General features: G+C 71.3%; 106 protein-coding genes, 3 tRNA genes and 1 other RNA gene (2 of these 110 cut by a window edge). 55 read left to right on the forward strand and 55 right to left on the reverse strand.

What is annotated here, in order from left to right:
- From JOD46_RS10695 to JOD46_RS10720, 6 genes are all read left to right on the forward strand, one after another.
- On the forward strand, positions 1–1,114 hold the 3' portion of the coding sequence (locus JOD46_RS10695; RefSeq protein WP_204394108.1) for an ABC transporter ATP-binding protein. 578 nt of this gene lie to the left of the window's left edge; 1,114 of the gene's 1,692 nt are visible here — the last part of the coding sequence; its start codon lies off the left edge, out of view; its stop codon occupies positions 1,112–1,114.
- Positions 1,111–1,977 (forward strand): ATP-binding cassette domain-containing protein, encoded by an 867-nt coding sequence (locus JOD46_RS10700; protein ID WP_204394110.1) that lies wholly within the window; start codon positions 1,111–1,113, stop codon positions 1,975–1,977. Before JOD46_RS10695 ends, JOD46_RS10700 begins: the two co-directional genes overlap by 4 nt.
- Positions 1,974–2,990, forward strand: a complete 1,017-nt coding sequence (locus tag JOD46_RS10705) for a D-isomer specific 2-hydroxyacid dehydrogenase family protein (protein WP_307835000.1) — start codon at positions 1,974–1,976, stop codon at positions 2,988–2,990. Before JOD46_RS10700 ends, JOD46_RS10705 begins: the two co-directional genes overlap by 4 nt.
- Before the next feature lie 92 nt (positions 2,991–3,082).
- A tRNA-Asn gene (locus JOD46_RS10710) sits at positions 3,083–3,155 on the forward strand.
- A gap of 134 nt (positions 3,156–3,289) precedes the next feature.
- Positions 3,290–3,967 carry an AzlC family ABC transporter permease gene (locus JOD46_RS10715; protein WP_204394112.1) on the forward strand — a complete coding sequence of 226 codons (678 nt, stop codon included), beginning with the start codon at positions 3,290–3,292 and terminating at the stop codon, positions 3,965–3,967.
- Entirely contained in the window at positions 3,964–4,269 is a 306-nt protein-coding gene (locus tag JOD46_RS10720) for an AzlD domain-containing protein (protein WP_204394114.1), read from the forward strand. Before JOD46_RS10715 ends, JOD46_RS10720 begins: the two co-directional genes overlap by 4 nt.
- Before the next feature lie 18 nt (positions 4,270–4,287).
- On the opposite strand, the gene def is transcribed toward JOD46_RS10720, so the two are convergent.
- Positions 4,288–4,854, reverse strand: coding sequence for a peptide deformylase (def, locus tag JOD46_RS10725; RefSeq protein WP_204394116.1), 567 nt, complete (start codon positions 4,852–4,854; stop codon positions 4,288–4,290).
- Between the two features lie 41 nt (positions 4,855–4,895).
- On the opposite strand from def, the gene JOD46_RS10730 reads away from it, so the two are divergent.
- The 6 genes from JOD46_RS10730 (at position 4,896) to JOD46_RS10755 (ending at position 11,911) form a co-directional block, all read left to right on the forward strand.
- On the forward strand, positions 4,896–5,813 hold the full coding sequence (locus JOD46_RS10730; RefSeq protein WP_372432447.1) for a DMT family transporter: 918 nt from the start codon (positions 4,896–4,898) through the stop codon (positions 5,811–5,813).
- A 159-nt stretch (positions 5,814–5,972) separates the two neighbouring features.
- Positions 5,973–7,214, forward strand: a complete 1,242-nt coding sequence (locus JOD46_RS10735; RefSeq protein WP_307835001.1) for a glycosyltransferase — start codon at positions 5,973–5,975, stop codon at positions 7,212–7,214.
- A 10-nt stretch (positions 7,215–7,224) separates the two neighbouring features.
- A tRNA-Ile gene (locus JOD46_RS10740) sits at positions 7,225–7,298 on the forward strand.
- A gap of 108 nt (positions 7,299–7,406) precedes the next feature.
- Positions 7,407–7,667: a hypothetical protein gene (locus JOD46_RS10745; protein ID WP_204394122.1), complete on the forward strand. Its 261-nt coding sequence runs from the start codon at positions 7,407–7,409 to the stop codon at positions 7,665–7,667.
- Between the two features lie 30 nt (positions 7,668–7,697).
- Positions 7,698–8,510, forward strand: coding sequence for a hypothetical protein (locus JOD46_RS10750; protein WP_204394124.1), 813 nt, complete (start codon positions 7,698–7,700; stop codon positions 8,508–8,510).
- A 638-nt stretch (positions 8,511–9,148) separates the two neighbouring features.
- Positions 9,149–11,911: an ATP-binding protein gene (locus tag JOD46_RS10755; protein ID WP_204394126.1), complete on the forward strand. Its 2,763-nt coding sequence runs from the start codon at positions 9,149–9,151 to the stop codon at positions 11,909–11,911.
- An 83-nt stretch (positions 11,912–11,994) separates the two neighbouring features.
- On the opposite strand, the gene JOD46_RS10760 is transcribed toward JOD46_RS10755, so the two are convergent.
- Complete coding sequence (locus JOD46_RS10760; RefSeq protein ID WP_204394127.1) at positions 11,995–12,462, reverse strand: putative antibiotic biosynthesis monooxygenase; 468 nt, start codon at positions 12,460–12,462, stop codon at positions 11,995–11,997.
- Complete coding sequence (locus tag JOD46_RS10765) at positions 12,459–12,899, reverse strand: YybH family protein (RefSeq protein WP_204394129.1); 441 nt, start codon at positions 12,897–12,899, stop codon at positions 12,459–12,461. The genes JOD46_RS10760 and JOD46_RS10765 overlap by 4 nt, the downstream gene beginning before the upstream one ends.
- Before the next feature lie 352 nt (positions 12,900–13,251).
- On the opposite strand from JOD46_RS10765, the gene JOD46_RS10770 reads away from it, so the two are divergent.
- The 5 genes from JOD46_RS10770 (at position 13,252) to JOD46_RS10790 (ending at position 18,223) form a co-directional block, all read left to right on the forward strand.
- Positions 13,252–14,076: an alpha/beta hydrolase gene (locus tag JOD46_RS10770; RefSeq protein WP_204394131.1), complete on the forward strand. Its 825-nt coding sequence runs from the start codon at positions 13,252–13,254 to the stop codon at positions 14,074–14,076.
- A gap of 87 nt (positions 14,077–14,163) precedes the next feature.
- Complete coding sequence (locus tag JOD46_RS10775) at positions 14,164–14,433, forward strand: hypothetical protein (protein ID WP_204394133.1); 270 nt, start codon at positions 14,164–14,166, stop codon at positions 14,431–14,433.
- A 51-nt stretch (positions 14,434–14,484) separates the two neighbouring features.
- Positions 14,485–14,838, forward strand: coding sequence for a hypothetical protein (locus tag JOD46_RS10780; RefSeq protein ID WP_204394135.1), 354 nt, complete (start codon positions 14,485–14,487; stop codon positions 14,836–14,838).
- A 64-nt stretch (positions 14,839–14,902) separates the two neighbouring features.
- On the forward strand, positions 14,903–15,478 hold the full coding sequence (locus tag JOD46_RS10785; protein ID WP_204394137.1) for a TetR/AcrR family transcriptional regulator: 576 nt from the start codon (positions 14,903–14,905) through the stop codon (positions 15,476–15,478).
- Positions 15,479–15,637: 159 nt separating this feature from the next.
- The gene (locus tag JOD46_RS10790; protein WP_204394139.1) at positions 15,638–18,223 is read left to right on the forward strand and encodes a cation-translocating P-type ATPase; all 2,586 of its coding nucleotides are present in this window, start codon (positions 15,638–15,640) and stop codon (positions 18,221–18,223) included.
- A 54-nt stretch (positions 18,224–18,277) separates the two neighbouring features.
- Here JOD46_RS10790 and JOD46_RS10795 read toward each other — a convergent pair whose 3' ends face one another.
- The 3 genes from JOD46_RS10795 to JOD46_RS10805 form a co-directional block, all read right to left on the reverse strand.
- Positions 18,278–19,750 carry a flotillin family protein gene (locus JOD46_RS10795; RefSeq protein WP_204394141.1) on the reverse strand — a complete coding sequence of 491 codons (1,473 nt, stop codon included), beginning with the start codon at positions 19,748–19,750 and terminating at the stop codon, positions 18,278–18,280.
- A gap of 52 nt (positions 19,751–19,802) precedes the next feature.
- On the reverse strand, positions 19,803–20,279 hold the full coding sequence (locus tag JOD46_RS10800; protein WP_307835002.1) for an NfeD family protein: 477 nt from the start codon (positions 20,277–20,279) through the stop codon (positions 19,803–19,805).
- 134 nt (positions 20,280–20,413) lie between these two features.
- The gene (locus tag JOD46_RS10805) at positions 20,414–21,178 is read right to left on the reverse strand and encodes a putative endonuclease domain-containing protein (RefSeq protein WP_204394145.1); all 765 of its coding nucleotides are present in this window, start codon (positions 21,176–21,178) and stop codon (positions 20,414–20,416) included.
- A gap of 126 nt (positions 21,179–21,304) precedes the next feature.
- Between JOD46_RS10805 and JOD46_RS10810 the strand changes: the two genes are divergently transcribed.
- On the forward strand, positions 21,305–23,056 hold the full coding sequence (locus tag JOD46_RS10810) for a bifunctional 3'-5' exonuclease/DNA polymerase (protein ID WP_204394147.1): 1,752 nt from the start codon (positions 21,305–21,307) through the stop codon (positions 23,054–23,056).
- Here JOD46_RS10810 and JOD46_RS10815 read toward each other — a convergent pair.
- Positions 23,038–23,664, reverse strand: a complete 627-nt coding sequence (locus JOD46_RS10815) for a PadR family transcriptional regulator (protein WP_204394149.1) — start codon at positions 23,662–23,664, stop codon at positions 23,038–23,040. The genes JOD46_RS10810 and JOD46_RS10815 overlap by 19 nt on opposite strands.
- A gap of 234 nt (positions 23,665–23,898) precedes the next feature.
- Here JOD46_RS10815 and JOD46_RS10820 point away from each other — a divergent pair, with 234 nt between their 5' ends.
- Positions 23,899–24,378 (forward strand): DUF3145 domain-containing protein, encoded by a 480-nt coding sequence (locus tag JOD46_RS10820; RefSeq protein ID WP_204396533.1) that lies wholly within the window; start codon positions 23,899–23,901, stop codon positions 24,376–24,378.
- 157 nt (positions 24,379–24,535) lie between these two features.
- On the opposite strand, the gene JOD46_RS10825 is transcribed toward JOD46_RS10820, so the two are convergent.
- From JOD46_RS10825 to aceE, 6 genes are all read right to left on the reverse strand, one after another.
- Positions 24,536–25,771: a beta-ketoacyl-[acyl-carrier-protein] synthase family protein gene (locus JOD46_RS10825; protein ID WP_204394151.1), complete on the reverse strand. Its 1,236-nt coding sequence runs from the start codon at positions 25,769–25,771 to the stop codon at positions 24,536–24,538.
- 66 nt (positions 25,772–25,837) lie between these two features.
- Positions 25,838–26,086, reverse strand: coding sequence for an acyl carrier protein (locus tag JOD46_RS10830; RefSeq protein WP_092670197.1), 249 nt, complete (start codon positions 26,084–26,086; stop codon positions 25,838–25,840).
- Positions 26,087–26,156: 70 nt separating this feature from the next.
- Positions 26,157–27,161, reverse strand: a complete 1,005-nt coding sequence (locus JOD46_RS10835) for a beta-ketoacyl-ACP synthase III (RefSeq protein ID WP_204394153.1) — start codon at positions 27,159–27,161, stop codon at positions 26,157–26,159.
- A 27-nt stretch (positions 27,162–27,188) separates the two neighbouring features.
- Positions 27,189–28,109 carry an ACP S-malonyltransferase gene (locus JOD46_RS10840; RefSeq protein ID WP_204394155.1) on the reverse strand — a complete coding sequence of 307 codons (921 nt, stop codon included), beginning with the start codon at positions 28,107–28,109 and terminating at the stop codon, positions 27,189–27,191.
- Between the two features lie 91 nt (positions 28,110–28,200).
- Complete coding sequence (locus tag JOD46_RS10845; RefSeq protein ID WP_204394157.1) at positions 28,201–29,415, reverse strand: PucR family transcriptional regulator; 1,215 nt, start codon at positions 29,413–29,415, stop codon at positions 28,201–28,203.
- A gap of 14 nt (positions 29,416–29,429) precedes the next feature.
- Positions 29,430–32,156, reverse strand: coding sequence for a pyruvate dehydrogenase (acetyl-transferring), homodimeric type (gene aceE / locus JOD46_RS10850; protein ID WP_204394159.1), 2,727 nt, complete (start codon positions 32,154–32,156; stop codon positions 29,430–29,432).
- A 162-nt stretch (positions 32,157–32,318) separates the two neighbouring features.
- On the opposite strand from aceE, the gene JOD46_RS10855 reads away from it, so the two are divergent.
- Positions 32,319–32,777, forward strand: a complete 459-nt coding sequence (locus JOD46_RS10855; RefSeq protein WP_204394161.1) for a peroxiredoxin — start codon at positions 32,319–32,321, stop codon at positions 32,775–32,777.
- A 7-nt stretch (positions 32,778–32,784) separates the two neighbouring features.
- Here the strand turns inward: JOD46_RS10855 and JOD46_RS10860 are convergent, their stop codons facing one another.
- Positions 32,785–33,483: a hypothetical protein gene (locus JOD46_RS10860; protein WP_204394163.1), complete on the reverse strand. Its 699-nt coding sequence runs from the start codon at positions 33,481–33,483 to the stop codon at positions 32,785–32,787.
- An 84-nt stretch (positions 33,484–33,567) separates the two neighbouring features.
- On the opposite strand from JOD46_RS10860, the gene JOD46_RS10865 reads away from it, so the two are divergent.
- The 4 genes from JOD46_RS10865 to rnpB all read left to right on the forward strand — a co-directional run bounded on the left by JOD46_RS10865 (position 33,568) and on the right by rnpB (position 35,714).
- Positions 33,568–33,640, forward strand: a tRNA-Val gene (locus tag JOD46_RS10865).
- A 55-nt stretch (positions 33,641–33,695) separates the two neighbouring features.
- The gene (locus tag JOD46_RS10870; RefSeq protein WP_204394165.1) at positions 33,696–34,517 is read left to right on the forward strand and encodes a Nif3-like dinuclear metal center hexameric protein; all 822 of its coding nucleotides are present in this window, start codon (positions 33,696–33,698) and stop codon (positions 34,515–34,517) included.
- 34 nt (positions 34,518–34,551) lie between these two features.
- Positions 34,552–35,289 carry a zinc ribbon domain-containing protein gene (locus JOD46_RS10875; protein ID WP_204394167.1) on the forward strand — a complete coding sequence of 246 codons (738 nt, stop codon included), beginning with the start codon at positions 34,552–34,554 and terminating at the stop codon, positions 35,287–35,289.
- Positions 35,290–35,338: 49 nt separating this feature from the next.
- Positions 35,339–35,714, forward strand: an RNA gene (rnpB, locus tag JOD46_RS10880) — RNase P RNA component class A.
- Between the two features lie 25 nt (positions 35,715–35,739).
- Here the strand turns inward: rnpB and ppgK are convergent.
- Positions 35,740–36,495, reverse strand: a complete 756-nt coding sequence (gene ppgK / locus JOD46_RS10885; protein WP_204394169.1) for a polyphosphate--glucose phosphotransferase — start codon at positions 36,493–36,495, stop codon at positions 35,740–35,742.
- 34 nt (positions 36,496–36,529) lie between these two features.
- Positions 36,530–37,393, reverse strand: coding sequence for a type I methionyl aminopeptidase (map, locus tag JOD46_RS10890; protein WP_204394171.1), 864 nt, complete (start codon positions 37,391–37,393; stop codon positions 36,530–36,532).
- An 11-nt stretch (positions 37,394–37,404) separates the two neighbouring features.
- Here map and JOD46_RS10895 point away from each other — a divergent pair, with 11 nt between their 5' ends.
- Positions 37,405–37,590: an SPOR domain-containing protein gene (locus JOD46_RS10895; RefSeq protein WP_204394173.1), complete on the forward strand. Its 186-nt coding sequence runs from the start codon at positions 37,405–37,407 to the stop codon at positions 37,588–37,590.
- 35 nt (positions 37,591–37,625) lie between these two features.
- On the opposite strand, the gene panB is transcribed toward JOD46_RS10895, so the two are convergent.
- A complete protein-coding gene (gene panB / locus JOD46_RS10900) occupies positions 37,626–38,513 on the reverse strand; it encodes a 3-methyl-2-oxobutanoate hydroxymethyltransferase (protein WP_204394175.1) in 888 nt (295 codons plus the stop codon).
- Between the two features lie 86 nt (positions 38,514–38,599).
- Between panB and JOD46_RS10905 the strand changes: the two genes are divergently transcribed.
- Both JOD46_RS10905 and JOD46_RS10910 read left to right on the forward strand, forming a co-directional pair.
- Positions 38,600–39,937, forward strand: coding sequence for a glutamine synthetase family protein (locus JOD46_RS10905; RefSeq protein WP_204394177.1), 1,338 nt, complete (start codon positions 38,600–38,602; stop codon positions 39,935–39,937).
- Positions 39,938–39,950: 13 nt separating this feature from the next.
- Positions 39,951–42,965, forward strand: coding sequence for a bifunctional [glutamine synthetase] adenylyltransferase/[glutamine synthetase]-adenylyl-L-tyrosine phosphorylase (locus tag JOD46_RS10910; protein ID WP_204394179.1), 3,015 nt, complete (start codon positions 39,951–39,953; stop codon positions 42,963–42,965).
- Between the two features lie 111 nt (positions 42,966–43,076).
- Here the strand turns inward: JOD46_RS10910 and glnA are convergent, their stop codons facing one another.
- Positions 43,077–44,501, reverse strand: a complete 1,425-nt coding sequence (gene glnA / locus JOD46_RS10915; RefSeq protein ID WP_204394181.1) for a type I glutamate--ammonia ligase — start codon at positions 44,499–44,501, stop codon at positions 43,077–43,079.
- Between the two features lie 139 nt (positions 44,502–44,640).
- Here glnA and JOD46_RS10920 point away from each other — a divergent pair, with 139 nt between their 5' ends.
- Positions 44,641–45,072 (forward strand): RDD family protein, encoded by a 432-nt coding sequence (locus tag JOD46_RS10920; RefSeq protein WP_204394183.1) that lies wholly within the window; start codon positions 44,641–44,643, stop codon positions 45,070–45,072.
- A 63-nt stretch (positions 45,073–45,135) separates the two neighbouring features.
- On the opposite strand, the gene JOD46_RS10925 is transcribed toward JOD46_RS10920, so the two are convergent.
- The 3 genes from JOD46_RS10925 to lipB all read right to left on the reverse strand — a co-directional run bounded on the left by JOD46_RS10925 (position 45,136) and on the right by lipB (position 47,564).
- The gene (locus JOD46_RS10925) at positions 45,136–45,858 is read right to left on the reverse strand and encodes a DUF4191 domain-containing protein (protein ID WP_204394185.1); all 723 of its coding nucleotides are present in this window, start codon (positions 45,856–45,858) and stop codon (positions 45,136–45,138) included.
- Positions 45,859–45,930: 72 nt separating this feature from the next.
- Positions 45,931–46,920 (reverse strand): lipoyl synthase, encoded by a 990-nt coding sequence (lipA, locus tag JOD46_RS10930; protein ID WP_204394186.1) that lies wholly within the window; start codon positions 46,918–46,920, stop codon positions 45,931–45,933.
- Positions 46,917–47,564, reverse strand: a complete 648-nt coding sequence (gene lipB / locus JOD46_RS10935; protein ID WP_204394188.1) for a lipoyl(octanoyl) transferase LipB — start codon at positions 47,562–47,564, stop codon at positions 46,917–46,919. Before lipB ends, lipA begins: the two co-directional genes overlap by 4 nt.
- A 112-nt stretch (positions 47,565–47,676) precedes the next feature.
- Between lipB and JOD46_RS10940 the strand changes: the two genes are divergently transcribed.
- A complete protein-coding gene (locus JOD46_RS10940) occupies positions 47,677–49,254 on the forward strand; it encodes a hypothetical protein (protein WP_204394190.1) in 1,578 nt (525 codons plus the stop codon).
- On the opposite strand, the gene sucB is transcribed toward JOD46_RS10940, so the two are convergent.
- From sucB to JOD46_RS10955, 3 genes are all read right to left on the reverse strand, one after another.
- Entirely contained in the window at positions 49,251–50,807 is a 1,557-nt protein-coding gene (sucB, locus tag JOD46_RS10945; RefSeq protein WP_204394192.1) for a 2-oxoglutarate dehydrogenase, E2 component, dihydrolipoamide succinyltransferase, read from the reverse strand. The genes JOD46_RS10940 and sucB overlap by 4 nt on opposite strands.
- A 66-nt stretch (positions 50,808–50,873) precedes the next feature.
- The gene (gene lpdA, locus JOD46_RS10950) at positions 50,874–52,247 is read right to left on the reverse strand and encodes a dihydrolipoyl dehydrogenase (protein ID WP_204394194.1); all 1,374 of its coding nucleotides are present in this window, start codon (positions 52,245–52,247) and stop codon (positions 50,874–50,876) included.
- A 93-nt stretch (positions 52,248–52,340) separates the two neighbouring features.
- Positions 52,341–53,813, reverse strand: coding sequence for a leucyl aminopeptidase (locus JOD46_RS10955; RefSeq protein ID WP_204394196.1), 1,473 nt, complete (start codon positions 53,811–53,813; stop codon positions 52,341–52,343).
- Positions 53,814–53,900: 87 nt separating this feature from the next.
- On the opposite strand from JOD46_RS10955, the gene JOD46_RS10960 reads away from it, so the two are divergent.
- The 4 genes from JOD46_RS10960 to JOD46_RS10975 all read left to right on the forward strand — a co-directional run bounded on the left by JOD46_RS10960 (position 53,901) and on the right by JOD46_RS10975 (position 58,467).
- The gene (locus tag JOD46_RS10960) at positions 53,901–54,815 is read left to right on the forward strand and encodes a proteasome assembly chaperone family protein (RefSeq protein ID WP_204394198.1); all 915 of its coding nucleotides are present in this window, start codon (positions 53,901–53,903) and stop codon (positions 54,813–54,815) included.
- 286 nt (positions 54,816–55,101) lie between these two features.
- Positions 55,102–56,463 (forward strand): RNA polymerase sigma factor, encoded by a 1,362-nt coding sequence (locus JOD46_RS10965; RefSeq protein WP_204394200.1) that lies wholly within the window; start codon positions 55,102–55,104, stop codon positions 56,461–56,463.
- Between the two features lie 7 nt (positions 56,464–56,470).
- Entirely contained in the window at positions 56,471–57,727 is a 1,257-nt protein-coding gene (locus tag JOD46_RS10970) for a Mur ligase family protein (RefSeq protein ID WP_204394202.1), read from the forward strand.
- Positions 57,724–58,467 carry a type 1 glutamine amidotransferase gene (locus JOD46_RS10975; protein ID WP_204394204.1) on the forward strand — a complete coding sequence of 248 codons (744 nt, stop codon included), beginning with the start codon at positions 57,724–57,726 and terminating at the stop codon, positions 58,465–58,467. Before JOD46_RS10970 ends, JOD46_RS10975 begins: the two co-directional genes overlap by 4 nt.
- 90 nt (positions 58,468–58,557) lie before the next feature.
- Here the strand turns inward: JOD46_RS10975 and JOD46_RS10980 are convergent, their stop codons facing one another.
- On the reverse strand, positions 58,558–58,794 hold the full coding sequence (locus tag JOD46_RS10980; protein WP_204394206.1) for a DUF7455 domain-containing protein: 237 nt from the start codon (positions 58,792–58,794) through the stop codon (positions 58,558–58,560).
- A gap of 148 nt (positions 58,795–58,942) precedes the next feature.
- On the opposite strand from JOD46_RS10980, the gene JOD46_RS10985 reads away from it, so the two are divergent.
- A complete protein-coding gene (locus JOD46_RS10985) occupies positions 58,943–61,021 on the forward strand; it encodes a DNA gyrase/topoisomerase IV subunit B (RefSeq protein ID WP_204394208.1) in 2,079 nt (692 codons plus the stop codon).
- Between the two features lie 27 nt (positions 61,022–61,048).
- Here the strand turns inward: JOD46_RS10985 and JOD46_RS10990 are convergent, their stop codons facing one another.
- Complete coding sequence (locus tag JOD46_RS10990; RefSeq protein WP_204394210.1) at positions 61,049–62,380, reverse strand: FAD-binding oxidoreductase; 1,332 nt, start codon at positions 62,378–62,380, stop codon at positions 61,049–61,051.
- 171 nt (positions 62,381–62,551) lie between these two features.
- Entirely contained in the window at positions 62,552–65,020 is a 2,469-nt protein-coding gene (locus JOD46_RS10995) for a DNA gyrase/topoisomerase IV subunit A (protein ID WP_204394211.1), read from the reverse strand.
- 78 nt (positions 65,021–65,098) lie between these two features.
- On the opposite strand from JOD46_RS10995, the gene JOD46_RS11000 reads away from it, so the two are divergent.
- Complete coding sequence (locus tag JOD46_RS11000; protein ID WP_239562727.1) at positions 65,099–66,244, forward strand: alkaline phosphatase family protein; 1,146 nt, start codon at positions 65,099–65,101, stop codon at positions 66,242–66,244.
- A gap of 46 nt (positions 66,245–66,290) precedes the next feature.
- Here JOD46_RS11000 and JOD46_RS11005 read toward each other — a convergent pair whose 3' ends face one another.
- Positions 66,291–66,875, reverse strand: a complete 585-nt coding sequence (locus tag JOD46_RS11005; protein WP_307835003.1) for a DUF3043 domain-containing protein — start codon at positions 66,873–66,875, stop codon at positions 66,291–66,293.
- A gap of 40 nt (positions 66,876–66,915) precedes the next feature.
- On the opposite strand from JOD46_RS11005, the gene JOD46_RS11010 reads away from it, so the two are divergent.
- The 5 genes from JOD46_RS11010 to JOD46_RS11030 all read left to right on the forward strand — a co-directional run bounded on the left by JOD46_RS11010 (position 66,916) and on the right by JOD46_RS11030 (position 72,120).
- Positions 66,916–68,361 (forward strand): dipeptidase, encoded by a 1,446-nt coding sequence (locus JOD46_RS11010; protein WP_204394215.1) that lies wholly within the window; start codon positions 66,916–66,918, stop codon positions 68,359–68,361.
- Between the two features lie 129 nt (positions 68,362–68,490).
- Positions 68,491–68,841, forward strand: a complete 351-nt coding sequence (gene erpA / locus JOD46_RS11015; protein WP_204394217.1) for an iron-sulfur cluster insertion protein ErpA — start codon at positions 68,491–68,493, stop codon at positions 68,839–68,841.
- Positions 68,842–69,036: 195 nt separating this feature from the next.
- The gene (gene ctaC, locus JOD46_RS11020) at positions 69,037–69,927 is read left to right on the forward strand and encodes an aa3-type cytochrome oxidase subunit II (RefSeq protein ID WP_204394219.1); all 891 of its coding nucleotides are present in this window, start codon (positions 69,037–69,039) and stop codon (positions 69,925–69,927) included.
- Between the two features lie 6 nt (positions 69,928–69,933).
- Positions 69,934–71,673, forward strand: coding sequence for an aa3-type cytochrome oxidase subunit I (ctaD, locus tag JOD46_RS11025; protein ID WP_204394221.1), 1,740 nt, complete (start codon positions 69,934–69,936; stop codon positions 71,671–71,673).
- Positions 71,674–72,120, forward strand: coding sequence for a cytochrome c oxidase subunit 4 (locus JOD46_RS11030; RefSeq protein ID WP_204394223.1), 447 nt, complete (start codon positions 71,674–71,676; stop codon positions 72,118–72,120).
- A gap of 78 nt (positions 72,121–72,198) precedes the next feature.
- Here the strand turns inward: JOD46_RS11030 and JOD46_RS11035 are convergent, their stop codons facing one another.
- The 6 genes from JOD46_RS11035 to ctaE form a co-directional block, all read right to left on the reverse strand.
- Positions 72,199–72,828 (reverse strand): methyltransferase domain-containing protein, encoded by a 630-nt coding sequence (locus JOD46_RS11035; RefSeq protein WP_204394225.1) that lies wholly within the window; start codon positions 72,826–72,828, stop codon positions 72,199–72,201.
- Between the two features lie 66 nt (positions 72,829–72,894).
- Positions 72,895–73,743, reverse strand: coding sequence for a methyltransferase domain-containing protein (locus JOD46_RS11040; protein WP_204394227.1), 849 nt, complete (start codon positions 73,741–73,743; stop codon positions 72,895–72,897).
- A gap of 29 nt (positions 73,744–73,772) precedes the next feature.
- Positions 73,773–75,377 carry a cytochrome bc1 complex cytochrome b subunit gene (gene qcrB / locus JOD46_RS11045; RefSeq protein ID WP_204394229.1) on the reverse strand — a complete coding sequence of 535 codons (1,605 nt, stop codon included), beginning with the start codon at positions 75,375–75,377 and terminating at the stop codon, positions 73,773–73,775.
- Positions 75,374–76,450, reverse strand: a complete 1,077-nt coding sequence (qcrA, locus tag JOD46_RS11050; RefSeq protein ID WP_204394231.1) for a cytochrome bc1 complex Rieske iron-sulfur subunit — start codon at positions 76,448–76,450, stop codon at positions 75,374–75,376. The genes qcrB and qcrA overlap by 4 nt, the downstream gene beginning before the upstream one ends.
- Before the next feature lie 31 nt (positions 76,451–76,481).
- Positions 76,482–77,273 carry a cytochrome bc1 complex diheme cytochrome c subunit gene (gene qcrC / locus JOD46_RS11055; RefSeq protein ID WP_204394233.1) on the reverse strand — a complete coding sequence of 264 codons (792 nt, stop codon included), beginning with the start codon at positions 77,271–77,273 and terminating at the stop codon, positions 76,482–76,484.
- A gap of 51 nt (positions 77,274–77,324) precedes the next feature.
- Positions 77,325–77,963 carry an aa3-type cytochrome oxidase subunit III gene (ctaE, locus tag JOD46_RS11060; RefSeq protein WP_204394235.1) on the reverse strand — a complete coding sequence of 213 codons (639 nt, stop codon included), beginning with the start codon at positions 77,961–77,963 and terminating at the stop codon, positions 77,325–77,327.
- A 131-nt stretch (positions 77,964–78,094) separates the two neighbouring features.
- Here ctaE and trpD point away from each other — a divergent pair, with 131 nt between their 5' ends.
- Positions 78,095–79,147: an anthranilate phosphoribosyltransferase gene (gene trpD, locus JOD46_RS11065; protein ID WP_204394236.1), complete on the forward strand. Its 1,053-nt coding sequence runs from the start codon at positions 78,095–78,097 to the stop codon at positions 79,145–79,147.
- A 92-nt stretch (positions 79,148–79,239) separates the two neighbouring features.
- On the opposite strand, the gene glpK is transcribed toward trpD, so the two are convergent.
- Both glpK and JOD46_RS11075 read right to left on the reverse strand, forming a co-directional pair.
- Positions 79,240–80,760: a glycerol kinase GlpK gene (glpK, locus tag JOD46_RS11070; protein WP_204394246.1), complete on the reverse strand. Its 1,521-nt coding sequence runs from the start codon at positions 80,758–80,760 to the stop codon at positions 79,240–79,242.
- Positions 80,761–80,873: 113 nt separating this feature from the next.
- Positions 80,874–81,599 (reverse strand): MIP/aquaporin family protein, encoded by a 726-nt coding sequence (locus JOD46_RS11075; protein WP_239563762.1) that lies wholly within the window; start codon positions 81,597–81,599, stop codon positions 80,874–80,876.
- A 265-nt stretch (positions 81,600–81,864) separates the two neighbouring features.
- Between JOD46_RS11075 and dhaK the strand changes: the two genes are divergently transcribed.
- From dhaK to JOD46_RS11100, 5 genes are all read left to right on the forward strand, one after another.
- Positions 81,865–82,866, forward strand: coding sequence for a dihydroxyacetone kinase subunit DhaK (gene dhaK, locus JOD46_RS11080; protein WP_204394250.1), 1,002 nt, complete (start codon positions 81,865–81,867; stop codon positions 82,864–82,866).
- 9 nt (positions 82,867–82,875) lie between these two features.
- Positions 82,876–83,523, forward strand: a complete 648-nt coding sequence (dhaL, locus tag JOD46_RS11085; RefSeq protein ID WP_204394252.1) for a dihydroxyacetone kinase subunit DhaL — start codon at positions 82,876–82,878, stop codon at positions 83,521–83,523.
- Positions 83,516–84,253: a dihydroxyacetone kinase phosphoryl donor subunit DhaM gene (gene dhaM / locus JOD46_RS11090; RefSeq protein WP_307835004.1), complete on the forward strand. Its 738-nt coding sequence runs from the start codon at positions 83,516–83,518 to the stop codon at positions 84,251–84,253. Before dhaL ends, dhaM begins: the two co-directional genes overlap by 8 nt.
- A 73-nt stretch (positions 84,254–84,326) precedes the next feature.
- Complete coding sequence (locus tag JOD46_RS11095; RefSeq protein ID WP_204394254.1) at positions 84,327–84,662, forward strand: hypothetical protein; 336 nt, start codon at positions 84,327–84,329, stop codon at positions 84,660–84,662.
- An 87-nt stretch (positions 84,663–84,749) separates the two neighbouring features.
- Complete coding sequence (locus JOD46_RS11100; RefSeq protein WP_204394256.1) at positions 84,750–85,331, forward strand: dihydrofolate reductase family protein; 582 nt, start codon at positions 84,750–84,752, stop codon at positions 85,329–85,331.
- A gap of 183 nt (positions 85,332–85,514) precedes the next feature.
- Here JOD46_RS11100 and JOD46_RS11105 read toward each other — a convergent pair whose 3' ends face one another.
- The 4 genes from JOD46_RS11105 to JOD46_RS11120 all read right to left on the reverse strand — a co-directional run bounded on the left by JOD46_RS11105 (position 85,515) and on the right by JOD46_RS11120 (position 88,497).
- Positions 85,515–86,357: a LysM peptidoglycan-binding domain-containing protein gene (locus tag JOD46_RS11105; RefSeq protein ID WP_204394257.1), complete on the reverse strand. Its 843-nt coding sequence runs from the start codon at positions 86,355–86,357 to the stop codon at positions 85,515–85,517.
- 109 nt (positions 86,358–86,466) lie between these two features.
- Positions 86,467–87,021, reverse strand: coding sequence for a hypothetical protein (locus JOD46_RS11110; RefSeq protein ID WP_204394259.1), 555 nt, complete (start codon positions 87,019–87,021; stop codon positions 86,467–86,469).
- 138 nt (positions 87,022–87,159) lie between these two features.
- The gene (locus JOD46_RS11115; RefSeq protein ID WP_204394261.1) at positions 87,160–88,053 is read right to left on the reverse strand and encodes a LysR family transcriptional regulator; all 894 of its coding nucleotides are present in this window, start codon (positions 88,051–88,053) and stop codon (positions 87,160–87,162) included.
- A gap of 24 nt (positions 88,054–88,077) precedes the next feature.
- Positions 88,078–88,497 (reverse strand): DUF1304 family protein, encoded by a 420-nt coding sequence (locus JOD46_RS11120; protein ID WP_204394263.1) that lies wholly within the window; start codon positions 88,495–88,497, stop codon positions 88,078–88,080.
- Between the two features lie 133 nt (positions 88,498–88,630).
- On the opposite strand from JOD46_RS11120, the gene JOD46_RS11125 reads away from it, so the two are divergent.
- Positions 88,631–89,200 carry a hypothetical protein gene (locus tag JOD46_RS11125; protein WP_204394265.1) on the forward strand — a complete coding sequence of 190 codons (570 nt, stop codon included), beginning with the start codon at positions 88,631–88,633 and terminating at the stop codon, positions 89,198–89,200.
- Between the two features lie 19 nt (positions 89,201–89,219).
- Here the strand turns inward: JOD46_RS11125 and JOD46_RS11130 are convergent, their stop codons facing one another.
- From JOD46_RS11130 to JOD46_RS11140, 3 genes are read right to left on the reverse strand one after another with little or no spacing between them, the layout of a single operon-like run.
- Positions 89,220–91,598, reverse strand: a complete 2,379-nt coding sequence (locus JOD46_RS11130) for an ATP-binding cassette domain-containing protein (RefSeq protein ID WP_204394267.1) — start codon at positions 91,596–91,598, stop codon at positions 89,220–89,222.
- Between the two features lie 5 nt (positions 91,599–91,603).
- Positions 91,604–92,014 (reverse strand): VOC family protein, encoded by a 411-nt coding sequence (locus JOD46_RS11135; RefSeq protein WP_204394269.1) that lies wholly within the window; start codon positions 92,012–92,014, stop codon positions 91,604–91,606.
- A 10-nt stretch (positions 92,015–92,024) separates the two neighbouring features.
- Complete coding sequence (locus JOD46_RS11140) at positions 92,025–92,468, reverse strand: helix-turn-helix transcriptional regulator (protein WP_307835005.1); 444 nt, start codon at positions 92,466–92,468, stop codon at positions 92,025–92,027.
- A gap of 105 nt (positions 92,469–92,573) precedes the next feature.
- On the opposite strand from JOD46_RS11140, the gene JOD46_RS11145 reads away from it, so the two are divergent.
- Together JOD46_RS11145 and JOD46_RS11150 are read left to right on the forward strand one after the other, a co-directional pair.
- Positions 92,574–93,416, forward strand: a complete 843-nt coding sequence (locus tag JOD46_RS11145) for a patatin-like phospholipase family protein (protein ID WP_204394271.1) — start codon at positions 92,574–92,576, stop codon at positions 93,414–93,416.
- Entirely contained in the window at positions 93,416–94,516 is a 1,101-nt protein-coding gene (locus JOD46_RS11150) for a 1-acyl-sn-glycerol-3-phosphate acyltransferase (RefSeq protein ID WP_204394273.1), read from the forward strand. The genes JOD46_RS11145 and JOD46_RS11150 overlap by 1 nt, the downstream gene beginning before the upstream one ends.
- On the opposite strand, the gene JOD46_RS11155 is transcribed toward JOD46_RS11150, so the two are convergent.
- Entirely contained in the window at positions 94,503–96,128 is a 1,626-nt protein-coding gene (locus tag JOD46_RS11155) for a RecQ family ATP-dependent DNA helicase (RefSeq protein ID WP_307835006.1), read from the reverse strand. The two genes, JOD46_RS11150 and JOD46_RS11155, sit on opposite strands and share 14 nt — an antisense overlap.
- A 183-nt stretch (positions 96,129–96,311) precedes the next feature.
- Here JOD46_RS11155 and JOD46_RS11160 point away from each other — a divergent pair, with 183 nt between their 5' ends.
- A complete protein-coding gene (locus JOD46_RS11160) occupies positions 96,312–96,920 on the forward strand; it encodes an HdeD family acid-resistance protein (RefSeq protein WP_204394275.1) in 609 nt (202 codons plus the stop codon).
- Between the two features lie 67 nt (positions 96,921–96,987).
- On the opposite strand, the gene JOD46_RS11165 is transcribed toward JOD46_RS11160, so the two are convergent.
- Positions 96,988–97,755: an SDR family oxidoreductase gene (locus JOD46_RS11165; protein ID WP_204394277.1), complete on the reverse strand. Its 768-nt coding sequence runs from the start codon at positions 97,753–97,755 to the stop codon at positions 96,988–96,990.
- Positions 97,756–97,878: 123 nt separating this feature from the next.
- Between JOD46_RS11165 and JOD46_RS11170 the strand changes: the two genes are divergently transcribed.
- The 4 genes from JOD46_RS11170 to JOD46_RS11185 all read left to right on the forward strand — a co-directional run bounded on the left by JOD46_RS11170 (position 97,879) and on the right by JOD46_RS11185 (position 100,505).
- Positions 97,879–98,352 carry an NfeD family protein gene (locus JOD46_RS11170; RefSeq protein ID WP_307835007.1) on the forward strand — a complete coding sequence of 158 codons (474 nt, stop codon included), beginning with the start codon at positions 97,879–97,881 and terminating at the stop codon, positions 98,350–98,352.
- Positions 98,349–99,296, forward strand: coding sequence for an SPFH domain-containing protein (locus tag JOD46_RS11175; protein ID WP_204394279.1), 948 nt, complete (start codon positions 98,349–98,351; stop codon positions 99,294–99,296). The genes JOD46_RS11170 and JOD46_RS11175 overlap by 4 nt, the downstream gene beginning before the upstream one ends.
- Positions 99,297–99,304: 8 nt before the next feature.
- Entirely contained in the window at positions 99,305–100,057 is a 753-nt protein-coding gene (locus JOD46_RS11180) for a glycerophosphodiester phosphodiesterase family protein (RefSeq protein ID WP_204394281.1), read from the forward strand.
- An 85-nt stretch (positions 100,058–100,142) separates the two neighbouring features.
- Positions 100,143–100,505 carry an RNA polymerase-binding protein RbpA gene (locus tag JOD46_RS11185; RefSeq protein WP_204394283.1) on the forward strand — a complete coding sequence of 121 codons (363 nt, stop codon included), beginning with the start codon at positions 100,143–100,145 and terminating at the stop codon, positions 100,503–100,505.
- On the opposite strand, the gene lnt is transcribed toward JOD46_RS11185, so the two are convergent.
- From lnt to JOD46_RS11230, 9 genes are all read right to left on the reverse strand, one after another.
- Positions 100,502–102,046: an apolipoprotein N-acyltransferase gene (lnt, locus tag JOD46_RS11190; protein WP_204396543.1), complete on the reverse strand. Its 1,545-nt coding sequence runs from the start codon at positions 102,044–102,046 to the stop codon at positions 100,502–100,504. The two genes, JOD46_RS11185 and lnt, sit on opposite strands and share 4 nt — an antisense overlap.
- Before the next feature lie 71 nt (positions 102,047–102,117).
- Entirely contained in the window at positions 102,118–104,550 is a 2,433-nt protein-coding gene (locus tag JOD46_RS11195) for a DEAD/DEAH box helicase (RefSeq protein ID WP_204394285.1), read from the reverse strand.
- Between the two features lie 12 nt (positions 104,551–104,562).
- Positions 104,563–105,327, reverse strand: coding sequence for a twin-arginine translocase subunit TatC (gene tatC, locus JOD46_RS11200; protein WP_204396549.1), 765 nt, complete (start codon positions 105,325–105,327; stop codon positions 104,563–104,565).
- 50 nt (positions 105,328–105,377) lie between these two features.
- Positions 105,378–105,665, reverse strand: a complete 288-nt coding sequence (gene tatA / locus JOD46_RS11205; RefSeq protein WP_204394287.1) for a twin-arginine translocase TatA/TatE family subunit — start codon at positions 105,663–105,665, stop codon at positions 105,378–105,380.
- Positions 105,666–105,728: 63 nt separating this feature from the next.
- Positions 105,729–106,748 carry a helix-turn-helix transcriptional regulator gene (locus JOD46_RS11210; protein ID WP_204394289.1) on the reverse strand — a complete coding sequence of 340 codons (1,020 nt, stop codon included), beginning with the start codon at positions 106,746–106,748 and terminating at the stop codon, positions 105,729–105,731.
- A complete protein-coding gene (locus tag JOD46_RS11215; protein WP_307835009.1) occupies positions 106,745–107,764 on the reverse strand; it encodes a helix-turn-helix transcriptional regulator in 1,020 nt (339 codons plus the stop codon). Before JOD46_RS11215 ends, JOD46_RS11210 begins: the two co-directional genes overlap by 4 nt.
- A 42-nt stretch (positions 107,765–107,806) precedes the next feature.
- Positions 107,807–108,757, reverse strand: a complete 951-nt coding sequence (locus tag JOD46_RS11220) for an FKBP-type peptidyl-prolyl cis-trans isomerase (RefSeq protein WP_204394300.1) — start codon at positions 108,755–108,757, stop codon at positions 107,807–107,809.
- 40 nt (positions 108,758–108,797) lie between these two features.
- A complete protein-coding gene (locus tag JOD46_RS11225) occupies positions 108,798–109,811 on the reverse strand; it encodes a tRNA (adenine-N1)-methyltransferase (RefSeq protein ID WP_204394302.1) in 1,014 nt (337 codons plus the stop codon).
- Entirely contained in the window at positions 109,808–110,482 is a 675-nt protein-coding gene (locus tag JOD46_RS11230) for an HAD family hydrolase (RefSeq protein ID WP_307835010.1), read from the reverse strand. The genes JOD46_RS11225 and JOD46_RS11230 overlap by 4 nt, the downstream gene beginning before the upstream one ends.
- Positions 110,483–110,559: 77 nt before the next feature.
- Here JOD46_RS11230 and JOD46_RS11235 point away from each other — a divergent pair, with 77 nt between their 5' ends.
- Positions 110,560–111,468 carry a PAC2 family protein gene (locus tag JOD46_RS11235; protein ID WP_307835011.1) on the forward strand — a complete coding sequence of 303 codons (909 nt, stop codon included), beginning with the start codon at positions 110,560–110,562 and terminating at the stop codon, positions 111,466–111,468.
- A gap of 49 nt (positions 111,469–111,517) precedes the next feature.
- Here the strand turns inward: JOD46_RS11235 and JOD46_RS11240 are convergent, their stop codons facing one another.
- Positions 111,518–111,554 carry the final stretch of an undecaprenyl-diphosphate phosphatase gene (locus tag JOD46_RS11240; protein ID WP_204394305.1) on the reverse strand. The gene runs 785 nt beyond the window's last position, so the window shows 37 of its 822 coding nt (coding positions 786–822); the start codon falls outside the window, past its right edge; the stop codon is at positions 111,518–111,520.

Below are 111,554 nucleotides of genomic sequence, written 5' to 3' on the forward strand. Positions count from 1 at the left end.
CGTGCAGGCCGAGATCCTCGACCTGCTGCGCCGCGTGCGCGACGAGTTCGGCACCGCGATCGTGCTCATCACGCACAACATGGGCGTCGTGGCCGACCTCGCCGACCGGGTCGTGGTCATGTACCAGGGCCGGGTGGTCGAGGAGGCCACCGCGCGCGAGCTCTTCGCGAACCCGCAGGACGACTACACCAAGGCGCTGCTCGCGGCCGTGCCGTACGTGGGGCACGGCACGGTGCGTGCGGCCGAGCGCGCGGCGGCGCGGCCCGCCGACTGGGCGGAGCAGGCGCCGATCGTCGAGGCCCGCGGCCTCGAGATCGTCTACCCGGGCCGGTTCGGCCGCGCGGGCTTCCGCGCGGTCGACGGCGTCGACCTCATGATCCGGCCCGGCGAGGTGCTCGGCCTGGTCGGCGAGAGCGGATCGGGCAAGACGACGATCGGCCGGGCGATCGCGGGCCTCACCAAGGTGACCGGTGGATCGCTGACGGTGCTCGGCCACGAGATGCTCGGCATCCGCGAGCGCGACTTCCGGCCGGTGCGCGACCGCCTCGGGTTCGTGTTCCAGGATCCGGCCTCGAGCTTCAACCCGCTGTTGACGATCGCCGAGGCCGTGGCCGAGCCGCTCGTGATCCACGAGCGCGCGGTCGACGCGCGCGACGCCCGCCCGCGGGTGAACGAGCTCCTCGAGGCGGTCCAGCTGCCCGCCTCCTACGGCGACCGGTACCCGCACGAGCTCTCCGGTGGCCAGCGCCAGCGCGCGAGCCTCGCGCGGGGGATCGCGCTCGAGCCCGAACTGCTCATCGCCGACGAGCCCACCTCGGCGCTCGACGTGTCGGTGCAGGCGCGCGTGCTCGACCTGTTCGCCGAGCTGCAGCGCGACTTCGGCTTCGCGTGCCTCTTCATCAGCCACGACCTCGCCGTGGTCGACCTGCTCGCCGACCGCATCGCGGTGCTCTACCACGGCCGGCTCGTCGAGGAGGGCACCGGCGCTGAGGTGCTCGGCGCGCCGAAGGACCCGTACACCCAGCGCCTGCTGGCGTCGCTGCCCGTGCCCGACCCGGTCGCCCAGGCCGAACGACGGGAGGAGCTGCGGCGCATCCGGGAGGCCACCCGATGACCCGCTCCGCGACGCACGGCTATCCGATCGTCGTGAGCGACCTCACGGTCGAGTACCCCGCCCACGGTGCGAGCGCGGCGCACGTCGCCGTGCACGGCGTGAACCTCCGGCTCGCCCCGGGGGAGGTGCTGGGACTGCTCGGGTCGGCGGGCAGCGGCACCTCGACGCTCGCCAAGGTGCTCTCCGGGGTCGCGTTCGAGTCGTCCGGACCGGGCGGCGAGGTGCGCCCGGTGATCACGGGCGGCGAGGCGCTGGTGCTGGGCACACCCCTGCGCGGCGTCAACCGGCGCCGGCTCAACGAGCTGCGGTTCCACGTCGGCTACCTGGCGCAGGATGCCGCGGCGAACCTGCCGCCCGACCGGACGATCTCCGAGATCATCGGCGAGCCGATCCTCGAACGCGACCACCGGTACAACCGGAAGGCCCTCACCACGCGCGTGGCGACGATGGTCGATGCCGTGCGGCTTCCGCTCAGCATGCTCGAGAAGTACCCGTACGAGCTGAGCGGCGGTCAGCGGCAGCGCGTGGCGCTGGCCCGGGCGCTCGTGCTCGGCCCGAAGCTGCTCATCGCCGACCAGCCCACGGCGGGCATCGACCTGACGGTGCGCGACGCGGTCGCGCAGCTCGTCAACGAGCTGCGCGACGGCCACACCTTCTCGGCGATCGTCATCACCCACGACCTGCCGGTGCTCCGCCGGGTCGCCGACCGCCTCGCGGTGCTCGATCGGGGCGAGCTCGTCGCGATCGGCACCATGGACGAGGTCTTCCACGATCCGTCGCATCCGTACGTGAAGGCGCTGGCCGGCGCGCTCGACGACGGCCACGCGGTGATCGACGAGCTGAAGCCCGAGCCGCCCGCGTGACGGCGCCCGGAGCCGGCGACGCACGGCACCGCGCGGTCGCGGGTGCGGTCGGCAGCGCGGATGCCGCGATGCTCGCGCCGCGGCCCGAACCGGGGCCGATCGCGATCGTGCCCGCCGACGAGCCTCGATTCGCCGAGGCGGTCGGCCGCGCCGGCGGGCACGTCGCACCGCTGTCGACGGCGACCCGCGGCCTGGTCTGGACCAGCGCCGAGGGCGAGGACCGGCTCGAGGAGCTGCTGGCGAGCCATCCGGCGATCTCGTGGGTGCAGCTCCCGTGGGCGGGCGTCGACGCGTTCGCCGGGCTGCTCCGGCGCCACCGCGGCGACGGCCGGGTGTGGACCAGCGCGAAGGGCGCGTACGCGCAGCCCGTCGCGGAGCACGCGCTCATGCTCGCGCTGGCCGTGCTCCGCGAGCTGCCGGCGCGCGTGCGCGCGGGGGAGTGGCGCGCCGACGAGCGCGGGCGGAGCCTCTACGGCGCCGATGTCGTGATCGTGGGCGCGGGCGGCATCGCGGTCGAGCTGCTTCGCCTGCTCGCGCCGTTCGGCGTGCGCGCGACGGTCGTCCGGCGTTCGGATGGCGCGGTGCCCGGCGCCGAGCGGACCCTGCCGGCCGTACGGCTGGCCGAGGCCCTCGCCACGGCCGAGGTGGTCTTCGTCGCCGCCGCGCTCACGGACGACACGCGCGGGCTCCTGGGTCGCGAGGAGCTCGGCGCGCTGCCCGACGGCGCGGTCCTCGTCAACGTCGCCCGCGGCGCGCTGGTCGACACCGCGGCGCTCGTGGAGGCGCTCGAGTCGGGGCGGCTCGGCGGGGCGGGCCTCGACGTCACCGACCCCGAGCCGCTGCCCGCCGGACATCCGCTCTGGCACGCGCCCAACTGCATCGTGACGCCGCACGTGGCCGACACCGAGGCGATGACCGTGCCGCTGTTCGCGCAGCGCGTCGCGGCGAACACGGCCGCACTCCTCGGCACGGGGCGCTTCGAGGGGCTCATCGACCTCGACGCGGGGTACTGACGACGTGCACCGCCGGCGCAGGCCGAGCTGAGGGCGGCTCGGATTGGGAGTCCGGGCCGCGCTTTGCTAGAGTGTCTCTGCGCGATACGCGATCCTCCATAGCTCAATTGGCAGAGCAATCGGCTGTTAACCGATAGGTTCTTGGTTCGAGTCCAAGTGGGGGAGCTTCGAACCCCGGTCCTCCATGAGGCCGGGGTTCTTCCGTTCGATCGCCGCGCACGCACGAGGAGGCCGCCCTGTCGGAGGAGGCCGCCGATCCGCCCGCCGCAGCGGACGCCGCGCTCGACGAGTGGGCCGCCGTGCGGACGGCCCGACGCGATGGCCTCGCGGTCGGCCTCGCGACCGCTGCGTACGGCATCTCGTTCGGCGCGCTGTCGGTCGCCTCGGGGCTGGATCTCTGGCAGACCGCGTTCCTCAGCCTCGTGATGTTCACCGGCGGGTCGCAGTTCGCCCTCGTGGGCGTGATCGGCGCCGGCGGGGTCGCGGCCGGCGGCTCGGCCATCGCCGCCGCGGCGCTGCTCGGCGTGCGCAACGTGGTCTACGGCATGCGGATGCGACCGGTCGTCGGCGAGCACGGCCTCGCGCATCGCATCGCCGCCGCGTGGGTGACGATCGACGAGTCCACGGCCGTGGCGCTCGCGCAGTCCACCGAGCGCGCCGCGCGCGTCGGCTTCTGGGTCACCGGCATCGCGATCTTCGTCGGCTGGAACCTCACGACGCTCGCCGGCGCGCTGATCGGCGACGCGCTCGGCGACACCCGCGCCTACGGGCTCGACGCCGCGGCCGCGGCCGCCTTCCTCGGGCTGCTCTGGCCGAGGCTGACGAAGCTGCAGGCCGGCGCGACGGCCGTCATGGCCGCGGTGGTCGCCACGATCGCGACGCCCGTGCTCGCGCCGGGGCTGCCCGTGCTCGTCGCCGCGATCGTCGCCGTGGCCGTCGGATGGTTCGACCTGTTCCGCCGGCGGGAGGGCGCATGACCGCGTGGCATGTGATCCTGCTCGCGAGCGCGGCCACGCTCGCGTTGAAGCTCGCGGGTCATCTCGTGCCTGCCGGCTTCCTCCAGCGGGAGCGCCCGGCGCGCATCGCCGACCTGCTGACCGTCGCGCTCCTGGCGGCGCTCATCGCCGTGCAGACGCTCGGTGCGGGGCAGGCGCTCGTCGTCGACGCGCGCGTGCCCGCCGTGATCGTCGCGGCCGCGCTCTACGCGGTGCGCACGCCGTTCATCGTCGTCGTGGCGGTCGCGGCGCTGGTCGCCGCCGGCATCCGATTCGTCGCCTGAGGGGCGGATGCCGCGGGCTCAGCCCTCGAGGCGCTCGACGCCCGGCGTCCAGCTCGAACCGGGCCGGCCCCACCCGCGCTTCTTCGCGATCTTCTGCACGATGCGCTGGTCGTGGTCGTCGAGGCGGTCCATGTACAGCACGCCGTCGAGGTGGTCGTACTCGTGCTGGAAGATCCGCGCGAGCCATCCGTCGGCGACGATCTCGTAGGGCTCGCCGTCGAGGTCGGTCGCGCGCAGGATCGCCCGCTCGGAGCGACGCAGCGCGAATCGCTCGCCCGGGAACGACAGGCAGCCCTCGGACTCCTCGTCCTCGTCGGGCGCGCCGGGGATCGGCGGCGAGATCCAGAGCTCGGGGTTGATCGCGACGCCGCGCCACTCGCGGTCGTCCTCGTCGGTCCATCCGTACGTGAACACGCGGAGGCCGACGCCGACCTGCGGCGCGGCGAGACCCACGCCCGGCGCGGCATCCATCGTCTCGAACAGGTCGGCCACCAACGCGCGCAGTTCGTCGTCGATGCGGTCGACCGGCGAGGCCGGCGCGTGCAGCACGGGGTCACCCGTGATTCGGATGGGGAGGACGGCCATTCGCCAAGGATATCGAGGGGCGAACGGGTATGGTCGAGGTCGTGGATCCCGACCTCAGCGAGCTGACCGAGCTGATCCCGCTCGACCCCACCCAGTTCATCGGCATCCCGCTCGCGCTCATCGGCGCCGTGTTCCTCTCGGTCGGCGCGCAGTTCCAGCACCGCGGCGTCGTCAAGGTCGAGGCGCAGACCGTCGACACGCTCGGCAAGGGCCTGAACGGCCGCCAGCTCATGCTGCTGCTCGCCCGCCCGTCGTGGGTGCTCGGCACGCTCATGCTGGGGCTCGCGATCGTCTTCCAGCTCTCGAGCCTCTACTTCGCGCCCATCATCGTCGTGCAGCCGCTCGGCGCGCTCGCGCTCGTGATCACCTCGATCCTGAACTCCCGCATTAACCACGTCGAGCTCAAGCGCAAGTCGATCATCGCGATCGTCATGTGCGTCGGCGGCGTCTTCCTCTTCGTCGGCGTCGCCGCGTTCACCGCCGTCGACCGACCGATCACCGCCGGCCAGCTCGTGACGATCCTGATCGTGCTCGCGGTCGTGCTCGCGGCCGCCGCCGTCACGTTCGCGCTGTTCCGCAACCGCATCCGCGCCCTCTACTACGTCATCATGGCCGGCGTCCTCTACGGCTTCGTCGCGACGCTCGCCAAGGTCGTGCTCGGCCGGCTGCGTCAGGGCGAGTTCGAGTGGCTCACGTTCACGTGCGTCATCGCCCTCCTCGCGGCGACGGCGCTCGGCGCGTACTTCGTGCAGAACGCCTACGCGAGCGGGCCGCCCGACCTCGTGATCGCCGGGCTCACGGTCGTCGACCCCATGGTGGCGGTGCTCATCGGCATCATCGTGCTGGGGGAGGCCTCGCAGGCTCCGTTCTGGGCGAACATCGTCTTCGCGGTCGCCGGGGCCATCGCGGTGTGGGGCGTGTTCCTGCTGGCCCGGAACCATCCGCAGACGCGGCTCTGAGCCCGGCGGCGTGCGCATCCGAGCAGCGCGCCGCGCCATCCACAGGGCCTGCGGATCGGGCTCTCGTAGACTATGTTCGGAGAATCCCGCCCAGCAGCCCCGCGCACTCCCGTGCGGAGGCAGGCTCCCCGTTCCACGAACAGCGAGGTACAGCACGACGTGTCCGACTCATCGCGCGGAACCGCCGACCACGATGCTGAGCGTCCGCTCCGCATCCTGATCGGCGCCGACACCTTCGCGCCCGACGTCAACGGCGCCGCCCGCTTCGCCGAGCGCCTCGCCGCGGGCCTCGTCGAACGAGGGCACGAGGTGCACGTCATGGCACCGGCCGCGAGCCGGAAGCACGGCACGTGGAAGGAGGTGCACGAGGGTCAGGAGATCACCGCGCACCGACTCTACAGTTGGCGCTGGTACCCGCATGACTGGCTGCGCTTCGCGCTGCCGTGGCGCATCAAGCAGAACTCGGCGCGCGTGCTCGACCAGGTGAAGCCCGACGTCGTGCACTTCCAGTCGCACATCGTCGTGGGCCGCGGGCTCTCGATCGAGGCCGAGAAGCGCGGCATCCGCATCATCGGCACCAACCACTTCATGCCCGAGAACATGCTCGAGTTCACGCTGATCCCCAAGGCGTGGCAGGACTGGGCCGTCGGGCTCGCGTGGAAGGCCGCACGACGCACGTTCGGGCGCGCCGAGTCGGTCACCACGCCCACGCGCCGCGCCGCCGACTTCCTCGAGCGCTACACCGGACTGCGCGGCGTGCACGCGATCTCGTGCGGCATCGACGCGCACAAGTACTTCCCGAACTGGCAGCCCCGCACCGAGAACCGCATCATCTTCGTCGGCCGGGTCACCGGTGAGAAGCACATCGACGTGCTGCTGCGCGCGGTCACCCTGCTTCCGCCCGAGCTCGACGTGAAGGTCGAGATCGTCGGCGGCGGCGACCAGAAGCGCAACCTCGAGCACATGGCCGTCGACCTCGGCATCGCCGACCGGGTCACCTTCACCGGCTACGTCACCGACGAGGAGCTGCGCGAGGCGTACCACCGGGCCTCGGTGCTCGCGATGCCCTCGATCGCCGAGCTCCAGAGCATCGTGACCATGGAGGCGATGGCCTCGGCGCTGCCCGTTGTCGCCGCCAACGCGATGGCCCTGCCGCACCTCGTGCACGACGGCGAGAACGGCTACCTCTTCGAACCCGGCAGCGCCGAAGACCTGGCGGCGAAGCTCCGCCTCGTGCTCGAAGCCCCGGCCGACGAGTACAACGCGATGAAGTCGCGGTCGCTCAAGCGCATCAAGGCCCACGACATCACCCGCACGCTCGACACCTTCGAGAGTCTGTATCGTGGTGAGCGCGTGACCGATCCGGTCACCGAGTCGATCCCGGTCATCGTTCCCGACTGAGATCGCTCCAGGGGCGGTAGCTCAGCCGGTCAGAGCAGTGGACTCATAATCCATCGGTCACGGGTTCAAGTCCCGTCCGCCCTACCGTAATTCAACTTGATCAGGGTTTCTTGCCTCTAAGTGGAGGGCAGGGACTTGATGTCGTCAACGTTGATCCAACGTCCATTCGTTCGCGCGCCGAAATGGGCGTGCATGGTCAGGGTCGTCGACCGTACTCGACCGAGTTGGGTTCGCCTCGAACACCTTGGTGATACGAACAGCGAACGCCACTTCCGGCTCAGCCTCGAGCCCACGTCGACCACGAGCGAGCTCGCCGACTACCTCGGCGTGCATGTGCAGGCCACCTGCGACATGCGTACCGACGGACGGGGCCGCCCGAAGTTCATCCACCTCGCCGACGTGTGGCTCGACGACCCCGACAGATCCCTCGTGCATGCCGGCTGGCGGGCATAGTCTGGTCGAGTTCCGACGAGGGGGTCTCGAATGCTCAACGGCGAAGAACTCTGGCTCTCATACGATTCCGCGTCCGGCGCGTCGACCACGGGCCGCTTGGCCCCCGACGGCACCGTGTCCAAACTCAGGGACTTTCCACTCGACCCGTCGTGGAACCTCATCCTTCCCGCCGACGACGGGATGACGCTGTTCTATCGGGGATCCGATGACCACGTGAGCACCGGCCGATTCGGGCCGGACGGCAGTTTCACCGACCTCGTCACGAGCTCGCTGGGGATCCCTTTCCATCGGGTGACCGTGTTGTCGAACGGATTCGTGATGTGGAACACGACGGTCTCGGAGCACGGCGAGTACCGCAGCGCGAGTGCCATCGGTCGCGTGTTCGACGACGGCCGGCACGAGTTCATCAGCGAGCGCTTCCCGCTCGACTTCTGGACGCACATCGTTCACGTCGGCGAGAACCGGATCCTCTTCTACAATGCTCAAGCGGGGCTGGCAGCAACCGGAGTGGTCACCGGCGACGGCGGCTATCACGACTTCGGCAACAGCTTCCACTTCGATCCTTGGACGCAGATCGAGTCGGTCGGCGACGGCAAGGTGCTGTTCTACAACTACGAGACCGGCCTGTTCGCGTCCGGTGCGGTAAGTGCCGACGGAGGATTCGTCGATCTCTTCTCGGAGCAGGTCGGGAGCGTGAGCTTCCTACCGACGTCGCGAGGACGGTATGTCCTCTTCCGGTCCGCGGACACCTTGGCGACGCGGCTGGATGACGGCGGCGTCTTTACCGACACCGTCGTCGTCCGCGGGCTGCCCGAGGGGCGCCGCACTGCGTTCGTCCGCTGACTTCAACACCCGAGGGCCCGCCGCAGTACCCAGGACGTCGCCGACGACCTTGAACGGCACGCCATCCGAGGGATGCTCGCGCACGGACTCAACGCCTCAGTGCACTCCGACGCCCCCGACATACTTCGACGACAACATCGGCGCGATTATCGAGCGATGCGGCGTGACGAGCGATGAGTTCGCCCACCTTGCACGCAATTCCGTCGACTCTTCCTTTCTTGATGCCGAAGGGAGATCTCTGAACCGGGACCTTCGTCACTTGGTCCGCGCACGCGCTTATCCAACACTTTTGACCCAAGACGTCTCGAGAACGGTCGAGATCGACGGGAGGCATCGAGAAACGACAGCGACGATCGCGGCAAGGAATCCTGATCGGGCCGAGATTGTTCGAGGCAGCCCGGCTCGAGCCGAGACGGCGACCTCGGGTCGAGGAGATCCATCGGTCACGGGTTCAAGTCCCGTCCGCCCTACGACCGCCGGACTCGTCGAGCGAGCGGAGCGGCGTCTGCTCGGGCCCCGTCTGCTGTTGCCAGATCGGGCGCGCACCAGTGCGCTCACGACAGACTCCCTTGGGCGGGCGTTCGAGTCGGTTCGGCGAAGTCTAGACATCTGGCGCTGTTGCGTGGATGCTCAACACTGTGAGCGCGACCTTCGGTCAACACCTCGTGGGGCGAGACCAGGAGTTGGGATTTCTGTTCGGTCACCTTCGCGAGGTCGAATTCCGAGGTCGTGCAGTCGGGCTGCTGGGAGAGCCGGGCGTGGGCAAGAGTGCCCTGCTGGATCATGTGCTCGTTCACGCAGAATCTCATGGCTTCACGGTTCTGACCGCTCGCGCCAGTCAAGCCGAGACCGCGTTCCCGTTCGCAGGACTTCATCAGCTGCTTCGGCCGTTGTTGCCCTCTGCCGACCGGCTGCCGGTCAACCAACGCGACGCCCTCTTGGCCTGCTTCGCCATGACCGACTCGAACGCCACCAATCCGTTCTTCACGTCGCTGGCTGTCCTGGAGCTCGTCGTCGAAGCGGCACGACGCGCGCCAGTCCTGCTCGCGGTCGACGACCTGCACTGGATGGATCAGCCGTCTATCGATGTGGTCGGTTTCGTCGCTCGCCGGATCGCCAACGAGCGAGTCGTCCTGCTGTGCACGTCGCGCCCACGGCCCCTTCCGTTCGCAGATCACCGAACCGTTGAGTGGCTGGAACTGGCGGGCATCGATACCGCATCCTCGGCAGCCTTATTGGAGGCTCGCGCGCCCCAGCTCTCCTGGTCGGCGAGAGATCGCGTCCTACGGCAGGCTCATGGGAACCCACTGGCATTGCTCGAGTTCGCCACCGCCTTGGAATCGGGGCGCAATGCCTGGAGCGACGGGGACGAGGATCTCCCGATGACCACGCGCCTGGAGCGGGCGTTCGCAGTGCGAGTGGAGCATCTTGACGCCCCGGTACGTGCGGTCCTCGCGATCGCTGCCATCGACGATGGTGACAGCATCAGCGATCTGCTGGCGGCCGCATCTCGGTTGTACGGTTCCTCGATCGGGCCTCCGATGGCGCAGCCCGCATTCGATCAGGGACTGTTGGTTCCGACCGGCGATAGGTACCGGATCGCGCATCCGCTGATCGGTTCAGCCCTCCGACAGTCCAGCTCCCTGGCGGCACGGCGAGAGGCGCACGCGGCACTCGCGGAAGTCCTCGGCGATCATCCGGATCGGGCGACCTGGCATCGTGCCTCGTCGATGTCGGAGCGAGATGAGCAGGTCGCCGCCGACCTGGAACAAGCGGCTGGACGCGCCCGACGCCGAGGTGCCGTCGCCTCTGCTGCCGCTTGGCTCGAGCGCGCGGCGGCCCTGAGTCCAGATCCCGCATCTCAAGCCACGCGGCTGCTCAGTGCCGCTGAACTCAGTTTCCAACTCGGCCGATTCAACGAAGTCGAACGCATCAAGGGGCAGGTCGCCCAGATGACGCTGCAGACACGTGATCGGTCGAGGCTGTTGTGGCTCGAAGGTGTGTTCCACGACGGTTCCACGGGTGAGCCGGCTGAAGTACGACGCTTGGTGGACATGGCGGCGGATGCCACCGCGTCGAACGACTCCGACCTTGCGATGCAACTCCTGGTCGGAGCCGCCCGCCGAGTGTGGTGGCGTGACCCGGGCAAAATCCTCCGCCATCAGATCGTCCTCGCTGCCGAGCGTGTGGGAGTACCTGCGAATGATCCGCGCCTCCTCGCCATCTACGCGCTCGCGGAGTCCCACGAGTACAGCCAGATGGTCTTCGATCACCTCGAGCGCTGGATCTCGGACGCCGATGTGCGACCAGAACTGGCCGGCTTGCTCGGAATCGCCGCGTTCTGCACGGGGGACTTCCCTCGCGCTCTGACCTTCCTCTCCACGCCGATCGAAGCACTCCGTACGCAGGGCCGGCTGAGCCTGCTCGCCGAAGCGCTGGCCATCAGGGCCTGGGCTGAGATCTACCTCGGGATCTTCGAGGTTGCCCGGTCCGCTGATGAGGCGGTGCGTCTGGCGGACGAGACCGGTCAATCGACATGGGCTGCCACGGCCCGGATCGCGGTCGCGTTCGACCATGCCGTCAGGGGTGGACACGAGGCAGACCACGACCTGTTGACCCAGGCACAACTCGTCGCGCTGCGCACGCCGAATGCATCATCTTCGCTGCTCGCCGGCGTCCAGCTCGCCAGGGGAGTCGCCGAGCTCGGCATCGACCACCACGAGCAGGCCTACAGGGAACTCCGCCGCGTGTTCGACCCGGCCGATCCTGCCTTCCAACGAGCACAACAAGTGTGGACCTTGAGCTACCTCGCTGACGCAGCGGTTCATACGGGTCAAGAAGCTGAGGCGCGCACGATCCTGGGATCCATGGAGCGTCTGGCCGGGGCCTCTCCTGCGGCGGGGGCGACGATCGCGTTGGAGTACTCACGAGCAGTGTTGGCAGAGAACACGAGCGCCGAGACGCTCTTCGAGGGCGCGCTGCACGGCGCAGGTCGCAAGCTCCCTTGGCATCGCGCCCGGGTGGAACTGGCCTATGGGTCATGGTTGCGCCGTCATCGACGAGTCATCGAGTCCCGTGTGCCGCTGCGCGCGGCACGGGACGACTTCCACGCCGTCGGAGCCCGAACCTGGGCTGCGCGAGCCAATGCCGAGCTGCGCGCGACCGGAGAGCGAGGCTGGCAGCCCAGTCCTGCCCCACGGGAGCTGCTCTCGCCGCAAGAAGCCCAAATCGCCGACCTCGCCGCTCAAGGCCTCTCCAACCGCGAGATCGGCGAACGGCTCTTCCTGTCGCACCGCACGGTCGGCTCTCACCTCTACAGAATCTTTCCGAAGATGGGAGTCACCTCGCGCAGCCAGTTGGCTGGCGCCCTCACCGACGCCGGTGATGATTCCCGAGAGTGACGAAGCTCGCTCTCGGAAACGGAGGGGTGAGGCCGACCGAAGGTGGTGCCGATTCGTACCGGCCGGAGCGGGTAGCACCTCCGCTACGCAGTTGGGGATCGCCCGCCGGATTGGGCGTTCAGCCACGTCGCTGCGGCCCACGTGAGGAAGGGCATCACCAGCCACGTCATGAGCGGGACCACACACGCCGTCAGTATCAACGACCGCACGATGACATGGAGATCCTGGATAAGCGGTCCGGCGATCGCGAGGATCACGGTGATCAGCGGAAAGATGCCGAGCCACGTCAACAGCGCCAGTTTGTACCTGGGCGGAGGGTGGACGGGAGAAGCGCAGCTGCTGAAATGCAGTCGGACCTCGTACTCGACTGGAGCGGCATCGTTCGCGAGCACACTGGCGTCGACCCAGCCCGGGATGGCGGCAGCCTCGCTGAGAAGCTCGGCGAACTCGGCGTCACATTCCCGCGCTCGTCCCGGATGCGCTCTCCGACGAATGGTCAACGTCGACCGAGTCGACGCGCGGGCGGCGTCGCCGAGCTCTCGCCCTTTCATCGCCCGACGAACCTTCGACCAGAGAGGTCGGCGACGGGGGTGAGCTCCTCGGCGTGCCGGTGCAGGATCCTCCAGGCCCCCTCCTCGCGGCGGTACACCTGAGTTGCCCGCAGCGTCATCTGCTGCTCGGCGGCCCGGTTGGTGTACTCCTCGAGCTCGACGCTGAAGGCGAGGTCCCCGTGCGCTTGGACGATGAGCATGTGGGGAACGTAGGTGTCGAATGTCACCTGTGCTGAAACCCACATCAGCAGGTTCGCGACCTGCTCGTATCCGATGTGGTGGCCTCCGACGGCCGCCATGATCGAGGCATCCGGGGAATGCGACCACAGCCGGAGGAAGGCTTCCGTCTCGCTGCGTGTGGCGTGGCCCTCGAGTCTTCCGTGCAGATCGACGAGGAACTCCTGAAGGTCTGCAGGTGCTGCGGTCATCGTGGTCATGGTCTGCTCCAATCCTTCGAGGGCAGCGTAGGACGACGGGGATCCCGGCGACTTCAGTCGGATGACTGAGCGTTCGCAGACCCGGAGCATCGGCATTCCCCGGTCAACGGAACAGCTCGAGTTCCGAGGAGCCGGTGATGCCGATTCCCGAACGCTTCCTCAGAGGCGGACCCGGGGCCGGCCGCCGGAATGGTGTGGCCGCAACGGCCCTCACTTCGAAGAACAGTCACACGTTGGGTCATCCTGCTGAAGCAGTCGACGACGCCTCGCGGCAGTTTGGGAACGGACCCCGTGACCGCAGCGACAGCGTCCGGTCACGCCATCCCCACCAAGGAGTTCAAGGAGTCGCATCATGCCGAAGACACCGGTCGTTTTCATTCACGGCTTGTGGATCCACTCAACCGCCTGGGCGCCGTGGCTCGAGCTGTTCGACGCGAACGGCTACGCACCGGTCGCGCCCGGCTGGCCGGGAGACGCCGACACCGTGGAGGCCACGCGCGCGAACGCCGAGCACCTCGACGACGTCGGAATCGAGCAGATCTGCCACCACTATGCCGACTACATCGAAACGCTCGATGCGAAGCCGATCGTCATCGGGCACTCCTTCGGCGGCCTCATCGCCCAAGAACTGCTCGCCAACGACCTCGCCATCGCCGCAGTGGCAATCGATCCGGCACCGATCAAAGGCGTGAAGACGCTGCCGTTCTCCCAGTTGCGCTCGGGTTTCCCAGTACTCGGCAACCCGAAGAACAGGAAGCGCACGGTCTCCTTGACCGCGAAGCAGTTCCGATACAGCTTCGGCAATGCGATCTCGCAAGAGGAATCCGACGCCCTCCATGCGGCATGGACCATTCCAGGCCCGGGTCGCCCTCTCTTCGAGGATGCCACGGCCAATTTCACACGCAATTCGCCGGTTGAGGTCGACACCCTGACCGCAGTTCGCGGTCCTCTGCTGCTTGCTTCCGGGACCAAGGATCACACCGTGCCGAAGGCTGTGACCCTCGAGGTGCTCGGGATGTACGCCAACAACCCCGCATCCGTCACCGAGTACCACGAGTTCGAGGGACGCGGGCACTCGCTCACCATGGACAGCGGCTGGCGGGATGTCGCCGACGTGACCCTCGAGTGGCTCGTTTCGAAGCGACTCGACGCGACGAGCCCGGCACCCACCGCCTAGTCAGCCCTTGCCTCCCGTCCGCCCCAGAGGTCGAATTCGGGAGCCCGCCTCCGAGGTGATCGTCGGTCGACCCGGGATACTGGACGCATGTCCTCCTCCGTCGAGCGCCGTTCCAATCCCACCGCCTGGGCCGCCTTCTGGGTCGCGCTGGCCGGCCTCGTGCTCATGCCCATCCCGCTCTTCATCGGGCTGATCCTCGGCGGCGGCCTCTCCATCGTCGCCGCGATCCTCACTGTGATCGCGCTGCTCAAGGGGCTCGCGCGCAACGGCACGGGGATCGCGCCCGTCGTGTTCGCCGCGATCTTCATCGCGCTGACGTGGGGCGGCATCTCCGCCGGCGGCGGGACCGTCTGGTAGGTCGGCCTCGGCCGATTCGGTTAACCGACAGGGTGTCGGTAAGTTGGGATCATGGAGATCCTGAAGAACGTCATCCTCGCCATCCACATCATCGGCGTCGCCGCACTGCTCGGCGGTGTGCTGTACCAGCTGGGCGCGATGCGGCAGGGCAAGGGGCGCATCCTCACCGCGATGATGCACGGAGCCTGGACGATGCTGGCGACGGGCATCCTGCTGGTCGGACTCCAGTACCCGCTGGGCCACGAGGTGAACAACGCGAAGGTCACCGTCAAGCTCGTGGTCCTCGTCGCGATCATCGTGATCGCCCTGGTGAACCGCAAGAAGGACGCCGTCGCCTCGTGGGTCCTGCCGACGATCGGCGGGCTCACGGTGCTGAACGTGCTGCTCGCCACCGTCTGGCGATGAGCGCGCCGCCGCGTCTCGCACGCGGCGACTGCGCACGGGCGGCGCGGCCGAGGATAATTGCCGGATGCCGAAGATCACCGCACCGACCGTGGCCGAGCATCGGGCAGCGCAGCGCGCGGCGCTCGTGCGCGCCGCCGGGGCCATCCTGGTCGCGGAGGGACTCGCGGGGGTCTCACCCCGGGCGGTGACCGAGCGCGCCGGCCTCGCTCGCTCGAGCTTCTACGACTACTTCGGAACCAAGGACGACCTGCTCGTCGCCATCGCGATCGACGCGATCACGGAGTGGGATGCCGAGATCGAGGAGGCGCTCGCGAACGCCGAGGCCGGGGCGCCGAGGCTGCGTGCCCTCGTCGAGGCGACCATGGCGATGACCGCCGACGGCCGACACGGGATCGCCGGCGCGCTGCGCGACGCCGACCTGCACCCGAGTCGCTATGAGGACCTCATGCAGATGCACGACGCGCTGCTCCGGCCCGTGGTGGCTGTGCTCGGCGAGTGCGGCGTGCGCGAACCGGAGCGCGCTGCCGTGCTCGTCCAGGGCACCCTCGCCGCGGGGATGCAGCTCGTGACGCACGGGGCCGACCATCGCGCCGTCGCCGAGGACGTGTACCGCCTGCTGGTCGACGGCGTGCTCGCGTGACCCGAGCCGACCTTCGGCGCGCGCGGACTGCTCCGACTTTCGACCCTCCCTGCCGGCCGCCGATCCGTGCGATGGTGATGCCGCAGTCGTCGACCGTCCACAGCCTCGACCTCAACGCCGATCCGAGACGGACGCGACGCTGAGATCCGGGGAGGTGTCGTGAACTCGACCGACGACACCGCGCCGACCTCGGAGCTCCGGGGCCTCACCACCGACGAGGCCGCTCGTCGACTCGCGCAGGACGGCCCGAACGAGCTGCCGACGGCGAAGCCGCGCACGCTCCTGCAGCAGGCGTGGGCCGTGATCCGGCAGCCCATGATCCTGCTCCTCCTGGTGGCCGGCACCGTGAACTTCGCCTTGGCCGAGCCGCTCGACGGCGCCATCCTGATGTCGTTCGTGGTGGTCGTGATCGCCATCTCGGTGTACCAGGAGCACAAGACCGAGAACGCGCTCGCGGCCCTGCGCAACCTCTCGTCGCCGCGCGCCCTCGTCGTCCGCGACGGGCGGCAACTGCGCATCCCCGGTCGCGAGGTGGTGCGCGGCGACGTCGTGCTGCTCGTCGAGGGCGACCGCGTTCCGGCCGATGCCGTGCTCGCCGAGGCCGCGAGCCTCTCGGCCGACGAGTCGGCGCTCACGGGCGAGGCGGTGCCCGTGCGCAAGCGACGCGTCGAGGGGCAGCCCGGCGCGGCGACGATGGGGCCGCCGGACGGCGACGCCACCCCGTGGGTGTTCTCGGGAACGCTGGTCGTGAAGGGTCGCGGCGTCGCGCTGGTCATGGGAACCGGATCCGACACCGAGCTCGGTCGCATCGGCACGGCGTTGCGCACCATCGAGGAGGGGCCGACGCCCCTCCAGCGCGAGATCGGTCGCCTCGTGCGGATCATCGCCGTCCTGGGCCTGCTCGCGGCTGCGGCGGTCGCCGTCATCTACGGCCTGACCCGTGGGGTGTGGCTCGAGGGCGTCCTCGCGGGGATCGCCACGGCCATGGCGATGCTCCCCGAGGAGTTCCCGGTCGTGCTCACGGTCTTCCTGGCGCTCGGTGCGTGGCGGATGTCGCAGCGCCACGTGCTCACGCGCCGTCCGCCGGTCGTGGAGACCCTCGGCTCGGCGACCGTCGTGTGCGTCGACAAGACCGGCACGCTCACCCTGAACCGGATGACGGTGCGGGAGTTCACGGTCGGCGGGCGGACCCACGTGGTGGAGCCCGGGGTGCCGCTCCCGGAGGAGTTCCACGAAGTCGCCGAATACGCGGTGCTCGCCTCGCCGGTCGATCCGTTCGACCCGATGGACACGGCGTTCACGGCACTCGGCAGCCGTGCGCTGGCGGGAACCGAGCACCTGCATCCCGGATGGGAGCTCGTGCGCGAGTACCCGCTCTCCGAGCAGCTGCTGGCGCTCGCCCACGTCTGGCGGTCGCCCGACGGCGCCGATCAGGTCGTCGCGGCGAAGGGAGCGCCCGAGGCGATCGCCGACCTGTGCCACTTCGATGCCGATCGCACGGCCGCGCTTCGCCGGGAGGTGGACGCCGCGACCTCCGCGGGCCTGCGCGTGCTCGGGGTCGCACGGGCGAGCATCGGCCGCGCCGAGGCGCTGCCGACCGAGCAGCACGAGTTCGACTTCGAGTTCGTGGGGCTGGCCGGCCTCCACGACCCCGTGCGTCCCGGCGCCGCGGAGGCGGTCGCCGAGCTGCGCCGGGCCGGCGTGCGCACCGTCATGATCACCGGCGACTACCCCGGCACGGCCATCGCGATCGCGCGGGAGATCGGCCTCGACCTCGCGGGCGGGGTGATCACGGGACCCGAGCTGACCGAGCTGCGCGACGAGGACCTGGCCCGGCGCATCCGCGACGTCAGCGTCTTCGCCCGCATGGTGCCCGACCAGAAGCTGCGGCTCGTCCGCGCGTTGCAGTCGGACGGCGAGGTCGTCGGGATGACCGGCGACGGCGTCAACGACGCCCCGGCGCTGCGCGCAGCAGACATCGGCATCGCGATGGGTGCGCGGGGCACGGATGTCGCCCGCGAATCCGCCGCGCTCGTCATCACGGACGACGACGTCTCGTCGATCGCCGGCGGGATCCGCAAGGGTCGTGCCATCTTCGAGAACCTGCGGAAGGCGATGGCGTACATCATCGCCGTGCACGTGCCGATCGTCGGGATGTCGCTGATCCCGGTGTTCGTGGCGGAGTGGCCGCTGGTGCTGCTTCCGGCGCTCATCGCGTTCCTCGAGCTGATCATCGACCCCGCGTGCTCGGTGGTGTTCGAGGCCGAGGAGGCCGACCCGGGCATCATGGAGCAGCCGCCCCGCGGCCTCGCCGAGCCCATGTTCGGACGGCGCCTGCTCGCCATCGCCGTGGCGCAGGGCGTGTCGATGCTCGTCGCCGTGCTGGCGGTCTACGTGTGGGCGCTGCTCGGCGATCGGCCAGACGAGGCCGTGCGGTCGGTCACGTTCGCGACGCTCGTGTTCGGGAACCTCGCGCTGATCCTGGTCAACCGCTCGTGGCGGCTGCCCGTCTGGCGCACGTTCCGCGAGCGACGCAACCCCACGCTGAAGTGGATCCTCCTCGGTGCGACCGCCCTGCTCGCGCTGCTGCTGCTCGTCCCGGCGTTCCGCGACGCGTTCGGCCTGGGAGCGCTCGACGTGCGGGATTGGGTGGTCGCCCTCGCCGCCGGGGTCGGCGGTGCCGCCTGGTTCGAGGTCGTCAAGGTCGTGTCGCGCCCGGCCGCCGCGACGCCTCGCGGTCCGTGACGGGGCGGATGTCGCGACGGCATGATCGTCGCCGCGACATCCGCCCTCGACGGCTCAGTCCGCCTGCGCCGATACGCGCGCGGTCTCGTGCGCCGCCACGATGCGCCCGCCGGCGAGTCCCGCGAGGATCGAGCCGACGTCGAGGCCGGTCAGGGACTTCACGACCTCGGTGCCTTCGCCGAGCACCTGGCCCACCGTCTTCGTCACCGCGCTCGCGCCGTCGGTCGAGACCACCGTGAGCGTGTCGATGTTCGAGATCGGCTCGGCGGCCGCACGCACGATCTCGGGCAGGCGCGAGATGATCTCCTGCGCGAGCGCCGCCTCGCCGTACTTCTTGAGCGCCTCGGCCTTGGCGTCGGTCGCGGCCGCCTCGGCGATGCCCTCGGCCTGGACGGCGGCCGCGCGGGCCTCGCCCTCGGCGCGGATACCGGCGGCGAGGGCGACCTGGCGGTCGCGCTCGGCCTCACCGGCGACGCGCACGCTCGTGGCGGCCGCCTCGGCATCCTGCACGGCCGCGACCTTGTTCGCCTCGGCGATCTTGGTGCGCTTGTAGGCGTCGGCCTCGGTGGCCGCGTTCGCGGCGTCGCGCTGGGCGTTCGCGCGCTGCACCTCGGCGTACGCCTCCGCCTCGGCGGGCTTGCGGATTTCGATGTCGAGCCGCTCCTGCGTTACGAGCGCCTGCTCCGAGAGCGCGTCGCGCTCCTGCACCGCGACGAGCTTGTCCTGCTCGGCCTTCGCGAGCATGCCGGATGCCTCGGCCTCGGCGTTCGCGCGGTCGGTCTCGGCCTTGATCGCCGCCTGCTTCAGGCTCAGCGCCTTCTGGCGCTCGGCGATCTGCTCGGCAGCCTCGATGCGGGCGAACTCGCTCGCCCGCGCCGCCTCGGCCTCGCTGACCTCCGCGACCTGACGGGCACGGGCGGCCTCGGCGCGCCCGAGGTTCGCGAGGTAGTCGCTGCCCGGCGTGGAGATGTCGCTGATGTTGAGCAGGTCGACCTGCAGGCCCTGCTCGGCCAGGTCAGCCTTGGTCTCGGCGACCACGCGGTCGGAGAGCGATTTGCGATCGGAGATGATCTGCTCGATGGTCATGTCGCCGACGATCGAGCGCAGCGAGCCCTCGAGCGACTCCTTGATGATCTCGGTCAGCAGGTCCTGCTGCGAGAGGAAGCGCTGGGCGGCGCGTCGCACGCCCTCCTCGGTGCCGCTCACCTTGAAGTTGATCGAGGCCTTGATCGCGATCTTGATGCGGTGCTTGTCGACGCCCTCGACCGTGATGCCGATCTGGCGCTGCTCGAGCGAGATCGGGAAGCCCTGCTGCAGGACCGGCCACACGAACGTGCGGCCGCCGATGACGACGCGCTGGCCGGTGCCGATCTCGGCGGGGGCGCGGCCGGCGCCGCGGCCGACGATGATGAGCGCCTCGTTCGGCGGCACGCGCCGGATGCGTCCGGCGATGAAGCCAAGCAAGCCGAGGAATGCGACGGCGATCGCGACGATCGCGCCGATCTGGATGAGTGCGGGGTCGGTCATGGGGTCCTTCCGGTTCGGGTCGGGGCGGGGGAGGGTGCAGTGGTCGAGCGGGTCAGGCGTGGTCGGCGACGACCTTGACCCGGCTGCCGGCGTGCTCGATCACGCGCACGCGTGAGCCTTCGGCGATCGGGGCGTCGGCCCAGGCCAGCCGGCGCTCGAGCTCGCCGGGGCCGTCGAGGCTGACCTCGCCGCCTGACGACGAGATCGAGGCGGTCGCGACACCGGTGAGCCCGATCGCGGACGCGGGCACGCCGTCGGAGCTCCGCGCGAGGGAGCGGACGAACAGCACCGACGCCACGTACGCCGCGGCGGCGAGCACGATCGCCGCGACGTACGCCCAGACGAGGTCGAGCCCCGCGCCGACCGTGAGCGCGCCGGCCGCGCCGAAGACCGTCAACCCGATGCCGAGCGCCGTGCCGGAGACCAGGCCGTCGCCCATCTCGAAGTGGTCGAGCACGTCGCCGATGACGAGCGAGACCACGAGCAGGAGGAGGCCGAGGCCTCCGACGACCAGGAAGGGGAGGAGCACGCGGGGCCTCTCTGCACACGAAGGTCCCCGCCCGAGCGGCGGGGACGGACTCACCCTAGTGGCGCCGCATCCCGCGCCACCAGAGGGAGCGGTCCCCATCCGGAGGAAATGCTCCGGCGGCGACGCTCAGTCGCTCAGGAGGCGACCGCGCCGCCGATCCGCAGGCGTGCCACGGCCGCCTCGCCCCGGATCACGCCCAGCAGCCGCACGACCTCGTCGACGACCTGTGCGTTCACCGTGCGACATACCACGCTGTAGGGGCCGAGCGGTTCGAGTCCGCCCGCGCGGATGCGGATGACTTCCCAGCCGACCTCGCGCAGCACGGCATCCTTCTCGACGTCGGAGCCCTCCTTCAGGCCCCGGTGCGCCCGCCCCGAACGACCCGGGTCGTCGTACTCGATGGCCACGCGCAGCTCGGCGACGAGGATGTCGGGCCACACCTCCTGGCGGCCGTAGAACATGCGCGCCGTGCGCACCGCGTTCGCGCGATGGTGCAGCCGGATCCGCTCGCCGAGCAGGGCGCGGAGCCGTTGCTCGGTCATCGAGGTGCCGACGCGCAGGCCCGGCTTCATGAACGGCATGCCGGCCTCGCGCGCCGCGGCCCCGGCGCCGGCGGCGTTCGCACGGCACTTCGCGCACCCCGTGCCGGTCAGCACGTCGATGACCGTCGCGCGGTAGCGGTCGTGGCCGCGGCGGCACTGCCACTCGTACTCGGCGCCGACGCGCGTCTCGGCCATGAGCGGGCGGCGCTGCGCGGGCGCGACGCGGCCCAGCAGCTCAGCCCTGGTGCGCTGCGTCTCGTCGAGCAGCATGCAGAGCGGGCAGGCGCGGCGGATGCCGACTGCCGACGGGTCGTCGGGCGCGGCCCCGTGTCCGCATCGGAACCTCACCGCGACCATGTCGCCCCATCGTCTCGCATGCCGACATCGTGACGGACGCCGCCGACACTCGCCTCGCAGCCGGCCTGCGGCCCGCGCCGACCGCGGGCGCCGCGCGATGTCACCGGCCCGCGGCAGAATCGTCTCGTGCGGATCGCGGTCGCGTCGACGCGCGCGGGGCGCGTGGAACTCGTCGACCCCGACGGCGACCTCCGGCTCGAGGTCGATCGCGCGGCGTTGCCGGCCGAGGTCGCCCGGCTCGAGGTCGAGGTGAAGCCGCGCTGGGTCTGGCGCGACACGGGGGAGTGGGCGCCCGAGCTGCTCGCGGCGGGGGTGCGCGTCGCGCGATGCCACGACCTGCGCCTGTGCGGCGCGATCCTCGCCGCGTCCACGTTCGTCGGCGAGGCGAGTACCCCCGCCACGACCAGACCCGCGTGGCTGCCACAGGGGCCCGCCGAGGCGATGGTCCCCAGTGCGAGCGGCCCCGTGCCATCCGCGGTCCAGCGCGGGCCCGCGCTGTTCGACCTCGAGGCCGACCCCGTGGGCGACGTGTCAGCCGGTTCCGCACCGCGCGCCGAGGAAGTGGCGGCCGAGCACGACCGGCAGCTGGCGCTCGTCGCCGCATCGTCGCGGCCGGGCGCGCTGCGGCTGCTGCTCGCCGCGGAATCTGCCGGCGCGCTCATCGCCGCCGAGCTGCACGCCGCGGGACTGCCCTGGGATCGCCGGGTGCACGAGCGCGTGCTGGCCGAGGCGCTCGGTCCACGTCCCACCCCGGGCCGCAAGCCCGTCCGGATGGAGGAGCTCGCCGAAGTCGTCCGGCTGGCGCTCGAGGCTCCACTGCTCAACCTCGACTCGCAGGCCGACCTGCTGCGCGCGCTCCGCAGCGCGGGCATCGCGGTCGATTCGACGGCACGGTGGGAGCTTCGCGAGCACGACCATCCCGCGATCGCGCCGCTCATCGCATACAAACGCCTCGCGCGGCTGCTCTCCGCGAACGGGTGGGGCTGGCTCGACGAGTGGATCGTCGACGGCCGGTTCCGCTCCGAGTACGTGGCCGGCGGCACCGCGACGGGGCGATGGGCGACCGCCGGCGGCGGCGCGCTCCAGCTGCCGAAGGCCGTCCGCGCAGCGGTCGCGGCCGACGACGGCTGGATGCTCGTGGTCGCCGACGCCGCGCAGCTCGAGCCGCGCGTGCTCGCCGCCCTCGCCCGCGACCCGGCGATGGCCGCCGCTGGCCGCGGCCGCGACATGTACCGCGCGATCGTCGACGCCGGTGTCGTCGCCACGCGCGACGAGGCGAAGGTCGCCCTGCTCGGCGCGATGTACGGCGCGACGACCGGTGACAGCGGCCGCCTCGTGCCACGGCTCGCGCGCGCCTACCCGCAGGCGATGGGCCTCGTCGACCGCGCCGCGCGCGACGGTGAGGCCGGGCGGGCGGTCACGACCCTCCTCGGGCGTTCCTCGCCGCTGCCGCCCGCGCGATGGCACGAGCTGCAGGCGCGGGCGACCCAGCCCGATGCCACCGACGCCGACGAGCGACGGGCGCGATCGGCGGCGCGCGACTGGGGCCGCTTCACGCGCAATTTCGTCGTGCAGGGCACGGCGGCGGAGTGGGCCCTGTGCTGGCTCGCGGGCGTGCGGAACCGATTGGCCGACCTCGCCCCTCGCTCGCCTTCGCGCGCGGCGGCGGGCTCCGGGCCCGTGTTCGCACGCATCCCGCACCTGGTGTACTTCCTGCACGACGAGCTCATCGTGCACACCCCCGAGGAGCTCGCGGGCGAGGTCGCCGAGGCGGTGCGCGAGGCGGCGGAGGACGCCGGCCGCATGCTGTTCGGCGACGCGCCGGTCGAGTTCCCGCTCGACCTCGTCGCGACGGGGAGCTACGCGTCGATCGACTGAGGCTGCGACGGCGGCTGCGACGGGCGACGGCCGCGCCGCGGGCGGTCCGTGCTCGGGGCGAATGCGAGTCCCGCGTCATCCGCCCGGCTCGCCCCGTCGAGCCACGCGATCGCCGCGTCGGCTTGGGCGATGTCGGCCGTCGCGGCGAGCGCGGCCAGGGCCTCCGGGCCCGACGCGCGGGGAGCACCCGGCCCGGATGCCGCAGCCGCGCGGTTCGCGCGACGGACCGCGTCGGCGCGTCGCGCGCCCCAGCGTTCGCGTTCGCCGCCGATGACCGGTGACGCGTCGATCGACGGCAGCGACGCGGCCAGCATCACGCGGTCGAGGGTCTCATGCCAGGCGTCGGCGCCCGCGGCATCCGCACCCGCGAGCCACGCCGCGGCCGCCTCGCGCCCCGCGGCAGTGAGGCGATGCAGCGGCAGCCCGTCATCGGTGGTGCCGGCCCGCTCGACGAGTCGCTGCCTCGCGAGGCGGTCGAGCGTGGCGTAGGTCTGTCCGACGTTGATGTCGCGCCGCCCGCCGGTTCGCGCGGCCAGCCCGCCGTGCAGCTGGAAGCCGTACGCCGGCCCGTCGAGGAGCAGGACGAGCAGGGCATCGCGCACGGCCATCCGGTCTCCTTCGCCCTCGGGCAATCACTCACCCGGTGAACAGTTTACCGTCAGGCCCTTGTCAGGCCGCGGGAACCCGGGCATACTCGACCTGACGATTCGTCGTCGCCAATCGAATATCCGCGCTCGCGCCGAGCCGCCCGTTCCCGAGGTCGTAGGGGAAGACGCACCTCAGGAGGAACGGAGCAGGAGATGGCGGAGCAGGTCACGCGGGCCGCACGCGCCGCGCGGGGGATGCTGTTCGTGCATTCGTCGCAGCGGGCGCTCTGCCCGCATGTCGAATGGGCGGCAGGGCGAGCGATCGGCGCGCCCGTGAACTTCGACTGGGTCGAGCAGCCCGTGCTGCCCGGCACCCTCCGCGCCGAGTACTCGTGGGTCGGCGAACCCGGCACCGGTGCGCGCATCGCCTCGGCCCTGCGCGGCTGGGAGCAGCTGCGCTTCGAGGTGAGCGAGGACCCGGGGCCCGGCAGCGACGGGGCGCGCTGGATGCACACGCCTGAGCTCGGCGTCTTCTACGCGCAGACCGACTCGGCCGGCAACCTCGTCGTGCCCGAGGACCGCATCCGCTACGCGATGGAGATCGCCGCGTTCGACGCGGGCGAGCTGCACCGCGAGCTCCGCCTCGCCCTCGGGCAGGCCTGGGATGACGAGCTCGAGCCGTTCCGGCACGCGAGCGACTTCGCCCCGGTGGTGTGGCTGCACCGGGTGGGATGAGGCCCCGCCGCCCCATGGCGCGACGCGTTGGTCGGTCGACTCGGTCCCGGCAGCGCACGACCGTCACCGGCGGCGGCGACGCAGCGGGCCCCGGCGCCGTGAGGCGACCGGGGCCCGATGCATGAATCCGAGCGGATGCCGCGGCATCCGCTGCACGTCACACGCTGCGGAACGCGGCGACGGCGTTGTGCCCGCCGAACCCGAACGAGTTGCTGATGGCGATGAGCTCGCCGTCGCCGAGCGCGCGCGGCGAGGTGACGACGTCGAGCGGGATCTCGGGATCCTGCTCGGTGAGGTTGATCGTCGGGGGAGCGGTGCGCTCGTGGAGCGCGAGCACCGTGAAGATCGCCTCGATCGCGCCGGCGCCGCCGAGCAGGTGCCCGGTCGACGCCTTGGTCGCGGTCACCGCGATCGACTCGAGGTGGTCGCCGAAGACGCGACGCAGGGCGTTGTACTCGGCGATGTCGCCGACCGGCGTGCTCGTGGCGTGCGCGTTGACGTGAGCGACGTCGGTGAGGCTCGCGCCCGCATCCTCGATCGCCGACTTCATCGCGCGCGCGGCGGCCGAGCCCTCGGGGTCGGGCGCGGTGATGTGGTACGCGTCGCTCGTGATCGCGCCGCCGAGCAGTTCGGCGTAGATACGGACGCCGCGCGCCTTGGCGTGCTCCTCGGTCTCGAGCACGAGCGCCGCGCCGCCCTCGCCCATGACGAAGCCGTCGCGCGCGATGTCGTAGGGCCGCGAGGCGACCGCCGGGTCGTCGTTGCGCTTGGAGAGCGCCTGCATCGAGTTGAACGAGGCGATGGTGATGGGGTGGATGGCCGACTCGGAGCCGCCCGCGATGACGACGTCGGCCAGTCCGTCCTGCAGGTGCTTCCAGCCGTTCACGAGCGACTCGGTGCTCGAGGCGCACGCCGAGACCACGGTGCGGATGCCGGCGCGGGCGTGCAGGTCCATGCCCACCGCGGCGCCCGGGCCGTTCGGCATGAGCATCGGCACGGTCATGGGCAGCACGCGTCGCGGACCGCGCTCGCGCAGGGTGTCCCACGCGTCGAGCAGCGTCCACACGCCGCCGATGCCGGTCGCCCAGTCGATGGCGAGCCGCTCGGGCGCGACCTCGGGCGCGCCCGCGTCGGCCCACGCCTCGCGGCCGGCGATCAGGGCGAACTGACTCGACGGGTCGAGGCGCTTCACCTCGTGCCGTTCGAGCACGTCGGCCGCTGGGACCTTCGCCGTCGCGGCGAACGTCACGGGCAGCTCGTACTTCGCCACCCACTCGTGCTCGAGCGAGCGCGCGCCGGACTCGCCGGCGAGCAGGGCCTTCCAACTGTCACGAGCGGTGCCGCCGATGGGCGTGGTGGCACCGATGCCCGTGATCACGATCTTCTTGGTCATACGAAATCACTCCGTGGGGGCGGGACGGCGGACGGGCCGGCTTCCGCCGACCCGTCCGTTCGTCGCCTAGGCCTGGGCGTTGACGATGAAGTCGACGGCGTCGCCGACGGTCTTGAGGTTCTTGACCTCCTCGTCGGGGATCTTGACGTCGAACTTCTCCTCGGCGTTGACGACGATCGTCATCATCGAGATGGAGTCGATGTCGAGGTCGTCGGTGAACGACTTGTCCGCCTCGACCGTGTCGGTCGCGATGCCGGTCTCGTCGTTGATCAGCTCGGCCAGGCCGGCAAGCACTTCGTCGCGGGACAATGCCATGGTTCTTCTCCTTGCAGGGGTGTCTCGTCGTATGACCGAGACACAGTCTAGATGGACGGTGGTCGGCGGCTCAGGGCAGAGCCACCACTTGGGCGCCGAACACGAGTCCGGCGCCGAAGCCGATCTGGAGGGCGAGGCCCCCGGAGAGCTCGGGGTGCTCCTCGAGCAGTCGGTGCATCGCGAGCGGTATGGAGGCCGCCGAGGTGTTGCCGGTCGTCGCGATGTCGCGGCCGATCACGACCGACTCGGGCAGCTTCAGCTGCTTGGCGAACTCGTCGATGATGCGCATGTTCGCCTGGTGCGGGAGGAACGCGGCGAGGTCGTCGGCGGTGATGCCCGCGGCATCCAGCGCCTGCTTCGCGACCTTGGCCATGTCCCACACGGCCCAGCGGAAGACCGTCTGGCCCTCCTGGCGGAGCGTCGGCCACGGCGCCTCGCCGTCGCGGAACTCGGTCAGCGTGTGGTTCATGCCCACGGCGCCGGCCTTCGAGCCGTCGGACCCCCACACGGTCGCCCCGATGCCGGGCTCCTCGCTCGGCCCGACCACGACCGCGCCCGCGCCGTCGCCGAGCAGGAACGAGATCGTGCGGTCGGTGGGGTCGACGACATCGGAGAGCTTCTCGGCGCCGATGACCAGCGCGTAGTGCGCGGCACCGGCGCGGATCAGCGCGTCGGCCTGCGCGACCGCGTAGGCGTAGCCGGCGCACGCGGCGTTCATGTCGTAGGCGGCGGCCGGGTTGGCTCCCACGCGGTCGGCGACGACCGCGGCGATCGAGGGCGTCTGCTGCACGTTCGAGATCGTCGCGACGATGACCAGGTCGATCTGCTCGGCGGGGATCCCGGAGCGCTCGATCGCCTCGCGCCCGGCATCGGTCGCGAGGTCGACCGCGAGCACGTCGGCGCCCGCACGCACGCGCGTGATGATCCCGGTGCGCTGCCGGATCCACTCGTCGGACGAGTCGATCGGGCCGACCAGGTCGTCATTCGGCACGGCGTGCTCGCCGCGGGCGGCGCCCACCGAGTAGAGGCGGGTGAAGGCGGGACCGTGCGACTGGGTCAGCGTGGGGTGCGTCATTCGTTCTCTCGTCGGGAGTGGGGGTGGCTAGGCGGACTGCTCGATCAGCTCGATCGCGGCGGGGAGGTCGTCGGGCGTCTTGACGGCCACGGTCGGGACGCCCTTCAGCGCGCGCTTGGCCAGGCCGACGAGCGCGCCGGCCGGCGCGAGCTCGATGAGCCCCGTCACGCCGGCGTCGGCGAAGGAGTCCATGCAGCGGTCCCAGCGGACGGGGGAGGCGACCTGGCCGACGAGCAGCTCGACGAACCGCGATCCCGAGGTCACCTGCGAGCCGTCGCGGTTGGTCCAGAGCGTGACGCCCGGGTCGGACACGTCGAGCGACGCCGCGACCTCGGCCAGCCGGTCTCGTGCCGGCTGCATGTAGCGCGTGTGGAAGGCGCCGGCCACCTGGAGCGGGATGACCCGCGACCCGGCGGGCGGTTCGGCCTTCAGCTGCTCGAGCGCGTCGAGCGCACCCGCGACGACGACCTGGCCGCCGCCGTTGAAGTTGGCGGGCTCGAGGCCGAGCACCTCGAGGCGCGCGAGGAGGTCGGCCTCGTCGGCGCCGATGACGGCGCTCATGCCGGTCGGCTCGAGGGCCGCGGCATCCGCCATCGCGCGACCCCGCGCGGCGACGAAGCGCATCGCATCGGCCTCGCCCAGGACGCCGGTGGCGGCAGCGGCCGTGATCTCGCCGACCGAGTGGCCGGCCACGCCGCCGAGCCGCTCGTCGCGCCCGCCGGCCGCCAGCGCGCCGAAGGTCAGGATGCCCGCCGCGACGATGAGCGGCTGGGCGATCGCGGTGTCGCGGATCGTGTCGGCGTCGCTCTCGGTGCCGTGCAGCGCGAGGTCGAGGCCCGCGGCGTCGGAGAGCGCCGCGAGGCGGTCGCCGAACGACGGCTCGGCGAGCCAGGGAGCGAGGAAACCGGGGGTCTGGGAGCCCTGTCCAGGGCAGACGACGACGATCACCGCTCCAGTCTGCCAATCCCGCAGGGGCCGCGTGTGTGCACTCGCGACAAGGTCTCGATCGAGTCGTTGTCTCGACGGCACATACCGATGGTCAGTTCGCGGGCCGGCGACGCGGAGTCGCCTCGTGATCGCTCATCGACCCGATGATCAGCGCCGACTGGAGGATGAGCGCCTCGCGGGCGCCCGTGGCATCCCACCCGATCACGTCGGAGACCCGCTTCAGGCGGTACCGCACGGTGTTCGGGTGCACGAAGAGCTCGCGCGCCGTCGCCTCGAGCGAGCGGCCGTTGTCGAGGTAGCTCCAGAGCGTGGTGAGCAGCTCGGTCGAGTGTGCCTGCAGCGGGCGGTAGATGCGGTGCACGAGCGTCGCCCGCGCGAGCGGATCGCCCGCGAGCGCGCGCTCGGGCAGCAGGTCGTCGGCGTGCACGGGCCTGGGGGCGTGCCGCCACGATCGCGCCACGGCGAAGCCCGCCAGGGCCGCCTTGGCGCTCTTGCCGGCATCCACGAGGTTGGCCACCTCGTGGCCGAGCACCAGGTGGCCGGCGCCGAAGTGGGGCTCGAGCTGCGTCGCGATCTCCATGAAGGTGAGCGCCGGCGCGGTCCCGACGGCCTCCTCGGTCTCGCGTCCGCGCGGATCGGCCCGGCCGATCACCACGACGAGCCGGTTGCCCTGTACGCCCACGAGGACGTCGGCCTGCATGTGCCGGGCCGCACGACGCACCTGGTCGACGTCGAACAGCTTGGGCGCGGTGCCCACGAGCACCGCGACCTCGCCGTGGCCGTGCCATCCCAGCGCGGCGATGCGACTCGGCAGCTCGTCGTCGTACTCGCCCGAGAGGATCGAGTCGACGACGAGGGCCTCGAGGCGCGCATCCCACAGCCCGCGCGCCTCCGCCGCCCGGGCGTAGACGTCGGCGGCGGCGAACGCGATCTCGCGCGAATACAGCAGGATCGCCTCGCGCAGGGGCTCGCCGCCGTCCTTCACGCGTTCCTCGACGACCTCGACGGTCACGCGGATCAGCTGCAGCGTCTGCTGCAGGCTCACCGAGCGGAGGAGCTCGCGCGGCGCCGCGCCGAACACGTCGGCCGCGATCCACGGCGTGGACCTCGGGTCGTCGAACCACGCGATGAACGAGGTGATGCCGGCCTGGGCGACGAGGCCCACGGCGGAGCGCCGGCTCGGCGGCATCTCGCCGTACCAGGGCAGGGTGTCCTCCAGACGCTTGAGCGTCTGCGTGGAGAGCTCACCCGAGATGGTGCGCAACCACGCGAGGGTCTCCGCCTTGGTCCTGGGCTTCGTCGCCACCGTCGCTTCGCCCGCTAGCTCTCGCCGCCGGCGGTGCCGGTCGTGCCCGCGTTGACGTCGTGGAGGCGGTACTTCTCGATCGCACGAGCCGGCAGCGAGGGATCGACCTCGCCGCGCTCGGCGAGCATCTGGAGCGTGCGCACCACGACCGACGGGCCGTCGATCTTGAAGTACCGGCGAGCCGCCGGGCGGGTGTCGGAGAAGCCGAACCCGTCGGCACCGAGGGTGGCGTACTGCCCGGGCACGTAGGGACGGATCTGCTCCTGCACGGCGTGCATGTAGTCGGACACGGCCACGAACGGTCCGCGTGCGTCGGCGAGCTTCTGCGTGAGGTACGGCACGCGGCGCTCCGCTTCCGGGTGCAGGAAGTTGTGCTGGTCGGCGGCGAGGCCGTCGCGCGTGAGCTCGGACCAGCTCGTGACCGACCAGACGTCGGCCGCCACGCCCCAGTCCTGCCCGAGTAGGTGCTGGGCCTCGATGATCCACGGCACCGCCACGCCCGAGGCGAGCAGCTGCGCGCGGGGTCCGTCGCCCCAGCCCTCGGAGACGCGGTGGATGCCGCGCACGATGCCCTCGACGTCGACGCTCTCGGGTTCGGCCGGCTGCACGAGCGGCTCGTTGTACACCGTGAGGTAGTACATGACGTTGGGGTCGGGGTGGGCGCCGCCGTACATCCGGTCGAGGCCGGAGCGGACGATGTGGCCGATCTCGTAGCCGTACGCAGGGTCGTACGAGACGACCGCCGGGTTCGTCGCCGCGAGCAGCGGCGAGTGCCCGTCGGCGTGCTGCAGGCCCTCGCCGGTCAGCGTGGTGCGGCCCGCGGTCGCGCCGATCATGAACCCGCGCGTCATCTGGTCGCCGGCCGCCCAGATCGCGTCGCCCGTGCGCTGGAACCCGAACATCGAGTAGAAGACGTAGATCGGGATGAGCGGCTCGCCCTGCGTCGAGTACGACGTGCCGACCGCCGTGAACGCGGCGAGCGCGCCGGCCTCGTTGATGCCGACGTGCACGATCTGGCCCTGCGGGCTCTCCTTGTACGCCAGCAGCAGCTCGCGGTCGACCGAGGTGTAGTGCTGGCCGTTCGGGTTGTAGATCTTCGCGTTCGGGAAGAACGCGTCCATGCCGAACGTGCGCGCCTCGTCGGGGATGATCGGCACGATGCGGTTGCCGAAGTCCTTCGAGCGCATGAGGTCCTTCAGCAGGCGGACGAACGCCATGGTGGTGGCGACCTCCTGCGTGCCCGAGCCCTTCTTCGCGATCGCGTAGGCCGAGTCGTCGGGCAGCGAGATCGCCGTGTGGTTCGTGCGACGCTCGGGCAGGTAGCCGCCGAGCTCGCGACGGCGCTCGTGCAGGTACTGGATCGCCTCATCCTGCTCGCCGGGGTGGTAGTACGGCGGGAGGTACGGGTTCTCCTCGAGCTGCGCGTCGGAGATCGGGATGCGCATCGTGTCCCTGAAGGTCTTCAGGTTGTCGAGCGTCATCTTCTTCATCTGGTGGGTCGCGTTGCGGCCCTCGAACGCCGGGCCGAGGCCGTAGCCCTTGATGGTCTTCGCGATGATGACGGTCGGCTGGCCCTTGTGCTCCACGGCCGCCTTGAACGCCGCGTACACCTTGCGGTAGTCGTGGCCGCCGCGCTTGAGGCCCCACACCTGGTCGTCGGTGAGGTCCTTCACGAGCTCGAGCGCGCGCGGGTCGCGGCCGAAGAAGTTCTCGCGCACGTACGCGCCCGACTCGGCCTTGTACGTCTGGTAGTCGCCGTCGGGCGTGACGTTCATGAGGTTGCGCAGCGCGCCGTCGTGGTCGCGCGCGAGCAGGTCGTCCCACTCGCGGCCCCAGATGACCTTGATGACGTTCCAGCCGGCGCCGCGGAAGAAGCTCTCGAGCTCCTGGATGATCTTGCCGTTGCCGCGGACGGGGCCGTCGAGGCGCTGCAGGTTCGCGTTGATGACGAACGTGAGGTTGTCGAGTCCCTCGTTCGCGGCGACCTGGAGCTGGCCGCGGCTCTCGACCTCGTCCATCTCGCCGTCGCCGAGGAACGCCCAGACGTGCTGGTCGGACGCGTCCTTGATGCCGCGGTTGGTGAGGTACTTGTTCAGCTGCGCCTGGTAGATCGCGTTGATCGGCCCGAGGCCCATCGAGACGGTCGGGAACTGCCAGAACTCCGGCATGAGCCGCGGGTGCGGGTAGGACGAGAGCCCGTTCGGGGCGTGCGACTTCTCCTGGCGGAAGCCGTCGAGCTGGTCGGCCGAGAGCCGGCCCTCGAGGAAGGCGCGGGCGTACGTGCCGGGGGAGGCGTGGCCCTGGATGAAGATCTGGTCGCCGCCGCCGGGGTGGTCCTGGCCACGGAAGAAGTGGTTGAAGCCGACCTCGTAGAGCGCCGCCGACGACGCGTAGGTCGAGATGTGGCCGCCCACGGCGATGCCGGGCCGCTGCGAACGGTGCACGAGCATGGCCGCGTTCCAGCGGATCCACGCGCGGTAGCGACGCTCGATCTCCTCGTCGCCGGGGAACTCGGGCTCGTTCTCGGGGGCGATCGTGTTCAGGTAGTCCGTGGTCGGCACCATCGGCACGCCCAGGTGCAGCTCCTTGGAGCGCTTGAGCAGGCTGAGCATGATCTCACGCCCGCGCTGGTGGCCCTTCTCGGCGACGAGGGCGTCGAGGGACTCGGCCCACTCGGTGGTCTCCTCGGGATCGGAGTCCATCGCCTCGACCGAGTACGGGTCCTGGTCGTTGACAGTCACACTCGACCTCTCTCTTCAGCAGATCGTGCCTTCGGGAACGTGCGTGCGCACGGCGGAACGACCGGGTCACGGTCGGAGGCACCACGCCATCCTAGTGATTCTATGCCGGTGCATGACGGGCTAGGCTGGCGCGCGTCCAGACCCCGGTCGTGAGGAGCGCTCGTGATCCTCGGTCCCGGCGCCGTCGCGCCCGGCTTCGAGCTGCCCGACCGGTTCGGCGCGCCGCAGCGGCTGGCCGACCGACGCGGCGTCCGCCCCGTCGTGCTCGCGTTCGTCCCGTTCGCGTTCTCGCGAACGTGCACCGGCGAGCTGCGCGAGCTCGACGCGAACGCGGGCCTGTTCGCCGACGCCGGCGCCGAGCTCCTCGTGGCGTCGGTCGACGCGAAGTACGCGCTGCGGGCGTGGGGCGAGGCCGAGGGCGTCGACGTGGCGCTGCTGTCGGACTTCTGGCCGCACGGCGCCGTGGCGCGCGCGTACGGCGCGTTCGACGAGGAGGCCGGGTTCGCCCGCCGCGCCACGTTCGCGATCGGCGTCGACGGCGTCATCCGCTCGTCGTTCGCCACCGGCCCCGGCGAGGCGAGGTCGATCGAGGCCTACCGCGCGGCGCTGGCGACGCTCTGAACGACGCTCACGCCAGGATGTTGACGGACCGCGCGATCACGAGCGCGAGGATGAGGAATCCGCCGAACGCCTGGAGCCCCATCAGCAGCTTCACCCGCCACGAGAGCGGCATGGCGTCGGTCGCGCTGAACGCCATCGAGTTCGACAGCGACGTGTAGAGGTAGTCCGCGAAGCGCGGCGTCCAGTCCTGCCGCGCCGCCGACCTCGCGGCCACTTCGGGCGCGGCGTCCGCGTCCTCGTCCTGCGGGAACCGGAAGTCCGCGGGCGGCAGGGTCGCCCGCGCGTCCATCGTGCGTCGTACCGGCCCGCCGCGATCGAGCTCCCAGTACAGCGTCGCGAAGCCGATCACGTTGGCGACCCACACCTGGAGCGCGGCCTGCAGCAGGCCCGGCGCGTCCTTCGCGACCGTGAGCAGGCTGACGACGAGCGTGACGAGCGTGAGCTGGTTCGCGACGACGAGCAGCACGGCGAGCGCGATCGCGAGCCGCCGCGACCACGCCGACTGCCGCGTCAGGCGGTGCGGGTTCTCGATGACGAGCGGAATGAGCAGGGCCAGGCCCGTGCCGACGACGACGAAGCGCTGGGCGCCGATGAACTCGTTCGGCAGCGCCGCGTAGAGCCCGAGCGCCAGCAGCAGCGCCGCGACCACCGGCCACCGGTGCTCGGACACCGTGGTGCGGCTCGGATGCTGCTGGACGACCGCCATGGCGCGAGTCTATGCACGCACGAGGCCGGGGCGTCGGATGGCGCGGCGCCGCGTCGTACGATGGGGGAGCGCCGCGTGCGGCGAGGGCCTTTAGCTCAGTTGGTAGAGCGCCACGCTTACACCGTGGATGTCGTCGGTTCGAGCCCGGCAGGGCCCACCCCCGAGGGCGACCCGCCGGCGGGCGCGGTGCGCGCCGGCGCTAGGCTGGGCGGGTGCCCGTCCTCCTCGCCGACCTGCTCGCGACCGTCGAGCGACTCTGGCCGGTGTCCGGCGCCGAGCCGTGGGACGCTCCCGGTCTCGTGACCGGCGATCCCGCCCGCGAGGTCTCGCGGGTCGCGCTGGCGGTCGACGCGGTCGCCGCGACGGTCGACGAGGCCGTCGGGGCCGGCGCCGACGTGCTCATCGCACACCATCCGCTGCTGCTGCGCGGTGTGACCTCGATCGCCGAGGACCGCTACAAGGGCGCGCTGCTCGCGCGCCTCATCCGCGCCGACTGCGCGCTCATCGCGGCGCACACGAACGCCGACGTGGTCGAGACCGGCACGTCCGCGGTGCTCGCCGACCGCCTCGGGCTCGTCGACGCGACGCCGATCGTGCCCGGTGCGACGGATGGCACGCGCGGCCTCGGCCGGGTCGGCCGCCTCCCCGAGCCGACCACCCTCGGCCGTCTCGCGCGCCGCCTCGCCGAGGTGCTGCCGCCGACCGCGAGCGGCGTGCGCGCCGCCGGCGGCTACGACGACCCCGTGTCGACCGTCGCGGTGTGCGGCGGAGCCGGCGACTCGCTCCTCTCGCACCCCGCCGTGCAGCGCGCCGACGTGTACGTGACCGCCGACCTCCGCCACCACCCCGCGTCGGAGGCACGCGAACAGGCCGTGCTCGGCGGCGGCCCGGCACTGATCGACGTGTCGCACTGGGCCAGCGAATGGCTCTGGCTGGATGCCGCGGCCGGCGAGCTGCGCGCGGCGCATCCCGACCTCGAGGTCGCCGTGAGCGACCTTCGCACCGATCCCTGGGACTTCCAGGTCCTGCAGTGACCCGTCCCGCCCCCACCCCTCCGAGGAGCACCACGTGAAGGCCAGCCCCGCCGACCAGCAGCAGCTGCTGCGCCTCCAGTCGATCGACACGCGCCTGCAGCAGCTCGCCCACCGCCTCCGTTCGCTGCCCCAGACGGCCGAGCTGACCGCACTGGCCGAGCGCGACACGGGCGTGCGCGGCCGCCGCGCCGAGGCCGTGGGCGCGCTCGAGGACGCGCGCACCGAGCTCGGGCGCATCGAGTCCGACGTCGACGTGGTCGAGAAGCGCATCGCGCGCGATGGCGAGCGGCTCACGCACACCTCGTCGATGAAGGACGTGGCGGCCCTCGAAGCCGAGCTCGTGTCGCTGCGCAAGCGCCTCTCCGACCTGGAGGACCTCGAGCTCGTCGTCATGGAGAAGGTCGAGGCCGCGGAGGCGACCGTCGCCGGGATCGACGCCGAACGCGCCGACATCGCCGCCGACGTCGCGCGGCTCGAGGGGGAGCGCGACGAGGCCGCGGGCGGCCTCGCCACCGAGCGCGACGGGGCCGAGCGCGATCGCACCGCCATCGCCGCCACCGTGCCGGAGGCGCTCCTCGCGTTCTACGAGCAGCGGCGGGCGCGCGGCGGCGGCGTGGGCGCGGCGCTCCTCAGCCAGCGCACCTGCGGCGGCTGCACCATCACCCTCACCGGCTCCGACCTCGAGGCCGTGCGGCGAGCCGCGCCCGACGAGGTCGTGCAGTGCCCCGAGTGCGACCGGATCCTCGTCCGGACCGACGAGTCGGGGCTCTGAGCCCGTCCGAGCGCCCGTCCGACCCGGCGCGATAGGCTGGGAATGCGAGCGGGTCGGCAAGACGGCCGCGTCGCCCGGTGCGAATCGGGCGCCGAGGAACGTCCGGGCTCCGCAGGGCAGGACGGTGGGTAACGCCCACCCGGGGTGACCCGCGAGACAGTGCCACAGAAAGCAGACCGCCGCAGGCTCGCCTGCGGTAAGGGTGAAACGGTGGGGTAAGAGCCCACCAGCGGCCGCGGCGACGCGGTCGGCTCGGCAAACCTCGTCCGGAGCAAGGCCAGACAGGGAACCATGGGGCGGCCCGTCCCGTTCCCGGGTAGGCCGCTGGAGGGCTGCGGCAACGCAGCTCCGAGAGAGATGGCCGTCCAGCCGGTGTCGCGCAAGCGCCCGGTGAACAGAACCCGGCGTATCAGCCGGCCCGCTCGCACTCCTCGGATCCGGCGCGACCGGCTAGAACCGCGCGGCCAGCGCCGCCGCGCCGAGCAGGCCCGCGTTGTTGCGGAAGGCCGCCGGCACGATCGGCGTGTCGAGCGAGAGCAGGGGCAGGAACTGCTCGTGGTGCTTCGAGACGCCGCCGCCGACGATGAAGAGGTCGGGGGAGAAGAGGAACTCGACGTGCGAGTAGTAGCGCTGCAGTCGCTCGGCCCACTGCGACCAGGAGAGCTGCTCGCGCTCCATCGCCGAGTACGCGGCGCGATCCTCGGCGTCGTGGCCGTCGATCTCGAGGTGACCGAGCTCGCTGTTCGGCACCAGCACGCCGTCGTAGACGAACGCCGAGCCGATGCCGGTGCCGAGAGTCGTCAGGATGGCGAGGCCCCGCTCGCCGCGCGCGGCGCCAAACTGCGACTCGGCGTAGCCGGCGGCATCCGCGTCGTTGATGAAGTGGATGGGCGTGCCGAGCTCGCGCTCGAACAGCGCCTCGGCCTCGAGCCCGATCCACTCGTCGGAGATGTTCGCCGCCGAGAGGGTGCGTCCGTGCCGCACGATCGCGGGGAAGCACACCCCGAGCGGAAGCGAGGCGTGGCCCTGGCCGGCGATGATCGAGAGCAGCTGCCCCGTCGCCGCGACGATGTCGCCGGGGCGGCCGCCGGCCGGCGTCTTGATCTTGATCCGCTCGGTGACCAGCTCGCCGGTGCCGAGGTCGACGACCGCGCCCTTGATGCCCGTGCCGCCGATGTCGATGCCGATCGCACGCTCAGTCGCCATGGCGACACTGTATCGCGGCGCGTTCGGCCGACGTTCAGGGCAGGGTCAGGATCTCCGCGCCGCGCTCGGTCACCACGAGCGTGTGCTCGAACTGCGCGGTCAGCGACCGGTCGCGCGTGACGACCGTCCAGTCGTCGTCCCAGACCTCCCACTCGGTCGTGCCGAGCGTGAGCATGGGCTCGATCGTGAAGACCATGCCGGGCTCGATCACGGTCGTCGCGCTCGGGTCGTCGTAGTGGGGGATGACGAGCCCCGTGTGGAACGCGCGCCCGACGCCGTGCCCGGTGTACTCGCGCACGACGCCGTACCCGAACCGCCTCGCGTACGACTCGATCGCGCGTCCGATCACGTTGACCTGCCGGCCGGGGGCGACCGCGCGGATGCCGCGGGCGAGCGCCTCGCGCGTGCGCTCGACCAGCAGGCGCACCTCCTCGCTCGCGTCGCCGACCACGAACGTGTGGTTGAGGTCGCCGTGGAACCCGTCGAGGTACGCCGTCACGTCGATGTTGACGAGGTCGCCCTCCTCGAGCGCGGTGTCGTCGGGGATGCCGTGGCAGATGACCTCGTTCACCGACGTGCACGAGGACTTCGGGTAGCCGCGGTAGCCGAGTGTCGAGGGGTAGGCGCCGTGCGCGACCACGTACTCGTGCGCGATCCGATCGAGCTCGTCGGTCGTGACCCCGGGACCGATCGCCTCCGCGGCCGCCTGGATCGCGCCGGCCGCGACGCGCCCGGCGGCGCGGATGCGCTCGACCTCGTCGGGGGAGTAGCGGTCGCCGCCGGTGTTCGGCGTCGGCGCGGCGCGGCCCACGTACTCGGGCCGGGGGATCGCGGCGGGCACGGCATGCGTGGGCGACAGTCGGCCGGGGATCAGGCGGCCGGCGGGGTCCTTGGGCATAGGATCAGCCTATGTCGCGGGATGCCGAGCACCAGTTCTGGTACAACCTCACCACCGGCGCGGTCGAGGAGGGGATGGTCTCCCCGGCCGTCGAGCGGGTCGGCCCGTTCGAGACGCGCGAGGAGGCCGAGCACGCCCTCGAGATCCTTCGCGCGAACAGCGCGAAGTGGGCCGAGGAGGAGGCCGCCGAGGACTGAGCCGCCGGCACGCGCGCACGCGCGCCGCCGCCTCGTCAGTAGGAGTGCTCCTCGGTCGGATAGGCGCCCGACGAGACATCCGCCCGCCAGGCGTTCGCCGCCTCGCTGAGCACGCCCGCGAGGTTGGCGTACTGCTTCACGAACTTCGGGATGCGCCCGGTCGTCAGCCCGGCCCAGTCGGTCCACACGAGCAGCTGGCCGTCGCAGTGCGGGCCGGCGCCGACCGAGATCGTGGGAATGTGCAGTCGCTCGGTGACCTGCCTCGCCGCGTCGGCCGGCACCATCTCGAGCACCACGGCGAACGCCCCGGCATCCTGCACCGCCTCGGCGTCGGCGAGCAGCTGCGTCACGCCCTCGCCGCGGCCCTGGATGATGTGACCGCCCAGCTGGTGCTCGCTCTGCGGGGTGTAGCCGATGTGCGCCATGACCGGGATGCCGGCGCCGACGATGCGCCGGATCTGCTTCTGGCTGCGTTCCCCGCCCTCGAGCTTGACCGCGTGGGCGCCGGTCTCCTTCATGAACCGGATGGCGGTGTGCAGCGCCTCGTCGGGGCCGTTCTCGTAGGAGCCGAACGGCATGTCGGCGACCACGAACGCGCGCGACACCGCACCCGCGACGGCGCGCGTGAGCGGGATCAGCTCGTCGACCGTCACCGGCAGGGTCGTCTCGTAGCCGAGCACGTTGTTGCCGGCGGAGTCGCCGACGAGGAGGAAGTCGATGCCGGCCTCGTCGAAGATGCGCGCCGTGAGCTGGTCGTAGCTGGTCAGGCCCGTGATCTTGATGCCCTCGCGTTTGGCGTTCTGGAAGTGCCGGGTGCGCACGCGCTTGGGGCCGCCGGTCACCCGTGCGGCGCCGCCGTACGGGTTCTCGGTGACCGAGGTGTCGGCTGCGGACGCTGCGTCGCTGGATGCGTGGTCGGACATGCCGTCATCCTCGCACAGCGCTCCGTCACCCGGCCGGGCGCGGCGGCGCGACCCAGTACGCTGAAGAGCATCGAGGAAGGGTGTGCATGGACAAGCAGCGCGACTTCGTTCTCCGGACCATCGAAGAGCGAGGGGTCAAGTTCGTCAGGCTGTGGTTCACCGACGTGGTCGGCACACTGAAGTCGGTCGCGATCGCGCCCGCCGAGGTCGAGGGCGCGTTCACCGAGGGCATCGGGTTCGACGGCTCGGCGATCGAGGGGCTCAGCCGCACGTTCGAGTCCGACCTGCTCGCCTTCCCCGATCCGACCACCTTCCAGACCCTGCCGTGGCGCGGCGACGTCGATCCGACCGCCCGCATGTTCTGCGACATCACGACGCCCGACGGCGAACCGGCCGTCGCCGATCCGCGCAACGTGCTCAAGCGCACGCTCGCGCGCGCCGCCGACCGCGGCTTCACCTTCTACACGCACCCCGAGATCGAGTTCTACCTGCTGAAGTCGAGCAAGTACGGTCCCGAGGGGCCGCAGCCGGTCGATTCCGCGGGCTACTTCGACAACGTGCCGGGCGGCACCGCGCACGACTTCCGCCGCCGCTCGGTGCGCATGCTGGAGGACCTCGGCATCTCGGTCGAGTTCAGCCACCACGAGGCGGGTCCCGGCCAGAACGAGATCGACCTGCGGTACGCCGATGCCCTGACGACGGCCGACAACATCATGACCTTCCGCACCGTGGTGAAGGAGGTCGCGATCGAGCAGGGCGTCTACGCGACGTTCATGCCGAAGCCCTTCTCGCACTACCCGGGTTCGGGCATGCACACCCACCTGTCGCTCTTCGAGGGCGACGCCAACGCGTTCTACGAGCCCGGCGCGCAGTACCAGCTCTCGAAGATCGGCCGCCAGTTCATCGCCGGCCTGCTCCGCCACGCGAACGAGATCTCGGCCGTGACCAACCAGTTCGTCAACTCGTACAAGCGCCTCTGGGGCGGCGACGAGGCGCCGAGCTTCATCTGCTGGGGCCACAACAACCGGTCGGCGCTCGTGCGCGTGCCGCTGTACAAGCCCAACAAGGGTCAGAGCGCGCGCGTCGAGTACCGCGCGATCGACTCCGCCGCCAACCCGTACCTCGCGTTCTCGCTGCTGCTGGCCGCCGGCATGAAGGGCATCGAGGAGGGCTACGAGCTCCCGCCCGAGGCCGAGGACGACGTGTGGGCGCTCACCGACAGCGAGCGTCGCGCGCTCGGGTACCGTCCGTTGCCCGCGAGCCTCGACCACGCGATCGAGTACATGGAGGAGTCCGAGCTCGTGGCCGACACGCTCGGCGAGCACGTGTACAACTACGTGCTGGCCAACAAGCGCGCCGAGTGGCGCGACTACCGCACGCAGGTCACGCCGTTCGAGTTGCAGCGCAACCTCGAGATCCTCTGACGAGCGCGGGCGGATGACGCGGCAGGTCCCCATGCTGGGCGCCCTCGCGCGCGCGGGGTTCGACGACCTCGACCGGGCGGCGTCGGGGCTCGGCGAGCTCGCGGACGACGCGGGGCTCGCTCCCGAGACCCTGCTCGAGGGCTTCGCCGCGGCGGCCGACCCCGACCAGGCCCTGGCCGAGCTGAGACGACTCGTCGAGCGCGCGCCTGATGCCGTCCGCGGCATCCTGCACGACCCGGCGTCGCTCGATCGCGCCGCGCGCCTGCTCGGCGCCTCGCGGGGCCTCGCGGAGTTCCTCCTGCGCAACCTCGACGAGCTCGCGCTGCTACGCGAGGAGCCCGTGTCGCCGCGCTCGGCCGAGGCGATGGCCGCCGAGCTGCTCGAGGTCGTGACCTCGGTCGAGGCCCCCGCGGCCACGCTCGCCGACGTGGGTGCACGGGCCCTGCGCGTGCGCTATCGACGCCTGCTCGCCGGCATCGCCCTGTGGGACCTGACCAGCCACGACGCCGTCGCCGCGGTCGACACGGTCGCCGCCGGCCTCGCCGATCTCGCCGGTGCCGCGCTCGATGCGGCGCTCGAGCTCGCCCGGCGCGTCGTCGGCCGCGTCGAGGGCGAACCAGCGGGGCCCGGGCGCTTCCCGGCCGCCGAGGTCGCCGCGACGCGACTGGCGATCATCGGCATGGGCAAGGCCGGTGCGCGCGAGCTGAACTACGTCAGCGACGTCGACGTGATCTTCGTCGCCGAGTCGGCCGACGAGGTGGTCGCCTCCACGGCGCGCTCGCTCGACATCGCGACGCGGCTCGCGATGTCGACCATGCGCCTGATCGGGGAGCCCGGGATCGAGCCGCCGCTCTGGGAGGTCGACCCCAACCTGCGCCCCGAGGGGAAGGACGGCGCGCTCGTCCGCACGCTCGACTCGCACCTGCAGTACTACGACCGATGGGCCAAGAGCTGGGAGTTCCAGGCCCTGCTGAAGGCCCGCCCGCTCGCGGGCGACGCCGACCTCGGCGACCGGTACGCGGCGGGCGTCGCGCCCAAGGTGTGGGCGAGCTCGTCGCGCGAGGGCTTCGTCGAGTCGGTCCAGCGCATGCGCGAGCGCGTCACCGAGCACATCCCCGCCGACGAGGTCGACGTGCAGTTGAAGCTCGGGCCGGGCGGACTGCGCGACATCGAGTTCACCGTTCAGCTGCTCCAGCTCGTGCACGGCGCGACCGACTCGGCGATCCGCCAGGCCGGCACCCTGCCGGCACTGGCCTCGCTCGCCGAGCACGGATACGTCGGACGGGAGGAGTCCGCGGAGTTCTCGCGCGACTACCGGATCCTGCGCGTGCTCGAGCACCGGCTCCAGCTCGCCCGCCTCCGTCGCACGCACCTCATGCCGCGAGACGAGGCCGCGACGCGGGTCCTCGCGCGCGCCTCGGGGCTCGGCCGGAGCGCCGACGAGCTCACCGCCGTCTGGCAGTCGACCCGCCGCCGGGTCCGTGGCCTGCACGAGCGCCTGTTCTACCGCCCGCTCCTGTCGGCGGTGGCCGCGCTGCCCGCCGAAGGCCTCGAGCTCACGAGCGAGCAGGCCGAGGCACGTCTCGCGGCGATCGGCTTCCGCGACCCTCGCGGCGCGCTCGCGCACATCGGCGCGCTCACCGCCGGGGTCTCGCGTCGCGCGACCATCCAGCGCCACCTCATGCCCGTGCTCATCTCGTGGTTCGCCGAGGGCACCGACCCCGACTACGGCCTGCTCGCGTTCCGCCGGATCAGCGACACGCTCGGCACGACGCACTGGTACCTCCGGCTGCTGCGCGACTCCTCCGACGCCGCCCTGCGCCTCACGCGCGTGCTCTCGGGCTCGCGGTTCGCGGGCGAACTGCTCGAGCGGATCCCCGAGGCGGTCGCGTGGCTCGAAGACCTCGAGGAGCTGCGGCCGCGGCCGCTGGCCGCACTGCGCGACGAGAGCTCCGCGGTGCTCTCGCGCCATGCCGAGCTCGACCCGGCCGCCAAGGTCCTGCGCGCGATGCGGCGTCGCGAGGTGCTCCGGCTCGCCTTGGCCTCGATGCTCGACGGGTGCACCATCGAGGAGCTCGGCCACGGGCTGAGCGACGTCACCGAGGCCCACATCGACGGCCTCGTGCGCGCCATCCGCCGCGAGCCCGACGGCATCGAGTTCGCGGTGATCGGCATGGGCCGGTTCGGCGGGCGCGAGCTCGGCATCGGCTCCGACGCCGACATCCTGTACGTCTACCGACCGGCCGGGGCCGAACCGGATGCCGCGCACTCGCGCGCGCTCAAGGTCGTCTCCGAGCTCGTCCGCGTGAGCGAGGATGCGCGCCTGCCGTTCGAGCTCGACGCGGGCCTGCGCCCCGAGGGGCGCAACGGCGTGATCGTCCGCTCGCTCGACGCGTATCGCGCCTACTACGCCCGCTGGTCGCTCACCTGGGAGGCGCAGGCGCTGCTCCGTGCGAGGGGCGTCGCCGGCGACGCCGCGCTCGTCGGGGACTTCACCGAGCTGGCCGACGGGGTCCGCTACCCGGAGGCGATCGCCGAACGCGAGGTGCGCGAGGTCAAGCGCATCAAGGCGAGAGTCGAGAACGAGCGACTGCCGCAGGGCGCCGACCCGACCCGTCACCTCAAGCTCGGGCGCGGGTCGCTCAGCGACGTCGAATGGTTCGTGCAGCTCGTCCAGCTCGAGCACGCCGCCCGCGTGCCGGCGCTCCGCACCGCATCGACGCTCGACGCGCTGGCCGCGTCGGTGGCGGCCGGGCTGATCGACGCGCAGGATGCCGAGACGCTGCGGTCGGCGTGGATCTTCGCCTCGCGGGCCCGATCGGCGCTCACGCTCTGGCTCGACAAGACCACCGACGTGCTGCCGGTCGAGCGCACCCAGCTCGAGGGCGTGGCGCGGATCATGGGCTACCCGCCCGGGTCGGCGACCAGGCTGGAGGACGACTACCTGCAGGTCACGCGCCGCGCCCGCGCCGTCTTCGAGCGCGGCTTCTACGGCGTCGAGCCCAAGCGCGAGCCCACCACGGGCTGAGGCCCGCGGCATCCGGAGCCCGCGCCGCCGACCCCCTGCCCGGACATGACACGAGGCCCGTGCCGCAGATGCGGCACGGGCCTCGGCTCTCCCTGGGGGAGGGGAGAGGGACTAGACGCCGTAGTAGAGCTCGAACTCGAACGGGTGGGGACGCTGGGCCAGCGGCTTCAGCTCCTTCTCGCGCTTGTAGTCGATCCAGGTCTCGATGAGCTCCTTGGTGAACACGCCGCCCTCGAGGAGGAAGTCGTGGTCGGCCTCGAGCGCCTCGAGCGCCTCGCCCAGCGAGCCGGGCACCTGCGGGATCGCCTTGGCCTCCTCGGGCGGGAGCTCGTAGAGGTCCTTGTCGACCGGCTCGTGCGGCTCGATGCGGTTCTTGATGCCGTCGAGGCCGGCCATGAGCTGGGCGGCGAACGCGAGGTACGGGTTGCCCGAGGCATCCGGCGCGCGGAACTCGATGCGCTTGGCCTTCGGGTTGGTGCCCGTGATCGGGATGCGGATCGACGCCGAGCGGTTGCCCGCCGAGTAGACCAGGTTGACCGGGGCCTCGAAGCCCGGAACCAGGCGGTGGTACGAGTTGACCGTCGGGTTCGTGAAGGCGAGCACCGCCGGAGCGTGCTTGAGGATGCCGCCGATGTACCAGCGCGCGATGTCGGACAGGCCGCCGTAGCCGGCCTCGTCGTAGAACAGGGGCTTGCCCTCGTTCCAGAGCGACTGGTGGGTGTGCATGCCCGACCCGTTGTCGCCGAACAGCGGCTTCGGCATGAACGTGGCGGTCTTGCCCCACTGGTCGGCCGTGTTCTTGACGATGTACTTGAACTTCAGGATGTCGTCGGCCGCGTGCACCATCGTGTCGAAGCGGTAGTTGATCTCGGCCTGGCCGCCCGTGCCCACCTCGTGGTGCGCGCGCTCGAGGATGAGGCCCGCCTCGATGAGCTTCAGCGAGATGTCGTCGCGCAGGTCGGCCTGCTTGTCGACCGGCGAGACCGGGAAGTAGCCGCCCTTGTACGGGGTCTTGTTGCCGAGGTTGCCGCCCTCTTCGACGCGCCCGGAGTTCCAGGCGCCCTCCTCGGAGTCGACCGAGTAGAAGCTCGCGTTCTGCTTCACCTCGTAGCGCACGTCGTCGAAGATGTAGAACTCGGCCTCGGGGGCGAAGTAGGCGGTGTCGGCGATGCCGGTCGAGGCGAGGTACTTCTCGGCCTTCTTGGCGACCTGGCGCGGGTCCTTCGCGTAGATCTCGCCGTTGCGCGGGTTGTAGATGTCGAAGACCATGATCAGCGTGCGCTCGGCCCGGAACGGGTCGATGTACGCCGTGGAGACATCGGGGATGAGCTGCATGTCGGACTCGTGGATCGACGCGAAGCCGCGGATCGACGACCCGTCGAAGAGCTGGCCGACGGTGAAGAAGTCCTCGTCGACGGTGGAGGCCGGGATGTTGAAGTGCTGCTGCACGCCCGGGAGGTCGGTGAAACGGATGTCGAGGAACTTGACGTCCGTCTCCTTGATGAACTTGAGGACTTCTGAGGAATCACTGAACATGTGACGAGGCTCCAAGGGCGGGTAGAAGGCGAGGACGCAGTCGTTCGACCGCATGCGACGCTACGCGGGCGGAGTTTCCCTGCCGTGACGCGAATGTTTCGACCGTGTTACGCCATCGGCCACTCGGTAGAATCGACCGGTGCCAGAACCCGCCCCCGCCTCCGGTGAGATCCAGCCCAGCCGCTATCCGGGGGAGCGCCTCGGACTGCCCGAGGAGGGGCACGGCTCCGTCGGCCGCGTCGGCCGCCGGATCGCAGCGCTGTTCGCGGACTGGGCCATCGCGAACGTGATCGCCCTGCTCGCGGGTCCGTACGCGTCGCCTGCGCAGTCCTGGACGACCCTCGGCGTCTTCGCGCTCATGCAGGTGCTGTTCATCCCGACCATCGGCGGCAGCATCGGCCACCGACTGCTCGGCATGCGCGTCGTCCCCGTGCGCGGCGGATGGGTCGGCCCCTGGCGCCCCGTGGTCCGGACGCTGCTGCTCGTCATCGTCGTGCCGGCGCTCGTGTGGGACTCCGACCAGCGCGGCTTCCACGACAAGGTCGCGGGCACCGTCCTCATCCGGGCCTGACACGACCGCGGCATCCGCTCGTGGTGAACGGATGCCGCGGGGAGTCGGTCGCGAGAGCGCGGGTCAGCGCATCTTGCCGCGCTGCGGGCGCACGCGCATGGGGTCGATGCCCTTCGGGATGGGCAGCGGCGCCTGGAGCGAGTTCAGGCGGTTCGTCACCGCCAGCACCTCGGGCTTCGTGAGCGCGCGCTTGGTCTTGCGCAGCGTCGCCGGGAGGCGGTGCAGTTCGACGGAGCCCTCCTCGTGGCCGACCGAGAGGGTCGTCACGGGCACGTTCGGGAGCACGCGCGTCACCTTGCGCTTCTCGTCCTCGAGCATGCGCTCCGTGCGCGATCGCGGGCCCTCGCTGATGAGCACGACGCCGCCGCGGCCGACCGCGCGGTAGACCGCATCCTGCGTCTTGCCGTTGACGGCGACGGGCATCTCGTTGCCGACCCATCCGCCGCGCAGGCCGCTGCGCAGCACCGCTCCGACCGCGCCGGGCTGGCCGTCGATCTGCGAGTACGCCGCGCGCTCGGCACGTCGGCCCAGGATCACGAGCGCCACGAGCAGGCCCGCGAGCACGCCCGCGATGATCCACAGCGCGATGGTGAACCCGTTGCCCTCGCTGAGCCAGAGCGCGAGCCCGAGGCCCACGAGCACGGGAAGCAGGAAGCCGAGGAGCATGAGCCACTGGGCGCTCGAGTCGTAGCGGCGGGTCATCTGGAAGACCTGCCACATCTGCTTCATGCGGCCGGGCTCCTTCGGGGGCTTGGGGGCGGACCCGGCGTCCTTGGTTCGTGCCATGCGACAAGGATACCGGCGGCGGGGGTGCCGTCCGACCGCGATGGGACGGTCGGACGGCACGCCTCCCGCACATCAGCCGACGGCCTGCGCGAACCCGAGCGACGCGTCGGCGAGGTGGGCGAGCTCGGGCGGCAGTTCGCGCCCCTTCGCGTGCATCGACTGCGCCCAGAGCCGGCCGGCGCGGTACGAGGAGCGCACGAGCGGGCCGGCGAGCACGCCGAGGAATCCGATCTCCTCGGCCTCGGCCTTGAGCTCCACGAATTCCTCGGGGCGCACCCACCGGGCGACCGGGAGGTGCCGCGGGCTCGGGCGCAGGTACTGCGTGATCGTGATGATGTCGGTGCCCGCGTCGTGCAGGTCGCGGAGCGCCTGCGAGATCTCCTCGCGCTCCTCGCCCATGCCGAGGATCAGGTTCGACTTGGTGATCAGTCCGGCGTCGCGCCCCTGCGTGATGACGTCGAGCGAACGCTCGTATCGGAACGCAGGGCGGATGCGCTTGAAGATCCGCGGGACCGTCTCGACGTTGTGCGCGAACACCTCCGGCTCCGCCGAGAAGACCTCGCCCAGCAGGTCGGGCTTACCCGAGAAGTCGGGGACGAGGATCTCGACACCCGTGCCGGGGGACTGCGCGTGGATCTGCCGGATCGTCTCGGCGTAGAGCCACGCGCCCTCGTCGGGCAGGTCGTCGCGGGCGACGCCGGTGACCGTCGAGTAGCGCAGCTGCATGCGCACCACCGACTCGGCGACCCGGCGCGGTTCGTCGGCGTCGTAGTCGGCGGGCTTGCCCGTGTCGATCTGGCAGAAGTCGCATCGCCGCGTGCACTGCGACCCGCCGATGAGGAACGTCGCCTCGCGGTCCTCCCAGCACTCGTAGATGTTCGGGCAGCCGGCCTCCTGGCAGACGGTGTGCAGCTCCTCGGACTTCACGAGCTGTTGGAGCTGGCGGTACTCCGGCCCCATCCTGGCGCGGGTCTTGATCCACTCGGGCTTGCGCTCGATGGGGGTCTGGGCGTTGCGGACCTCGAGGCGCAGCATGCGCCGGCCGCCGGGCTCGGCACTCACGCGGCGACGCCCTCGGCCGTCGCGAACTCCGCGTCCAGGCGCGATCGCACGGCGTCGACGACGTCGGCGGGCGCCACCGTCCGGCCGAGCTCGCGCGAGATGGTCGTGATCCCGGCGTCGCGGATGCCGCAGGCGACGATCTTCTCGTACGGCGCGAGCGAGTTCGAGCAGTTCAGGGCGAATCCGTGCATGGTCACGCCCTCGGCGACGCGGATGCCGATCGCGGCGATCTTCTCCTCGACGCCGTCGCGGACGATCCACACCCCGGAGCGGCCCTCGACGCGTCGACCGTCGATGCCGAGCCCGGCGAGCACGTCGATGAGGACGCCCTCGAGCCGGCGGACGTAGCCGACCACGTCGATCGGCTCCGCCAGCCGCAGGATCGGATAGCCCACGAGCTGGCCCGGACCGTGCCAGGTGATCTTGCCGCCGCGATCGACGTCGACGACGGGCGTGCCGTCGGTCGGTCGTTCGTCGGGGGCGGTTCGCTTGCCGGCGGTGTACACCGGTTCGTGTTCGAGGAGGATGACGGTGTCCGGCCGCTGACCGGAGACCACCGTCTGATGGACGGCGCGCTGGAGGGAGAGGCCCTCGTCGTACGGCACGGAGTTGGCGCTTAGCCCCGTGACGACATAGTCGAGCATGGGCTCCAGTCTAGGTCGCGAGTCGTCCTCCCCACGCCGGCACGGCAGCGGATGCTCCACGGTGCGGGCCGCGCGGCCCCTGACGCGCCCCGCCGGCGGCAGGCTTGCGCGCATGGCACGATTCCGCTCTCGATCCGCGACGACGCCCCTCGCTCCGGGCGACGAGGCGGAACCGGCCGTGGCCGGGCCGGGCGCCGACGCCGCACTGGTGGGCTATCGCCTCATCCGGCGACTCGCCGCCGGGGAGCGCGCCGACGTCCACCTCGCAGCGGTGGAGGGCGATCCGGATGTCGCGTCGCCCGACTCGGCCGAGTCCGCGGGGCGACTCGTCGTCATGCGCGTCTACGGCCCGGGCGCCGATGATGCGTCGATCACCACCGAGATCGAGGCCATGGAGCACGACGGCTCGGGCGCGACGCCGGCGCTGCTCGATCTCGCGACGCTCCCCGACGGTCGCGCCTGCCTGGTGGTCGAGCGGATCACGGGTCCGTCGCTGCGCGGCCTGCTCGCGGCGGGCGACCTGCTCGCCGGTCAGGCCGTGACGGCGCTCGCGCCCATCGTGGTCGCGGTCCGGGAGCTCGGCGACCGGGGCCTCGTGCACACGCGGCTCTCCGCGGGCGACATCCTCCTCGATGAGGCCGGCCGACCGCGGCTGATCGGCCTCGGCGCCCTCGCACGACTCGACGAGTCGACCGTGCCGGGGGAGCGGGCGGCCCTCCTCCGGCACGGGCATCTCGCCCTGCTGCGCCTGGTCGAGGAGGTCGTGTCGGCCACGCGCGACGCGCGCGTGTTCGACCCTGCGTTGCGCACGATCCGGACGGCCGTCGAGACACGCCCGTTCGCCCGGACCGAGACGGAGCTCGAGCGCGCGCTGTTCGCCGCTGCGGAGCCCCTGCCGCTTCCTCGCGCGCCGAGCGACCCGCCGACGCGGGGCCTGCCGTCGAGGCTCGGTCCGATCGGGCGCACTCCCGTCGCCGACGCCGTCGCACCCGACGAGGGCGCGGCGCGGCCCGATGGCGCGCGCCGCCGGCACGCTGCGTTGGGACGACTCGCCGAGTTGGCGCAGCTGCCGGGCGGTCTCGTGGGCGAACTCGCCGCCTCGCTCGATCACGACCCGCGGGCAGCGCTCGCGCGTGGTGTCGCGGACTGGGCGCGTCGTCGGCGCGGCGTGTTGCTGGTCGGCGGCCTGGTCGGGGCGGGCGCACTCGTCGCCGTGCTCACGGCGGTTCCGCCCTCCGCCGCCGATGCGCCGAGCGCCGCCACGGCGACGCCGGCACCCGTCGCCGTGGCCGACGCGCCCGCCGACGACCCTCTCGATGCCTCCGGGGGCGATGCCGCGCAACCGGGGCCCGAGTCGGACGGGGGCGGCACCGCCGTCTCCGACGATCCCGTGGCCGCGGCCGCCGCGCTGCTGGAGATCCGCACGAGCTGCCTCGCGTCGGGCGACGCGGCATGCCTCGCCGCGGTCGACCAGCCGGGCTCGCCGATCGACGCCCGAGATCGGGCGGCCATCGCGGCGGGCACGCCCGGCGAGGGCCGCGCCGCCGATCTCGACGCGATCACGCTCGTCGCCGACCTCGGCGACGCGGTCGTGCTCGCCGTTCCCGACCTCGCCGGAGAACGCGAACCGGCCTCGCTCCTGATGATGCGGAGCGAGGCCGGTTGGCGATTGCGCGAGTGGTTCGACTAGATGCCGAGGTCGCCCTCGAAGTCGCCCTCCTCGAGGCGCGCCTTGACGGCCGTGAGGAAGCGCGCCGCGTCGGCGCCGTCGATGATGCGGTGGTCGTACGACAGGGCGAGGTACACCATGGAGCGGATCGCGATCGCGTCGGAGCCGTCCTCCGAGATCACGACGGGGCGCTTCACGACCACACCGGTGCCGAGGATCGCCGTCTGCGGAAGGAACACCACCGGGGTGTCGAACAGCGCGCCGCGCGAACCGGTGTTGGTCAGCGTGAACGTGCCGCCCGCGAGCTCGTCGGGCTTCAGCTGGTTGTTGCGCGTGCGCTCGGCGAGGTCGGCGATCTGCGCGGCGAGGCCGGCGATGTCGAGCTCGCCCGCGTCGCGCACGACCGGCGTGAGCAGGCCGCGCTCGGTGTCGACGGCGATGCTGAGGTTCTCGCGCTCGGGGTAGACGATCGACTCGCCGTCCACCGTCGAGTTGATGATCGGGTACGCCCGGAGCGCCTCGACGGCGGCCAGCGCGAAGAACGGCAGGAAGGAGAGCTTGGTGCCCGTCTTCTCCTGGAACGCGCCCTTGACGCGGTCGCGCAGGCGCGCCACGCGGGTCACATCGACCTCGACGACCGAGGTGAGCTGCGCCGTGGACTGCATCGAGACGACCGCGCGCTCGGCGACGACCTTGCGCAGGCGCGTCATCGGCTGGGTCGTGCCGCGCAGCGGCGAGGTCTCGAGCGGCTGGCGCACCGGCTTCGCCTCCGCGGCGGGCGCCGCGGCAGCCGTTCCGGCCGTCAGCACATCCTGCTTGCGGATGCGACCGCCCACGCCCGTGCCCTGCACCGAGGCCAGGTCGACGCCCTGCTCGTTCGCGAGCTTGCGCACGATCGGGGTCACGTAGCCCGAGCCGCCGGCGTGCGCCCCGGTCGCCTGCGGGGCGGGCGCGGCCTGCGGGGCGGGCGCGGCCTGCGGGGCGGGCGCGGCCTGCGGGGCGGGCGCGGCAGCAGGAGCAGCCTGCGGTGCGGGAGCGGGAGCCTGCGGAGCCGGAGCGGCCTGCGGAGCAGGAGCCTGCGGAGCCGGAGCCGGAGCCGGTGCGGCCTGCGGGACCGGGGCGGGCTGCGCCGGCGCGGCCGGCGGCGCCGGGGGAGCGAACTGCGGCTGCTCGGCCTGCGGTGCCGGGGCGGCGGGCGCCTCTGCCGCGGGGGCCGGGGACTCGTATCCGCCGGCCGCCGGAGCGGTCTCGGGCTGCTCGGCGGGAGTCGGCGCGGGCGCCTCGGCCTCGGCCGCCTGCGCGGGAGCCGCCTCGGCGGGCGCGGCGCCGCCGCCCGAGCCGTCGCCGATCGTCACGAGCGGGGTGCCGACCTCGACGGTCTCGTCCTCCTGGACGAGGATCGCCTCGATGACTCCGGCCACCGGGGACGGGATCTCGGTGTCGACCTTGTCGGTCGAGACCTCGAGCAGCGGCTCGTCGACCTCGACACGGTCGCCCACGTTCTTCAGCCAGCGGGTGACCGTGCCCTCCGTGACACTCTCGCCGAGTGCCGGGAGGCTGACGGATTCGCTCATGCGCTTGTCTCCTTCACAGCGTTGACGCGTTCTAGCTTATTGCAGTCGTGTTCCGGCGGACCGGGCTCACAGGACGTGGAGCGGCTTGCCCGCCAGCTTCAGGAACGCCTCGCCGAGCGCCTCGTTCTGGGTCGGGTGCGCGTGGATCAGCGGGGCGATGTCCTCGGGGTACGCCTCCCAGTTGACGGCCAGCTGCGCCTCGCCGATGAGCTCGCCGACGCGCGCGCCCACCATGTGCACGCCGACGACGGGGCCGTCGTTCACGCGGACCACCTTGACGATGCCGCTGGTCTCCAGGATGTGGCTCTTGCCGTTGCCGGCCAGGTTGTACTCGTAGGCAGAGACCTTGTCGGGGCCGAACTTCTCGGCCGCCTTGGCCTCGCTGTAGCCGATCGACGCGACCTCGGGCTCGCAGTACGTGACCTTGGGGATGTTCACGTCCTCGACGATGATCGGGTTCAGGCCCGCGATCTCCTCGGCGACGAAGATGCCCTGCTGGAACCCGCGGTGCGCGAGCTGCAGGCCGGGGACGATGTCGCCCACCGCGTAGACGCCGGGCACGCTGGTCTGGAGCCGCTCGTTCGTGATGACGTAGCCGCGGTCGACCGTGACGCCGACCTCCTCGTACCCGAGGCCCTGGGTCACGGGCCCGCGGCCGACGGCGACGAGCAGCAGCTCGGCCTCGACCGTGTCCCCGTTCTCGAGCGTGACGACGACGCCGTCGTCGTGCTGGGTCACGCCCTGGAAGCGCACGCCGAGCTTGTACTCGATGCCGCGCTTGCGGAAGGCGCGCTCGAGGTGCTTCGAGATCGTCTCCTCCTCGTTCGGCACGAGGTGGGGGAGCGCCTCGATGATCGTGACATCGGCGCCGAACGACTTCCACACGCTCGCGAACTCGACACCGATCACGCCGCCGCCGAGGATCGCGACCTTCTGCGGGACGAAGTCGAGCTCGAGGGCCTGCTCGCTCGTGATGACCCGGCCGGCGATCTCGAGGCCGGGCAGCGAGCGCGAGTACGAGCCCGTGGCGAGCACGACGTTCGTGCCGACCAGGCGCTGGTCGCCGACCTGCACCGTGTTCGCGGCGACGAGACGGCCCTCGCCCTCGACGAGGGTGATGCCCCGCGCCTTCACGAGGCCCTGCAGGCCCTTGAACTTGCTCGCGACGATGCTCTCGCGGTACTTCGTCACCGCGGGCACGTCGATGCCCTCGAAGCTCGAGCGGACTCCGAACCTCGCCGACTCCCGGGAGTTGTCGGCCACCTCGGCGGCGTGCAGCAGCGCCTTGGTGGGGATGCATCCGCGGTGCAGGCACGTGCCGCCGAGCTTGTCCTTCTCGACGAGAGCCACGCTGAGGCCGAGCTGGACGGCACGCAGCGCCGCCGCGTACCCTCCGCTGCCGCCTCCGAGGATGACGAGGTCAAAGTTCTGCTCGGACAAACGGAATCTCCCTTGCGCATCGGATCAGCGGCGCGAACAGCCCCGGCTCGTGGCCGGAGAGGCCCCGGGCGACGATCGCCCCAGACGACCTTACTACCTGGCGGAGAGCTGCTCGCCCAGCCCGATGAGCGTGCGCACGGCCGCCCCGGTGGCGCCCGTTCCGGTGAATCCCCACGGCGACGCGGTGTTGAACGAGGGCCCCGCGATGTCGAGGTGCGCCCACGGGATCCGCGCGGCGTCGTCGCCGTCGCGGCGGCCCACGAAGTGCTGGAGGAACACGCCCGCGAGCAGCATCCCGGGCACCACGGTGCCGAGCTTCGTGTTCGCCAGGTCCGCGACATCCGACTTGAGCAGGCTCGCGAGGTCGTCGGGCAGCGGCATCGGCCACACGGCCTCGCCCGCGGCGTCCGCCGCACGCCGGACCTCGGCGACGAGGTCCTCCTCGCCCATGAGCCCGGCGATGCGGTTGCCGAGCGCGACGACCTGCGCACCCGTGAGCGTCGCGACGTCCACGATCGCATCGGGCTGCTCCTCGCTCGCGGCGGCGAGCGCGTCGGCCATGACCAGGCGTCCCTCGGCGTCGGTGTTGAGCACCTCGACGGTCGTGCCGCCCTTCATCCGGAGCACGTCGTTCGGCCGCACGGCGTGCCCCGAGGGCATGTTCTCGGCGAGGCACAGCCACCCGGTGACGCGCACGGGCACGTGCAGCTCCGCGAGCGCGACGATCGCGGAGAGCACCGCGGCGGCGCCGGCCATGTCGGACTTCATGCCGACCATCGAGGCGCCGGGCTTCAGCGAGAGCCCGCCCGAGTCGAAGGTGATGCCCTTGCCCACGAGCGCGAGGTGCACGGATGCCTCGGCCGGGGCGTACTCGAGGCGCACGAGCCGCGGCGGGCGCGACGAACCCGATCCCACCGACAGGATCCCCGTGAAACCCTCGGCGGCGAGGGCGTGCTCGTCGAGCACGCGGACGGACACGCCCGCCGCGGAGGCGGCCTCGGCGGCCAGCTCGGCGAGCACCGAGGGGGGCAGGTCGTTCGGCGCGGTGTTCACGAGGTCCTTCGTACGCGCGACGGCCGCGACGACGGCGCGGACGCGGCCGAGTCCGACCTCGTCGGCGCCGAGGTCGGTGTGCAGCGCGATGCGCTCGGGACCGGCCGGGCCCTGGCGGTACTCCGTGAAGGTGTAGGCGCCGAGCGCGGCGCCCTCGAGCAGCGCTGCGGCGTGCCGGGCATCGGCCGCGGGGATCGCGATCGCGACGGCGGTCGAGGTCGCGAGTGCGCGCACCGCCGCACCGGCGGCCTGGCGGAGCGCCGACTCGTCCGGACGATCACCGACGCCGGCCACGAGCACGACGCCGGCGCGCTCGCCCGGCGCGACGAGGCGCGTCACCTCGTCGGGCGCGCCCTTGGCGCCGAGCGCCGTCAGCGCGGCCGCGGCCCAGTCGAATCCGTCCGGCGCGAGCAGTTCGGGGCCGTCGCCGGTTCGGCGCGCACCGATGACGATGGCGTCGGCGTCGGAGTCGATGGCGGGGGAGTCGGTGAGCTCGAGCGAGGGAACGGACATGCGTTCGATGGTAGGTGTTCGCTCACGGCATGATCGGCTCGGCTCGGGCCCGGGGGCGGCCCGCCGGGCCGTCAGTACCCTTGAGGTATGCGCGATCCCCGCTCCCTGTACGAGCTCAACGTCGACGTCGTGGTGCCGCCGGGCCTGCCGCTCGTGGCCGGCCTCACGGGCTTCGCCGACGCCGGAGGTGCAGTCGCGCAGACCACCGCGTACCTCCTCGCGACGCTCGAGAGCACGGTCGTGGCCACGTTCGACGCCGACGAACTGCTCGACTACCGCGCCCGCCGGCCGATCATCATGTTCGAGGAGGACCACCTCACCGACTACCGCCCGCCGCGGCTCTCGCTCGACCTCGCGAGCGACGAGCTCGGCCAGCCCTTCCTGCTGCTCACCGGGTTCGAGCCCGACTTCCAGTGGGAGCGGTTCGGAGCCGCGGTGCTCGGCCTCATCGAGCGGTTCGAGGTGGGCTCCACGACCTGGATCAACTCGATCCCCATGCCGGTGCCGCACACGCGCCCGATCGGCGTGACCGTCAGCGGCAACCGCACCGACCTCATCGAGGCGATGTCGGTGTGGAAGCCGACCACGCAGGTGCCGGCCAACGCCCTGCACCTGGTCGAGTACCGGCTGCAGGAGCTGGGGCATCCGACGACCGGCTTCGTGCTGCTCGTCCCGCACTACCTCTCCGACGCGGAATGGCCCTCGGCCGCCGTCGCCGCCCTCGAGGCCGTCAGCGCCTCGACGGGCCGGATCTTCCCGACCGACGCGCTGCGCGAGCAGGGGCGCGAGTTCACCGCCCGGATCGACGGGCAGGTCGCCGAGAACGGCGAACTGGCCAAGCTGGTGCACGCGCTGGAGGAGCGGCACGACGCGTACATGGAGGGCACCACCCTGCGTTCGCCGCTCACCGACGAGGACGGCGAGCTCCCCTCCGCCGACGAGATCGCCGCGGAACTGGAGAAGTTCCTGGCGCACCGGCGCAACCGCGACGACGAGGCCTGAGCCCTCGCCGCGCCCGCTCCGGCGGGAATGCGGCATCCGCCTGACTCGTTGTACCTGGCATGGGCGCGACGCGTCCCGGATCCGGCGGTGTCGCGGACCGGTCGACGCACGCAGCCCTGTATAATAGGGGGAAGGACCCGTTCTGGTCCGCTGTGCGGTGGCTGCCGCACTCCATGCGGACTTGACATGGGTCCTCATCGTGTCCGAAATCACCGGGTCGCGACGCAGATCTCCGCGGGCCGGGCTTCGGCACGGCCGCGCGACGGTGAGGAAGAGGTTCAAACGCATGGCAACCAAGGCCACCAAGGCCACCGCGGCGGCGACCGACGAGTCGGCCGAGACCGCCGGCACGTCCGGCGCGCGCGCCGCGGCATCCAAGACCAAGACCGCGGCCAAGGCCGCGCCGAAGGCCAAGCGCACCACGACGGCGTCCACGACGCCGCGCGCGAAGACCGCCAAGGCCGGAGCCAAGGCGAAGGGCGCCGCCGACGGCGACGCCTCCCTCGAGGACGACGAGGAGATCGAGCCGGTCGACCTCGAGGCCGAGGAGGCCGACACGGCCGAGGCCGTCGAGGAGCCCGCCGAGGCCGGCGGCGCCGACGAGGCCGCGTCCGACGAGGAGGAGGACGAGGCCAAGCCGATCCCCGTCGAGCCGCACCCGACCGGCGCGCTCGTGCTCCGCGCGTCCGACGACGAGGACGAGATCCCCGTCTACTCGTCGACGATCACCGGGGCCACCGCCGATCCGGTCAAGGACTACCTGAAGCAGATCGGCAAGGTCGCCCTGCTGAACGCGGCCGAAGAGGTCGAGCTCGCGATGCGCATCGAGGCGGGCCTCTTCGCCGAGGAGAAGCTCTCCCACATGAGCGAGGCCGAGAAGAAGTCCCAGCTCGGCCGCGAGCTCCAGTGGGTCGCGCGCGACGGGCAGCGGGCCAAGAGCCACCTGCTCGGCGCGAACCTGCGCCTCGTGGTCTCGCTCGCCAAGCGCTACACGGGTCGCGGCATGCAGTTCCTCGACCTGATCCAGGAGGGCAACCTGGGCCTGATCCGTGCGGTCGAGAAGTTCGACTACACCAAGGGCTTCAAGTTCTCGACGTACGCCACGTGGTGGATCCGCCAGGCGATCACGCGTGCCATGGCCGACCAGGCCCGCACCATCCGCATCCCCGTCCACATGGTCGAGGTCATCAACAAGCTCGCCCGCGTGCAGCGGCAGATGCTCCAGGACCTGGGCCGCGAGCCCACGCCGGAAGAGCTGTCGAAGGAACTCGACATGACCCCCGAGAAGGTCATCGAGGTCCAGAAGTACGGCCGTGAGCCCATCTCGCTGCACACGCCCCTCGGCGAGGATGGCGACAGCGAGTTCGGCGACCTCATCGAGGACACCGAGGCGGTCGTCCCGGCCGACGCGGTCGGCTTCACGATGCTGCAGAAGCAGCTCGAGTCGCTGCTCGACTCGCTCAGCGAGCGCGAGGCCGGCGTCATCCGCATGCGCTTCGGCCTCGGCGACGGCATGCCGAAGACGCTCGACCAGATCGGCGACACGTTCGGGGTCACGCGCGAGCGCATCCGCCAGATCGAGTCGAAGACGATGGCCAAGCTCCGCCACCCGTCCCGCTCGCAGTCGCTCCGCGACTACCTCGAGTAGGCCGGCGGTGCGCTACGCGCCGGCGATCCTCGTCGGCAGACTCACCCGATTCGCCGCCCGGCTGCGCAAGCCCGGCGGCGGATCGGCTGTTCCCGGCCTCGTCGTCAACCGGATCGCACCCGGGTACCTGAAGCGCACCCTGTCGGGGTTCCCGCAGGGGCTCGTCGCGGTCTCGGGATCGAGCGGCAAGTCGACCACGACGAAGATGCTGGTCGCGATCCTGCGCGCGCACGGCGTCGACGTGTTCACCAACCCCTCGACCGCGAACATCAGCCAGGGGCTGACGTCGGCCCTGCTCGAGCGCGCCGACTGGCGCGGCCGCGTGCCCGGCGACATGGCGGTGTTCGAGATGGACGAGGGCCACGGCGCACTGGTGATGCAGGGCGTCGATGCCCGAGTCGTGACGCTCACGAACGTCATGGTCGACCAGATCGACCGCTTCCACGACTCCGAGATGGTCGCCGGCATGCTCGCGAAGATCGCCTCGCGCGCGCACGAGGCCGTCGTGGTGAACGCCGACGACGGCTACCTCGAACGACTCGCGGCCGGCCTGCGGCCCGAGGTGCGCGTCCACCGGTTCGGCGTCTCCGAGACCGTGCTCGGCGCCGCCCCACGCGGACTCGGGCACGCCGAGACCAGCCCGCGGCGACTCGAGCCGGCCGACGGCACCGTCGTGGCGTCCGTCGACGGGGCGTCCGCCGTACTCGCCGACCGCGGTGCATCCGTGCCGATCGGCCTGCCGGCCCGCGGCACGCACTACGCGGTCGACGCGGCCGCCGCCTACGCGACCGCCGCCGCCGTGCTGGGCGAGCGCTTCTCGTCCGACACCGCGGCCGCCGCGCTCAGCGCCATCCCCGCGGTGTTCGGGCGCGGCGAGCGCGTGCGCGTGCGCGGGCAGGAGGTCGACTTCGTCCTCGTGCAGAACCCGGCGAGCTACCAGCTCAACGTCGACAGCATCGCGCCGGGGACGGAGCAGATCCTGTTCGCGATCGGCTCCGACGTGCGCGACCCCTCGTACTTCTGGCCGACCGACGCGTCCTCGCTCGGTCGGGTCTCGATCGTGAGCGGGTCGAAGGCCAACGAGGCCGCGCTCATGCTGGCGTACGACGGCGTCGCGATCGACCGGGTCGAGCCCGACCTCGCGCGCGCGATCGACGACTTCCTCGCGACGCCGGCACCGACCTCCGGCGTGAAGACCATCGTCTTCTCGGCCGATTCCATGCGCCGCACGCGCGCGCACCTCGGACTCACGGGAGCGGAATGACCCTCACGATCGTCTCGCTGCTGCCGTCCCTGCAGAACACCAACGGCGACGCCGAGAACGCGGCGGTGCTCGCCGCGCGTGCCCGCTGGGCCGGCCTCGACGTGCGCGTGGTCCCCGTCGAGCGCGCCGACGAGCTTCCCGCGCGCGTCGACGCGGTCGTGCTGGGTTCCGGCAGCGACGCCTCGCTCCCAGCGGCCCGCGAGCGCCTCCTCGAGCTCCTCGACGAGCTGCGCCGCTGGGGCACCGAGGGCGTGCCGATCCTCGCGGTGGGCACGGGATGGGAGCTGCTGAGCTGGGGCATCGAGCGCGCCGACGGCAGCACGATCGAGGGCCTGGGCATCGTCGCCGGGCGCGCGGTCGCGCGCGACGGGCGGGTCGCCGGCGACCTCGTCGTCCGCGCGGGGGGAGGGCTCGGCGTGCTCGTCGGGTTCGAGAACCACGCGCGCGACTACGTCGGCGCCGAGGGTTCGCCCCTCGGGCGGGTGCAGGCCGGCTCGGGCAACGGACGCGGCGCCGGCCAGGAGGGCCTGCGCATGGGCGACGTCATCGGCACCCACCTGCATGGACCGGTGCTCGCGAAGAACCCGCGCCTGGCCGATGCGATCCTCGAGCGGATGTGCGCGCGTGCCGGGCTGGACTACGTTCCGGGTAAGCAGGCCGCCGTGGTCGACGGATACGCGGAGGCCGCACGCGCGGCCCAGCTGCGCGCGGCGGGCGTCGCGACCGCCGCTCCGGCCTGACGCCGGTCGCGACGGCGCCGGGTCGGCACCGCCCCGCAGACGACGAACGCCCCGGATTCCTCCGGGGCGTTCGCGCGGTCCTGGACGCGCTCAGTCGCGCGTGTCGGTGAGGAGACGGCTCGACTCGTCGTGCCAGCTGTGCGCGATCTGCGAGAGCTTCTCCTCGTGCTTGCGCCCGTGGTGCGCGCAGAAGAGCAGCTCGCCGCTGGCCACGACGACGCGGATGTACGCCTGCGCGCCGCAGGCATCGCACCGGTCGAGCGCCGTGAGCTCGTGCGGGGTGTCGAGTTCGTCGACCGCACCGGTGGTGTCGGTGAACTGGGTCATGGCGCCTCCTCCGTAGCTCACGATCCGTTTCCTTCGTGTATCAATCAAAACACGCCGACCGGTCCGTTCCTTCCGTGCGACTGCGCATTTCGCTCAGCGCGAAGCGCCTGACCGGCGATGACCGAGGGCATCAGTAGGCTTGTGCGACGTGAGCTCCGACTATTCCGCCCGCCATCTCTCCGTGCTCGAGGGCCTCGAGGCCGTGCGCAAGCGGCCCGGCATGTACATCGGATCGACGGACTCGCGCGGCCTCATGCACTGCCTCTGGGAGATCATCGACAACTCGGTCGACGAGGCGCTCGGCGGCCACGGCAGCGAGATCGAGGTCGTGCTGCACGCCGACGGCAGCGTCGAGGTGCGCGACCGGGCCCGCGGCATCCCGGTCGACGTCGAGCCCAAGACCGGGCTCACGGGCGTCGAGGTCGTCTTCACGAAGCTGCACGCGGGCGGCAAGTTCGGCTCGGGCTCGTACACCGCCTCCGGCGGCCTGCACGGCGTCGGCGCGTCCGTCGTGAACGCCCTCTCCGAGCGGCTCGACGTCGAGGTCGACCGCGACGGCGCCACGTGGGCCATGTCGTTCCACCGCGGCGAGCCCGGCATCTTCGCCGACAACGGGGTCGTGTCGCCGGCGTCCCGGTTCCGCCCGTTCGAGCAGTCGAGCGAGCTGCGCAAGGTCGGGCGTGTCGCCAAGGCCGTCACGGGCACCCGCGTGCGCTACTGGGCCGATCCCCAGATCTTCACGAAGGGCGCGACCTTCCAGCTCGACGACCTGCTGAGCCGCGCGCGCCAGACGGCCTTCCTCGTGCCCGGCCTGGCGATCTCGGTGGTCGACGAGCGGGGCGACGAGCCCGAGACCCACCGCTTCCAGTTCGACGGCGGGATCTCCGAGTTCGCCGAGCACATGTCGGTCGACGGCCCTGTGACCGACGTCTGGCGCCTCACGGGCGACGGCCGGTTCACCGAGACGGTGCCGGTGCTCAACGAGCACGGGGCGATGATCCCGACCGACGTCGAACGGCACTGCCATGTCGACATCGCGCTGCGCTGGGGCACCGGCTACGACACCGTGATGCGCAGCTTCGTCAACATCATCGCCACGCCGAAGGGCGGCACGCACCAGGCGGGCTTCGAGCAGGGGCTGCTGAAGTTCCTGCGCCAGCAGGTCGAGCAGAACGCCCGCCGCCTGAAGGTGGGCAACGACAAGCTCGAGAAGGACGACGTGCTCGCCGGGCTCACCGCCGTGCTCACCGTGCGCCTTCCCGAGCCGCAGTTCGAGGGCCAGACGAAGGAGGTGCTCGGCACCCCCGCGGTGCGTTCGATCGTGGCCTCCGTCGTGCAGAAGGCCCTGGGTGAGCGGTTCGCGTCGACCAAGCGCGACGACAAGGCGCAGACCTCGCTCCTGCTCGACAAGATCGTCTCCGAGATGAAGGCGCGCATCTCGGCGCGCACGCACAAGGAGACCCAGCGGCGCAAGAACGCCCTCGAGACCTCGTCGCTGCCCGCCAAGCTCGTCGACTGCCGGTCGAGCGACGTGGCGCAGAGCGAGCTGTTCATCGTCGAGGGCGACTCCGCTCTCGGCACCGCCAAGCTCGCGCGCGACAGCGAGCACCAGGCCCTCCTGCCGATCCGGGGCAAGATCCTCAACGTGCAGAAGGCCACGATCGCCGACATGCTGAGCAACGCCGAGTGCGCGTCGATCATCCAGGTGATCGGCGCCGGTTCCGGCCGCACGTTCGACCTGTCGGCGGCGCGGTACGGCAAGGTCATCATCATGAGCGACGCCGACGTCGACGGCGCGCACATCCGCACGCTGCTGCTCACGCTCTTCTTCCGCTACATGCGCCCGATGATCGAGGATGGCCGCGTCTTCGCGGCCGTGCCGCCGCTGCACCGGGTGGTCGTGATGAACCCGGGCTCGAAGCCGAACGACGTGATCTACACGTACTCCGAGGCCGAGCTCACGGGCGTGCTCGCGACGCTCCGCAAGCAGGGCAAGCGCTACCAGGACCCGATCCAGCGCTACAAGGGACTTGGCGAGATGGATGCCGACCAGCTGGCCACCACGACCATGGACCGCCGGCACCGCACGCTGCGTCGGGTCGGCGTGGCTGATGCCGAGAACGCCGGCCGTGTGTTCGAGCTGCTCATGGGCAATGAGGTCGCGCCGCGCAAGGAGTTCATCGTCGACAGCGCGGCCGCACTCACGCGCGACCGCATCGACGCCTGAGTCGCCGCGCTCGGCTCAGGCCCCGACTCACGCCGCCGACGGGGCGATGTTCTGGTTGAGGTGGAAGACGTTGCCGGGGTCGTAGCGGTCCTTCACCGACCGGAGCCGGGCGAGCTTCTCCTCGCTGTACGCCCGGCGGAGCCCTGCCGCGCCGTCGTCGCCGAGCACGTTGACGTACGCGCCGCTCGCGAAGCGCTCCATCGCGCCCGCGTAGCGGCGAGCGGCCGCCATGCGAGCCTCGTCGTCGGCGGGGTCGTCCCATCGCGAGGCGGCGACGAACTCGAACGCCGTGTCGCGCCGTGAGAACGCCGTGGCGTCATCGGGCACGTCGGCGATCGCTCCGCCGTACGCCTGGAGGCTGACGTTCGGCAGGTCGTCGGCGTCGCGCGCGAGGATCGCGTCGATGACCTCGTCGCGCAGCGTCGCGAAGTAGTGCCCCTTCCAGTAGCGGCGCCAGGCGTGGCCCTCGACGTCATCCTCGCGGGTCTGCAGCTCGAGGTACGACAGCGGCTCGACGAGCCGTTCCAAGGGCACCGCGGCGCCCCTGAGCAGCGCCTCGAGCGCATCGGCTGCAGCGGCACCGTCGGCGCGGTCGCCGACCCAGACGAAGCCGAGCGAGACGGTCCGCTCGTCGATCGTGGCGTTCCACGTCGCCCGCCGGTCGGCCGCGCCGGCTGCGTCGCGCCAGATCCGCATCGCGTGGGCGGCCGATGAGGCGGGGACGCGGAACTCGACGGACAGCGCCTCGCCGGGCTCGGCGTGCAGGGCGAACTCGAACTCGGTGACCACGCCGAAGTTGCCGCCGCCGCCGCGAAGCGCCCAGTCCAGGTCGGGATGCGAGTTCCGATCCACCCGAAGGGTCTCGCCGTCGGCCGTGACCACCTCGAACGAGACGACGTTGTCGCAGGCGAGCCCATGCTGCCGGGCGAGCCAGCCCATCCCTCCACCGAGGGTGAGGCCTCCGACGCCGGTGTGCGACACGTTGCCGGCCGTCGTCGCGAGCCCGTGCCGCTGTGCGGCCGAATCGAGCGCACCCAGCAGCGCGCCGCCCTGAACCCGGGCGCGCCTCGCCGCGCGGTCCACGCGCACGGCGCCCATGGGCCGGAGGTCGAGCATGACACCGTCCTCGGGCACGGCGTGGCCCACGATGCCGTGACCGCCGCACCGGACGCCGATCTCGAGGCCGTGCGCGGTCGCGAACGAGACGGCCGCGGCGACATCCGCCGTGCTCGTGCAGGACGCCACGTACCGCGGGCGGCGGTCGACCATCGCGTTCCACACCGTCCGCGCCTCGTCGTACCCGGGATCGCCGGGTTCGAGCACGCGGCCGTCGATCGCGCCCTGCAGGGTCTGCGGCATCCTGGATCACCTCGTCGGGCCGGTGTGCATGACGCGACCCGGGTCGAGTGCGGTCCGGGTCGCCCTGACACGACCGAATATGCCGATCGGACGGCGGATCGTCAAGCGTCGAACGACGCGCGGCACGATGGTCCGGACGACGGGCGAAGCGCCGGATGCCGGCGCGAGCGCTCAGCGGATGGGACGACCGACGGCCTGCACGACCGCCTCGAGCACCTGTCCGGACCCGTCGCGCCGGCCGCCGCCCTCGGGCAGCGGCCGAACCGTGCCGTCGGACGCGAGCCCGTGCGCGGGACCGGGACCGACCCACGCGAGCGACAGCGCATCCTGGCCCTTCAGGAAGCGGTGCGCCCGCACGCCGCCGGTCGCACGGCCCTTGCCCGGATACTCCGCGAAGTCGGACACCTTCGCCGCGCCCGGGTCGGCGCCGAGGAGCGTGTCGGTCGAGGCGGCGATCGTCACGACGACCGCGCGCTCGACGTCGGCCCGGGCCAGCACCGAGAACTCGATCGCCTTCGCACCCGTCGCGAGCTTGATGCCCGCCATGCCGCCCGCTGCGCAGCCCTGCGGGCGCACCGACGACGCGGGGAAGTGCAGCAGCTGCGCGTCGCTCGTGACGAACACGAGCTCGTCGTCGTCGCCGCCCTGCGCGGCGCCGACGACGCGGTCGCCGGGCTTCAGCGCGATGACCTCGAAGTCGGGACGGTTGGGGTAGCCGCCCGGGGCGACGCGCTTGACGACGCCCTGCTCGGTGCCCAGCACGATCGGCTGCGACGAGTCGAGCGAGACGACCGCGAGCACGCGCTCGTCGCGGTCGGCGAGCGCGAGGTAGTCGGCGACGCGCACGCCGGCGGCGAGCTGCACGGAGTTCGCGGGCAGCACGGGCAGGTCGAGCGGGGAGAACCGGACGAGCCGGCCCTTGGACGTGATGGCGCCGATCTCGGTGCGGCTCGTGGTCGCGAGCTCGGAACGGACCGCGTCGTGCTTCGAGCGGCGGCTCGGGGGAGTGATCGCCACGGTCGTCTCGCCGTCGGGCGCGTCGACGCGCGCGATCCGGCCGGTCGAGCTCAGGATCACGCGGCACGGCACGTCGGCGTGTTCGAGCGTCGCCGGATCGACGGCCTTGCGCGTCTTGGGCAGCACGCGCGCCTCGGTGAGCATGGTGCGCCGCGGCGTGCCGTAGAGGTCGGCCGCGCGGTCGAGCTCCTCGGCGACCTGCGAACGGATGCGCGCATCGCTGCCGAGCAGCTCCTCGAGCGCGGCGATCTCGGCGAGGAGCTGGTCGCGTTCGGACTCGAGCTCGATCCGGGAGAACTTCGTGAGTCGCCGCAGGCGCAGCTCGAGGATGTACTCGGACTGCAGCTGGCTGAGGTCGAAGACCTCCATGAGGCGCGTGCGCGCGGCATCCGCATCGTCGCTCGACCGGATCACCTGGATGACCTCGTCGATGTCGAGGATCGCGATGAGCAGGCCCTCGACGAGGTGCAGCCGTTCGCGGCGGCGCGCGAGCCGGAACTCGGATCGCCGCGTGACGACGCGGATGCGGTGCGCGAGGTAGACGTCGAGCAGTTCGCGCAGCCCGAGCGTCTGCGGCTGGCCGTCGACGAGTGCGACGTTGTTGATGTTGAAGGAGTCTTCGAGCGGGGTGAGCCGGTACAGCTGCTCGAGCACCGCCTGGGGGTTGAAGCCGGTCTTCACGCCGATCACGAGCCGCAGGCCCCGCGTGCGGTCGGTCAGGTCGGTCACATCGGCGATGCCGGTGATCTTCTTGGCGTTGACGCCGTCCTTGATCTTCTCGATGACCTTCTCGGGGCCGACGAGGTAGGGAAGCTCGGTGACGACGAGCCCGCTCTTGCGCGGCGTGAGCTGCTCGATCGAGACCTTCGCGCGGGTCTTGAACGAGCCGCGGCCCGTCGCGTACGCGTCGCGCACGCCCGCGAGGCCGACGATCGTGCCGCCCGACGGGAAGTCGGGGCCCGGCACGAACTCCATGAGCTCGTCGAGCGTGGCCTCGGGGTGCTGGAGCAGGTGCCGCGCCGCGGCGACCACCTCGACGAGGTTGTGCGGCGCCATGTTGGTGGCCATGCCGACGGCGATGCCGCTCGCGCCGTTGACGAGCAGGTTCGGGATGGCGGCCGGCAGCACTTCGGGCTGCTGGTGGGAGTTGTCGTAGTTCGGGATGAAGTCGACGACATCCTCGTCGAGGCCCTCGGTCATGGACGTGGCCGGGGGCGCCATGCGCGCCTCGGTGTACCGGGCCGCGGCCGGGCCGTCGTCGAGCGAGCCGAAGTTGCCGTGGCCGTCGACGAGCGGCACGCGCAGCGTGAACGGCTGCGCGAGCCGGACGAGTGCGTCGTAGATCGCCGCGTCGCCGTGGGGGTGCAGCTTGCCCATGACCTCGCCGACGACGCGCGCCGACTTCACGTGACCGCGATCGGGCCGCAGGCCCATGTCGCTCATCATGTAGAGGATGCGGCGCTGGACGGGCTTCAGCCCGTCGCGCGCGTCGGGGAGCGCCCGCGAGTAGATGACCGAGTACGCGTACTCGAGGAACGACCCCTGCATCTCCTCGGCGACGTCGACGTCGTCGATGCGTTCGGCGATCTGGGAGGTGCTGGACTCGTTCGTGCCTGGGGTCATTCGTCGTCTCTGGGCAGGGCGTGTCGGGCACGCATGGGGGAGCGGGGAGCGCGACCCGCCTGTGTCAGACTGGGCGCGATGCCTGCCATGCTACCGGTGCCCGCCGACGGCGCCCCGAGGCTCACCGGGGTGCTCGGCTCCGCGCTCGGCTCCCTCCACGGCAGGCCCAATCCGCTCGACCTGCCGCGCGCGGAGTCCGCCGTGGTCGTGCTCGTCGACGGCCTCGGCGCCGCCAACCTCCGCGGCCGGGCCGGGCACGCGCGCTTCCTCGCGGCTCGGATGTCCAAGCGCGACGTGATCCGCACGGTGTTCCCCTCGACGACGGCCGCCGCGATCGCGAGCTTCGCCACGGGCCTGATGCCAGGCGTGCACGGGCTCATGGGCTTCCGTGTGCCCGATCGGGCGAACGACCGCGTGGTCAACCAGCTCAGCGGCTGGGACGACCGGATGGTGCCCGAGCAGTGGCAGCGCCATCCGACCGTCTTCGACCGCGCCGTCGAGACCGGCGTGCGGGCGGTCGCGATCGGCGGCACGCGCTATGCGACCTCCGGCTTCACGCGTGCCGTGCTCCGCGGCGCCGAGTACCGGTCGGGCGCCAAGGTGCCCGACCGCTTCGCCGAGGCGCTGCGCGTCATCGGGGAGGGTCCCGCGCTCGTGTACGTCTACGTCTCCGAGCTCGACCAGATCGCGCACGCGCACGGCTGGGAGTCCGACCGGTGGATCGCCGCGCTCGAGGCGCTCGACGCCGAGGTCGCGGCATTCGAACGCCGGATGCCGCGGGGCACCGGCCTCCTCGTCACCGCCGACCACGGCGTGGTCGACGTGCCCGCGCACCGCCACGTGTTCATCGACGCCACGCCCGCCCTCGTCGAGGGCGTGCGCCACGTCGCGGGCGAGCCGCGCTGCCTCGGCCTCGTGCTCGAGCCCGACCTCTCCGACGCCGGCCGGGCGGCTCTGCTCGAGCGCTGGCGCGCGGCCGAGGGAGAGCGGGCGTGGGTGCTCTCGGCCGACGAGGCGATCGCGGCCGGCCTGTACGGCGAGCTGGATCCGGTCAACCGCGATCGCGTCGCCGACATCCTGGTCGCGGCGCGAGCCGGGATCGCCTACTACGACCGGCGGGAGGCCGATCGCCGCGGCGAGGAGATGATCGGCCAGCACGGATCGCTCACCGACGACGAGACGCGGATCCCGCTGGTGCGCGCCGGCGCGTACGCGCGCGGCTGACCGGCGCCCTGGCGGGCGCCGGAGCGTCATCCGTCGACGCCGGAGGTCAGGACGGGTACTGGCCGCGCTTGACCTGCGGCTTCGGCAGGCGCAGCGGACGCAGCTGCAACGCGCGCATCGCGGCGTACCAGCGGATGCGCTCGACCCGGTCGGCCCCGAACTTCGCCGCGAGCTTCCGCTTGAGCACGGTGCCGAGGATGATGACGTCGACGACCGAGACGAGGAAGAACGCCCAGAGTCCGAAGATGCCGATCGTCTGCACCTCGTAGCTCGGGATGAAGGTCAGCACGATCACCGCGAACATCACGGGGATGAGGACCTCGCCGATGCTGAAGCGCGCGTCGACGTAGTCGCGCACGTACTTCTTCTGCGGACCGCGGTCGCGGACCGGCAGGTACTTCTCCTCGCCCGCCGCGAGACCGAGGCGCGCACGCTCGCGCTGCTCGCTCGCCCTCGCGCGCGCCTGCCGCGCCGCCTCCTTGCGGTCGTCCGGCACGAGCGGTCGCTTGCGCGCGGCCTCCTGGGCGGCGCGGCTGGGAGTCGGGGCGCCCTTGCCGGCCTTGCCGGCGGCGGGCGTGTCGCCGTCGCCGGTCTGGGGCGCGGGCGTGTCGGTGCTGGGGTGCTTGGCCACGGGAGTCCTCGTCGATTCGGTTCGCCTTAAGATTACCCGCATGACCGAGACCCGAACCGACGTCCAGCCTGCCCGCGAGCCAGCCGGAGCCCACGCCGACGCCACGACGCTCGAGCAGCTCCGCGCGGCGGTCGAGGCGGGCTTCCCGTTGACGATCGCCGACCTCACCCGGCTCGTGCGGATCCCGTCGGTGTCGTGGGGTGCGTTCGACCACGAGCACGTCGCCACCAGCGCGGAGTCGGTCGCCGAGCTCGTGCGGGGCCTTGGCGTCTTCGACGAGGTGCACATCCGCCGGGCGCGCATCGGCGAGGGCGACGAGCTGGGCCAGCCGGCCGTGGTCGCCCGACGTGCTGCGCGCAACGGGCGCCCGACCGTGCTGCTCTACGCGCACCACGACGTGCAGCCGCCCGGCCGCGACGAGGACTGGGAGTCCGCCCCGTTCGAGCCCACCCTGCGCGGCGACCGGCTGTACGGCCGTGGGGCCGCCGACGACAAGGCGGGCGTCATGTCGCACGTCGCCGCCGTCCGGGCGCTCGTCGAGGTCGCCGGCGCCGACCTCGATCTCGGCATCGCACTGTTCATCGAGGGCGAGGAGGAGTTCGGATCGCGCTCGTTCGCGAACTTCCTGCGCGACCAGCGCGACCTGCTCGAGGCCGACGCGATCGTCGTCGCCGACTCGAACAACTGGGATGTCGACACCCCGGCCCTGACGGTCGCCCTGCGCGGCAACGTCACCTTCCGGCTCACGGTCACCACGCTCGACCACGCCTCCCACTCGGGCATGTTCGGCGGCGCCGTGCCCGACGCGATGCTCGCGACGGTGCGCCTGCTCGACACGCTCTGGGATGCCGACGGCGCCGTCGCGGTCGAGGGCCTGCGTTCGGCGGGGCTCACCACGCCCGAGTACGACGAGGCGCAGCTGCGCGCCGAGACCGGGCTGCTCGACGGCGTCGCGCCCATCGGGCGCGGCAGCATCCTCTCGCGCATCTGGGCGCAGCCCTCGATCACCGTCACCGGTGTCGACGCGCCGTCGGTGGCCAATGCCTCGAACACGCTCCTGCCGAGCGTGGCCGTGCGGCTGAGCGCTCGCATCGCGCCAGGGCAGGATGCCGCCGAGGCGTTCGAGGCGCTGCGCGATCACCTCGTCGCGCACGCGCCGTTCGGCGCGCGCATCGAGATCGATGACGTCGACACCGGCCAGCCGTTCCTGGTCGACACGTCGGGCTGGGCCGTCGCCGAGGCGAAGGCCGCGATGACCGAGGCCTGGGGGCGCGAGCCCGTCGACATCGGCGTGGGCGGCTCGATCCCGTTCATCGCCGAGCTCATCGAGGAGTTCCCCTCGGCGCAGATCCTGGTGACCGGCGTCGAGGATCCGGACTCCCGTGCCCACAGCCCGAACGAGTCGCTGCACCTCGGCGTGTTCCGCCGGGCGGTGCTCGCCGAGGCGGCGTTCCTGGCCCGCCTCGAGGCGCGCACGGGGGAGTGAGCAAGGGGGGTGCGGTGATGCGCCGCCCGGCCCGGCGGCCCCTGACGACACCGCCACCGCGCTCGTTCCGGGGGAACACCCGGTTCGCGCGGGTACAATCGAGTCATCCGTACTTCTTCGAGGAGTGACATGAGCGACACCATCACCGACACCGCCCACGGCGTGAAGCTGAGCGAGCCGGCCGCCGACAAGGTGCGCAGCCTCCTCGAGCAGGAGGGCCGCGACGACCTGCGCCTGCGCGTCGCCGTCCAGCCCGGGGGCTGCTCGGGCCTCATCTACCAGCTGTACTTCGACGAGCGCCTGCTCGACGGCGACGCCGTCGTCGACTTCTCCGGCGTCGAGGTCGTCGTCGACAAGATGAGCGTGCCCTACCTCGACGGCTCCACCATCGACTTCGAGGACACCATCCAGAAGCAGGGCTTCACGATCGACAACCCCAACGCGCAGGGCAGCTGCGCGTGCGGCGACTCGTTCCACTGACGCGTCCCGACCCGGAGAGGGAGACCGCAGACGCGGTCTCCCTCTCCGCATTTTCGGCGGATGGCGGGGCGTTTCCTCGCACATCCGCCTGAACGCGGGCCGTGTGTGCACGAGCCGGGGGCCGACTCGGAGTAGGCTAGGGCTGATCAATGCGCTTCGCTGAGAAGCGCCTTCGAATCTCCCGAAAGGTCACCGGTGCGCCACAATCGCCGTCTCCGATGGGCTGCAGTTCCGATCGCAGCGACGCTCAGCCTCGTCCTCGCCGGATGCACGCAGGCACAGCTGAACGGATTCCTCCCCGGGTTCGTCGAGGGCGAGCCGCCCGTGACCAACCACACCGAGCGCGTCTCGGGGCTCTGGGTCACGTCGTGGATCGTGCTGCTCATCGTCGGCGTGGTCACGTGGGGCCTCACGATCTGGGCGGTCATCGCGTACCGCCGGCGGAAGGGCCAGACGGGTCTGCCGGTCCAGCTGCGCTACAACATGCCGATCGAGGTGTTCTACACGATCGTGCCGCTCATCCTCATCCTGGGGTTCTTCGCGTTCACCGCGCGCGACCAGAACGCGATCGAGCAGCGCTTCGCCGAGGACCAGGTCGACGTCAAGATCGAGGCCATCGCCAAGCAGTGGGCGTGGGACTTCAACTACGTCGACGAGGATGTCTACTCCGCCGGGATCCAGGCGCAGCTCGAGACCGACGGCAGCGGTTCGGTCAAGCAGGAGGAGCTGCCCACGCTCGTGCTCCCGGTCGGTGCGAACGTCGAGATCGCGCTCGAGGCGCGCGACGTCATCCACTCGTTCTGGGTCGTCGACTTCCTCTACAAGAAGGACATGATCCCCGGCAAGACCAACTACATGTCCTTCGTCCCCGAGCGCGAGGGCACGTACGCCGGCAAATGCGCCGAGCTCTGCGGCGAGTACCACTCGCTGATGCTCTTCAACGTCGAGGTCGTCTCTCAGGCCGAGTACGACGACTACATCCAGTCGCTCCGCGACGCCGGCCAGGAGGGTCAGCTGTCGGCCGAGTACGACCGCAACCAGAACCTGCCCGGCACGGGCGCGCCCGAACTGAAAGAGGAAGAGTAAGCCGCGATGAGCACCACCACCGCACCGACTCGCCCCACGGCGTCGTCGCAGCCGTCGTTCGGCGCGCTGAAGGTCGAGCGCAAGGGCAACGTCCTCGTCAAGTGGATCACCTCGACCGACCACAAGGTCATCGGGTACCTCTACCTGATCACCTCGTTCATCTACTTCTGCATCGGCGGCGTGATGGCCCTCATCATCCGCGCGCAGCTGTTCGAGCCCGGCCTCGAGATCGTGCAGACCCGTGAGCAGTACAACCAGCTGTTCACCATGCACGGCACCATCATGCTGCTCATGTTCGCGACGCCGCTGTTCGCGGGCTTCGCGAACGTGCTGATGCCGCTGCAGATCGGCGCGCCCGACGTCGCGTTCCCGCGACTGAACGCGCTCGCGTACTGGTTCTTCAACTTCGGCTCGCTGATGGCCGTCGCCGGCTTCTTCACGCCCCAGGGCGCGGCGTCGTTCGGATGGTTCGCCTACCAGCCGCTCGCCTCGACGACGTTCTCACCGGGCATCGGCGGCAACCTCTGGATGCTGGGCCTGGGCCTCTCGGGCTTCGGCACGATCCTCGGCGCCGTGAACTTCATCACGACGATCATCACGATGCGCGCCCCGGGCATGACCATGTTCCGGATGCCGATCTTCACGTGGAACACCCTCGTGACCTCGATCCTCATCCTGATGGCGTTCCCGGTGCTCGCCGCCGCGATCCTCGCCGCCGGCGCCGACCGCATCTTCAACGCGCACATCTACGACCCCGAGAACGGCGGTGTCATCCTCTGGCAGCACCTGTTCTGGTTCTTCGGGCACCCCGAGGTGTACATCATCGCGCTGCCGTTCTTCGGCATCGTCTCCGAGATCTTCCCGGTGTTCAGCCGCAAGCCGATCTTCGGCTACAAGACGCTGATCTACGCGACGATCGCGATCGCGGCGCTCTCCGTGGCCGTGTGGGCCCACCACATGTACGTCACCGGTTCGGTGCTGCTGCCGTGGTTCGCGCTCATGACGATGCTCATCGCCGTTCCCACTGGCGTGAAGATTTTCAACTGGATCGGCACGATGTGGCGCGGCTCGATCACGTTCGAGACGCCGATCATCTGGGCGCTGGGCTTCCTCATCACGTTCGTGTTCGGCGGACTCACCGGCGTGATCCTGGCCTCGCCGCCGCTCGACTTCCACGTCTCCGACACGTACTTCGTCGTCGCCCACTTCCACTACGTCGTGTTCGGCACCGTCGTGTTCGCGATGTTCGCCGGCTTCTACTTCTGGTGGCCGAAGTGGACCGGCAAGATGCTGAACGAGACGCTCGGCAAGTGGCACTTCTGGCTGCTGTTCATCGGCTTCCACACGACGTTCCTCATCCAGCACTGGCTGGGCGTCGTCGCGATGCCGCGGCGGTACTACTCGTACCTCCCCGAGGACAACATCACCTGGATGAACCAGCTCTCGACGATCGGCGCGTTCATCCTCGCCATCTCGCTCCTGCCGTTCTTCCTGAACGTCTACATCACGGCGCGTCGCGCACCGAAGGTGACCGTGAACGACCCGTGGGGCTACGGCGGATCGCTCGAGTGGGCGACCAGCTGCCCGCCGCCGCGGCACAACTTCACGTCGATCCCGCGCATCCGCTCGGAGCGCCCGGCCTTCGACCTGAACCACCCCGAGGCCGGCATCCCCGTCGGCATCGGCCCGGCGAAGGATGCGCCTCAGGCGCCCGTGTACGACGCAGAGACGAAGGAAGTCAAGTAGATGCGCATCAACGTCATCCTCTTCTGGGTCCTCGCCGGCTTCTTCGCCCTCGCCACGGCGGTGTACGGCTTCTGGACCTCGATCGACGCCTCGTCGAGGATCGCGGACTCGCACGTGCCCGTCGGGCCGGAATGGGCCGGGACCATCGCCCTGGGCCTCACGGCGATCCTGGGCGCGTTCATCGCGTTCTACCTCGGTCGCGTGCGCAAGGAGCAGGGCGGTGAGCTGCCCGAGGACCGACTCGACGCGAACATCGACGACGGCGACGCCGAGCTCGGGTTCTTCAGCCCGTGGAGCTGGTGGCCGATCGTGCTCGCGGCCGGTGCGGCGCTGGTGTTCACCGGACTCGCGGTGGGCGTGTGGATCAGCTTCATCGGCGTGCCGATCGCGTTGATCGCCCTCGTGGGCTGGGTGTACGAGTACTATCGCGGCAACTTCGCGCGCTGATCTCGTTGGAGTGAGGGCCCCGGCACGACGTGCCGGGGCCCTCACTCGTCGGGGGAGCTCCGTCGGACCGAATCCGGGTCAGACGGTCGTGGCGGAGGGCGGCCGCACGCCCGCCACGACCCACCACTGCGCGCCGGTGCGCAGTGTGCGCATCTCGAACCCGGCCCGTTCGAGCACGTCGTACATGGCTGCCGGTGCGTGCACGTACCCGCGGTACTCCCGACCGAGGAGGCGCATCCACGTGTTCCCGAGGCGAACCGAACCGCGCGACAGCCACGACCGCGGCGGATGGCTGAAGACGAGGGCGCGCCGCGCGTGCGTCGCCGCCGACTGCAGGAGACGCTGCGCGTCGGGGTAGCAGCAGACGACCCGATGGAGCACCACGTAATCCGCGGGCTCCACGACCTCGCCATCGACCGCGAGATCGACACCGACCACTCGGGCCGCGCGACCGGCGAGACCGCGTTCGACGAGCAGTGCGCTCGCCTCAGCCTCGTACGCGCCCGAGAGCTCGAGGTTCGTGGTGCGTTCGGCCCCACGTGCGAGCAGTTCGAGTTGGATCTCGCCGACCCCGCCGCCGATCTCCAGGACGGCGCGGCCGGGCAACCCGAGCGCCGCGAGGTGCTCGACGATGCTCCGTTCCGGGGGAGTGAGTCCTCGGCGCCGGTACCGTGCGGCGAGCCGGCGGGCGAAACCGTCGTCGAACACGCGCTCGTAGCGTGAGGAACCCGGGGCGCAGCAGTCCGGCATATCGCCAGTATGCGCCTGCCGCGCTCAGCCCGCGCTGCCCGCGTGGCCGAACGTCAGCACGTCGACCGAGACGGTGACCTCGACCGCCTCCGCGTGGTCGTCTGCGGGGGAGGTCGCGTGGTGAGCCGAGGGTCCCATCCCGGCGAGCAGCGCTCGGGTCGCGCGGTCGGCGGAGAGCGTGTACTCGACCGACCTGGCCGTGCGGCGCTCGATCCCCGCCACTGCGAGCTGCTCGCTGACCGTCACCGACTTCTCCGGCGGGATGTCCAGCAGCATGCCGGCCGCGCGCAGCTCGGCGAGATGGGTGGCACGCGGGACGACGACGACCAGCGTTCCGTGCGTGCGCAGCACGCGGGCGAACTCGCCCGGGTTCCTGGGCGCGAAGATGTCGAGGATGACATCGGCGCCGGCGTCGCGGAGCGGCAGCGGTCGCCAGATGTCGAGGACCACGCCGGTGCTCTCGGGGAGCGCGCGCAGGGCCGCCCTGACCGCGTCGGGGGAGCGGTCGGCGAGGAGGAGGTCGACGTCGCCCGTCGCCGCGGCCACGCGCTCCGCATAGTAGCCCGTGCCGCATCCCAGGTCGGCGACGCGAAGTCGTTCTCCGTCCGATCGCGCGACGCAGGACGCGATCGAGCGGACGACCTCGTCGGCGATGGGCGCGTACGCCCCGGATCCGAGCAGCGCCGCCCGAGCGGCGAGCATGTCCCGGTCGTCGCCGACGGTGCGGGGCGCCTTCGGCGGCAGCAGCGTGAGGAACCCGTACTTCGACCGGTCGAATCGGTGCCCGTGGTCGCAGCCGAACACGCGGTCGCCGACGGGGGAGAGGTCGGAGAAGCAGTTCGGGCACCGGAGCCACGTCGAATCGATCGACATGGCCCGGTGCCCGAACGCGGTGCTGGAGATCAGTGGTGGTTGGAGTGCGAGGCCTCGAGCTCGCCCTTCGTGACCGGCGCGATGCGGTCCTCGAAGAACCAGCGCGACATGCCCGCGCGGAGCCGCTGCCCCGTGGTGATCTTGCCGCGGTCGTTCGGACGCAGCATGAGCGGCTCGTACGTGTCGTAGCTGACGAGGCGCCAGCGGTCGTACTCGTCGAGGGGCTGGTGCACCTCGATGAACTCGCCGCCGGGCAGCTTCACGATGCGGCCGGACTCGTAGCCGTGCAGCACGATCTCGCGGTCCTTCTTCTGCAGCGCGATGCAGACGCGCTTCGTGACGAAGTAGGCGATGATCGGCCCGAGGAACAGCAGCGCCTGGAGCGTGTGGATCACGCCCTCCATCGTCAGCATGAAGTGCGTGGCGATGAGGTCGGAGCTCGCCGCGGCCCAGAGCACCGCGTAGAACGTCACTCCGGCGGCGCCGATGGCCGTCCGGGTGGGCATGTTGCGCGGACGGTCGGCGATGTGGTGCTCGCGCTTGTCGCCCGTGACCCACGCCTCGATGAACGGGTAGATCAGCACCGTGGCGATGAACAGGCCGAGCCCGATCAGCGGCACGAGGATGTTGAACGACCAGGTCCGGTCGAAGAGCACGAACTCCCAGCCCGGCGGGATGAGGCGCAGCGCGCCGTCGGCGAAGCCGATGTACCAGTCGGGCTGCGTCCCCGCCGAGACGGGCGACGGGTCGTACGGACCGTAGTTCCAGATCGGGTTGATCGTGAACATCGAGGCGATGAGCGCGAGGACACCGAAGACGAGGAAGAAGAATCCGCCGGCCTTCGCCGCGTAGATCGGCAGGATGGGCGGGCCGACCGCGTTCATCTGCGTGCGGCCGGGCGCCGCGTAGTGCGTGTGCTTGTGCACGACCACGAACAGCAGGTGCACGGCGATGAGCGCGAGCAGGATGAGGGGCAGCAGCAGGATGTGCAGCGTGTAGAGGCGACCCACGATCGCCGTTCCCGGGAACTCGCCGCCGAAGAGCAGGAACGAGGTCCACGTGCCGATGAGCGGGATGCCCTTGATCATGCCGTCGATGATCCGCAGGCCGTTGCCGGAGAGGAGGTCGTCGGGCAGCGAGTACCCGGTGAAGCCCTCGCCCATGGCCAGGATGAACATCACGAAGCCGATGACCCAGTTCAGCTCGCGCGGCTTGCGGAACGCACCCGTGAAGAAGATGCGCAGCATGTGCAGGCCGATCGCGGCGACGAACATGAGCGCCGCCCAGTGGTGCATCTGGCGCACGAAGAGGCCGCCGCGGATGTCGAACGAGATGTCGAGCGTCGATGCCATGGCGACCGACATCTCGACGCCCTTGAGCGGCACGTACGAGCCGGCGTACTCGACCTCGGCCATCGAGGCCTGGAAGAAGAACGTCAGGAACGTGCCGGTGATCAGGATGACGACGAAGCTGAAGAGTGCGATCTCGCCGAGGAGGAACGACCAGTGGTCGGGGAACGCCTTGCGGCCGAGCTCCTTGACGAACGTCGACAGGCTGGTGCGTTCATCGATGTAGTTCGAGGCCGCCGCGGTGAAGGTGCGGCGCTGCGGTGCGCGGGTGGTTGCGGTGCTCAATGACGCTCCCAGAAGCTCGGGCCCACGGGTTCGGTGAAGTCGCTCTGCGCGACGAGGTAGCCCTCGTCGTCGACCGTGATGGGCAGCTGCGGCAGCGGCCGGGCGGCCGGTCCGAAGATGACCTCGCAGTGGTTGGCCACGTCGAACTGCGACTGGTGGCACGGGCAGAGCAGGTGGTGCGTGTGCTGCTCGTACAGTGCGACGGGGCAGCCCACGTGGGTGCAGATCTTGGAGTACGCGACGATGCCGTCGTACGACCAGGACTTGCGCTCCTCGGTCTCGTTGAGTTCCTCGGGGTTGAGGCGCATGAGGAGCACGGCGGCCTTGGCCTTCTCCTCGAGCTTGCCCTCGTGGAGCTCGGCGAGACCCTCGGGGATGACATGGAAGGCACTGCCGATCGTGACGTCGGACGCCTTGATGGCCACGCCCGACGGGTCGAGCGTGAGGCGCGTGCCCTTCTTCCACATGGTGTGGCTGAGCAGCTCGACCGGGTGCTGGTCCTGCGGTGCGAGGCCGCGGAAGAGCACGACGGCGGGCAGCGGGAAGACCAGCAGGGCACCGATGAGGCTGTTGCGGACGACCGCACGACGCGTGAAGCCGGACTCGCGGTCGGCGTCCTGGAAGACCTGGATGGCGCCGGCACGCGCGACCTCGTTGCCGCCGATCTTGTGGCGCTCGTCGGCGAGCTCGACGTCGGCCATCAGCGACTTCGCCCAGTGGACGGCGCCGAATCCGATGCCGAGCAGGGCGAGCGCCGCGCCGAGGCCGATGAACATGTTGTTCAGGCGCACCTGGCCGACGTCGTTCGACTCGATCGGGAACAGCATGTACGCCGCGATGGCCCACACGCTGCCGAGGATCGAGAGGTAGAAGAGCGTGTAGACCGTGCGCTGCGCCCGGCGCTCCTTCTTCGGGTCCTCGTCGGTGACGCGCGGGCGGTGCGGCGGGAACCCGGGGTTCTCGAACGCGTCGGCCTGGATGAGTGCGGTGCCCGTCTTGACGGCGGGAACGTTCGCGGCGTGCGACGAGTCGGCAGCGGCGAGTTCGGTGCCGCTGTGGTCGTCCTGTGCCATGGTTCTCCTTCTTCGCTTCTTCGGTGCGGCCCTAGTTGGACTTCGCCGTGATCCACACGGTGATCGCGACGATGGCGCCGAGACCGAAGATCCAGATGAACAGGCCCTCCGCCACGGGGCCGAGCGAGCCGAGCTCGAAGCCGCCGGGCGAACGGTTGTCCTGGACGTACTGCAGGTAGGTGATGATGTCGCGCTTGTCCTCGGGCGAGATGTTCAGGTCGTTGAAGACCGGCATGTTCTGCGGGCCCGTGACCATGGCCTCGTAGATGTGCACGCCCGTGACCTCGGTGAGCGGGGGCGCGTACTTGCCCTCGGTGAGCGCGCCGCCCGCGCCGGCGACGTTGTGGCACATCGCGCAGTTGACCCGGAACAGCTCGGCGCCGTTGGCCGCGTCGCCGCCGCCGTTGACGAGGTGGTCGGCGGGGATGTCGGGGCCGGGGCCGAGGGACGCGACGTAGTACGCGAGCTGCTTGACCTGCTCGTCGGTGAACTGCACGGGCTTGACCTGCGCCTGCGGCCCCTGCATCTGCATGGGCATGCGGCCGGTGCCGACCTGGAAGTCGACTGCGGCGGCACCCACGCCGATGAGGCTGGGGCCCTCCGACGTGCCCTGCGCCTCGAGCCCGTGGCACGTGGCGCAGTTGGCCTGGAAGAGCTTCTTGCCCTCCTCGATGGTCTGCTGCGAGGTGGGGGAGGGCTCGGCCTGGGCCGTGGTCGTGCTGAAGGCGGCGTAGGCGCCGCCGGTGAACACGAGGCCGAGCGCGAGCAGCGCGACGGTGGCGAGCGGGTGCCGGCGTCCGGTGCGTCGCTTCGAGCGGGTCATTGATCTCTTCCTGTTCACGGGCATTGCGGGGTGACGCTCCTGGACTCGGCCTTACCTGAGGACGTAGATGACGAGGAAGAGGCCGATCCACACCACGTCGACGAAGTGCCAGTAGTAGGACACGACGATGGCGCTGGTGGCTTCCTTGTGACCGAAGTTCTTGACCGCGAAGGTGCGGCCGATGACGAACAGGAACGCGAGCAGGCCACCCGTGACGTGCAGGCCGTGGAAGCCGGTGGTCAGGTAGAACGCGGACCCGTAGGAGTTCGAGTCGATCGCGATGCCCTCGGAGACCAGCTGCGCGTACTCCCAGACCTGGCCGGCGACGAAGATCGCGCCCATCGCATAGGTGAGGAAGAACCACTCGACCATGCCCCACTGGGTGGGCTTCCACCCGGTGCGGTACGGCTGGCTGCGCTCGGCGGCGAACACGCCGAACTGGCAGGTGAACGACGAGGCCACGAGGATGATCGTGTTCGTCAGGGAGAACGGGAAGTTCAGGCGGTCCGCCTCGAACGCCCACAGGTCGGGGGACGTCGAGCGCAGCGTGAAGTAGATCGCGAAGAGTCCCGCGAAGAACATGACCTCGCTGCCGAGCCACACGATCGTGCCCACGGCCACGGTGTTGGGGCGCTTGATCACGGGCGCGCTCGCCTGATACGTCAAAGAGGTGCTCGTCACGCTCCCCATTATGGCTGATACCGGGCCCGAGTTTTGGACGTCACGGCGCTCTCCGAGGTTGGCCGGCCTGTCCGGACCCTGCGGCGGGCCTGATGAAGCCCCGTGAATCCGCCTCGAATCCACGCGGATAGGATCGTGGCATGTCCCCGACGCACAGCTGGCCCGCGATCCTGAACGCCCTGATCGAGGGCGACGACCTCAGCGTGTCGGATGCGGCGTGGTGCATGGAGCAGGTCATGACGGGCGCCGCGACGGAGGCGCAGCTCGCGGCGTTCCTCGTCGCGCTGCGCCTGAAGGGCGAGACGGTCGACGAGATCGTCGGGTTCCGCGACGCGATCCTCGAGCACGCGGTCGAGCTCCCGGTGGACCCGATGGCCCTCGATATCGTCGGCACGGGCGGCGACCGGTTCGGCACCGTGAACGTCTCGACCATGGCGTCCGTCGTGTGCGCCGCCGCCGGCGTCCCGGTGATCAAGCACGGCAACAAGGCGGCCAGTTCCGCATCGGGATCCTCCGACGTGCTGGGCGCGCTCGGACTCGACCTGACGCTGCCCGGCCACCGCGTGGCCGAGGTGCTCGACGAGGTCGGCATCACCTTCGCGTTCGCTGCCGCGTTCCACCCCGGTTTCAAGCACGCCGGCCCCGTCCGCGCGCAGCTCGGCGTGCCCACCGTGTTCAACTTCCTCGGCCCGCTCTGCAACCCGGCCCGGCCCGAGGCGTCCGCCGTCGGCGTCGCCCAGCTCGACCGCGTCCCGCTCATCGTCGGCGTCTTCCAGACGCGCGGCGCGACCGCGCTGGTCTTCCGCGGCGACGACGGCCTCGACGAGCTGACGACCACGGGCCACAGCCACGTGTGGGAGGTCTCGCGCGGCACCGTGAAGGAGCACGACCTCGACCCGCGCGAGCTCGGCATCCCGCGGGCGACGATCGAGCAGCTGCAGGGCGGGGATGCCGCGCACAACGCGGCGATCGTGCACGAGGTGCTCGCCGGCGCGCGCGGCCCGGTCCGCGACATCGTGGTGCTCAACGCGGCCGCGGGACTCGTGGCCTTCGAGCTCGCGAAGGATCCGAGCCAGGTGCAGCGCACGATCCTCGAGCGGTTCCACGAGAAGATGGCCGTCGCGGAGGGCGCGATCGACAGCGGAGCGGCCGCACGCAAGCTCGAGCAGTGGGTCGCGGCCACGCGACGCTGAGACCCTCAGCCGCGTCACATGCGCCGGACGCATGAGGACGGGCCCCGCGGATGCCGCGAGGCCCGTCCTGCCGGATCGGTGGGATCCGGTCGTCACCCGTGCGAGACGTCGTCGTCGACCCAGTCGAACGTCTTCGTGACGGCCTTCTTCCACAGCCGCATCTGGCGGTCGCGCTCGGCGGGCTCCATCTTCGGCTCCCAGCGCGAGTCCTCCTGCCAGTTCTCGCGCAGCTCGTCGAGGCTCGACCAGAAGCCGACCGCGAGGCCCGCCGCGTAGGCCGCGCCGAGTGCCGTGGTCTCCGCCACCACCGGGCGCACCACGGGCACGCCGAGGATGTCGGCTTGGAACTGCATGAGCGTGTTGTTCGCGATCATGCCGCCGTCGACCTTGAGCTCGGTGAGGTCGACGCCCGAGTCGGCGTTGACCGCGTCGAGCACCTCGCGGGTCTGGAACGCGGTGGCCTCGAGGACGGCCCTGGCGATGTGCCCCTTGTGCACGTAGCGCGTCAGGCCCACGAGCGCACCGCGCGCGTCCGGACGCCAGTACGGCGCGAACAGGCCCGAGAACGCCGGCACGAAGTAGGCACCGCCGTTGTCCTCGACCGACTTGGCGAGCTCCTCGATCTCGGCCGCGTTGGAGATGAGCCCGAGGTTGTCGCGCACCCACTGCACGAGCGAGCCCGTGACCGCGATCGCGCCCTCGAGCGCGTAGTGAGGTGCGTCGTCGCCGAGCTTGTAGCCGAGCGTCGTGAGCAGCCCGTTCTTCGAGTGGACGATCTCCTCGCCCGTGTTGAAGATCAGGAAGTTGCCCGTGCCGTAGGTGTTCTTCGACTCGCCGGGGTCGAAGGCGGCCTGGCCGAACGTCGCGGCCTGCTGGTCGCCGAGGATGCCCGCCACGGGGACCTCGCGCAGCAGGCTCGAGGGCTCGACGGTTCCGTAGACCTCGGAGGACGACCGGATGGACGGCATCATCGAGCGCGGAACGCCGAAGGCCGCGAGGATGTCGTCACGCCAGTCGAGCGTCGCGAGGTCCATGAACATCGTGCGGCTCGCGTTCGTGACATCCGTCGCGTGCACGCCGCCGTCGGTGCCGCCGGTGAGGTTCCAGAGCACCCAGCAGTCGGTCGTGCCGAACAGCAGGTCGCCGGCCTCGGCCTTCTCGCGCGCACCCTCGACGTTCTCGAGGATCCACACGATCTTGGTGCCCGAGAAGTAGGTCGCGAGCGGCAGGCCGACATCCTGCTTGAAGCGCTCGACGCCGCCGTCGGCCGCGAGCCGGTCGACGATGGGCTGCGTCCGCGTGTCCTGCCAGACGATCGCGTTGTAGACGGGCTGTCCGGTCGTCCGGTCCCAGACCACCGCGGTCTCGCGCTGGTTGGTGATGCCGACCGCGGCGATGTCGTGCCGGGTCAGGTCGGCCTTGCCGAGCGCCTGGCCGATCACCTCCCGCGTGTTGTTCCAGATCTCCAGGGCGTCGTGCTCGACCCATCCGGCCTTGGGGAAGATCTGCTCGTGCTCGAGCTGTCCGGTCGAGACGATCGAGCCCTTCTTGTCGAAGATGATCGCTCGCGTGCTGGTCGTGCCCTGGTCGATCGCCAGGATGTAGTCCGCCATGTCCGTTGCGTCCTCTCTGTCGCTTCAGGTTGGGGATTCGTGCCCGGACGTCGCCCGGGTGGAGCGCGTCGGGACGGTCGAGGGGCCGGTCGATCGACCGGCCCCTCGACGGGTCAGAACTCGATGGGCAGCAGCGGGATGGCCGCCCACCCGGCGATCAGGCCGCCGATGATCGGGCCCACCACGGGGACCCAGGAGTACGCCCAGTCGGATCCGCCCTTGCCGCGGATCGGCAGGAAGGCGTGCGCGATGCGCGGGCCGAGGTCACGAGCCGGGTTGATCGCGTAGCCCGTCGGACCACCGAGCGACACGCCGATGCCGACGACGAGCAGGGCCACGGGAAGCGCGCCGAGCGCGGCGAGGCCGCCGGGGTCGCCCTGGCGACCGAAGCCGATGACGACGAAGACCAGGACGAACGTGCCGATGATCTCGGTGACGAGGTTCCACGCGTAGTTGCGGATGCCGGGGCCCGTCGAGAACGTGCCGAGCTTGGGAGCGGGGTCGGGCTCCTCGTCGAAGTGCTGCTTGTAGGCGAGCCACACGATGACCGCGCCGATGATCGCGCCGGCCAGCTGGGCGACGATGTACCCCAGCACGCTCAGCGGCGTCACGGCGACCGTGACGCCGAGGCCGGCATTGCCGAACTCGGTCGCGCCGTTGGCCACGAGCCCGAGCGTGACCGCCGGGTTGATGTGGGCGCCGGAGACGTACGCGACGATGACACCCGCGAAGACCGCGAAGCCCCAGCCGAACGTCACCATGAGGAACCCGCCGCCGAAGCCCTTCGTCTTCGCCAGGGCCACGTTCGCGACGACGCCGCAGCCGAGGAGCACGAGCATGGCTGTGCCGATGAGTTCGGACAGCATCAAGACAGGGAGATTGTCCACGTCGACCTTCCATCCTTTCGCCGAGCCCGAGGGCGGCGCCCAGGGGCGGATGGCGCCCACCCTACTCGCGTGGCGAAGTCACGCGGAAGGGCTGCTCCGCTTTTCGGGAGAGCCCTTTCATGCGCACCGCGCGCGGGAGTAGTTTTGCGAGGGAGTGCCGCCACGGCGTCGATGTGCGAGGGGCCCGGCGCGGACGGCCGAGGGGAAAGGGACGTCAGTGAAGAAGATCATCAACGACCCCAAGCGAGTCGTCGACGAGTCCGTCGCCGGTTTCGCGCTCGCGCACGCCGACCTCGTGAAGGTCGCGACCGACCCGATCCACGTCGTGCGCGCCGACGCGCCGGTGGCGGGCAAGGTCGGCATCGTGTCGGGCGGCGGCAGCGGGCACGAGCCCCTGCACGCGGGCTACGTCGGCCACGGGATGCTCGACGCGGCCGTTCCGGGCGCGGTGTTCACCTCGCCCACGCCCGACCCCATCCTCAACGCGACGAAGGCCGTCGACGGCGGCAAGGGCGTCCTGCACATCGTGAAGAACTACACCGGCGACGTGCTCAACTTCGAGACCGCGGCCGATCTCGCCGCGGCCGACGGCATCGAGGTGCGCGCGGTCGTCACGAACGACGACGTCGCCGTGAAGGACTCGCTCTACACGGCCGGTCGACGCGGCGTCGGCGGCACGGTGCTCGTCGAGAAGATCGCCGGTGCGGCCGCCGAGCGCGGCGACTCCCTGGAGCAGGTCGCCGAGATCGCCGAGCGCGTGAACGCGAACGTGCGTTCGATGGGCATGGCCCTCACGCCGTGCACCGTTCCGCACGCCGGCGAGCCGAGCTTCACGCTCGCCGAGGACGAGGTCGAGATCGGCATCGGCATCCACGGCGAGCCGGGGCGCGAGCGCATCAAGCTCGAGCCCGCCGACGCGCTGGTGGACCGCCTGATCACGCCCGTGCTGGAGGACCTGCCCTTCTCCTCGGGCGATCGCGTGCTGCTGTTCGTCAACGGCATGGGCGGGACGCCGTCGATCGAGCTGTACATCGCCTACCGTCGCGCGGCCGAGGTGCTCGCCGAGCGCGGCATCCGCATCGAGCGCTCGCTCGTCGGCAACTACATCACCTCGCTCGAGATGCAGGGCTTCTCGATCACGGTCCTGAAGCTCGACGACGAGATGCTCGAGCTGTGGGACGCCCCCGTGCACACCGCCGCGCTGCGGTGGGGCCGGTAGGGGCCGGCGGTGGGGCTGGACATCACCTGGGCGGTCGACTGGGTCCGACGCAGTGCCGAATCGATGTCGGAGCATCGCGTCGAGCTCATCACGCTCGACCGTGAGATCGGCGACGGCGACCACGGCGAGAACATGGACCGCGGCTTCCAGGCCGTGCTGCCGAAGCTCGACGACCTGCCGGCCGGCTCGACCCCGGCCGACGTGCTCAAGCTCGTGGCGACGACGCTGATCTCGACGGTGGGCGGCGCGGCCGGACCGCTCTACGGCACGGCGTACCTGCGGGCGTCCGGCGCGTCGGCGGGGGCGACCTCGATCGACGCGGCCGGCGTCGCGGCGCTGCTGGCCGCCGCACGCGACGGCATCGTGGCCCGCGGCAAGGCCGAGTCGGGCGACAAGACCATGGTGGATGCGTGGACGCCCGCCGTCGACGCGGCGCGGGCCGCCGCCGACGGCGGCTCGACCGCCGCGGAGGCGCTGCAGGCGGCGGCGTCGGCGGCCGCCGCGGGCTCCGACGCGACCATCCCGCTCGTCGCCCGGAAGGGTCGCGCGAGCTACCTGGGGGAACGGTCGGCGGGGCACCGGGATCCCGGAGCGCAGTCGACGGCGTACCTGCTCGAGGCCGCGGCGGCGGCCGCGACGAACGGAACCAGTGCCTGACGCGGGGGCCGACGCCCGCGTCGGCATCGTGTTCGTCTCGCACTCGAAGCGACTCGCCGACGGCCTGGTCGAGCTCGCCCGCCAGATGGCGCCGACGGTCCGCCTGGAACCCGCCGGCGGCACCGACGACGGACGGATCGGCACGAGCTTCGACCTGGTCTCGACGGCGATCGGCACGGCCGACGGCGGCGCGGGCGTGGTCGTGCTGTGCGACCTGGGCTCGGCCATCCTCACCACCGAGACGGCGCTCGAGTTCCTGGACGACGAGCAGCGCGAGCGCGTGCGCATCGCGGATGCGCCGCTCGTCGAGGGCGGGGTCGCGGCATCCGTCGCCGCCGAGGCCGGAGACTCGCTCGACGACGTGCTGCGAGCCGCCGAGACCGCCGCGGGTGGGGCCTCGCGCGCCGCACCCGGTGCCGGGGGAATGCAGCCGTTCGTGGAGCCCGGGGGAGGGGAACCGGGGCCGGGGTCCCCGCGCTTCAGCCGGCGCGTCGTGCTGCGCAATGCCGACGGGTTGCACGCCCGGCCCGCCGCCGAGCTCGTCAAGCTCGCGAGTACGTTCCCGCAGCGGGTCACCGTCAACGGCACCGATGCGAAGAGCCTGCTCTCGATCATGGCGATGGGGCTGGTCCGGGGCGACGAGGTCGAGATCGCGAGCGACGCACCCGACGCCGAGGCTGCGGTCGACGCGATCGCCGACCTGGCCGAATCCGGCTTCGGGGAGCATTGAGCGCAGAACGGATAGTCGGACTCTCCAATTGATTGCTCGCGCTGTGTGGAGCGGCGGGAGTACGATCGGCGCCATGGCACGCGAAGAGGCGGGCCCAGACGCTCGCAACGCGTTCACCCGGTTCTTCGACCGGGTGGATCGGACCCTGAGTCCCGCGTTCGAGTCGCCGCAAGTGGCCCCGGAAGGCCCAGATGACCGCAGTCAGCTGGGGGAGAAGCCGTGCCCGATCTGCGGGCACCCGATGTTCGAGCACCGCATCGACGAGTCCACCTCGAACGTGCTGCTCGAATGCCCGACCGATGAGCGCCTGCCGGAGCGGGCGGCGAGCGGTCCACTGAACGAGTTCGGCATGCCGGCGAGCGAGGATCGCGTCGAGAAGCAGCGACGCCGCGCTGAGAAGCAGGCCTGATCATCCGTGCGTGACTGCATCGTGAAGTGACTTCACGATGCAGTCGCTGCGCGGCCCAGGCAGATCCGTCGGGCGCAGGGGAGCACCATGGGCAGGGTGGTCGTGTACGGCTCGGTGTCGGTGGACGGCTTCATCGCGGATGAACACGACCAGCCAGGACCGCTGTTCGACTGGTTGACGAGCGGTGACGTCCCACTGGATGAGAGTGGCTTGCTCAAGGTGTCGCAAACGTCTGCCGAGTATGTCCGGGCGTACTGGGATCGGATCGCGGTGACGATCGCGGGCCGTCACGTCTTCGACCTGACCGATGGGTGGGACGGCACACCACCGAGCGGGGTCGACCACGTGATCGTCGTGACGCATCGTCCGCCGCCCGAGGGGTGGGACCCAGCGGCGCCGTTCGACTTCGTCGAGGGCATCGAGGCGGCTGTGGCCGCGGCGCAGGAGCTCGCGGGTGACCGGTTCGTGGAGGTCGCCGCGGGCGACGTCGGTGGCCAGGCGCTTGCGGCGGGCCTGGTCGACGAGGTGCGCATGGATGTCGTGCCTGTCGTATTCGGTTCCGGCAAGCGGTATTTCGGGTCGGTCGATGTGCAGCACCTGCTGGAGGATCCCGCCGAGGTGATACAGGGGCACCGGGTGCTCCACCTGCGATATCCGGTGCGCCGGTGACCTGGATCACGCGGGGGTGTCGACGCCGGGTTCGACGGCTCGGGCCAGCGGAATCGGGAGCGGTTCGCCAGCTGAACCGACATAATGTGCATTATCGGCGTTACCGCGGCGACCGAGGCGCTGCTCGAACTGGAGCGACGCAAGGTCTCCATCGAGTGAGCGCACCGCAGCGACGGCGTCTGGTCACCACCGGAGCCCGCGCGACTCCGCCGACAGGTTCAGCGTGATGCCGGCGAGCACGAGGCGCCCCGGAGACCGATCCGGGTTCAGCCACGCGAGCTGGTCCATCGTGAGGCCGAATCGCGTGCCGATCCCGTCGATGGTGTCGCCGGGCGCGACGCGGTAGTTCACGGGCACGCCCTCGCGAGAGGTGCCGACCTCGCCGCGAGCGCCGGTCGCGTCCCCGAGGTCGATGAGATCGGGCGACGGCCCGAGATCCGGAAGGCTCCAGGCCAACTCCGCCGTCGCGACGACGCTCCCGAGGCCGATCGAGGCGCCCTCCGGAGCGGCCCAGATCACGGCCGTCCTCAGGTAGGTCGGGTCGCTCGTCTCGAAGCCGCCGTACCCCGGGCCGGGCGTCGAGAAAGCCTGGTCCGGCGACGTCGCGAGGGCGTCGTACCGGTAGTAGCTGAATCCCTGCTGCAGCTCGGCGTCGCTCGCCGTGACCGGCAGCGCGTTGAGCTCCAGCGACATGCCGGCCGCCGGAGCGGGCGTCACGTCGGCCAGGGCGATCTCGAATCCGTGGTCTTCTCCATTCGCCCGGATCTCGATCCGCCCGGTCGTGCCGCGTCCGTCGAACTCGCCTGAGGCGATCAGCGTTCCCGGTGTGAGATCGGACAGACCGGCGGCGTCATCCGGCTCGGTGTCGATCGCCGGCCCGCGCTCGGGCGCCGCTGACGCCACTGCGGTCGGCGATACGCGAACGGCCGAGTCGCCGCCGACCGCGCACGCTCCCATCGACCCGGCGAGCGCGACGGCGAGCGCGAGTGCTCCGGTGCGTCGTCGCGCGGTCCTCATCGGCCTCATGGCCGCACCCTATCGCCGCCGCTCCCCCGTCGGCGCGAGCGTGCGGAAGATGTGGAGAACTTCCTCCGCTCCCCGGATCCGCCCGCGCGTCAGGCGGTGCGGGCCCCACTCACGCGCCGTCGAGGCCGTAGAGCCCGCAGACGAGGTCGTTGCTCGCCTCGACGTCCTCCGAGTCGGCGACGTCGGGCCCCCGGTGGTAGAGCGTCTCGCCGGTCGCGAAGTCGAAGATCGAGATGCCCGCGTAGTTGAGCACGGCGCCCTCTCCGGCGATCGTCAGCTTGCGGTAGTTGCCGGTGTCGGTGATCGTGCCCTCGTCGAACTCGATGAGCAGTCGCCGGGTGCCGTGCGGTGAGAGCGTCTCCCCCGTGGTCGACAGTGTCCAGGTCATCTTGTACTCCATCGCGATGGCGAGGGAGACGAGGTCGCCCTCCCGGTCGAAGGTCTCGTGGAACGACGCCGAGCCGTCGAGCGGGCCGCTGACGACTCCCCCGTCGGCGCAGGTCGCGACGACGATGCCGTCGTGATCGCCGATGTCGACGCGGTTGCCGTTGCCGGGTGCGGCGTTCGCGGGTGTCGCCGCGAGCAGCGCGAGGGCGGCTGCGAAGGCCAGGGCCCCCGTGATCGCGGCACCGCGGCGGATCGGCGGCTGGTTCGGTCTGTTCATGGTCGTCCCCCTTGTCGCGGCGGCGCCGACATCCGGTCGGCGGCGCGCCAAGCACATCGTGCGCGGCCGCGACCGGGCCGGGCAATCCGGTCGAGGGATCCTGCCATAACGGATCGGAATGGCGAGCTCCACCGGCGGTCACGCCGGCGGGGCGCCGGGCGCGGACGCCGTCGCGGCCGCCAGCAGCAATCCGGCGGACGCCGACAGCGGCGGTCGCCACGCCATCAGGTGCTCGCACGGCGGCCCGTCGCGCGGCTCGAGGTAGCGCAGCCCCATCGCCTGGCCGATCATCCCGATCTGGCGCGGCACGAAGGCGACGGCCTCGGTCGTCAGCGAGGAGAGGAAGGTCGCGGTCATCGAGTCGACCGGCGGCCCCGCCTGCCGCATCCGCTCCCCGTTCATCTGCGGCCGGTAGGCCCACTCGTCGGTCCACGCTTCCGGGGTGTCGACCGGGTCGATCGCGGCGTGCCGCGCCAGCAGCTCGAAGGTGACGTCGAGATCGGACGCGTCGAACAGCTCGTTGCGCGGGCCCACGAGGATGCCGCGCCGCTCGGCGGTCAGCGGCGCGGTGCGCACCCGTCGATCGAGGATCGGTGACGTGACGACGGCGAGATGGACGCTCCGGTTGAGCACCGCGTCCACCTCCCAGGGGCGGTGGCGCCCGACGACGAGCTTCACGGGCACGCCGGCGATGCCGGCGGCCGCGACGGCGCCCGCGACGAGCGGCAGGAGGCCGGGGTCGGCGATCGCGAGGCGCACCTCGTCGACGCGGTCGCCGCCCGCTCGCGCCGCGGCCTCGACGAGCTCGGCGTCGTCGACCATCCGCCGCGCGATCTCGAGCACCGCGGAGCCGGCCGACGTCGGCTGCACCCCGTCACGGCTCCGTTCGAGGAGCCGCGCCCCGAGATCGCGCTCGAGCTGGGCGATCATCACGCTGAGGGCCGGCTGCGTGATATGCCCGCTTCGAGCCGCTGACGACAGCGAGCCCGCCTCGACCACCGCGATGAACCATCGCAGGTGTCGCAGCTCCATCGGGCCCCCCAGCGGTCGTACCCATCATCCACTCGTGGGCTGCGCCGCGGAAGTCGACGCGCGACGGTCCCCGATGACGATCGCCACGATCACGGCGAGCGCGAGTCCGAACTCGAACACGGCCGAGAGCCACAGTTCGGGCGCCGTGACCACGAGGGAGACGCCCAGCACGACGTGCATGGCGCAGACCGTGAGGATGATCGCGCGGCCCGCCTGCCGGCCGGAACGATGGACGAGGACGAGCCCGACGACGATCGCGATCCCCATCAGCATGTTGTAGACGCCCACGTTGCGCGTCCAGAGCGCAACCGCGTCGTACTCGTCGGGTTCGATGAGGAAGATCGGGTACAGCTCGGCCGAGCGGGAGAAGAACGTCTCGAGCAGGCCGATCACGATGAGCGTGAGCGCCTCGAGCGCGGCGAGCACCTGGGCCACGGGATTCATGCGCCGCATTCTCGTCTCCGCCGTCGCCTGCCGCACCCGTCGATGCGAACACATGCGGATGTCGCGTGCGCCGGGTCGAAGGTCTCTGGGCTGGTGGGCGGGCGGGCGTCGAGCATGGACGGAGGATGTGACCATGTCGAACGAGCAGGGACCGGCGGCCAGGGGGTCCGCGTGGCGGGCGGTCGCCCGATGCGTGCGGACGAGCGTCGGCCTGTTGGTGCGTCGGCGCGTGCACCTGCCGCGCGGCAACGTCGGCCGGGTGCTGCGCTTCGCGAACGGCAGCGTGACGACGGTGTACCGCGAGACGGTCCTCGAGCGCCGCCCGCCTGCTGAACCGTGCGTGCTCGTGGTCGCCTTCCGCCTGCGGCTGGTCCGGGGACGCGCGATGCACCGCCTCTTCGAGGCCGAGAGCCTCCTCAACACTCCCCTGTTCGTCGGCTTCCCCGGGTACGTGTCGAAGCTCTGGTGCACGCATGATACCCAGGGGGTGTATCGAGGTCTGTACGAGTGGGATGGCGCTGACCGCGCGGCCGCGTACGCCACCTCGCTCTGGCGGGTTCTGGAACTCGGTTGCGTTCCCGGCTCCATCCACTACCGGGTGATTCCGGGGCTGCATCGCGACGCGGTGCTGGCGGAGCCGGGACTGCTGGAGCCATCGGCAGGCGACTCGGCGTCGTGGTGGCGGCTGACGGCGGTGGCGTGATCGTGCGGCCGAACCACGGTCACGCCCCGACGTAGCCGGCCAGGTGCTCCCCGGTCAGGGTCGAGCGCACCGCGACCAGCTCGGTGGGTGTGCCCTCGAACACGATCCGCCCGCCGTCGTGGCCGGCGCCAGGGCCGAGGTCGATGATCCAGTCGGCGTGCGCCATGACGGCCTGGTGGTGCTCGATGACGATGACCGTCTTGCCCGCATCCACGAGTCGGTCCAGGAGCGCGAGCAGCTGCTCGACGTCGGCGAGGTGCAGACCGGTGGTGGGCTCGTCCAGCACGATCACCCCGCCCCGCTCCCCCAGGTGCGTCGCGAGCTTCAGCCGCTGCCGCTCACCGCCCGACAACGTGGTCAGCGGCTGCCCCAGCGAGACGTAGCCGAGTCCCACGTCGGCGAGGCGCTGCAGGATGGCGTGCGCCGCCGGAACGCGCGCCTCCCCCGAGCCGAGGAACGCCTCGGCCTCCAGCACGGGCATCGCGAGCACCTCGCTGATGTCCTTGCCCCCGAGGCGGTACTCGAGCACCGAGGCGTCGAATCGCCGGCCCTCGCACACCTCGCACGTCGTGGCGACCGTGGCCATGGGTCCGAGGTCGGTGTAGACGACGCCGGCCCCGTTGCAGTTCGGACACGCGCCCGCCGAGTTCGCGCTGAAGAGCGCGGGCTTCACCCCGTTCGCCTTCGCGAACGCCTTGCGGATCGGCTCGAGCAGCCCGGTGTAGGTCGCCGGGTTGCTGCGGCGCGAACCGCGGATGGCGCCCTGGTCGATCGAGACAACGCCGTCGCGCCCGGAGACCGAGCCGTGGATGAGCGAGCTCTTCCCCGACCCGGCCACGCCGGTGATCACGCTGAGCACGCCGAGCGGGATGTCGACATCGACGTCGCGGAGGTTGTTCTCGTTCGCCCCGCGCACCTGGAGCGCGCCGGTGGCTGTCCGGACGCTCGGCTTCAGGCGGGCGCGGTCGTCGAGATGGCGCCCGGTGAGCGTGCCGCTCGCGCGCAGCCCCACGACCGTGCCCTCGAAGCAGATCGTGCCGCCGGCTCCGCCCGCGCCCGGACCGAGGTCGACGACGTGGTCGGCGATCGCGATCGCCTCGGGCTTGTGCTCGACGACGAGCACGGTGTTGCCCTTGTCGCGCAGCCGCAGCAGCAGCCCGTTCATGCGCTGGATGTCGTGCGGGTGCAGCCCGACGGTGGGCTCGTCGAACACGTACGTGACATCCGTCAGCGACGACCCGAGGTGGCGGATCATCTTGGTGCGCTGCGCCTCGCCGCCCGAGAGCGTGCCCGAGGACCGGTCGAGCGAGAGGTACCCGAGGCCGACCTCGACGAACGAGTCGAGGATCTGCCGGAGCCCGGCGAGGAGCGGCGCGACGGACGGCTCGTCGAGCCCCCGCACCCACGCGGCGAGATCGCTGATCTGCATGGCGCACGCGTCGGCGATGCTCACGCCGTCGATCGTCGAGGATCGCGCCGGCGCGTTCAGGCGCGTGCCGCCGCACTCGGGGCACGGTGCGAACGTCACGGCGCGTTCCACGAACGCGCGGATGTGCGGCTGCATCGCCTCGACGTCCTTCGACAGCATCGACTTCTGGATCTTCGGCACGAGCCCCTCGTAGGTGAGGTTGATGCCGTTCACCTTGACCTTGCGGGGTTCGGCGTAGAGGAAGTCGTGCCGTTGCTCGTCGGTGAAGCTCGCGATGGGGACGTCGACGGGGACCACCGCGCCGATGATCTTCGTGCTCCAGCCGTCGGCCGTGTACCCGGGGATGGTGATCGCGCCCTCGGCGAGCGACCGGGTCTCGTCGAAGAGCTCGGCCAGGTCGAGGTCGGACACCGTGCCCATGCCCTCGCACCGGGGGCACATGCCGCCGAGCTGGGTGAACGTGCGCTCGAGCGATTCGCTCGACGCGCCGCGCTCGATCGTGATCGATCCGCTGCCGGTGACCGACGGGATGTTGAACGAGAACGCCTGCGGTGATCCGATGTGCGGCCGGCCCAGCCGGCTGAAGAGGATCCGCAGCATCGCGTTCGCGTCGGTCGCGGTGCCGACCGTGGAGCGCGCGTTCGCGCCCATCCGCTCCTGGTCCACGAGGATCGCGGTGGTCAGCCCCTCGAGCACGTCGACGTCGGGCCGCGCCAGCGAGGGCATGAATCCCTGCACGAACGCGCTGTACGTCTCGTTGATGAGCCGCTGCGACTCGGCGGCGATGGTGTCGAACACGAGCGAGCTCTTGCCCGACCCCGACACGCCCGTGAAGACGGTCAGCCGGCGCTTCGGGATCTCGACCGTGACGTCCTTGAGGTTGTTCTCGCGCGCGCCCTGCACGCGGATGAGGTCGTGGAGGTCGGCGGGATGGGCGGCGGTGATGGCCGGTTCGGGGCTGCTCGTCATCGTGATCAGCGCGGCTCCTGGATGCGGACCATGTTGCCCGCCGGGTCCCGGAAGGCGCAGTCCCGCACCCCGAACGGCTGGTCGATCGGCTCCTGCGCGACCTCCGCTCCGCTCGCCTGGACCTGCTCGAACACGTCGTCGACGTCGTGGGTCGCGAGCACGATGCTGGCGTAGGTGCCCTTGGCCATCATCTCGGCGATCACCCGCCGCTCCTCGTCGGTCACGCCCGGGTCGGCCGTCGGCGGGTGCAGCACGACGGAGGTGCCGGGCTGGCCCGCGGGGCCGACCGTGATCCAGCGCATCCCGTCGTATCCGACGTCGTTGCGGACCTCGAAGCCCAGCGTGTCGCGGTAGAACGAAAGCGACGCCTCGGGGTCGGTGTGCGGCAGGAACGTGTACTGAATCGTGATGTCCATGCTCGACACGCTAGTCACGACGGTCCGTCGCCGCTTCTCGATTCCTGACCGGCCGGGCGACGCGCTTGGCCATCACCGAGGGCACGCCCTCGAGGGGATGCGTCGCCGCACGCCGGTACTCGCTCGGCGAGACGCCCACGAGCTCGGTGAACCGCGTGCTGAACGTGCCGAGTGAGGAGCACCCCACCGCGAAGCACACGTCGGTGACGCTGAGGTCGCCGCGCTGGAGCAGGGCCATCGCCCGCTCAATGCGGCGTGTCATGAGGTACGAGTAGGGCGACTCGCCGTACGCCTCCCGGAACTGGCGGCTGAGGTGGCCCGCCGACATGTTGACGCCGCGCGCGAGGGCGTCGACGTCGAGCGGCCGGGCGTACTCGCGGTCCATCCGATCGCGCACCCGCCGCAGGCGGGCGAGATCGCGGAGTCGCTGCTCGTCGGGTCGACCGCTGGCCACGGCGTGATCGTGCCACGACCCGCCGAGGTTGTCCAGCCGACCTGCGCGCCGCGCGCAGGCCGAACGTCACGCGTCCCACCCGCCGTCCGGTGCGACAATGACGCCATGGGCTCCCCGAAGGTGGCGTTCGTGCTCGGCGGCGGCGGCGTGCTGGGGGCCGTGCAGGTCGGGATGCTGCGAGCCGTGCTCGAACGCGGCATCCGCCCCGACCTCGTCGTCGGCACCTCGATCGGCGCGATCAACGGCGCCATCATCGCCGCCGACGTGGACCGGAGCCTCGACCGGTTGAATCGGGCCTGGACCTCGCGCGACGCCAGGGCGATCACGACCGGGCTGGACGTGCGGCCGGGCCGGGCGCACCTGATGTCGACCGGCTCGATCGTCCGGCTGCTCGAGGCGGGCCTGCCCGCGGCGCGCACGTTCGAGCAGCTCCAGGTTGAGTTCCGCTGCTGCGCCGCGAGCATCGAGCGGGCCGCCGAGCACTGGTTCACCACGGGTCCGCTGATCCCCGCCATCCTCGCCTCGTCGGCGCTGCCCGGCATCTTCCCGGCGGTCGAGATCGACGGCGAGCACTTCGTCGACGGCGGCATCGTGAACTCCATCCCCATCAGCGAGGCGGCAGCGGCCGGCGCCACCGAGGTCTACGTCATGCAGGTCGGGCGCATCGAGTACCCCCTGTCCGCGCCGCGGAACCAGTTCGAGAACGCGCGCGTGGCGTTCGAGATCTCCCGGCGCCACCGGTTCGCCCGCGATTCCGCGTCGCTGCCGGCCGGCACCCGCCTGCACGTGCTGCCGACGGGGACCAGTTCGCAGCGGGACAACCGCATCGCCCGCAACCTCTCCCCCGACGCGATCCGCCGCCGCATCGAGAGCGCGCATCGCGCGGCGTCCGCGTACCTCGACCGGGAGGTCGCGACCCGCAGCCCCGTCCACGGAACGCCGGGCTGATGCGTCCGCCGCCGAAGTGGGTGCGGCGCCTGGTCCTCGCGCCGCTCGTCGTGGTGGCCGCGCTCGTGATCACCGCGCTCCTGCCCCTCTGGCTCGTGGTCGCGACGGCCGTGTCGATCTTCATCGAGCCGAGGCTGCGCACGCCGCGCCTGCTCTGGATGGTGAACCTCTACCTGCTGTGGGATGCCGCGGCCCTCGTCGCGCTGTTCGCGGTCTGGATCGCCTCGGGCTTCGGCTGGCGCATCCACACGCCGCGATTCCAGCGGGTGCACTACCGCATGGTCGCGCGGATGCTGCAGTTCCTGTTCTGGAACGCGTACTGGGTGCTGCGCCTCGACATCGACGTCCGCGTGCCCGCGGGCTTCCACGACGACGACCGGCCGAGGGTCATCGCGAGCCGGCACGCCGGACCGGGCGACTCGTTCATCCTGGTGCATGCGGTGTTCCACTGGTTCCACCGGTCGCCGCGAATCGTCCTGAAGGACACGCTGCAGTGGGACCCCGCCGTCGACGTGGTCCTCAACCGCCTGCCGAACCGCTTCATCGCGCCGCCGCCCGTCTCGGGGCGACGCCGACCGTCCGACCACGGCCTCCAGGAGCGGATCAGCGAGCTCGCGCGCGGCATGGGCCCGCACGATGCCCTCGTGATCTTCCCCGAGGGCGGCAACTTCACCGAGCGACGCCGCTCGCGGGCCATCGAGCGCCTGCACGCCGCGGGCCTGGACGCGATCGCCGACCGCGCGGCACGGCTGCAGAACGTGATGGCGCCGCGACCCGGCGGCTTCTTCGCGGCGCTCGACGCCGCCCCCGATGCCGACGTGTTCTTCGTCGCGCATACGGGCCTGGATCGCATCCGCACGGTCGCCGACGTCTGGCGCGAGCTGCCGACGGACAAGACGATCATCATGCGGTTCTGGAACGTGGCACGCGCCGAGATCCCCGCCGATCCCGACGAGCGCACCGACTGGCTCATGCGCGAGTGGGAGCGCATCGACGAGTGGATCGAGGCGAACCGGCCGGAGCCCGACGCCGACACGACACCGGTGGCCCGGCGCCGCCACCGCCCGGCGGCCGCACGCGACGGCGTCACGCGGTCGTGAGCAGCCCCCCGTCACGGACGGCGTCGAGCGAGAGCACGCGGTAGCCCTCCTCGCCGAAGAACACGGTGATGCGGTCGGACTCGATGCTCATGACCCGCCCGTCGCCCCATTCGCGGTGGCGCACGGCCTGGTCGAGCCGGTAGGCGCCCTCGACCGTCTCGTCGTGGTGCTCGAAGGCCGACCCGCGATCGCAGGTGTCGCAGTTCCCGCAGGGTTCGGCGGCCTCGACGCCGAAGTACTCCAGCAGGAACGCGCGTCGGCATCGGGGGGTCTCGGCGTACCCGCGGATCATCGCGAGGCGCGACTCGTCGATCCGCCGGCGCCGATCGACGACCTCGTCGACCGCGGCGAGCGCCGTCTCGGGATCGATGCGCCCGTGCAGCTCGACGCCGTCGTCGACGGCCGTCGCGACCTGGGCTTCCACCAGGGCGTTCAGGATGGCGGTCACCGCCCGTGCGGGCAGGTCGAGCTCGGCCGCGAGCTCACGACCCGACCGCGGCCCGTCGCCCGCCGAGAGCGCGGCGGCGACCGCGATCACGCGGTCCTCGCGCGGCCGCCCCGAGGCGAAGAACGTGCGCAGTCCGAGATCCTCGGCGCGGTAATGCAGGGTCGCGGTGGACGGGGCCCCGTCCCGCCCGCTGCGGCCGACCTCCTGGTAGTAGGCGTCGATCGACTCGGTGACGTCGCCGTGCACGATGAACCGCACATTCGGCTTGTCGACGCCCATGCCGAAGGCACTCGTGGCCACGACGAGGTCGAGCCCGTCGGCCAGGAACGCCTCGTGCGTCTCGGGTCGCGCCCGCGCCGCCATGCCGCCGTGGTAGGCGGCCGCCCGGAGTCCCTCCTCCCGGAAGCGCTCGGCGAACCGCTCGGTGTCGGCCCTCGTCGCGACGTAGACGAGTCCCGGCTTCTCCGCCCCGAGCGCCGACTCGAGCACGGCGCGCTCCTTGTCGGCCTCGCTCTCGTGCCGTTCGACGGCGAGGTGGATGTTCGGGCGGTCGAATCCGCCGACGAGCACGAGCGGCTCGCGCAAGCCGAGCCGCTCGATGATCTCCTCCCGGACGGGCGCGGATCCGGTCGCGGTCAGCGCGATCACGCGCGGTCGCCCGATCGCATCGATCGCCGCGCCGAGCCGCAGGTAGTCGGGCCGGAAGTCGTGACCCCACGAGGAGACGCAGTGCGCCTCGTCGACCACGACGAGCGAGACGCCGAGCCCGGCGATCTCCTCGACGACCTCGGGCTTGGCCAACTGCTCGGGCGCGAGGAAGACGAACTCGGCCTCCCCGCCGGCGACCGACTGCCAGGCCCGCTCGTTCGCCGCGGCGCTGTGCGCCGAGTTCACGGCGACCGCTGCGCCGTCGCCCGACGCCGCCTCGAGGTGGCGCACCTGGTCGGCCTGGAGCGCGATGAGCGGCGACACGACGAGGGTCGGGCCGTCGAGCAGATGCGCCGCGACCTGGTACACGGCCGACTTGCCGTAGCCCGTGGGCATGACCACGAGCGTGTCGCGACCGCCGACCACCGCCCGGATCGCCTCGGCCTGGCCGGGCTTCAGGGCGCGCCATCCGAAGCGCTCCTCCGCGATCCGCTGCATCCGGTCGTTCAGGTCCACGCTGCTCCCTCGGGTCGATCGGCCTCCAGTCTGGCGCACCCGGAGGGATCGGCCCGCCGCCCTTGACACGCCTGCGCCGGCGCGACACGCCGACGCTCGGACGAATTGCTCCCCCACACCTGCCGTGGCTGGGAATAGCCTGATCGCGAGCACGCCAGATGGGGCGTGCCGGAAGGAGTCGCTATGTCGTCCCCGCAGTACAACAGCGCCTTCGGTGCGTTCGCGCTCGATTCGGCCGAGCTGACGAAGTCGGCGGTCAACACGATCCGCGTCGCCCTCGGCGTCACCGGAGTGGTCGCCCTCATCATCGGCATCTTCATCACGTTCTGGCCCCAGAAGTCCGCGGTCGTGCTGACCGTGCTGCTCGGCATCTACTTCGTGATCGCGGGCCTCGCGTACGTGGGTCTCGGCATCTTCTCGAAGGGCATCTCGGGCGGCGCGCGAGCCCTGGACATCATCCTGGGCGTCCTGTTCGTGATCGGCGGCGTGCTCATGCTCGCGAACCCGACCGAGAGCGCCGTCGTGATCGGCATCTTCCTCGGCGTGCTCATCGGCATCCTCTGGATCATCGAGGGCGCGGTCGCGCTCGCGCAGGCGGGCAGCTCCTCGTCGAAGGGATGGAGCATCTTCTTCGGCATCCTGAGCATCGTCGCGGGCATCGTGCTGCTGTTCTCGCCCTTCTGGGGCGCCGCCATCCTGTTCTGGGTGACCGGCATCGCGCTGATCATCCTGGGCCTCGTGCAGATCGTGCGCGCGTTCACCTTCGGCCGCGGACTGCAGCTCTCCAGCTGACGCCGCCACGCGAACGAGGGCCGGTCGGATGCATCCGACGGGCCCTCGTCACGTGCGACTCGGCGAGCTACTGCTCGGGGGCGAACCCCGTGACGTCGCCGACGTATCGCGTGTGGTCGGCCGGGATCGGGTCGACCGCGGCCGAGGCGACCTCAGCGGCGAACTCGGCGACGTTGTACAGCTTCCCGGCGTCCTCCTTGCGCGCGGCGATCGCGCCGGGATTGGCCCGCTCGAGCAGCGTCGCGGTGATGGTGCCCTCGATCATGTCGCCCGAGACGACGACGAACCCGACGCCGCGCTCGTCGAACTCGGGCAGCCTGGCGCGGAGCGCATCCTCGCCGGCGCGCTTGGAGAGCGCGACGGGCTCGTACTCGGGCATGGTCGGGGTGGTGCGGATGAAGTGCGCCTGGTGGCTCGTGACGAACACGATGCGGGCGCCCTCCGCGAGGTGCGGGAGCGCGTTGTCGACGACGTTGACCTGCGCGTCGCGGTTCAGCCGCATCGCGTAGTCCTCGCCCATGCCGCTCTCCATGCCGCCCGACGCGTTGAGCACGAGCAGGTCGATCGGCCCGAACTCGGCGACCGCGCGCTCGAACATCGCTCGGACCGAGTCGGCGTCGGTCAGGTCGGCGCCGACGGCGATCGCCCGGCCGCCCGCCGCGGCGATCTCGCCGACGATCTTCTCGGCGCGCGGAGCCTTGCTGCGGTAGTTGATCACCACGGCGGCGCCGGCCTCGGCGAGGTAACGGGCGGTGTCGGCGCCGATGCCGCGGGACGAGCCCGTGACGAGGGCGACGCGACCGTCGAGCGATCCGGGGGCGAGCGGGTTGGTCACGGTGGGCTCCTCAGTGGTGCGGATGTCTCGGGGCGCACACCGGGCGCGCCGCACCGAGACTACCAACTCCCCCACCCGCGGCCCCTCCGCTGCTAGGTTCGTGACGGGCCCGAAGGAGTCGAAGTGGATGTGCTGACGCAGTACGCGTGGATCGCCTGGCTGGTGCTGATCCTCGTGTTCGCGACCATCGAGGTGTTCACCCTCGAGATGACCTTCCTCATGCTCGCGCTCGGCAGCGTGGCGGGCCTGCTCTCGGGGCTCACGGGCATCCCGTGGTGGGCGCAGTTCATCGTCGCGGCGATCGTCGCGATCGCGCTCATCCTGACGCTGCGGCCCTCGCTGCTGCGGCTCCTGCGACGCGGGGCCGACCCGGCACGGAGCAACATCGACGCGCTGATCGGCGCCGGGGGCTCGGTGGTGCGCACGGTCACGCCCGCCGGCGGCCAGGTGCGCCTGCAGAACGGCGACGTGTGGACGGCGCGGCTCTCGCCGATCACCGAACAGGCGGATGTGGCCGTGGGCGAGCAGGTGCTCGTCACCGGCATCGACGGGGCGACGGCGGTCGTCGTCCCGGTGGAGAGGAGCTCGGAGGCGTGAACGACGTCGGAACCATCATCACCGTGATCGTCGTCGCGGCGATCGCGATCTTCGTGATCGTCGTGATCGCGAAGTCGATCCGGATCATCCCGCAGGCGTACGCGGGCGTGGTCGAGCGCCTCGGCCGGTACCACAAGACGCTCACGCCGGGCCTGAACATCCTGGTGCCGTTCATCGATCGCCTGCGCCCGCTCGTCGACATGCGCGAGCAGGTCGTCTCGTTCCCGCCGCAGCCGGTGATCACCGAGGACAACCTCGTCGTCTCGATCGACACGGTCGTCTACTTCCAGGTGACCGACGCGCGCGCGGCGACGTACGAGATCGCGAACTACCTCGGCGCGGTCGAGCAGCTGACCACCACCACCCTCCGCAACGTGGTCGGCGGGCTCAACCTCGAAGAGGCGCTGACCAGCCGCGACAACATCAACGGCCAGCTGCGCGTCGTGCTCGACGAGGCCACGGGCAAGTGGGGCATCCGCGTCTCGCGGGTCGAGCTGAAGGCCATCGACCCGCCCCTGTCGATCCAGGACTCGATGGAGAAGCAGATGCGCGCCGAGCGCGACCGCCGCGCGCTCATCCTGACCGCCGAGGGCACGAAGCAGTCGGCGATCCTCACGGCCGAGGGCGAGCGGCAGGCCGCCATCCTCAAGGCCGAGGGCGATGCGAAGGCGGCCGTGCTGCGCGCCCAGGGCGAGGCCGAGGCGATCCTCACGGTGTTCGACGCCATCCACAAGGGCGACGCCGACCCCAAGCTGCTCGGCTACCAGTACCTGCAGATGCTGCCGCAGCTGGCCGAGGGCGCGTCGAACAAGCTCTGGATCATCCCGAGCGAGCTCACCGAGGCGCTGAAGGGCGTCGGCCGCGCGTTCGCGCCGAACGGCGAGACCGCGGCGGGCGGCACGGGCGTCGGCGGCGCCGGCACGCGACCGGGCGGGATCGCCTGAGCGGTCCCGTGGCCTCACGCTGGTTCGACCTGCCGAGGCCGCGCGTGCTCGCGCATCGCGGCCTCGCCCTCGAGGCGCCCGAGAACACGCTCGCGGCGTTCGAGCACGCCGTGCGGGCGGGTGCGGCGTACCTCGAGACCGACGTCCACGTGAGCGCCGACGGGGCCGCCGTGCTCGCGCATGATCCGACCCTCGAGCGCGTCGCGGGGCGCGCCGACGCCGTCGCGAGCCTCACGATGGCCGAGCTGCGTCGCATCGACCTGGGGTCGGGCCACGGGTACGGCACGCTCGACGAGCTCCTGCATGCCTTCCCCGACGCGCGCCTGAACATCGACGTGAAGACCGACGCGGCCGAGCCCGCCACCATCGAGTCGATCCGGCGCGGAGGCGCCGCCGACCGCGTCCTGCTGACCTCGTTCTCCGACGCGCGGCGCCGTCGGCTCGTGGCCGCGCTGCCCGGCATCGCGACGTCGGCGGGGCGCGCGTCCGTGCTGCGCGCCCGCGCGGCATCCGTCACCCGCAGCGCGGCGCTCATGCGCCGCGCCACGACCGGCCTCGGCGCCCTGCAGATCCCCGAGCGGGTCGGGCGCATGACGCTCCTCTCCCCCGCACTCATCGGAGGGGCCCACGCCGCGGGCGTCGAGGTGCACGTCTGGACGGTCAACGACGTCGCCGACATGCGACGCCTGCTCGCGCTCGGCATCGACGGGATCGTGACCGATCGGGCGGATCTCGCCCTTCGGGTCGTCTCCGGAATCTGAGAGTTCCCCGGCAAAACCCCAGCCCGCGGAAAGAAGATGCCCAGCTTGATCGTTTATACCTGTTGACGATCGAGAGGAGTACGCCATGGCGGACCGGAGCCTTCGGGGCATGCGAATCGGCGCGCAGAGCCTGCAGAGCGAGGATGGCGTCGTCTTCGCGGACCGCGCGGAGTACACGTACCAGTGCGAGACGTGCGGGCGCGAGACCACGATGGTGTTCTCGACGGAAGCCGAGATCCCCGAGACGTGGGAATGCCGCCACTGCGGCAACTCCGCGGTGCTCCTCGTCGACTCCAAGCCGGTCGAGATCGACCGCTCGGGCGAGAAGGTCGCCCGCACCCACTGGGACATGCTCCTCGAGCGCCGCACTCGCGCGGAGCTGGAGGAGATCCTCCAGGAGCGGCTGAACTACCTGCGCGCCCGTCGCGGTCAGCAGAAGAGCGCCTAGCCCGCCGAGACCTCGTCGACGCCCCGCCCGGACCCCGCCCGGCGCGGGGCGTTCCGCTGCGCGAGCACGCCCGCCGCGATCAGGCCGGCGATCGAGCCGATCACCAGCAGCAGCGGGACGGCGCCGCCGAGCACCACCGATGGCGTGAGCCCCTCGCGCAACTCGACGTCGGTGACCATGGCCCCGGCCTCGTAGGCCGGCAGCGCGTCGATCGTCCGGCCCGTCGGATCGATCACCTGGCTCGTGCCGACCGTCGAGATGTTCACGACGGACCGCCCGGTCTCGATCGCTCGCAGTCGCGCGATCGCGAGCTGCTGCTCGTTCTCGTCGGTGCCGCGGAAGTCGGCGTTGTTGGTCTGGAACATGTACAGCTCGGCGCCGTCGCGCGCGCCCTCCCAGATCAGGTCGTCGTAGATGACGTCGAAGCAGATCGCGAGGCCGGTGACGGTGCCACCGAGGTCGAAGACCGGCGGCTCGGTGCCCGGTGAGTAGCCGCGCTGGACCAGGCCGGTCAGGTCGGGCACGAGCGCGTCGTAGAACCACCGGTCGGGGATGTACTCGCCGAACGGCACCGGGTTGCGCTTGGAGAAGCGGTCCACCGCGCCCTCGCCCGACCGCCACAGCAGCGAGGTGTTGAAGAACCGCTCGCCGTCGGTCGTCACGGTGTTCAGCACGATCGGCGCATCGAGACGGTCGCCGAGCGAGTCGAACACGCGCGCCACCTCCGGGCTGCGGGTCGGGTCGATGTCGGAACCGCCCTCGGGCCAGAGCAGCACGTCGATGCCGTCCTCGTCGAGCAGCGGCGCCGTCGCATCGAGCTGGGTCTGCAGGATGTCGCCCTGGGCGCGTTCGTCGAAGTAGCCGGCGGGGCCGTTGCCCTGGACGCTCGCCACCCGGAGCTCGCCGGCCGGCGTCGTCGGCCAGGCCGGGACCGCGACGGCCACGACCAGGAGCGCGGCGACGGGGATCGCGGTGCGCAGGTCGCGCCATTCGCGCAGCCGCACCCACTCGATGGCACCCGCGACGATCACGACCATGACGAACCCGAGCCCGGACGAGCCCACCCAGGACACGACCTGCGCGAACGGGCTCTCGGACTGGCTCTGCGCCGCACGGCCCCACGGGAAGCCCCCGTACGGCAGCGTGCCGGTCGCCGCCTCGCGGAGCACCCAGAGGCCCGCGACGAGCAGTGGCAGGCCGATGAGCCGGACCCAGCTCGACGGGTTCGCGAGCGGCACCCAGCGGTACGCGAGCGCGATGAGCACCGCGCCGCCGGCCACGAACAGTGATTCGAAGATCGACAGCGCCAGCCACGGGACGGGTCCGAGGTAGAGCGTGGTCCATGAGACGTGGGTCAGGTAGAAACCGAGGCCGAACACCAGGCCGATGTGGAACGCGGCCCACGCCGACCGGCCGATGAGCGGGACCAGCGCGAGCGCGATGCCGACGAAGGCGAGCGGCCACGCGCCGACGTCCGGGAACCCGAGGTCGTACACCACGCCGCCGGCGGCCGAGACGAGCAGCGCGGCCCACAGCGGCATGAGCGGACGGACCCGGGCTGAGGTGGCGGGTGGCTCGGCCCGCACGTCGGCCGGGACCGCCGGACTCCCGCTCACGCCGCGGCCCCGTACGCGACCACGCCGCGGCGCACCGCGTCGATCGCGGCACGGGCGGTCGCGCCCAGTTCGGCGTCGGCGACGATCGAGACCTGGTCGAGCAGGTCGACGACCTGCTTCGCGAGCCGCACGAAGTCGCCCGCCGCGAGCTCGGTGTCGGCGAGCACGACGCCGAGCCCGACGCCGCGCGCCCAAGCGTGCATCGCCGACGCGAGCGCCGGCGACGGCTGCTCGCTGCCCGGAAGGCGGTGGTCGCGCTCGACGTCGTCGAGTTCGCTCCACGCGTCGGTCGTTCGGTCGAACGCCTCGCGGAACGCGCCCCTCGGCAGCCGGAACTGCAGGCCGCGCTCGTCGCGCCGCGGCTCGTACACGAGCGCCGCCGCCATCGCCGCGAGCGAGGGCACGTCCAGGCGATCCCAGTATCCGCGCCGCAGCGCTTCGGCCACCAGCAGGTCGCGCTCGCCGTAGATGCGCTTGAGCGTGCGCCCCGCCGCCGTGGAGACGAGTCCGCCCTGCCCGTCGGACTCGAGGTAGCCGAGCTCCTCGAGCACCTCGGCGACGCGGTCGAAGCGCTTGGCGACCTGGCCGGTTCGCGTGCGGATCTGGCGCGAGAGGTCGTCGTGCTCCTTCTTCAGCCGCCACCAGCGCTCGGCCCACCGCGCGTGCTGCTCGCGCTCGGCGCAGCCGTGGCACGGATGCGCGCGCATGCGCTTGCGCTCCGCGGCGAGCTCGCGCTGCATCCGCTCGCGCTGCGCGTGCGTGGGATTGCCCTTCGCCTGCTGGCGTTCGAGCTCGCCGATGCGGCGACGCATCGCCGCGTACTCGCCGAAGTCGCCGAGGTGGCAGCGCATCGCCTGCTCGTACCCGGCCATCGACTCCTCCTGCTTGCGGAGGGTGCGAGCGAGGTCGACGACCGCGCGGTCGGCCTGGAACTGGGCGAAGGAGAGCTCGAGGATCTGGCGGGTGCGCTCGCGCCCGAACTGGTCGACGAGGTTCACCGCCATGTTGTACGTGGGGCTGAAACTCGAGTTCAGCGGGTAGCTGCGGCGCGAGGCGAGCGAGGCCACCGCCTCGGGGTCGAGTCCGTCCATCCACTGGATGACCGAATGTCCCTCGACGTCGATGCCGCGGCGGCCGGCGCGGCCGGTCAGCTGCGTGTACTCGCCCGGCGTGATCGGCACGCGCGCCTCGCCGTTGAACTTCTCGAGCTTCTCCAGCACGACCGAGCGGGCCGGCATGTTCACGCCGAGCGCGAGCGTCTCGGTCGCGAACACGACCTTGAGGAGCTTGCGCTGGAAGAGGTCCTCGACGATCTCCTTGAAGGTCGGCAGCATGCCGGCGTGGTGGGCGGCGACGCCGCGCTGGAGTCCCTCGAGCCATTCCCAGTAGCCGAGCACCGCGAGGTCGTCGTCGCGGAGCATCCGGGCGCGCTCCTCGACGATCGCGCGGATCTCGTCGCGCTCGGCGGCGTCGGTCAGCCGGATGCCGCTGCGCAGCACCTGTCGCACGGCCTGGTCGCATCCGGCCCGCGAGAAGATGAACACGATCGCGGGCAGCAGGTGCTTGCCGCGCAGCAGTTCCACGACGTCGGACCGGTCGGCCCGACCGCCGCCCTGACCGGGACCGTGGAAGCGGCCCCGGTCGCTTCCACGCCGGCCCCGCTGGGAGCGGCCCTGGATCGATCGCCCGCCGCTCGCTCGCGCGAGCCGCTGCAGTTCGGGGTTCACCCGGTGCGTGGCCGCCTGGCCCGACGAGTCGAAGAGGTCGACGAGCTTCGTGCCCACGAGCACGTGCTGCTCGAGCGGGACGGGCCGCTGCTCGGAGACGATCACGTCGGTCTCGCCGCGAACGGCCTGCAGCCAGTCGCCGAACTCCTCGGCGTTCGAGACCGTCGCGCTGAGGGAGACCAGGCGCACCGCCTCGGGGAGGTGGATGATGACCTCCTCCCAGACGGCGCCGCGGAAGCGGTCGGCGAGGTAGTGCACCTCGTCCATCACGACGAACGCGAGCCGGCCCAGCAGCGGCGAGTCGGCGTAGAGCATGTTGCGCAGCACCTCGGTCGTCATGACGACGATGCGCGCGCCGGAGTTGATGTTCGTGTCGCCCGTGAGCAGGCCCACGTTCTCGGCGCCCCACGTCTCGACGAACTCCTGGTACTTCTGGTTCGACAGGGCCTTGATCGGCGTGGTGTAGAACACCTTCTCGTCGCCCGCCTGCATCGCGAGGTAGACCGCGTATTCGGCCACCACCGTCTTGCCGGCGCCGGTGGGCGCCGCGACGAGCACGCTGCGCCCCTCGTCGAGGGCCGCGCAGGCCGCGCGCTGGAACGGGTCGAGATCGAACGAGAGGCCGGCGGCGAACTCCTGCAGCCTGGGCTGCCTCCGCTGCTGCCGCGAGAGCGCGTAGCGCTCCGCCGGTGAGAGGCTCATCACCCCTCCAGCCTAGACAGCCGCGCCGAACTCCAGTTCATTGCGCTTGGCCGCACGGCGGTCGTGGAGGTACGCGATGCCGTACGCGGCGAAGTACAGCCCGATCATCGGGACCGCGAGCATGAACATCGACACGATGTCGGCCGACGGCGTCGCGAAGGCCGTGAACAGCACGATCACCAGGATCGCGATGCGCCAGGACTTGATGATCGAGGACGCGCTGATGATGCCGGCGAAGTTCAGCAGCACGATGAACACCGGCAGGACGAACGCGATGCCGATCGCGACGACGAGCTTGAGCACGAAGTCGATGTACTCCTTGGCCGTCAGGAGCGTCTCTGCGCCCTCTGGCACGAAGCTCGTCATGAGCTTCACGATGTTCGGCAGCACGAACCAGCCGGCGGCGCAGCCGGCGAAGAACAGCGGGATCGCGGTCGCGAAGAACCCGAACGTGTACTTGCGCTCCTTGGTGTTCAGCCCCGGCACGAGGAACGCGAAGACCTGGTAGAGCCAGACGGGTGCCGAGATCACGATGCCGAGCGTGAACGCGATCTGCAGTCGCAGGTCGAAGGCGCTCGAGATCGTCGGGAAGATGATCCCGGTGGTCGCTTCACCGGTGCCCTGCTGCGCCTCGACGACCGCGTTGACCGGCTCCTGGATGGCCTGCCACACGAACAGGTCGGTCAGGACCCAGCCGACCACCATGCCGAGCACGATCGCGAGTGCGGAGATGAAGAGGCGCTTGCGCAGTTCGAGCAGGTGCGCCCCGAGCGACATCCGCTTCTCGGGATTGCGGGTGCCGCGATCCTTCACGGCGGACACGTCGGTCAGGCGCTCGGGCCGGCGTCCGTGCGCTTGGCCTGGTCGGCCGGCGCGGCCGGAGCCGCCGGTGCGGGCGCCGCGGGCGTCGTGGCGGACGGCTGCGCGGCCGCCTCGGTCTTCGCCGTGCCGTCGGCGGCCTCGGCGTCGCCCTCGGAGCGGACCTCGTTCTTGAGGATCTTCATCGACTGGCCCAGGCTGCGCGCGAGCGCGGGCAGCTTCGGCGCACCGAACAGCAGCAGGATCACCAGGAGGATGATCAGCGCGTGCCAACCGGTGAAGGCGTTTCCAAACATAGGTGCTCGTCCATTCTGGCGGGATGGTCCGGCCAGTCTACCTGCTCCGGAAGGGTGCCGACCTCACGCTTCGGTCACGCCGGTCGCGGTGCTCCCGGGGGTCTCGCGGTACCCGGCGAGACCGGCCTGCGCCCACTCGGCCACGGCCGTCCGCGCCTCCTCGGGCGCGACGACGGTGACCAGCCCGGGCAGCCCGGCGACGAGCCGCTTCAGGCCGTGCACGTGCGCGAGCCGCAGCGTCACGCGCAGTCGGTCGTCGACCTGCGTCTGCGTCGAGTCGGCGAGGTAGTCGGCGAGGAGCGGCAGCGTCGCCGGGGCCACGTCGACGACGACCTCGAGATCGTCGGGCGAGGCCTGGAAGAGCGTCTCGGGGATGGCGCGGCCCGAGTGGTCGCCGACGGGTTCGTCGGTGACGCGCAGGTCGCTCATCCGGTCGACGCGGAAGTTGCGCACGTCCTCGCGGAGGTGGTCGTAGGCCTGCAGGTACCAGTCCGCGCCGAGCGACGCGATGCGCAGGGGGTCGACGCGCCGCCGGCGGCGCTCGCCGCGCGCGTTGAGGTAGTCGAACTCGAGGCGGTGGCCGGATGCCACGGCACGGCGCACGACCGCGAGCGACTCGTCAGCGCCCTCCTCGGCGACGGCGAGCCGGCTCGGCGCGCCCGACGCGCCCGCGCGCAGCTTCTCGGTGAGCGCGGCGAGCGACGCGCGTCCGGCGTTCTCGGGCAGCGCCGAGAGGTACTGCAGGCCCGCGATGAGCGCGGCCGCCTCGCGCGCCGAGAGCCGGGGCGCGTCGTCGATGGCGACGTGGTGGACGATGACGATGACGTCGTCCTCCTCGAAGGAGTCCCAGTCGATGTCGAAGAGGTCGTTCGGCTGGTAGGTGCCGGTCGCACCCGGCAGGCCCGAGGTCGCGATCAGCCGCACCGCGTCGCGGATCTCCTGCTCGCCGACGCCGAAGTGGGCTGCGGCCTCGTGCACGTCGACGACCCGCTGCTCGAGCAGGTACGGCACGAGCGAGAGCAGGAAGACGAGCTTGTCGGGCGCGCGCAGGCCCGCCGGCCGCCGCGCGGACGGTCCGCTCATGCCGCTCCTCCCCCGCGATGCGCCGCGGCGACCGCCTCGAGCCGGTCGCGGACCGCGTCGCGCAACGACGCGGGCGCCAGCACGCGCACCTCGGGCCCGTACGAGGCGAGCTCGTCGGCGAGGATCGCCGCATCGGTGTAGTGCAGTCGGATGACGCCGGCGTCGTCGTCGGCGACGGCGGCGCGCTTGCCCAGCCGCACCTCGGCATCGGACCCGGCACGCACCGACAGGTCGGCCGTGTTCGCCAGGCGCAGCGCCTGGAGATCGGCGAGCGCGCGATCCTGGATGTCGGCGGGCGGCGGGGGGAACGGGGCGCCGGGAACGGCCTGCACCTCGCCGACGATCCGGGAGAGCAGGAAGGTGCGGCCTGCGCCGGCGTCGACGTCGCGTCCGTGCAGGTGCCAGCGGCCCTCGTGGAGCACGACCGCGTACGGTTCCACCGTGCGCAGCCGCGGCTCGCGCTCGCCGGGCTTGAGGTAGCGGAACCGCACGCGCTGGCGCTTGTCGAGCGCCTGGCGGATGGGCTCGAACGCGGCATCGCGCACCCGCAGCCGCGGCGCGTACCCGATCACGGGCTCACGCGGCTCGATGCCGAGCGAGCGGAGCTTCGTGAGGGCGCGCTGCGAGTCGGCCGACAGCGACGCCTCGCGCCACACCTCGGCGGCGAGGCCGAGCAGGGCGAGCTCGTCGGGCGTGAAGCGCACGTCGACGGGCAGGTCGTACTCGCCCTTCGGGATGCGGTACCGCAGCGCCTGGTTGTCGCCCGGGCGATCGGGCGACTCCACGGTCTCGAGCGGGATGCCGAGGTCGCGGATGTCGTCCTTGTCGCGCTCGAACTGCCGCTCGAGGTTCGCGTTGCCACCGCGCGCGTCGTAGCGCTCGGCGTACCCGCGAACGGTCGAGAGGATCTCGGACTTCAACAACCCGGTCTCGGTCGCGAGGAGCGCGAGGACGAGGCTGAAGAGCCGGTCCTCGACCGGGATCCTCGGCTCCCCCGAGCGCTTGGACGACGCCACGTCAGCGATCATACTGAAGCGCCGGGGAGCCGCGACGCCCGGCTAGTCGCCGACCACACCGAGGATGTCGATCACGAAGAACAGGGTCGCGCCGCCCGGGATGGTGCCGGTGCCCGCGTCGCCGTAGCCGTCTTCGGGGGCGACGACGACGCCCACCTGCGAACCGACCTGCTGCCCGATGATCGCCTTCGAGAAGCCCGGGATGACCTGCGAGTCCGATTCCTCGCTCACGACGAAGGAGGTCGGGCCGCCCTGCTGCCAGGTGGAGTCGAAGACCGTGTTGTCGTCCCAGAGCACGCCGGTGTAATGCACGACGACCTCATCGCCCGACTCGACCTCCTGGCCGTGGCCCTTCTTCAGGACCTCGACCTGCGTCGTGTCGAACGGCTCCGCGTCGGGGACCGTGATGCCGGGGCGCCCGTCGGGCGCGAGCACGACTGCCGGGAACCCGTCGCGCGTGAGCTGCGGCGCGCCGTTCGCCTTGGGAAGGAACGCCTGGTGCACGTCGAACACCACGACGAGGCTGTCGTCGGCGCCGATCGCCAGCTGCTCGTTGCCCTCGTCGCCGAACGCGTCGGCCGGAGGCACGACGACGGCGACGCGCGAGCCCTCGCTCGCGCAGGTCAGGCCCTTGCTGAGGCCCGACAGCGTGCCCCCGCCCACCAGGACGGGCACGGGGTCCTCGTCGCCGAAGCCGACGACCTGGATCTCCTCGCCGGTCGAGCCGTTGTACACCGCGAGACCGACCAGCGCCTGCTGCCCGGCGGCGAGGTGCTCGCCGTCGCCCTCGATCACGGTCGAGCACTGCGTCGCCTCGGGGGTCAGCGGCGTCGGGAAGTCGACGCGCGGCGTCTCGCCGAAGTCGCCGCTCACCTCGACGAGGTCGGACGACGCGCCGGCGGACGCCTCGGGCTCGGGCGACGGCGCGGTGCAGCCGGTGAGCGTGACCGCGATCGCGGCCGCGGTGACCATGAGTGCGAGCGGGAGGCGCACGGATCCTCGTTTCGTCGGGTGGGAACGGGCCGCAGACAGCCTAGTCGGCGTCGGCGGTCGGGGCGGTGTCGGGGTCCTCGTCGGTGCGCGCGCGGCGCGCCGCGGCATCCGCGGCCCTCGCGCGCTTGCGCAGCACCTTGTCGCTGACGTTGCGCTCGCCGAGCGCGCCGGGCGTCCACGCCTCGACGTCCTCGTCGCTGAACTCGGTCTTCGAGGGGCGGCGCTTGAGCTCGGGCAGCACCGCGCCGGGTGCGAGCCGGCGCGCGGTGAGGAGGAAGCCCGTGTGGGCGATCATGCGGTGGTCGGGCCGGACCGCGAGGCCCTGCACGTGCCATCCGCGCACCATCGTCTCGTTGGCCTGCGGCTCGGTGTACCAGCCGGTCGCCCGGATGGCCTCGGCCACGCGCGAGAGCTGGGTCACGGTCGCGACGTAGCAGAGCAGCACCCCGCCGGGCTTCAGCGCCGCCGAGACGGCGTCGACGCACTCCCATGGCGCGAGCATGTCGAGCACGACGCGGTCGACGGATGCCTCCGCCGCCTGCTGCGGCAGCGCCTCGGCGAGGTCGCCGAGCGTGATGGACCAGTTCGCCGGGTCCTCGCCGTGGAAGGTGGCGACGTTCCCGCGGGCCACGTCGGCGAACTCCTCGCGACGCTCGAACGAGAGCAGGCGTCCTGCCGGGCCGATCGCCCGCAGCAGCCAGAGCGAGAGCGCGCCCGAGCCGACGCCGGCCTCGACGACGGTCGCGCCCGGGAAGACGTCGGCCTGCGCGAGGATCTGCGCGGCATCCTTCGGGTACACGATCGCCGCGCCGCGCGGCATCGACATCACGAAGTCGCTGAGCAGGGGGCGCAGCGCGAGGTACTCGATGCCGACCTGGTTGGCGACGACCGAGCCGTCGGGCAGCCCGATCAGGTCGTCGTGCGCGATCGGCCCCTTGTGGGAGTGGAACAGCTTGCCCGGCTCGAGCGTGATCGTGTGCAGGCGCCCCTTGGGGCCCGTCAGCTGCACGCGGTCGCCCGGGCGGAACGGCCCGCTCGCCTCGCCGCGGCTCATGCGCGGGTCCACGCGTCGGCGGCGACCTCGGCGACGTCGTCGAGCGAGCGGCCGTCGAGCGTCGGCCAGACCACGTCGGACGGGGCGTCGTCGAGCGGGAGCATGTGCGGCACGCCGATCGCGACCGCACCGGCGGCGGTCGCCGAGGCGAGCCCGGTCGGCGAGTCCTCGATCGCGACGCAGTCGGCGATGTCGACGCCGAGCCGCGCCGCCGCGGTCAGGTACGGCTCGGGATGCGGCTTCGGCGCGGCGACCTCGTCGCCCGTCACGAGCTCGTCGAACGCGGCGAACGGGATCGCCGCCACGATGTCCTCGGCCATCGAACGGATGGACATGGTCACGAGCGCGGTCGGGACGCCCGCATCGCGCACGGACTTCAGCAGCGCCTGCGCGCCCGGCTGCCACGGCACCCCGTGCTGCGCGAGCTGCTCGCGCACGCGCTCGGTGAGCCGCTGGACGATCTCGTCGGCCGGCAGGTCGACGCCCGCGCGCTGGAAGACCGCCGCGGCGTCCCAGAGGCCCGCGCCGACGACCTGCAGCGCGTCCTCCTCGGTCCAGGAACCGCCGAACTCGCGGATGAGCTCGATCTCGGCTCGCATCCAGTACGGCTCGGTGTCGACGAGGGTGCCGTCCATGTCCCACAGGACGGCGGCGGGGAGGCGCTTGGTCACAACGGGCGATTCTATCGGCACGGCCTATTGTGGAGGTGAGCCCGGAGATCCCGGGTTCGGGAAGCGGGGCGAACCGAGTGCAGCATCCGACCGGATTCGAGGGCGGGCGACTGCTCATCGTGGCATTCGAGGGCTGGAACGACGCGGGCGAGGCCGCCACGGGCGCCGCGCGGCTGCTGTCCGAGCGGCTCGGGCTCGTCGAGATCGCCGCCGTCGACCCAGAGCTGTACTTCGACTACCAGTTCACGCGGCCCACCATCCAGACCGACGACGACGGGGTGCGCCGGCTCACGTGGCCGGGCGCCGCGATCCTCGGTCCGAGCGGCATGCCCGAGGCATCCGACGACGAGCTCGTCACGGGGCCCGGGGCCGACACGCTGCACGTGCTGCTCGGCGCCGAGCCCGCGCGCACGTGGAAGGGCTTCGCGGCCGAGCTCATCGACGCGGCGCTCTCGGCCGACATCGAGGGCATCGTGCTGCTCGGCGCGATGCTCGCCGACGCGCCGCACACGCGCCCGCTCGCGGTGTTCGCGTCGAGCGAGAACCCCGAGGTGCGCGCCGCGCTCGGGGTCGAGCGCTCGACCTACGAGGGGCCGGTGGGCATCCTCAGCGTCATCGCCGACCAGGCCGAGCGCGTCGGCATCCCGACCGTGTCGCTCTGGGCGTCGGTGCCGCACTACGTGCACAACGCGCCCTCGCCGAAGGCCGTACTGGCCCTGCTGGGCAAGGTCGAGGAGCTGACCGGCCTCAGCATCCCCCGCGGCTCGCTCGAGGACGAGGCGAAGGCGTGGGAGGCGAGCGTCGACGCGCTCGCGGCCGACGACGAGGAGATGGCCGGCTACATCCAGCAGCTCGAGCAGGCCCGCGACGCGGTCGACGCGCCGCAGGCCTCGGGCGAGGCGATCGCGCAGGAGTTCGAGCGGTACCTGCGCCGCCGCGGCGACCAGCCCGGCGGCGGGCCGTGGCGTCCGCGCGACGTGGGCTAGCGGCATCCGCTCGCCGGCAGGACCTCGCGCGCGGCCGTGATGCTCGGTGTCAGTAGGGCTGGAGGACGCCCGCGCCGAGCAGGATG

The organism is Agromyces aurantiacus (genome assembly GCF_016907355.1).
Taxonomy (GTDB): Bacteria; Actinomycetota; Actinomycetes; order Actinomycetales; family Microbacteriaceae; genus Agromyces; species Agromyces aurantiacus.

What these genes read in the sequence shown, in the direction of transcription:
- JOD46_RS10700 (WP_204394110.1), top strand. Translation starts at nt 1,111, where the DNA reads ATGACCCGCTCCGCGACGCACGGCTATCCGATCGTCGTGAGCGACCTC.
- JOD46_RS10720 (WP_204394114.1), top strand. Translation starts at nt 3,964, where the DNA reads ATGACCGCGTGGCATGTGATCCTGCTCGCGAGCGCGGCCACGCTCGCG.
- def (WP_204394116.1), bottom strand. Translation starts at nt 4,854, where the DNA reads ATGGCCGTCCTCCCCATCCGAATCACGGGTGACCCCGTGCTGCACGCG.
- JOD46_RS10745 (WP_204394122.1), top strand. Translation starts at nt 7,407, where the DNA reads ATGGTCAGGGTCGTCGACCGTACTCGACCGAGTTGGGTTCGCCTCGAA.
- JOD46_RS10750 (WP_204394124.1), top strand. Translation starts at nt 7,698, where the DNA reads ATGCTCAACGGCGAAGAACTCTGGCTCTCATACGATTCCGCGTCCGGC.
- JOD46_RS10760 (WP_204394127.1), bottom strand. Translation starts at nt 12,462, where the DNA reads ATGAAAGGGCGAGAGCTCGGCGACGCCGCCCGCGCGTCGACTCGGTCG.
- JOD46_RS10765 (WP_204394129.1), bottom strand. Translation starts at nt 12,899, where the DNA reads ATGACCACGATGACCGCAGCACCTGCAGACCTTCAGGAGTTCCTCGTC.
- JOD46_RS10770 (WP_204394131.1), top strand. Translation starts at nt 13,252, where the DNA reads ATGCCGAAGACACCGGTCGTTTTCATTCACGGCTTGTGGATCCACTCA.
- JOD46_RS10775 (WP_204394133.1), top strand. Translation starts at nt 14,164, where the DNA reads ATGTCCTCCTCCGTCGAGCGCCGTTCCAATCCCACCGCCTGGGCCGCC.
- JOD46_RS10780 (WP_204394135.1), top strand. Translation starts at nt 14,485, where the DNA reads ATGGAGATCCTGAAGAACGTCATCCTCGCCATCCACATCATCGGCGTC.
- JOD46_RS10785 (WP_204394137.1), top strand. Translation starts at nt 14,903, where the DNA reads ATGCCGAAGATCACCGCACCGACCGTGGCCGAGCATCGGGCAGCGCAG.
- JOD46_RS10795 (WP_204394141.1), bottom strand. Translation starts at nt 19,750, where the DNA reads ATGACCGACCCCGCACTCATCCAGATCGGCGCGATCGTCGCGATCGCC.
- JOD46_RS10805 (WP_204394145.1), bottom strand. Translation starts at nt 21,178, where the DNA reads ATGGTCGCGGTGAGGTTCCGATGCGGACACGGGGCCGCGCCCGACGAC.
- JOD46_RS10815 (WP_204394149.1), bottom strand. Translation starts at nt 23,664, where the DNA reads ATGGCCGTGCGCGATGCCCTGCTCGTCCTGCTCCTCGACGGGCCGGCG.
- JOD46_RS10820 (WP_204396533.1), top strand. Translation starts at nt 23,899, where the DNA reads ATGCTGTTCGTGCATTCGTCGCAGCGGGCGCTCTGCCCGCATGTCGAA.
- JOD46_RS10825 (WP_204394151.1), bottom strand. Translation starts at nt 25,771, where the DNA reads ATGACCAAGAAGATCGTGATCACGGGCATCGGTGCCACCACGCCCATC.
- JOD46_RS10830 (WP_092670197.1), bottom strand. Translation starts at nt 26,086, where the DNA reads ATGGCATTGTCCCGCGACGAAGTGCTTGCCGGCCTGGCCGAGCTGATC.
- JOD46_RS10835 (WP_204394153.1), bottom strand. Translation starts at nt 27,161, where the DNA reads ATGACGCACCCCACGCTGACCCAGTCGCACGGTCCCGCCTTCACCCGC.
- JOD46_RS10860 (WP_204394163.1), bottom strand. Translation starts at nt 33,483, where the DNA reads ATGGCGGTCGTCCAGCAGCATCCGAGCCGCACCACGGTGTCCGAGCAC.
- ppgK (WP_204394169.1), bottom strand. Translation starts at nt 36,495, where the DNA reads ATGGCGACTGAGCGTGCGATCGGCATCGACATCGGCGGCACGGGCATC.
- map (WP_204394171.1), bottom strand. Translation starts at nt 37,393, where the DNA reads ATGCCCAAGGACCCCGCCGGCCGCCTGATCCCCGGCCGACTGTCGCCC.
- JOD46_RS10895 (WP_204394173.1), top strand. Translation starts at nt 37,405, where the DNA reads ATGTCGCGGGATGCCGAGCACCAGTTCTGGTACAACCTCACCACCGGC.
- panB (WP_204394175.1), bottom strand. Translation starts at nt 38,513, where the DNA reads ATGTCCGACCACGCATCCAGCGACGCAGCGTCCGCAGCCGACACCTCG.
- JOD46_RS10905 (WP_204394177.1), top strand. Translation starts at nt 38,600, where the DNA reads ATGGACAAGCAGCGCGACTTCGTTCTCCGGACCATCGAAGAGCGAGGG.
- JOD46_RS10910 (WP_204394179.1), top strand. Translation starts at nt 39,951, where the DNA reads ATGACGCGGCAGGTCCCCATGCTGGGCGCCCTCGCGCGCGCGGGGTTC.
- glnA (WP_204394181.1), bottom strand. Translation starts at nt 44,501, where the DNA reads ATGTTCAGTGATTCCTCAGAAGTCCTCAAGTTCATCAAGGAGACGGAC.
- JOD46_RS10925 (WP_204394185.1), bottom strand. Translation starts at nt 45,858, where the DNA reads ATGGCACGAACCAAGGACGCCGGGTCCGCCCCCAAGCCCCCGAAGGAG.
- lipB (WP_204394188.1), bottom strand. Translation starts at nt 47,564, where the DNA reads ATGCTCGACTATGTCGTCACGGGGCTAAGCGCCAACTCCGTGCCGTAC.
- JOD46_RS10940 (WP_204394190.1), top strand. Translation starts at nt 47,677, where the DNA reads ATGGCACGATTCCGCTCTCGATCCGCGACGACGCCCCTCGCTCCGGGC.
- sucB (WP_204394192.1), bottom strand. Translation starts at nt 50,807, where the DNA reads ATGAGCGAATCCGTCAGCCTCCCGGCACTCGGCGAGAGTGTCACGGAG.
- JOD46_RS10955 (WP_204394196.1), bottom strand. Translation starts at nt 53,813, where the DNA reads ATGTCCGTTCCCTCGCTCGAGCTCACCGACTCCCCCGCCATCGACTCC.
- JOD46_RS10960 (WP_204394198.1), top strand. Translation starts at nt 53,901, where the DNA reads ATGCGCGATCCCCGCTCCCTGTACGAGCTCAACGTCGACGTCGTGGTG.
- JOD46_RS10965 (WP_204394200.1), top strand. Translation starts at nt 55,102, where the DNA reads ATGGCAACCAAGGCCACCAAGGCCACCGCGGCGGCGACCGACGAGTCG.
- JOD46_RS10975 (WP_204394204.1), top strand. Translation starts at nt 57,724, where the DNA reads ATGACCCTCACGATCGTCTCGCTGCTGCCGTCCCTGCAGAACACCAAC.
- JOD46_RS10980 (WP_204394206.1), bottom strand. Translation starts at nt 58,794, where the DNA reads ATGACCCAGTTCACCGACACCACCGGTGCGGTCGACGAACTCGACACC.
- JOD46_RS10990 (WP_204394210.1), bottom strand. Translation starts at nt 62,380, where the DNA reads ATGCCGCAGACCCTGCAGGGCGCGATCGACGGCCGCGTGCTCGAACCC.
- JOD46_RS10995 (WP_204394211.1), bottom strand. Translation starts at nt 65,020, where the DNA reads ATGACCCCAGGCACGAACGAGTCCAGCACCTCCCAGATCGCCGAACGC.
- JOD46_RS11000 (WP_239562727.1), top strand. Translation starts at nt 65,099, where the DNA reads ATGCCTGCCATGCTACCGGTGCCCGCCGACGGCGCCCCGAGGCTCACC.
- JOD46_RS11010 (WP_204394215.1), top strand. Translation starts at nt 66,916, where the DNA reads ATGACCGAGACCCGAACCGACGTCCAGCCTGCCCGCGAGCCAGCCGGA.
- erpA (WP_204394217.1), top strand. Translation starts at nt 68,491, where the DNA reads ATGAGCGACACCATCACCGACACCGCCCACGGCGTGAAGCTGAGCGAG.
- ctaD (WP_204394221.1), top strand. Translation starts at nt 69,934, where the DNA reads ATGAGCACCACCACCGCACCGACTCGCCCCACGGCGTCGTCGCAGCCG.
- JOD46_RS11030 (WP_204394223.1), top strand. Translation starts at nt 71,674, where the DNA reads ATGCGCATCAACGTCATCCTCTTCTGGGTCCTCGCCGGCTTCTTCGCC.
- JOD46_RS11040 (WP_204394227.1), bottom strand. Translation starts at nt 73,743, where the DNA reads ATGTCGATCGATTCGACGTGGCTCCGGTGCCCGAACTGCTTCTCCGAC.
- qcrA (WP_204394231.1), bottom strand. Translation starts at nt 76,450, where the DNA reads ATGGCACAGGACGACCACAGCGGCACCGAACTCGCCGCTGCCGACTCG.
- qcrC (WP_204394233.1), bottom strand. Translation starts at nt 77,273, where the DNA reads ATGACCCGCTCGAAGCGACGCACCGGACGCCGGCACCCGCTCGCCACC.
- ctaE (WP_204394235.1), bottom strand. Translation starts at nt 77,963, where the DNA reads ATGGGGAGCGTGACGAGCACCTCTTTGACGTATCAGGCGAGCGCGCCC.
- trpD (WP_204394236.1), top strand. Translation starts at nt 78,095, where the DNA reads ATGTCCCCGACGCACAGCTGGCCCGCGATCCTGAACGCCCTGATCGAG.
- glpK (WP_204394246.1), bottom strand. Translation starts at nt 80,760, where the DNA reads ATGGCGGACTACATCCTGGCGATCGACCAGGGCACGACCAGCACGCGA.
- JOD46_RS11075 (WP_239563762.1), bottom strand. Translation starts at nt 81,599, where the DNA reads ATGCTCGTGCTCCTCGGCTGCGGCGTCGTCGCGAACGTGGCCCTGGCG.
- JOD46_RS11095 (WP_204394254.1), top strand. Translation starts at nt 84,327, where the DNA reads ATGGCACGCGAAGAGGCGGGCCCAGACGCTCGCAACGCGTTCACCCGG.
- JOD46_RS11100 (WP_204394256.1), top strand. Translation starts at nt 84,750, where the DNA reads ATGGGCAGGGTGGTCGTGTACGGCTCGGTGTCGGTGGACGGCTTCATC.
- JOD46_RS11105 (WP_204394257.1), bottom strand. Translation starts at nt 86,357, where the DNA reads ATGAGGCCGATGAGGACCGCGCGACGACGCACCGGAGCACTCGCGCTC.
- JOD46_RS11110 (WP_204394259.1), bottom strand. Translation starts at nt 87,021, where the DNA reads ATGAACAGACCGAACCAGCCGCCGATCCGCCGCGGTGCCGCGATCACG.
- JOD46_RS11115 (WP_204394261.1), bottom strand. Translation starts at nt 88,053, where the DNA reads ATGGAGCTGCGACACCTGCGATGGTTCATCGCGGTGGTCGAGGCGGGC.
- JOD46_RS11120 (WP_204394263.1), bottom strand. Translation starts at nt 88,497, where the DNA reads ATGAATCCCGTGGCCCAGGTGCTCGCCGCGCTCGAGGCGCTCACGCTC.
- JOD46_RS11125 (WP_204394265.1), top strand. Translation starts at nt 88,631, where the DNA reads ATGTCGAACGAGCAGGGACCGGCGGCCAGGGGGTCCGCGTGGCGGGCG.
- JOD46_RS11130 (WP_204394267.1), bottom strand. Translation starts at nt 91,598, where the DNA reads ATGACGAGCAGCCCCGAACCGGCCATCACCGCCGCCCATCCCGCCGAC.
- JOD46_RS11135 (WP_204394269.1), bottom strand. Translation starts at nt 92,014, where the DNA reads ATGGACATCACGATTCAGTACACGTTCCTGCCGCACACCGACCCCGAG.
- JOD46_RS11145 (WP_204394271.1), top strand. Translation starts at nt 92,574, where the DNA reads ATGGGCTCCCCGAAGGTGGCGTTCGTGCTCGGCGGCGGCGGCGTGCTG.
- JOD46_RS11150 (WP_204394273.1), top strand. Translation starts at nt 93,416, where the DNA reads ATGCGTCCGCCGCCGAAGTGGGTGCGGCGCCTGGTCCTCGCGCCGCTC.
- JOD46_RS11160 (WP_204394275.1), top strand. Translation starts at nt 96,312, where the DNA reads ATGTCGTCCCCGCAGTACAACAGCGCCTTCGGTGCGTTCGCGCTCGAT.
- JOD46_RS11185 (WP_204394283.1), top strand. Translation starts at nt 100,143, where the DNA reads ATGGCGGACCGGAGCCTTCGGGGCATGCGAATCGGCGCGCAGAGCCTG.
- lnt (WP_204396543.1), bottom strand. Translation starts at nt 102,046, where the DNA reads ATGCCGCTGTGGGCCGCGCTGCTCGTCTCGGCCGCCGGCGGCGTGGTG.
- JOD46_RS11195 (WP_204394285.1), bottom strand. Translation starts at nt 104,550, where the DNA reads ATGAGCCTCTCACCGGCGGAGCGCTACGCGCTCTCGCGGCAGCAGCGG.
- tatC (WP_204396549.1), bottom strand. Translation starts at nt 105,327, where the DNA reads ATGTCGCTCGGGGCGCACCTGCTCGAACTGCGCAAGCGCCTCTTCATC.
- tatA (WP_204394287.1), bottom strand. Translation starts at nt 105,665, where the DNA reads ATGTTTGGAAACGCCTTCACCGGTTGGCACGCGCTGATCATCCTCCTG.
- JOD46_RS11210 (WP_204394289.1), bottom strand. Translation starts at nt 106,748, where the DNA reads ATGAGCGGACCGTCCGCGCGGCGGCCGGCGGGCCTGCGCGCGCCCGAC.
- JOD46_RS11225 (WP_204394302.1), bottom strand. Translation starts at nt 109,811, where the DNA reads ATGAGCCGCGGCGAGGCGAGCGGGCCGTTCCGCCCGGGCGACCGCGTG.